At 65.0% G+C, this 115,343-nt stretch carries 95 protein-coding genes (2 of these 95 running past the window's edge); 63 read left to right on the top strand and 32 right to left on the bottom strand.

The genetic code is table 11. The features are described 5' to 3' along the window. Together Q0263_RS15495 and Q0263_RS15490 are read right to left on the bottom strand one after the other, a co-directional pair. Positions 1-925, bottom strand: the 5' portion of a protein-coding gene (locus tag Q0263_RS15495; RefSeq protein WP_298018073.1) for an ABC transporter ATP-binding protein. Its footprint begins 44 nt before the window's first position; 925 of the gene's 969 nt are visible here — the first part of the coding sequence; its start codon is at positions 923-925; the stop codon falls past the left edge of the window. An 11-nt stretch (positions 926-936) separates the two neighbouring features. Continuing rightward, positions 937-2,103: an NEW3 domain-containing protein gene (locus Q0263_RS15490; protein ID WP_298018070.1), complete on the bottom strand. Its 1,167-nt coding sequence runs from the start codon at positions 2,101-2,103 to the stop codon at positions 937-939. 280 nt (positions 2,104-2,383) lie between these two features. Between Q0263_RS15490 and Q0263_RS15485 the strand changes: the two genes are divergently transcribed. The 6 genes from Q0263_RS15485 (at position 2,384) to Q0263_RS15460 (ending at position 8,353) form a co-directional block, all read left to right on the top strand. Then, positions 2,384-3,181: an energy transducer TonB gene (locus tag Q0263_RS15485; RefSeq protein WP_298018067.1), complete on the top strand. Its 798-nt coding sequence runs from the start codon at positions 2,384-2,386 to the stop codon at positions 3,179-3,181. Positions 3,182-3,211: 30 nt separating this feature from the next. Beyond that, positions 3,212-4,075 carry a MotA/TolQ/ExbB proton channel family protein gene (locus Q0263_RS15480; RefSeq protein WP_298019159.1) on the top strand — a complete coding sequence of 288 codons (864 nt, stop codon included), beginning with the start codon at positions 3,212-3,214 and terminating at the stop codon, positions 4,073-4,075. A 2-nt stretch (positions 4,076-4,077) separates the two neighbouring features. Continuing rightward, complete coding sequence (locus Q0263_RS15475; protein ID WP_298018064.1) at positions 4,078-4,533, top strand: biopolymer transporter ExbD; 456 nt, start codon at positions 4,078-4,080, stop codon at positions 4,531-4,533. A 135-nt stretch (positions 4,534-4,668) separates the two neighbouring features. Then, the gene (locus Q0263_RS15470) at positions 4,669-5,340 is read left to right on the top strand and encodes a response regulator transcription factor (RefSeq protein WP_298018062.1); all 672 of its coding nucleotides are present in this window, start codon (positions 4,669-4,671) and stop codon (positions 5,338-5,340) included. A gap of 61 nt (positions 5,341-5,401) precedes the next feature. After that, positions 5,402-6,460: a HAMP domain-containing sensor histidine kinase gene (locus tag Q0263_RS15465; protein WP_298018059.1), complete on the top strand. Its 1,059-nt coding sequence runs from the start codon at positions 5,402-5,404 to the stop codon at positions 6,458-6,460. 3 nt (positions 6,461-6,463) lie between these two features. Next, entirely contained in the window at positions 6,464-8,353 is a 1,890-nt protein-coding gene (locus Q0263_RS15460; protein ID WP_298018056.1) for a potassium transporter Kup, read from the top strand. Between the two features lie 4 nt (positions 8,354-8,357). Here the strand turns inward: Q0263_RS15460 and Q0263_RS15455 are convergent, their stop codons facing one another. The 7 genes from Q0263_RS15455 to Q0263_RS15425 all read right to left on the bottom strand — a co-directional run bounded on the left by Q0263_RS15455 (position 8,358) and on the right by Q0263_RS15425 (position 14,860). After that, the gene (locus tag Q0263_RS15455; RefSeq protein ID WP_298018053.1) at positions 8,358-8,756 is read right to left on the bottom strand and encodes a hypothetical protein; all 399 of its coding nucleotides are present in this window, start codon (positions 8,754-8,756) and stop codon (positions 8,358-8,360) included. 100 nt (positions 8,757-8,856) lie between these two features. Beyond that, positions 8,857-9,228: a monovalent cation/H(+) antiporter subunit G gene (gene mnhG / locus Q0263_RS15450; RefSeq protein WP_298018050.1), complete on the bottom strand. Its 372-nt coding sequence runs from the start codon at positions 9,226-9,228 to the stop codon at positions 8,857-8,859. Next, positions 9,225-9,509 (bottom strand): K+/H+ antiporter subunit F, encoded by a 285-nt coding sequence (locus tag Q0263_RS15445; RefSeq protein ID WP_298018048.1) that lies wholly within the window; start codon positions 9,507-9,509, stop codon positions 9,225-9,227. Before Q0263_RS15445 ends, mnhG begins: the two co-directional genes overlap by 4 nt. After that, a complete protein-coding gene (locus tag Q0263_RS15440) occupies positions 9,506-9,997 on the bottom strand; it encodes a Na+/H+ antiporter subunit E (RefSeq protein WP_366140714.1) in 492 nt (163 codons plus the stop codon). The genes Q0263_RS15445 and Q0263_RS15440 overlap by 4 nt, the downstream gene beginning before the upstream one ends. Continuing rightward, positions 9,994-11,616 carry a monovalent cation/H+ antiporter subunit D gene (locus Q0263_RS15435; protein WP_298018046.1) on the bottom strand — a complete coding sequence of 541 codons (1,623 nt, stop codon included), beginning with the start codon at positions 11,614-11,616 and terminating at the stop codon, positions 9,994-9,996. Before Q0263_RS15435 ends, Q0263_RS15440 begins: the two co-directional genes overlap by 4 nt. After that, entirely contained in the window at positions 11,613-11,954 is a 342-nt protein-coding gene (locus Q0263_RS15430) for a Na+/H+ antiporter subunit C (RefSeq protein ID WP_298018041.1), read from the bottom strand. The genes Q0263_RS15435 and Q0263_RS15430 overlap by 4 nt, the downstream gene beginning before the upstream one ends. A gap of 2 nt (positions 11,955-11,956) precedes the next feature. After that, positions 11,957-14,860: a monovalent cation/H+ antiporter subunit A gene (locus tag Q0263_RS15425; RefSeq protein WP_298018038.1), complete on the bottom strand. Its 2,904-nt coding sequence runs from the start codon at positions 14,858-14,860 to the stop codon at positions 11,957-11,959. 178 nt (positions 14,861-15,038) lie between these two features. On the opposite strand from Q0263_RS15425, the gene hemN reads away from it, so the two are divergent. Continuing rightward, positions 15,039-16,487, top strand: coding sequence for an oxygen-independent coproporphyrinogen III oxidase (gene hemN, locus Q0263_RS15420; protein ID WP_298018035.1), 1,449 nt, complete (start codon positions 15,039-15,041; stop codon positions 16,485-16,487). Here the strand turns inward: hemN and Q0263_RS15415 are convergent. Next, positions 16,469-16,870 (bottom strand): YbaN family protein, encoded by a 402-nt coding sequence (locus Q0263_RS15415; RefSeq protein ID WP_298018033.1) that lies wholly within the window; start codon positions 16,868-16,870, stop codon positions 16,469-16,471. The genes hemN and Q0263_RS15415 overlap by 19 nt on opposite strands. 75 nt (positions 16,871-16,945) lie before the next feature. On the opposite strand from Q0263_RS15415, the gene Q0263_RS15410 reads away from it, so the two are divergent. From Q0263_RS15410 to dgt, 6 genes are all read left to right on the top strand, one after another. After that, positions 16,946-17,605, top strand: coding sequence for a Crp/Fnr family transcriptional regulator (locus Q0263_RS15410; RefSeq protein WP_298019154.1), 660 nt, complete (start codon positions 16,946-16,948; stop codon positions 17,603-17,605). Positions 17,606-18,070: 465 nt separating this feature from the next. Beyond that, entirely contained in the window at positions 18,071-19,648 is a 1,578-nt protein-coding gene (locus tag Q0263_RS15405) for an AAA family ATPase (protein WP_298018030.1), read from the top strand. Between the two features lie 216 nt (positions 19,649-19,864). Beyond that, the gene (locus Q0263_RS15400; RefSeq protein WP_298018027.1) at positions 19,865-20,836 is read left to right on the top strand and encodes a hypothetical protein; all 972 of its coding nucleotides are present in this window, start codon (positions 19,865-19,867) and stop codon (positions 20,834-20,836) included. Positions 20,837-21,001: 165 nt separating this feature from the next. Next, positions 21,002-22,162 carry an IS30 family transposase gene (locus Q0263_RS15395; protein WP_298018024.1) on the top strand — a complete coding sequence of 387 codons (1,161 nt, stop codon included), beginning with the start codon at positions 21,002-21,004 and terminating at the stop codon, positions 22,160-22,162. A gap of 499 nt (positions 22,163-22,661) precedes the next feature. Further along, positions 22,662-23,345, top strand: coding sequence for a hypothetical protein (locus tag Q0263_RS15390; protein WP_298018021.1), 684 nt, complete (start codon positions 22,662-22,664; stop codon positions 23,343-23,345). 1,009 nt (positions 23,346-24,354) lie between these two features. Continuing rightward, a complete protein-coding gene (dgt, locus tag Q0263_RS15385; protein WP_298018018.1) occupies positions 24,355-25,830 on the top strand; it encodes a dGTPase in 1,476 nt (491 codons plus the stop codon). Between the two features lie 1,075 nt (positions 25,831-26,905). On the opposite strand, the gene Q0263_RS15380 is transcribed toward dgt, so the two are convergent. Beyond that, positions 26,906-28,270: a hypothetical protein gene (locus Q0263_RS15380; RefSeq protein ID WP_298018014.1), complete on the bottom strand. Its 1,365-nt coding sequence runs from the start codon at positions 28,268-28,270 to the stop codon at positions 26,906-26,908. Between the two features lie 2 nt (positions 28,271-28,272). After that, complete coding sequence (locus Q0263_RS15375; RefSeq protein WP_298018011.1) at positions 28,273-28,494, bottom strand: DUF2249 domain-containing protein; 222 nt, start codon at positions 28,492-28,494, stop codon at positions 28,273-28,275. Positions 28,495-28,694: 200 nt separating this feature from the next. Here Q0263_RS15375 and Q0263_RS15370 point away from each other — a divergent pair, with 200 nt between their 5' ends. The 4 genes from Q0263_RS15370 (at position 28,695) to Q0263_RS15355 (ending at position 32,881) form a co-directional block, all read left to right on the top strand. After that, on the top strand, positions 28,695-29,750 hold the full coding sequence (locus Q0263_RS15370; protein WP_298018008.1) for a peptidase U32 family protein: 1,056 nt from the start codon (positions 28,695-28,697) through the stop codon (positions 29,748-29,750). Positions 29,751-29,828: 78 nt separating this feature from the next. Further along, positions 29,829-30,842 (top strand): U32 family peptidase, encoded by a 1,014-nt coding sequence (locus Q0263_RS15365; protein ID WP_298018005.1) that lies wholly within the window; start codon positions 29,829-29,831, stop codon positions 30,840-30,842. 42 nt (positions 30,843-30,884) lie between these two features. Continuing rightward, entirely contained in the window at positions 30,885-31,391 is a 507-nt protein-coding gene (locus Q0263_RS15360; protein ID WP_298018003.1) for an SCP2 sterol-binding domain-containing protein, read from the top strand. A gap of 170 nt (positions 31,392-31,561) precedes the next feature. After that, positions 31,562-32,881 carry a D-serine ammonia-lyase gene (locus Q0263_RS15355; RefSeq protein ID WP_298018001.1) on the top strand — a complete coding sequence of 440 codons (1,320 nt, stop codon included), beginning with the start codon at positions 31,562-31,564 and terminating at the stop codon, positions 32,879-32,881. Positions 32,882-32,890: 9 nt separating this feature from the next. On the opposite strand, the gene Q0263_RS15350 is transcribed toward Q0263_RS15355, so the two are convergent. From Q0263_RS15350 to Q0263_RS15320, 7 genes are all read right to left on the bottom strand, one after another. Further along, entirely contained in the window at positions 32,891-33,628 is a 738-nt protein-coding gene (locus tag Q0263_RS15350) for an anaerobic ribonucleoside-triphosphate reductase activating protein (RefSeq protein ID WP_298017998.1), read from the bottom strand. 12 nt (positions 33,629-33,640) lie between these two features. After that, positions 33,641-33,823: an anaerobic ribonucleoside-triphosphate reductase gene (nrdD, locus tag Q0263_RS15345; protein ID WP_298017995.1), complete on the bottom strand. Its 183-nt coding sequence runs from the start codon at positions 33,821-33,823 to the stop codon at positions 33,641-33,643. 191 nt (positions 33,824-34,014) lie between these two features. Then, the gene (locus Q0263_RS15340) at positions 34,015-35,778 is read right to left on the bottom strand and encodes a ribonucleoside triphosphate reductase (RefSeq protein WP_298017992.1); all 1,764 of its coding nucleotides are present in this window, start codon (positions 35,776-35,778) and stop codon (positions 34,015-34,017) included. 238 nt (positions 35,779-36,016) lie between these two features. Continuing rightward, on the bottom strand, positions 36,017-36,256 hold the full coding sequence (locus Q0263_RS15335; RefSeq protein ID WP_043681763.1) for a DUF2249 domain-containing protein: 240 nt from the start codon (positions 36,254-36,256) through the stop codon (positions 36,017-36,019). A gap of 208 nt (positions 36,257-36,464) precedes the next feature. Further along, entirely contained in the window at positions 36,465-36,659 is a 195-nt protein-coding gene (locus Q0263_RS15330) for an oxidoreductase-like domain-containing protein (protein WP_298017989.1), read from the bottom strand. 105 nt (positions 36,660-36,764) lie between these two features. Then, the gene (locus Q0263_RS15325; protein WP_298017986.1) at positions 36,765-37,595 is read right to left on the bottom strand and encodes a class II glutamine amidotransferase; all 831 of its coding nucleotides are present in this window, start codon (positions 37,593-37,595) and stop codon (positions 36,765-36,767) included. 193 nt (positions 37,596-37,788) lie between these two features. Further along, positions 37,789-38,940: a cytochrome P450 gene (locus Q0263_RS15320; RefSeq protein ID WP_298017983.1), complete on the bottom strand. Its 1,152-nt coding sequence runs from the start codon at positions 38,938-38,940 to the stop codon at positions 37,789-37,791. Between the two features lie 381 nt (positions 38,941-39,321). Here Q0263_RS15320 and Q0263_RS15315 point away from each other — a divergent pair, with 381 nt between their 5' ends. The 18 genes from Q0263_RS15315 (at position 39,322) to clpB (ending at position 66,082) form a co-directional block, all read left to right on the top strand. Further along, positions 39,322-46,896, top strand: a complete 7,575-nt coding sequence (locus Q0263_RS15315; RefSeq protein WP_298017980.1) for a type I polyketide synthase — start codon at positions 39,322-39,324, stop codon at positions 46,894-46,896. After that, entirely contained in the window at positions 46,896-48,221 is a 1,326-nt protein-coding gene (locus tag Q0263_RS15310; protein ID WP_298017977.1) for an aminotransferase class I/II-fold pyridoxal phosphate-dependent enzyme, read from the top strand. Before Q0263_RS15315 ends, Q0263_RS15310 begins: the two co-directional genes overlap by 1 nt. 29 nt (positions 48,222-48,250) lie before the next feature. Beyond that, entirely contained in the window at positions 48,251-49,459 is a 1,209-nt protein-coding gene (locus Q0263_RS15305) for a Wzz/FepE/Etk N-terminal domain-containing protein (RefSeq protein ID WP_298017974.1), read from the top strand. Continuing rightward, positions 49,452-50,576, top strand: a complete 1,125-nt coding sequence (locus Q0263_RS15300; RefSeq protein ID WP_298017972.1) for a polysaccharide biosynthesis/export family protein — start codon at positions 49,452-49,454, stop codon at positions 50,574-50,576. Before Q0263_RS15305 ends, Q0263_RS15300 begins: the two co-directional genes overlap by 8 nt. 4 nt (positions 50,577-50,580) lie before the next feature. Then, positions 50,581-51,375: an ABC transporter permease gene (locus Q0263_RS15295; RefSeq protein ID WP_298017969.1), complete on the top strand. Its 795-nt coding sequence runs from the start codon at positions 50,581-50,583 to the stop codon at positions 51,373-51,375. Beyond that, a complete protein-coding gene (locus tag Q0263_RS15290) occupies positions 51,375-52,037 on the top strand; it encodes an ABC transporter ATP-binding protein (RefSeq protein WP_298019149.1) in 663 nt (220 codons plus the stop codon). The genes Q0263_RS15295 and Q0263_RS15290 overlap by 1 nt, the downstream gene beginning before the upstream one ends. Before the next feature lie 88 nt (positions 52,038-52,125). After that, complete coding sequence (locus tag Q0263_RS15285; protein WP_298017966.1) at positions 52,126-53,241, top strand: stealth conserved region 3 domain-containing protein; 1,116 nt, start codon at positions 52,126-52,128, stop codon at positions 53,239-53,241. A 106-nt stretch (positions 53,242-53,347) separates the two neighbouring features. Next, complete coding sequence (locus tag Q0263_RS15280) at positions 53,348-54,145, top strand: acyltransferase (protein ID WP_298017963.1); 798 nt, start codon at positions 53,348-53,350, stop codon at positions 54,143-54,145. Positions 54,146-54,772: 627 nt separating this feature from the next. Then, positions 54,773-55,987: a CDP-glycerol glycerophosphotransferase family protein gene (locus Q0263_RS15275; protein ID WP_298017960.1), complete on the top strand. Its 1,215-nt coding sequence runs from the start codon at positions 54,773-54,775 to the stop codon at positions 55,985-55,987. Between the two features lie 74 nt (positions 55,988-56,061). Continuing rightward, entirely contained in the window at positions 56,062-58,164 is a 2,103-nt protein-coding gene (locus Q0263_RS15270) for a capsular polysaccharide biosynthesis protein (RefSeq protein ID WP_366140721.1), read from the top strand. Positions 58,165-58,188: 24 nt separating this feature from the next. Beyond that, positions 58,189-59,382 (top strand): capsular biosynthesis protein, encoded by a 1,194-nt coding sequence (locus Q0263_RS15265; protein ID WP_298017953.1) that lies wholly within the window; start codon positions 58,189-58,191, stop codon positions 59,380-59,382. Next, on the top strand, positions 59,382-60,137 hold the full coding sequence (locus Q0263_RS15260; RefSeq protein ID WP_298017950.1) for an SDR family NAD(P)-dependent oxidoreductase: 756 nt from the start codon (positions 59,382-59,384) through the stop codon (positions 60,135-60,137). Before Q0263_RS15265 ends, Q0263_RS15260 begins: the two co-directional genes overlap by 1 nt. A gap of 30 nt (positions 60,138-60,167) precedes the next feature. Continuing rightward, the gene (locus Q0263_RS15255; RefSeq protein ID WP_298017948.1) at positions 60,168-60,398 is read left to right on the top strand and encodes a hypothetical protein; all 231 of its coding nucleotides are present in this window, start codon (positions 60,168-60,170) and stop codon (positions 60,396-60,398) included. A 5-nt stretch (positions 60,399-60,403) separates the two neighbouring features. After that, positions 60,404-61,132, top strand: a complete 729-nt coding sequence (locus Q0263_RS15250; protein WP_298017945.1) for a zeta toxin family protein — start codon at positions 60,404-60,406, stop codon at positions 61,130-61,132. Between the two features lie 27 nt (positions 61,133-61,159). Then, on the top strand, positions 61,160-62,695 hold the full coding sequence (locus Q0263_RS15245; RefSeq protein ID WP_298019146.1) for an LTA synthase family protein: 1,536 nt from the start codon (positions 61,160-61,162) through the stop codon (positions 62,693-62,695). Between the two features lie 153 nt (positions 62,696-62,848). Then, positions 62,849-63,127, top strand: coding sequence for a type II toxin-antitoxin system RelE/ParE family toxin (locus tag Q0263_RS15240; RefSeq protein WP_298017943.1), 279 nt, complete (start codon positions 62,849-62,851; stop codon positions 63,125-63,127). Further along, a complete protein-coding gene (locus tag Q0263_RS15235; RefSeq protein WP_298017940.1) occupies positions 63,127-63,420 on the top strand; it encodes a HigA family addiction module antitoxin in 294 nt (97 codons plus the stop codon). The genes Q0263_RS15240 and Q0263_RS15235 overlap by 1 nt, the downstream gene beginning before the upstream one ends. Before the next feature lie 70 nt (positions 63,421-63,490). Further along, a complete protein-coding gene (gene clpB / locus Q0263_RS15230; protein WP_298017938.1) occupies positions 63,491-66,082 on the top strand; it encodes an ATP-dependent chaperone ClpB in 2,592 nt (863 codons plus the stop codon). Between the two features lie 156 nt (positions 66,083-66,238). Here clpB and Q0263_RS15225 read toward each other — a convergent pair whose 3' ends face one another. After that, a complete protein-coding gene (locus Q0263_RS15225) occupies positions 66,239-66,625 on the bottom strand; it encodes a helix-turn-helix domain-containing protein (RefSeq protein ID WP_298017936.1) in 387 nt (128 codons plus the stop codon). Positions 66,626-66,779: 154 nt separating this feature from the next. Between Q0263_RS15225 and Q0263_RS15220 the strand changes: the two genes are divergently transcribed. Further along, a complete protein-coding gene (locus Q0263_RS15220) occupies positions 66,780-67,628 on the top strand; it encodes an SDR family oxidoreductase (protein WP_298017933.1) in 849 nt (282 codons plus the stop codon). Between the two features lie 8 nt (positions 67,629-67,636). Here Q0263_RS15220 and Q0263_RS15215 read toward each other — a convergent pair whose 3' ends face one another. The 3 genes from Q0263_RS15215 to glnE all read right to left on the bottom strand — a co-directional run bounded on the left by Q0263_RS15215 (position 67,637) and on the right by glnE (position 75,822). After that, positions 67,637-67,885, bottom strand: coding sequence for a GlsB/YeaQ/YmgE family stress response membrane protein (locus tag Q0263_RS15215; protein ID WP_298017931.1), 249 nt, complete (start codon positions 67,883-67,885; stop codon positions 67,637-67,639). A gap of 490 nt (positions 67,886-68,375) precedes the next feature. Continuing rightward, positions 68,376-72,494, bottom strand: coding sequence for a HigA family addiction module antitoxin (locus tag Q0263_RS15210; protein WP_298017929.1), 4,119 nt, complete (start codon positions 72,492-72,494; stop codon positions 68,376-68,378). A 571-nt stretch (positions 72,495-73,065) separates the two neighbouring features. Next, complete coding sequence (gene glnE, locus Q0263_RS15205; protein WP_298017927.1) at positions 73,066-75,822, bottom strand: bifunctional [glutamate--ammonia ligase]-adenylyl-L-tyrosine phosphorylase/[glutamate--ammonia-ligase] adenylyltransferase; 2,757 nt, start codon at positions 75,820-75,822, stop codon at positions 73,066-73,068. A gap of 80 nt (positions 75,823-75,902) precedes the next feature. On the opposite strand from glnE, the gene Q0263_RS15200 reads away from it, so the two are divergent. Then, on the top strand, positions 75,903-79,535 hold the full coding sequence (locus tag Q0263_RS15200) for a YhdP family protein (RefSeq protein WP_298017923.1): 3,633 nt from the start codon (positions 75,903-75,905) through the stop codon (positions 79,533-79,535). A gap of 98 nt (positions 79,536-79,633) precedes the next feature. On the opposite strand, the gene gdhA is transcribed toward Q0263_RS15200, so the two are convergent. The 3 genes from gdhA to trxA all read right to left on the bottom strand — a co-directional run bounded on the left by gdhA (position 79,634) and on the right by trxA (position 82,656). Beyond that, positions 79,634-80,974 (bottom strand): NADP-specific glutamate dehydrogenase, encoded by a 1,341-nt coding sequence (gene gdhA / locus Q0263_RS15195; protein ID WP_298017920.1) that lies wholly within the window; start codon positions 80,972-80,974, stop codon positions 79,634-79,636. 13 nt (positions 80,975-80,987) lie between these two features. Beyond that, positions 80,988-82,244, bottom strand: a complete 1,257-nt coding sequence (gene rho / locus Q0263_RS15190; protein ID WP_298017917.1) for a transcription termination factor Rho — start codon at positions 82,242-82,244, stop codon at positions 80,988-80,990. Between the two features lie 85 nt (positions 82,245-82,329). Next, positions 82,330-82,656 (bottom strand): thioredoxin TrxA, encoded by a 327-nt coding sequence (trxA, locus tag Q0263_RS15185; RefSeq protein WP_298017915.1) that lies wholly within the window; start codon positions 82,654-82,656, stop codon positions 82,330-82,332. A gap of 154 nt (positions 82,657-82,810) precedes the next feature. On the opposite strand from trxA, the gene Q0263_RS15180 reads away from it, so the two are divergent. The 13 genes from Q0263_RS15180 (at position 82,811) to Q0263_RS15120 (ending at position 99,880) form a co-directional block, all read left to right on the top strand. Continuing rightward, the gene (locus Q0263_RS15180; RefSeq protein WP_298017913.1) at positions 82,811-84,772 is read left to right on the top strand and encodes a DNA topoisomerase IV subunit B; all 1,962 of its coding nucleotides are present in this window, start codon (positions 82,811-82,813) and stop codon (positions 84,770-84,772) included. Between the two features lie 3 nt (positions 84,773-84,775). Next, complete coding sequence (gene parC, locus Q0263_RS15175; protein ID WP_298017910.1) at positions 84,776-87,091, top strand: DNA topoisomerase IV subunit A; 2,316 nt, start codon at positions 84,776-84,778, stop codon at positions 87,089-87,091. Positions 87,092-87,210: 119 nt separating this feature from the next. Beyond that, complete coding sequence (locus Q0263_RS15170) at positions 87,211-88,254, top strand: CDP-6-deoxy-delta-3,4-glucoseen reductase (protein ID WP_298017908.1); 1,044 nt, start codon at positions 87,211-87,213, stop codon at positions 88,252-88,254. Further along, the gene (locus tag Q0263_RS15165) at positions 88,251-89,504 is read left to right on the top strand and encodes a D-amino acid dehydrogenase (protein ID WP_298017905.1); all 1,254 of its coding nucleotides are present in this window, start codon (positions 88,251-88,253) and stop codon (positions 89,502-89,504) included. The genes Q0263_RS15170 and Q0263_RS15165 overlap by 4 nt, the downstream gene beginning before the upstream one ends. 3 nt (positions 89,505-89,507) lie before the next feature. After that, the gene (locus tag Q0263_RS15160; protein WP_298017902.1) at positions 89,508-90,824 is read left to right on the top strand and encodes an extracellular solute-binding protein; all 1,317 of its coding nucleotides are present in this window, start codon (positions 89,508-89,510) and stop codon (positions 90,822-90,824) included. A 143-nt stretch (positions 90,825-90,967) separates the two neighbouring features. Beyond that, positions 90,968-91,981: a TcpQ domain-containing protein gene (locus tag Q0263_RS15155; protein ID WP_298017900.1), complete on the top strand. Its 1,014-nt coding sequence runs from the start codon at positions 90,968-90,970 to the stop codon at positions 91,979-91,981. Further along, positions 91,978-93,570 carry a hypothetical protein gene (locus tag Q0263_RS15150; protein WP_298017899.1) on the top strand — a complete coding sequence of 531 codons (1,593 nt, stop codon included), beginning with the start codon at positions 91,978-91,980 and terminating at the stop codon, positions 93,568-93,570. The genes Q0263_RS15155 and Q0263_RS15150 overlap by 4 nt, the downstream gene beginning before the upstream one ends. Before the next feature lie 3 nt (positions 93,571-93,573). Beyond that, complete coding sequence (locus Q0263_RS15145) at positions 93,574-94,827, top strand: hypothetical protein (protein WP_298017897.1); 1,254 nt, start codon at positions 93,574-93,576, stop codon at positions 94,825-94,827. Continuing rightward, a complete protein-coding gene (locus Q0263_RS15140) occupies positions 94,811-95,299 on the top strand; it encodes a hypothetical protein (RefSeq protein ID WP_298017894.1) in 489 nt (162 codons plus the stop codon). Before Q0263_RS15145 ends, Q0263_RS15140 begins: the two co-directional genes overlap by 17 nt. Beyond that, positions 95,296-96,978 (top strand): ATPase, T2SS/T4P/T4SS family, encoded by a 1,683-nt coding sequence (locus Q0263_RS15135; RefSeq protein ID WP_298017891.1) that lies wholly within the window; start codon positions 95,296-95,298, stop codon positions 96,976-96,978. Before Q0263_RS15140 ends, Q0263_RS15135 begins: the two co-directional genes overlap by 4 nt. Next, the gene (locus Q0263_RS15130) at positions 96,966-98,090 is read left to right on the top strand and encodes a hypothetical protein (protein ID WP_298017889.1); all 1,125 of its coding nucleotides are present in this window, start codon (positions 96,966-96,968) and stop codon (positions 98,088-98,090) included. Before Q0263_RS15135 ends, Q0263_RS15130 begins: the two co-directional genes overlap by 13 nt. Before the next feature lie 163 nt (positions 98,091-98,253). Continuing rightward, a complete protein-coding gene (locus Q0263_RS15125) occupies positions 98,254-98,820 on the top strand; it encodes a type 4 pilus major pilin (RefSeq protein ID WP_298017886.1) in 567 nt (188 codons plus the stop codon). Beyond that, a complete protein-coding gene (locus Q0263_RS15120) occupies positions 98,810-99,880 on the top strand; it encodes a hypothetical protein (RefSeq protein ID WP_298017884.1) in 1,071 nt (356 codons plus the stop codon). The genes Q0263_RS15125 and Q0263_RS15120 overlap by 11 nt, the downstream gene beginning before the upstream one ends. Before the next feature lie 38 nt (positions 99,881-99,918). Here the strand turns inward: Q0263_RS15120 and Q0263_RS15115 are convergent, their stop codons facing one another. The 3 genes from Q0263_RS15115 to uraH all read right to left on the bottom strand — a co-directional run bounded on the left by Q0263_RS15115 (position 99,919) and on the right by uraH (position 102,265). After that, complete coding sequence (locus Q0263_RS15115) at positions 99,919-100,422, bottom strand: cysteine hydrolase family protein (protein ID WP_298017882.1); 504 nt, start codon at positions 100,420-100,422, stop codon at positions 99,919-99,921. Between the two features lie 177 nt (positions 100,423-100,599). Then, entirely contained in the window at positions 100,600-101,856 is a 1,257-nt protein-coding gene (locus Q0263_RS15110) for a urate hydroxylase PuuD (RefSeq protein WP_298017879.1), read from the bottom strand. A gap of 55 nt (positions 101,857-101,911) precedes the next feature. Continuing rightward, positions 101,912-102,265 (bottom strand): hydroxyisourate hydrolase, encoded by a 354-nt coding sequence (gene uraH, locus Q0263_RS15105; protein WP_298017876.1) that lies wholly within the window; start codon positions 102,263-102,265, stop codon positions 101,912-101,914. 267 nt (positions 102,266-102,532) lie between these two features. Here uraH and Q0263_RS15100 point away from each other — a divergent pair, with 267 nt between their 5' ends. The 6 genes from Q0263_RS15100 (at position 102,533) to yghU (ending at position 107,982) form a co-directional block, all read left to right on the top strand. Beyond that, the gene (locus Q0263_RS15100; protein WP_298017874.1) at positions 102,533-103,291 is read left to right on the top strand and encodes a GntR family transcriptional regulator; all 759 of its coding nucleotides are present in this window, start codon (positions 102,533-102,535) and stop codon (positions 103,289-103,291) included. Between the two features lie 48 nt (positions 103,292-103,339). Next, on the top strand, positions 103,340-104,269 hold the full coding sequence (gene puuE, locus Q0263_RS15095) for an allantoinase PuuE (protein ID WP_298017872.1): 930 nt from the start codon (positions 103,340-103,342) through the stop codon (positions 104,267-104,269). Between the two features lie 135 nt (positions 104,270-104,404). Continuing rightward, positions 104,405-105,445, top strand: coding sequence for an allantoicase (gene alc / locus Q0263_RS15090; RefSeq protein WP_298017870.1), 1,041 nt, complete (start codon positions 104,405-104,407; stop codon positions 105,443-105,445). Between the two features lie 66 nt (positions 105,446-105,511). After that, entirely contained in the window at positions 105,512-106,765 is a 1,254-nt protein-coding gene (locus tag Q0263_RS15085) for a M20/M25/M40 family metallo-hydrolase (RefSeq protein WP_298017867.1), read from the top strand. Positions 106,766-106,821: 56 nt separating this feature from the next. Further along, positions 106,822-107,040 (top strand): SlyX family protein, encoded by a 219-nt coding sequence (locus Q0263_RS15080; protein WP_298017865.1) that lies wholly within the window; start codon positions 106,822-106,824, stop codon positions 107,038-107,040. Positions 107,041-107,133: 93 nt separating this feature from the next. After that, positions 107,134-107,982 carry a glutathione-dependent disulfide-bond oxidoreductase gene (yghU, locus tag Q0263_RS15075; protein ID WP_298017863.1) on the top strand — a complete coding sequence of 283 codons (849 nt, stop codon included), beginning with the start codon at positions 107,134-107,136 and terminating at the stop codon, positions 107,980-107,982. A gap of 18 nt (positions 107,983-108,000) precedes the next feature. On the opposite strand, the gene Q0263_RS15070 is transcribed toward yghU, so the two are convergent. Further along, positions 108,001-109,218 carry an MFS transporter gene (locus Q0263_RS15070; RefSeq protein WP_298017860.1) on the bottom strand — a complete coding sequence of 406 codons (1,218 nt, stop codon included), beginning with the start codon at positions 109,216-109,218 and terminating at the stop codon, positions 108,001-108,003. Between the two features lie 162 nt (positions 109,219-109,380). Here Q0263_RS15070 and Q0263_RS15065 point away from each other — a divergent pair, with 162 nt between their 5' ends. The 4 genes from Q0263_RS15065 (at position 109,381) to Q0263_RS15050 (ending at position 112,707) form a co-directional block, all read left to right on the top strand. Then, positions 109,381-110,280: a carbohydrate kinase family protein gene (locus Q0263_RS15065; protein WP_298017858.1), complete on the top strand. Its 900-nt coding sequence runs from the start codon at positions 109,381-109,383 to the stop codon at positions 110,278-110,280. A 151-nt stretch (positions 110,281-110,431) separates the two neighbouring features. Beyond that, positions 110,432-111,373, top strand: a complete 942-nt coding sequence (locus Q0263_RS15060; protein ID WP_298017855.1) for a sulfurtransferase — start codon at positions 110,432-110,434, stop codon at positions 111,371-111,373. Positions 111,374-111,391: 18 nt separating this feature from the next. After that, positions 111,392-112,471: a YeeE/YedE thiosulfate transporter family protein gene (locus tag Q0263_RS15055; RefSeq protein ID WP_298019143.1), complete on the top strand. Its 1,080-nt coding sequence runs from the start codon at positions 111,392-111,394 to the stop codon at positions 112,469-112,471. Positions 112,472-112,542: 71 nt separating this feature from the next. Continuing rightward, a complete protein-coding gene (locus Q0263_RS15050; protein ID WP_298017852.1) occupies positions 112,543-112,707 on the top strand; it encodes a hypothetical protein in 165 nt (54 codons plus the stop codon). A 60-nt stretch (positions 112,708-112,767) separates the two neighbouring features. Here Q0263_RS15050 and Q0263_RS15045 read toward each other — a convergent pair whose 3' ends face one another. Next, positions 112,768-113,631, bottom strand: a complete 864-nt coding sequence (locus tag Q0263_RS15045) for an MBL fold metallo-hydrolase (RefSeq protein ID WP_298017849.1) — start codon at positions 113,629-113,631, stop codon at positions 112,768-112,770. A 153-nt stretch (positions 113,632-113,784) separates the two neighbouring features. Here Q0263_RS15045 and Q0263_RS15040 point away from each other — a divergent pair, with 153 nt between their 5' ends. The 3 genes from Q0263_RS15040 to Q0263_RS15030 are packed head-to-tail and all read left to right on the top strand — an operon-like array spanning position 113,785 to position 114,962. Continuing rightward, positions 113,785-114,111, top strand: coding sequence for a metalloregulator ArsR/SmtB family transcription factor (locus Q0263_RS15040; protein WP_298017847.1), 327 nt, complete (start codon positions 113,785-113,787; stop codon positions 114,109-114,111). Next, complete coding sequence (locus tag Q0263_RS15035; protein WP_298017844.1) at positions 114,104-114,535, top strand: YeeE/YedE family protein; 432 nt, start codon at positions 114,104-114,106, stop codon at positions 114,533-114,535. Before Q0263_RS15040 ends, Q0263_RS15035 begins: the two co-directional genes overlap by 8 nt. 10 nt (positions 114,536-114,545) lie before the next feature. Next, positions 114,546-114,962 (top strand): DUF6691 family protein, encoded by a 417-nt coding sequence (locus tag Q0263_RS15030; protein WP_298017842.1) that lies wholly within the window; start codon positions 114,546-114,548, stop codon positions 114,960-114,962. On the opposite strand, the gene Q0263_RS15025 is transcribed toward Q0263_RS15030, so the two are convergent. Then, positions 114,935-115,343, bottom strand: the 3' portion of a protein-coding gene (locus Q0263_RS15025; RefSeq protein WP_298017840.1) for a cytochrome b. The gene runs 185 nt beyond the window's last position; only the last 409 of its 594 coding nucleotides appear in the window; its start codon lies beyond the right edge, outside the window; it ends in the stop codon at positions 114,935-114,937. The two genes, Q0263_RS15030 and Q0263_RS15025, sit on opposite strands and share 28 nt — an antisense overlap.

The following is a 115,343-nucleotide window of genomic DNA, read 5'->3' as shown; positions in this document are numbered from 1 at the left end:
ACAGGCTGGGGGTGTCCACCGCCAGGTCGCGCAGCCGGGCGCCCGCCAGCACGGCCGCCTGGGCCGCCTGGGCGCGGACGTCGCTTTCGGCCTGCAGGATGTAATGGCCGCCGGCTTCGACGCGCACCTGCCCGACGCCCGGCACGGCGCCCAGGGCGGCGCTCAGGTCGGGACCGTCGGCGTGGATGTGGACTTCGTGGCTGTGTCCGCCCAGCACCTGCCGCGCCAGGGACTGGACCGGCCCCATCAGGGCGATGCGCCCCGCGTTGAACAGGGCGACGCGGTCGCAGATGCGCTGCATCTGATCCAGCAGGTGCGAGGACAGCAGGACGGTGACGCCGTCGTCGCGCAGGGATTCGATCATCCGCAGGAAGGATTCCGTGGATTGCGGATCCAGGCCGGACGTGGGTTCGTCCAGGATGGCGATGGCGGCCTGTTTCAGCAGGATCTCGGCCAGGCCCAGGCGGCGGCGCATGCCGTGGGAAAACGCGCCCACGCGCTGGTCGATGCGGTCCTCCAGCCGGACGCGCTCCAGGGCGGCCGCGATGCGCGCGTCCCGCTCGGCCGCGGGGATGCCCAGCAGGCGGGCCGTGTAGCGCAGATTGTCGCGGGCGCTCAGGTGGTCGTAGAACCCGACCGAATCCGGCATGTAGCCGATCTGGCGCTTGACGGCCAGGGGGTTGCGCCAGGGGTCTTCCCCCAGCACGCGGACCTGGCCGCGCGTGGCCTCGGTCAGGCCCAGCAGCATCAGGATGGTGGTGGTCTTGCCGGCCCCGTTGGGGCCCAGCAGGCCGAAGACTTCGCCTTTCCGGACCTGGAAGTTCAGGGACTGGACCACGGCGCGGCCGCCGTAGTCCTTGCCCAGTCCCTGGGCGGCGATGGCGGGCGTGTCCTCGGCCGGGGTTTGGGGAGCGGTCCGATTCATGGCGGACCCGCTCAGCGGCGGCCGTACCGGGCCACGGCGCCGATCAGCACCAGCAGGGCCACGGCGATCAGGATGGCGCCGCTGACCCCCCACAGGCCGGAGGTCGTGACCGAGACGCGCAGGTCGCCGTCGGCGGACTGGCCCGCCGATTTCGCATGCAGCTTGACCATGTAGTCGCCAGCCAGCGATTGCGCCGACGGCGTGATCACGGCCTGGACCTCGACGGTCTTGCCCGGGTCCAGCTGGGCGACCTGTTCCGGCTTGAACTCGACTTTCCAGCCCGAGGGCGCCGTGCCGTCCAGCGTGATGTCCTGGGCGGCGGCCGTGCCGCTGTTGCGCAGTTCCAGCGGGACGTTGCTGGCGTCGCCGATCTGGGCGCTGGCGCTCATCAGCCCGTCGCGGCCGGCCAGGTTCAGCGCGGGTTGTCCGGTGATGTCGAGCTTCAGGCGGGTGCTGGCCTGGGCGCCGTCGGCGGCGACCTTGACTTCGATGTCATGTTCGCCGGAAGTCGCCGTCACGGGCGGGCGCACGTGCAGCTTGACGGTCTTGGATTCTCCCGCCTTGATGGGCACGGCGCTGATCTGCTGGCTGCCGTAGCCTTCGGTGAACGAGGTGTCGAAGTATTGGGGCGCGCTGGCCGCGAGGCTGGCCAGCACGTCCTGGCCGCTGTCGTTCTTGACGGTCAGCTGGTAGTCGAAGGAGGTGCGGGCCGACCCGGTCAGCTGGGGCAGGTCCGGCTGCACCGACAGCTGGGCGGGCAACTGCCTGGCCAGGGTGATGTCCAGCGGCAGGCTCAGGTGGCGCTGGCCGTTGTCGGCACGGACGGTGATGGCGCCGTGCGTCGCGGCATCGCCTTTCGGGATGTCCAGGCGCAGCTTCAGCATCAGGGTCTGGTCGCTGCCGGGCATGGCGGAGGCCACCGGCCGTCCGTCGCCCAGCAGCGTGGCCGTCCAGCCCTTGGGCACGCCCTCCAGCGACAGGGCCAGGCGTTCAGGGGGCGTGGCCTGGTTGTGCAGGTTCAGGGACACCGTGGATGTCTCGCCCGCCTTCAGCGTCAGGGCCGGGTAGTCGGTGGACAGGTAGATGCCGGGGGGCGGCGCGTCGGCCGCCAGGGCCGCGGTCTGGAGACTGAGGGCGCACAGGGCGCCGGCGCATAGGGCAAGGATTCTGGACATCATGAGCTGGCCTCGTGAGTGGGTCTTTGAAAGGACCGGAAACAGGCGCATCAAGTTTCAAGAAAAATGTGTGTTTATGTTTCATTCCCGGAAGGGCGCGAGACTTATCTCAGTAAAATCATTGGCTTGTCGTGATCATATTTTTTCGGGGGCTCGGTGGAGCGGCCGATCCCGCCGCGATCCGTGCAGAAGCTCTGTAATTAGCATTGAGAATCGTTTTCATTCCTGCTAAGATCCCGCTTTCACTGTTGTCATTTCCGGGTTCATGGGTTCGGGTCCTTCCTTGCGTTTTCCCTGGCTGAAGACGGCCGCCGCTGTGGCGGCGCTTGGCCTGCACGCGGCCGTGCTGGCCATGATCCTGTCGACGCCCGTGGCGCAGGTCGCCCTGGGCCAGCCCGATGCGCTGGACGTCCAGTTCGTGGAATTGGGGCCGGCGGTCGATCCGGCTCCCGCGGCGCCGCCCGCGGCGGAATTGCCGGACATCCCGGAACCGGAGCCCATCGTCGAACCCGATCCGGAACCCGTGATCGAACCGGCCCCCGAGCCCGAGCCCGTCGTCGAGGAACCGGAACCGGAGGCCATCACGGAAGCGCCGCCGCCCAAGCCGGTCGTCAAACCCAAACCCAAACCTGAGCCCAAGCCCAAGCCGAAGATCCAGCTGAAACCGAAACCCCAGCCCAAGCCGCAGCCGGCGCGCGAGACGCCGCCGGCGGCTGCCGCGCCCGCGACGCAGGCCCCGGCGGGCGGCGCAGCGCAGGCCACACAGGCGCGCGGCGAGGCCCGGCCGGTGGACCCGGACCGGCCGCGCTCCATCGGTCGCGTGGATTACCTGGGCCGGCGTCCCAGTCCGACGTATCCCCGCCTGTCGCAGCGGCGCGGCGAACAGGGGCGGGTGGTCCTGCGGGTGCTGATTTCTCCCCAGGGACAGGTCGCCCACGTCACGGTGCAACGTTCCTCGGGCTATGCGCGGCTGGACGATGCGGCCGTGCAGGCCATGCAACAGGCGCGGTTTCGCCCCTATACGGAAAATGGCATCGCCTACAAGGCGCTGGTGGACATTCCCTTTGATTTCGTTTTATAGGTCTTGGACCGACAGGAGTTCCAGAACATGATGATCGATCTGATCGGCAGCGCCGTGATGGCGCTGGCCCAGGCGGCGGGGCCGGAGGCGGCCCAGGCCGCCGCCGCCACGGCGCAGAGCGCCGCGCCCGCCGCGGCGGCCGTCGGCGCGGCCAGCCAGGGCGTGATGCATTTCATCGGGCAGAGCGATGCCGTGGGCAAGTCCCTGTTCGGCTTCCTGCTGCTGATGTCGCTGGCCAGCTGGTATCTGATCCTGGCCAAGGGATTCACGCATCTGCGCATCCGCCAGCGCTCGCGGAAATTCCTGGCGGAATTCTGGGCGGCCAGTTCGCTGGAGCAGGTGGAAAATGAAATCGCCACGCACGGGGCGGAAGAGCCCTTCGCCCATCTGGCCAGCCATGCCATCCATGCGCAGAAGCATCATGCCAAGTACGGGGCGTTGAAGCTGGAGGAAAGCGGCTCGACCGCGGCCTTCGTCACGCGCACCATCCGCAAGGTCATCGACGAGGAAACCGCCCGGCTGGAAAACGGCCTGACGGTGCTGGCCTCGGTCGGTTCGACCGCGCCCTTCGTGGGGCTGTTCGGCACGGTGTGGGGGGTGTATCACGCGCTGCTCAGCATCGGCATGGCCGACGGCGTGACGATCAACCGCATCGCCGGCCCGGTGGGCGAGGCCCTGATCATGACCGGCCTGGGCCTGGCGGTCGCCATTCCGGCGGTCCTGGCCTATAACGCCTTCGTGCGCCTGAACCGCGTCTACCTGGCGCAGCTGGATGCCTTCGCACACGACCTGTTCACCTTCCTGACGACGGGCCAGCAGGTGGCCGACGGGGCGCATGAGCGCCACGAGCGCCATGGCCGCCACATCAGCCTGGCCAGCAGCCGGGAGGCCTGACCATGGCATTCGGCAGCTTCGATTCCAAGGGGCCGGGCACGACCATGTCCGAGATCAACATGGTGCCGCTGATCGACGTGATGCTGGTGCTGCTGGTGATCTTCATCATCACCGCGCCCCTGCTCAGCCATTCGATCCGCATCAATGTGCCGCAGGTCACGGCGCAGCCGGTGGAGCAGCAGCCCAAGGTCGTCGATCTGGCCATCGACCCGAGCGGCGCGGTGTTCTGGAACGAGCAGCCCGTGGCCCTGGAGGACCTGGAATCCCGTTTCGCCGCGGAAGCCGGCGCCGATCCCCAGCCCGAGGTGCGCATCCGCGCCGACGTGGAGACCCGCTACGGCGAGCTGGCGCAGATCATGGGGGCCGCGCGGCGGGCCGGCATGAAGCGCCTGGGCTTCGTGACCCAGCCGGCGCCCGCCGCCCCGGCCGGCAAGGCCGCGCCGGCCTTGGGGGGCTGAAGTCCGGGCCCGGTCGATGACCGCCCGTTCCACGCCCCGGCCGCCTCGAAAGGCCGTGTTCATGCGCCTGTCAGCTATGTAACGGCCTTCCTTCGCAGGTGACGTGCAGTGACGTGTTCAGGCTAGAATCACCCCATGCGAGTACTAGTCATCGAAGACGACACGACCCTGGGGCATGCGCTCCAGGAATTCCTCAGCGGCCAGGGCTACGCCGTCGATTGGCTGCAGTCCGGCGACCGGGTCGAGGGCGCCGTGGCCGGCCAGGCCTACGATCTGCTGCTGCTGGACCTGAACCTGCCGGGCCTCAGCGGCCTGGAAGTCCTGCAGCGCCTGCGGGCGAGCGGGTCGCAGATCCCCGTGCTGATCCTGACGGCGCGCGACGGCCTGGACGACCGGGTGGCGGGGCTGGATGCCGGCGCCGACGACTACGTGACCAAACCCTTCGAACTGCCCGAACTGGCGGCCCGGGTCCGTGCGCTGGCCCGCCGGCATGCCGGCCAGGCGCAGACCATCCTGGAATGCGGGCCGCTGGCCTTCGACACGGTGGGGCGCCAGATCCGCGTCAGCGGCAAGCGCCTGGCCCTGTCCGTGCGCGAATTGTCGGTGCTGGAAATGCTGATGGCCCGCCCCGGGCGGGTGGTCACCAAGCAGCAGATCGTCAATTCCCTGTCGGCCTGGGATGCCGATTTCAGTGAAAATGCCGTCGAAGTCTATGTCTACCGCCTGCGCAAGCGCCTGGACGGAACCGGGGCCAGCATCCAGACGGTGCGCGGCTTCGGCTACCTGCTCGACGTCGAAAGTGCCTAATTCATCCGCAGGTTCCGATCCCCGTCAGGATCGACAGGCGCTGAGCCTGTTCGAGCGCCTGATGCCCCAGGACTCCCTCGCCCGCAAACTGGTGCGCCGGCTGCTGCCGGCTTTCTTCATTCTGGTGGCCATCGATCTGCTGGCCACCTGGTTCATGACCGGCGTCATCCGCCCCCAGCCCTGGCTGCTGCGCGATCTGTTCTGGGTGATGCTGCTGACCCAGGGGTTCCTGGTGGTGCTGTTCGTCTGGGTGCTGATTTCCGGCATCCGCTTCGAACTGACGTCCATCAACCAGCTGGCCGACCAGATCCGCCAGCGCTCCATCGAAGACCTGCAGCCCCTGGACCTGGCCGGGCTGCCCAGCGAAATCGCCCCCCTGGTGCTGCATTTCAACGATCTGCTGGTGCGCCTGGACGATTCCGTGCAGGCGCAGCGCCGCTTCATCGGCCATGCCGCTCATCAGCTGCGCACCCCGCTGGCGGGCCTGAAGCTGGAATCCGAACTGATGCTGGGGCAGGACCTGTCCGACGACATCCGCACGCGGGCGGATCGCATCAAGTCCGTGACGGACCACATGATCCGCATGGGCCAGCAGCTGCTGGTGCTGGCCCGCGCCGATCATGCCGCCCGTCCCCAGGACAGCTTCGTGCGCCTGGATCTCTGCGAATGGATGCGCCGCGCGGGTTCCGAATGGCTGGACCGCGCGCGCGCCCAATCGATCGAATTGCAGCTGACGGCCCCGGAGGCCCCCGTCTGGGTGGACGGCGACCCCGTCCTGCTGGGCGAATTGCTGGGCAACCTGATCGACAACGCCCTGCGCTACGGCCAGGGGGCGCGGCTGATCCAGTTGCGGGTCATCAGCAATCCGCCTTCGTTTTCGGTGGAGGACGACGGCTCGGGGATCGGCGCCGACGACTTGGAGCGCGTGTTCGAGGCCTTCTACCGGGCGGCGGATGCGGGGTCCGGCGGCTCGGGCCTGGGCCTGGCCATCGTGCGTGAAATCGCCCGCGCCCATGGGGCGTGGTGGAAGGTCATCAGCCGCCCCGCGTTCGCGGGCACCCGAATCACCCTGATTTTTCCCGGGCCCCGTCGGGGAGCCTGTCTGACGCGGGCAGAATAGATCATGAGCACTCAAAAATCATCGGACTCGAGCGGCAGCCCGCAGGCGGCGCTGCTGATCGGCGCCCTGGGGGTCGTATACGGAGACATCGGCACCAGCCCGCTGTACACCGTGAAAGTCGCCCTGTCGGGAACGGGAACGCCGGATGTCGAGCACATCCTGGGCATGCTGTCGCTCCTGTTCTGGATGCTGATCCTGGTGGTGTCGCTGAAATACGTGACCTGCATCCTGCGCGCCGACAACCGGGGCGAGGGCGGCACGCTGGCGCTGATGGAGCTGGCCATGCGCGGACGCCCCGAGCGGACGCGCTGGCGCCTGGCCATCCTGGGGCTGATCGGGGCGGCGCTGTTCTATGGCGACAGCATGATCACCCCGGCCATTTCGGTGCTGTCGGCCGTCGAAGGGATCGGGGTCGTGTCGCACGGCCTGGATTCCTGGGTGGTGCCGATCGCCGTGGTGGTGCTCATGGCGCTGTTCATGGTGCAGTCGCGCGGCACGGGCACGGTGGGCCGCCTGTTCGGCCCCGTGATGCTGGTCTGGTTCCTGGTGCTGGGCATCCTGGGGGGCTGGCGGATAGCCGAGCAGCCGCAGGTGCTGCAAGCCGTCAATCCGATCTGGGCGTTGCGTTTCATCGGGGATGCCCCCTGGGAGACCTTTCTGGCGCTGGGCGCCCTGGTGCTGGCCCTGACCGGCGCGGAAGCCCTGTATGCCGACATGGGCCACTTCGGCGGCCCCGTCATCCGCCGGGCCTGGTTCGCCCTGGTGCTGCCAGCCCTGGTGCTGTGCTATTTCGGCCAGGGTGCCTTGCTGCTGAGCGATCCGTCGGCCATCCGCAATCCCTTTTTCCTGCTGGCGCCGGAATGGGGGCTGATCCCGCTGGTCGGACTGGCGACCGTCGCCACCATCATCGCGTCGCAATCGGTGATCTCGGGGGCGTTTTCCGTGACCCGGCAGGCGGTGCAGCTGGGCTATTGGCCGCGCATGGTGATCCAGCACACCTCGGCCCGGGAAGAAGGGCAGATCTACCTGCCGCGCGTCAACTGGCTGCTGCTGCTGGCCGTCCTGGTGCTGACGCTGGCGTTCCGCTCGTCGGACAGCCTGGCGCACGCCTATGGCTTCGCCGTCACGGGCACGATGCTGATGACTTCGCTGCTGGCCTTCGCCGTGCTGCCGCGCGCCTCGCGCGGGCTGCGGCGCGCCGCCTGGCTGACGCTCATCACCCTGTTCCTGCTGATCGATATCCTGCTGTTCACGTCCAACACCCTGAAGCTGCATGAAGGCGGCTGGCTGCCGCTGATGGTGGGGATCGCGCTGCTGACGCTGATGGTGACCTGGAAGCAGGGGCGCCAGCGCATCCACGACACGCTGGCCGGGGACCATCAGCCCCTGGTCAGTTTCATGGAATCCCTGGAAGCCTATCCGCCCACCCGCGTGCCGGGCACCGCCGTCTTCATGAGCATGATCGTCGGCACGGTGCCGCCGGCGCTTCTACACAATTTGAAACATAATAAGGTGCTCCACGAACAGGCGCTGTTCCTGACCATCGAGGTGGCGGACGAACCGTATGTGCCGTTCAGCGAGCGGGTGCGGGTCGAACGCGTCAGCCGCAGCAGCTGGCAGGCGGTGGCCCGCTGGGGCTTCAAGCAGGAACCCAATGTGCCCCAGGTGGTGGAGCAGATCGCCCAGGAAGTCTCCGACCTGAACCTGGAGCCGATGCAGACTTCGTATTTCCTGTCGCGTCAGACCGTCATCGTGGTGCGGCGCCTGCCCTGGCATCAGAGCTGGCGCCGCCACCTGTTCGCCTTCATGGCCCGCAATGCCAGCCGCACCACCCGGTTCTACAAGATCCCGCCCAACCGGGTGGTGGAAATGGGCATGCAGATGGAACTGTGAGCGATCAGGAGCCCGTCGGGGCCGGAATGGTGATGGTGGTTTCGCGCAGGACGCCGCCGGACTGGACCGAGCCTTGCGTGCGCGTGTTGGCGTTGTCCATCAGCGTCATGCAGTCCTGGCGCTGATCGGCGGGCAGACTGTCGCAGCGCTGGGTGCGGTTGCGATCTTCGGTCTGCATGGACGGAGTGGTCAGCTTGTCCTGCCGGGCGGCTTGCGCGGCGGCGCCGGCTTCGTGCAGGCAGGCCTGCTTGTCGATGCCGGGCGTGGTGTTGCAGCGTTCCACGTCCTGCTGATATTGGGATTGGGGGCCGGCGGCCTGAGCGCCGGGGGCGAATAGCGCGATGCCGCCCAGGCCGACGGCCAGCAGGCCGGCTTGCAGAGATTTCTGTAATGCGTGACGCATGATCGAGCACTCCTTCTTGAATCCCGGGCGCTATCCCGGCCCGGTTCAGGGGACTCGTCCAGTGTAAGGGTTCCCCCTGAGCCGAATGTTACAAATATGCTCAGACGGCGGGCGGCTCCGCGTCGGCCCGGGCGGGGCCGGCGGGGGGCTGATCGGGCGGGGCGGCGGGCGCGATGCGGCGGCGAATGGCGCTTTGCATCAGCAGGATCGCCGTGACGGGCGCGCTCATGAACAGGAACAGGCAGATCAGCCATTCATGGAAGATCGGCCGGCCCTGCAGCAGGCTGGCCACCAGCGTGGCGGCCAGGGCGACGCAGAACGCGCCCAGCGTCATGCCCAGGGTCGGGGCATGCATGCGCTGGTAGAAGGTGCGCAGCCGCAGCAGGCCCAGCGAGCCGATCAGGGTGACGAGGCCGGCCAGGATCAGCAGCAGGGCCACCAGGATGGCCGCCCACAGAGGCAGTTCGTTCATGGCTCGATCACCTCGCCGCGCAGCAGGAACTTGGCCAGGGCCGCCGAGCCGACGAAGCCGAACAGGGCGATCAGCAGCGCCACGTCGAAGTACAGGCCCGCCTCGAAGCGCAGGCCCAGCACCAGCAGGATCAGCATGCCGTTGATGTAGAGCGTGTCCAGGGCCAGGATGCGGTCTTCGGCGCGCGGCCCCCGGATCAGGCGGATCGCGGCGCAGCCCAGGCCCAGGACGAAACACAGCAGGGCGAAGCCGCCCGCCCAGTTCAAGAGTACGGTGCTCATTCGAAGATCTCCATCAGCGGGCGTTCGTAGCGGTCCTGGATGACGCGCGTCAGGCCCGCCGGGTCGGACAGGTCCAGCACGTGCAGGGTCAGGACGTTGCGTTCGGTGTCGTGTCCCGCCCAGACGGTTCCCGGCGTGAAGGTGACGATGCAGGCCAGGGCGGCCAGGCCGTGGGGATCGCGGATCCGCAGGGGAATGTCCAGGAAACCGGACCGCGCGGAGGAGGCGTCCCCGCGCAGGATGCGCTGGCTGACCAGATAGTTGGAAAGCACGATGTCGCGGGCGACGCGGGCGATCAGCCGCAGGGCCGTCCAGGGGTGGCGCAGGCGCGCGCGCACCGGGCGCAGGATGGGTGCCAGCAGGCTGAGCGTGACGGCGATCGCCAGGCCCAGCGCGATCTGCCCGGCCGACAGGCTGTCGTTCAGGACCAGCCACAGGGCCAGCAGCAGGCAGGGCAGGGGCAGGAATCCCAGCAGGCGTCTCATCATCGTGGCGCCTCCGCGGGGGCGGGGCCCAGCACGGCCTGGACGTAGCGGGCCGGCTGGTCCAGATAGCGGGCCGTATCTTCCAGGTAGCTCATGGCGGGGCCGGCCTGGATGGTCAGCGCGGCGCAGGCCCCCAGCAGCACCAGGATGGGGATGATCTCGTTGAATTTCAGGGTCGGGACGCGCAGCTGTTCCGGAATCCAGAACAGGCGCACCCCGCAGCGGCCCAGGGCCATCAGGCAGGCCAGGCCGGATCCCAGCATGGCGGCCACCAGCAGCCAGACGTTGACGGTGGGGGCGCCGAACTCGGCGGTGCGCAGCGCGGCCGACAGCAGGGAGAATTTCGCCACGAAGCCCGACAGGGGCGGCAGGCCGATGATGAGCAGGGCGCAGGCGAAGAAGCTCAGCCCCAGGAAGGCCATGGTGGCGGGCAGCGGCGCGCCCACGACCTGTTCGGACAGGCTGGCGTCGTCGGGCTCGTCGGCCTCGAAGGCTTCCTGGGTGACGGCCAGGATGTCCGCCCCGAAGGACTGGCTGCGCTCGGTGAGTTCCAGCAGCAGGAACAGGGCGCCCAGGGCCATCACGGAACTGAGCAGATAGTACAGGGCCGGTCCGGTCAGGGTGATGCCCGGCATGCCCAGCGCCGCGAACAGGGTGCCCGAGGAGGTGATGATGGCATAGGCCGCAATGCGCCGCGGCTGGGTGCTGGCCAGCATGCCCAGAGTGCCGAAGGCCAGGGTGGCGATGCCGGCCGGGAACATCCAGGCGCCGCCGAAGGCGGCCGGGGCGCCGGCGGGCAGCAGCAGCGAGCCGATGCGCAGCAGGGCGTAGATGCCGACCTTGGTCATGATGGCGAACAGGGCGGCCACCGGGGCGCAGGCCTCGGAATAGGCGTTGGGCAGCCAGAAGTTCAGGGGCCAGGCGGCCGCCTTGATCAGGAAGGCGACCCCCAGAATCGCCGCGGCGCTGTCGAACAGCTGGCGGTCGGACCCGGTCAGGGCCAGCGCCCGCACCGACAGGTCGGCCAGGTTCAGGGTGCCGGTCAGCCCGTAGATCAGGGCGATGGCGACCAGCAGCAGGAACGACGCGATCAGGTTGACGCCGATGTAGTGCAGGCCGGCGCCCACGCGGCGCTTGCCCGAGCCGTGCAGCATCAGTCCGTAGGACGCAGTCAGCAGGATTTCGAAGAAGACGAACAGATTGAAGAGGTCGCCGGCCAGGAAGGCGCCATTCAGGCCCATCAGCTGCAGCTGGAACAGGGGATGGAAGTGGCTGCCGGCGCGGTCCCAGCGCGCCGTGGCATACACCCAGGCGCACAGCCCCAGGATGGCCGTCAGGCCCAGCATCAGCGCCGACAGGCGGTCGGCCACCAGGACGATGCCGAAGGGCGCCGGCCAGTTGCCCAGCCGGTAGACGCCGATGTCGTCGGGCCAGAGGGATCCGCCGATGCCCTGGGTGGCCCGGATCAGCATCAGGGCGGCCGCGATCTGCAGCGTCAGGGACACGGCCCCCAGGCTCACGCGCAGGGGCCGATGGCTGTCGCGCGTCAGCAGCATCAGGGCGCCCGCCATCAGGGGAATCAGGACCGGCAGCACCGGCAGGTTCTGCATCCAGAGCGTCATGAGCGGTGTTCCTCGCCGTCGACGTGGTCGGTGTCGCTCATGCCGCGCGAGGCCAGCAGCACGACCAGGAACAGGGCGGTGGTGGCGAAGCCGATGACGATGGCCGTCAGCACCAGGGCCTGGGGCAGGGGATCGGCATAGCGGGCCGGATCGGTCCAGTGGGGATCGATGACGGGCGGGGCGTCCAGGCGCAGGCGGCCCATGGCGAAGATGAACAGGTTGACGGCATAGGCCATCAGGGCCAGCCCCATGATGAACTGGAAGGTGCGCGGGCGCAGCAGCAGCCAGATGCCCGATCCCGCCAGCACGCCGATGGCCAGAGCCAGTATCCATTCCATGGTCAGGTCTCCAGCGGCGCGTCGGCCGGTTCGGTGATGTTGCGGTGGAAGCGCAGGGACTGGTGGGCCAGCGCGATCAGGAAGAGGATGGTGGCGCCCACCACCAGCATGTAGACCCCCAGGTCGAACACCAGCACGCTGGACAGGTGGACGGCGCCGACCAGGGGCAGGACCGGGTCCAGCGAGTAGGCCGACAGCAGGGGCTGGCCGGCCCACCAGACGGCCATCGCGGCGCCGCCCGCCACCAGCAGGCCCAGCGCGATCCAGACCTGCGGCCGGATCAGCGGCCGGGCCTCGACCCACAGGATGCCGCCGACCATGTACTGCAGGATGATGCCGGTGGCCATGACCAGGCCGCCCACGAAGCCGCCGCCGGGCAGATTGTGGCCGCGCAGCAGGAAGTACAGGGAAATCAGGGTGGACACCGGCAGCAGCAGGCGCACCAGCACGGCCGGGATGCGCATCAGGCCGTCGGGCAGCGGCGCCTTGATGTCCGGTTCGGGGGCCGGGACCTGCTGCAGGACGCGGCGCAGGCCGGGGGAGGCGGCCAGGGCCTCGGCGGGCGGCCGGAAGCGCCGCAGCAGGGCATATACGCACAGGGCCACGATCGCCAGCACCGTGATTTCGCCGAAGGTGTCGAAGGCGCGGAAGTCCACCAGGATGACGTTGACGACGTTGGCCCCGCCTCCCAGCGGCCAGGCCTGCTGGACGAAAAAGCCCGAAATGCTGGAATGGGCCGGGGGACGGACCATCATGACGTAGGCCAGGATCGCCAGCCCGGCGCCGCCCGCCACCGCCACGGCGAAGTCCCGCCGCCGGCGCCACTGGATGCTGCGCCAGGTCGCGCCGGAGAATTCCTCGATGCGCGGCGGCAGCCAGCGCAGGCCGAGCAGGATCAGCACGGTGGTGACGACTTCGACCGCCAGTTGCGTCAGGGCCAGGTCCGGCGCGGACAGCCAGGCGAAGGTCACGCAGGTGATCAGGCCGGTGGCGCCCGCCAGCATCAGCGACGCGGTGCGGTGGTATTTGGCCTGATAGGCGGCGGCGACGGCGCAGGCCCCGCCCATCAGCCACATCAGGCCGAAGGACCACTGCAGCGGGGTGTCGCTGGCGGCGGCCTGCGGCCACCAGCCGCCGCGCAGCAGGGGCAGCGCGGCCACGCCCAGGGTGCAGAGCACCAGCAGCAGGACCTGGAGCTGCAGCCGCTGGCTCTGCAGCCAGCCCAGCAGCCGGGACGAGCCGCCGTCGATGGCTTCGAGCAGGGTTTCGAAGCTCTGGCGGCCGTCCAGGCGGTAGATCAGCGGCACCTGGCCGGGCGCCCGTCGGTCCCGTTCGCGCAGGGCCAGATACAGGCCGATTCCAGCCACCATGGCGATGAGGCTCATGATCAGGGGCAGGTTGATGCCGTGCCAGACCTGCAGGTCGAACACCGGCACGCGGGATCCGAGCAGGCCGCGCATGACCATGTCCAGGATGGCGCCCAGCGTCAGGTTGGGCAGGATGCCGACGGACAGGCAGATCACGACCAGGATCGTGCAGGGGATGAGCATCATGCGGGCCGGGTCGTGCGGCGTGCGCGGCAGATCGGTGGCGGGGGGCCCGAAAAAGACCTGCAGGATCAGGCGCAGGGAATAGGTCACGCTGAAGGCCCCCGCGATGACGGCCGCCAGCGGCAGCCCCCAGCGGCTGGCCCAGTGCCCCGTGATGAAGATGGTTTCGGCGAAGAACATTTCCTTGGAAATGAAGCCGTTGAGCAGCGGCACCCCCGCCATGGCGGCCGCCGACACCATGGCCAGGGTGGCGGTCAGGGGCATCAGCGTGCGCAGGCCCGACAGGCGGGTCAGGTCGCGGGTGCCGCTTTCGTGATCGACGATCCCCGCCGCCATGAACAGCGACGCCTTGAAGGTGGCGTGGTTGACCATGTGGAAGACGGCGGCCACCAGCGCCAGCCGGCTGTTCATCCCCAGGAGCAGGGTGATCAGGCCCAGGTGGCTGATGGTGGAATAGGCCAGCACGCTCTTGATGTCGCGCTGGAAGGTCGCGGCGTAGGCCCCCAGCAGCAGCGAGCACAGGCCCGCGCCGCCGATGGTCCAGGTCCACCAGTCGGTGCCGGAAAAGATCGGCCAGAAGCGCGCCAGCAGGAAGACGCCCGCCTTGACCATGGTGGCCGAATGCAGATAGGCTGATACCGGAGTGGGGGCCGCCATGGCGTTGGGCAGCCAGAAATGGAAGGGAAACTGGGCGCTTTTGGTGAGGGCGCCCAGGGCCAGCAGCACCAGCAGGATGGGATACCAGCGGTGGCTGCGGATTTCGCCGGCGGCGGCCAGCACGGCGTCCAGGTCGTAGCTGCCGACGATGTGGCCGATGATCAGCATGCTGGCCAGCAGGCAGAAGCCGCCGCCGCCCGTCACCAGCAGCGCCATGCGGGCGCCGCGCCGGGCTTCGGGGCGGTGCTGCCAGTAGCCGATCAGCATGAAGGACGACAGGCTGGTCAGTTCCCAGAACACCAGCAGCTGGATCAGGTTGCCCGCCAGCACGACCCCCAGCATGGCGCCCATGAAGCTGAGCAGGAACGTGAAAAAGCGCGGCACGGGATCCTGGTCCGACAGGTAGTAATGCGCGTACAGGGCGATCAGCGCCCCCATGGCCGACACGATCACGGCGAAGAGCCAGGCGTAGCCGTCCATGCGCAGGGTCAGGTCGACCCCCTGAGTGGGGATCCAGGGGATGCTGAGCTTGATCACGCCCAGGGCGGCGACCTCGGGCGTGGCCGCCAGGGTCAGCGCCAGGCAGGCCAGGGCGCTGCCGCCCGCGATCCAGGCGCCGGCCCTGCGCGCGTTCGAGGGCAGCAGTGCGGCGCACAGGCTACCGGCAAACGGGATCGCGAGGATCAGAGTCAGGAGCATGGGGATATTATCGATTCTTGAATTTCAGCTGACCAATTATGATACGCGAACTCGGTGGCTTGACTTGAGTCAAGCCGGATGCATGCATTTCGCATGACAATGCCTTTGGATACAGGACAATGAGGCCTGTTGTGATTCAGGGTCAGGAGACCCTGGCGCGGCTTCAGGAGCGTACCGCATGAACTCACCCGACACCGCCCGCCATTCCGGGGCGGCGCAAGACACCCGCGATGAGCAGACCATCGCTTTCCCGGATCTGGAAATTTCCGAGGCGCTGATCCGCCGTTTCGATCAGTCCGGCCCCCGATACACGTCCTATCCGACGGCAGACCGCTTCCAGCGCGATTATCCGGCCTCGTCCTACCAAGAGCACCTGGCGCGCCGGGCGGCCGCCGAACGGCCGGCTCCCTTGTCGGTATACGTGCACCTGCCGTTCTGCGAATCGCTATGCTATTTTTGCGGCTGCAACAAGATCATCACGCAAGACCACAGCCGCTCGGCGGAATACCTGGACATCCTGTTCGGGGAAATGGACATGGTCAGCCAGCACCTGGGCGCGTCGCGACAGACGATCCAGCTGCACCTGGGGGGCGGCACCCCCACCTTCCTGAGCGCGGCGGAATTGACCTCGCTGATGGAACACATCCGCCGCCATTTCGACTTCACGCCCGACGCGGAACTGGGGGTCGAGATCGACCCGCGCACGGTGACGCCCGATTCCCTGGCCATGCTGGCGGGGCTGGGTTTCAACCGCACCAGTTTCGGCGTGCAGGATTTCGATCCCCGGGTGCAGGAAGCCGTCAACCGCGTCCAGCCCTACGACATGGTGCGCACCGCCCTGCAGGCCAGCCGCGACAATGGCTTCCAGTCCATCAATGCCGATCTGATCTACGGCCTGCCCTTGCAAACCCTGGACAGCTTCAGCCGCACCCTGGATCAGCTGATCGAACTGTCCCCCGATCGCGTCGCGCTGTACAACTACGCGCACCTGCCCGACCGCTTCAAGTCCCAGCGCCTGATCCGCGAAGAAGACCTGCCGTCGGCCGATACCCGGCTGCAGATCTTCCTGATGTCGGTGCGCCGGCTGCTGGCGGCGGGCTATGTCTATATCGGCCTGGATCACTTCGCCAAGCCCGACGATGAATTGAACCGCGCGCGGCTGGATCACAGCCTGCATCGCAATTTCCAGGGCTACACCACGCGCGCCGAATGCGATCTGGTGGGCTTCGGCATTTCCGCCATCGGCAAGATCGGCAATGCCTACGTGCAGAACCAGCATTCCCTGAACGCCTACCGCAATGCCCTGGAACGCGGCGAACTGCCGATCTCCAAAGGCTTTGACCTCAGTCCCGACGACGTCATCCGCCGGGAAGTGATCATGACGCTGATGTGCAGCACGCCGCTGGATTTCGCCGCCTTCCAGGATCGCCACGGTCAGTCCTTCCAGTCCTGTTTTTCCGATGAACTGGCGCGCTTGCGGCCTTATGCGGACGCGGGTCTGCTGGAGATCGACGACCAGGGCATTCGGGTGCTGCCCCGGGGGCGGGTCTTCGTGCGCGCCTTTTCCATGGTGTTCGACCAGTATGTGCGCCGACCCCGGGTGGCGACCTATTCGAAATTGATCTGATCGTCGGATTCCGGCGGGCCGCCGCGCGGACGCGTCGGCAGGCGCCACAGGTAGATCGTGACGCCGATGCCGGGAATCAGCAGCAGCCAGCGGGCCCAGGGCACGGGCATGATCCAGGCCGACAGGGCCAGGGACGGCCACATCAGGGCCATCGCCAGGCATTTGCTGCGCAAGGGGATGCCGCGCCCCGATTGAAAGTCGCGAATATACGGACCCAGGACACGATGGGACATCAGCCAGACATGCAGGCGCCGCGAACCGCGCGCATAGCAGAAGACCGCCAGCAGCAGGAAGGGCGTGGTGGGCAGCAGGGGCAGGAAAATCCCCAGCACGCCCAGCGCCAGGGCAATCGAGCCCAGCACGGTATACAAGGCGCGGATCATGATCGGGATTCTAGCAATCCGGGAGCGCATCGTGGCCCTGGACGCGCGGGCGACGATGCGCCGCGCCACGGGCGCATCCGCGATCTGCTGGCTCAGGTGCCGCTGTTCAACGAGCTGCCGGCGTCCGAACTGGAGCCCATCGTCCAGGGGACCAGCGAAATCTCCGCGCGGCGCGGCGAGATCATCTTTCATCGGGGCGACCCCTGCGTGGGTTTTCACGTGGTGGTCTACGGGCAGATCAAGCTGGTGTTCGTCTCGGCGTCCGGGGTCGAGCGGGTGGTGCGCCTGATCGGGCCGGGCGACGGCTTCGGCGAGGCCCTGATGTTCATGGGCCAGAACTACATCGTCACGGCCGAGGCCCTGCGCGACACGCTGCTGCTGCACGTCGGCCGCGACGTGCTGTTCGAGCAGATCGACCGCCATCCGGGGGTGGCCCGCAAGATGCTCGCGGGCCTGAGCCGGCGGCTGTACAGCCTGATGGGCGACGTGGAAGCCTACACCCTGCACACCGGCGCCCAGCGCCTGATCGCCTTCCTGCTGCGCGAGTGGCCCGGCGAGGCGGGGCAGCCGTTTCGCATCGAGATCAGCAAGTCCGTCATCGCTTCGCGCCTGAACCTGACGCCGGAGCACTTTTCCCGCATCCTGCGCGAACTCAGCGAGCGCGGCCTGATCCGGGTGCGGGGGCGGGAATTCACGGTGTTGGATGTTGAGGGGTTGAGGGTGTATCGCGGATGAGCCCTGGTTCGCCCGTCTTCCTGGCGTGGTTGTTGAACGCCGCTGGGTTTGGAATTTCCGCTGCTCAGTTTGGAACTCCGAAAAACACCTAAAGCGAGTGCTGATGATGCTAGCTACGGGCCCAAAATGGGCTTGGGTAGGCTTCAAAAAAACCTTGTTTGGGTGGTTTTCTGGGCTTGGATGCTCTTTTCAGGAGCAAACTCACTATGCTGGCTGCTTTCGGCCAGTTTGAGACGTTCGTGGGCGTCGCATCGAATGACCTTCACTGACGAAGGAGTCGTTGGAAATACACCGATGGATTGTTGCCATGCTTTAAGTTAGATCGCATATGATTGCTAGCGAAATAAGACGCCGGGATCCGTTACGGTGAGAGCCAATCATCTGCAGTGCAAGGAGTTTTGATTCATGGAGTCAGGTCAGCCGAGTAAGCAACTCGCGGTTATTCAAATTCCCTCGGGGCAGGGAATGGCTACTACCGTCGAAGTCGAGGCGGGTCGTCCAGTCTTCATTCTGGGTCGTAACGGAACTGGAAAATCTGCGTTAGTGAACCGCCTGTCCGGGCAGTTCGGCCCTGCGGTTGTTTACATGCCGGGTTCCCGCCCAAGTTATTTTGACAGCGAAAGTCTATCTCTGACACCCGCGTCGCGCCGAAATCTCGAGCAGAATCTTCGCAGTTGGGATGCCTCACCTGATACGCGGTGGCGGTCGATTTCCGGGACTTCAAGAAACGAAAAGGCCATTCACGATCTACAGGCTGCGGAGACGCAGTACAAGATTGACGCAGCGAACGAGATAAAGATTGATGGCGCAAAGTCGGCGGCGGTCGCTCGACTTCAGTCCAGCAACTCGCCACTCGACCGCGTAAACGCCCTTTTGGCTCAAGCGAATTTGCCCATCAGCATGTTGATCGACGGAGGCGAGCTTCGAGCCAAGCAGTCAGGCGCCATCTATAGTTTTGCTCGGATGTCTGATGGCGAGCGAGCAGCACTTGTGTTCGCCGCTGAGGTAGTCGCTGCTCCCGATCGTGCTATTTTTCTTATCGACGAGCCTGAGCTCCACCTGCACCCATCCATTGTCGTTCCTCTGCTTAAAGCCCTCATTTCCGAACGGCCGGAATGTGGCTTTGTCGTGTGTACACACGAGCTCGATCTCCCCGGCAGCTCGCCCTCGGCAAGCGTAATCCTTGTTCGCGGTAGTACGTGGCAAGGAGGGGATATCGCCGCATGGGAAATCGATGTCTTGAACGATCCTGGTCAGATTCCTGAATGGTTGCGCGTCGATCTGATAGGCTCGCGTCGAAAGATCTTGTTTATAGAGGGAACTTCGACAAGCCTCGATCAACCTTTGTATGCTCTTCTATTTCCGTCGGTGTCAGTTCGGTCACGCGAAAGCTGCCGCGAGGTCATGCGTGCAGTAGAAGGGTTGCGTGCTGTGGAGTCACTGCATCGAGCGCAAGCTTTCGGACTCGTTGACCACGACGGAATGGGAGCGGACCGGATGGCAGAATTAGAATCCAATGGCATCTACCCATTGCCAATTTTCGCCGTTGAAAGCCTTTACTATTCTGCGGATGTTTTAGGAGCGCTGGCCGTCCAGCAAGCGCGGATTTTCGGCTTGCCTGCGGACCAGATATTGGCTGAAGCGAAAGCGGCGGCTTTAGCGGCGCTTAATATGAAAGGAACGGTCGAACACCTTGCCAGCCGGATCGCAGAACGTCAAATGCGGGACAAGTTGCTGCTTTCGTTGCCCGAACGGCAGTCGATGATAGAGGGAAGCGCCGCTGAAGTCGCAATCACCATTGCATCGCCGTATCCAGCGGAATTAGATCGTATCAACCAGATGATTGCTGCTGAAGACGTCAATGCCGTCGTGTCTCGATACCCTATCAGGGAATCAAAGGTACTTCACAATCTGGCGAAAGCATTGCATTTTAATGGGCGTTCGGATTATGAAAGGGCCGCGCTCACCCTGATCGGCGCAGACTCAAACCTTCGGGCAATGCTAAAGGCCCGACTTGGAAATCTCGCTGCACAGTTGGCTTAGCGCGCGGGGTTGTCGGACTGCTTGCGATTGCAGAGGGTCCGACAAACGGCCTCTCAAGGAGTTTCCGCGAATGGCGCCTGTGGGTCGAGTTCAGTCATCAGGCTACGGCTACAATCGGCCAGGAGCGGACATCAGTGTAAGTGACCCTCGGACCAGAGGCTCCCTTTCCCGAGAGATTCATAATAGTCAAACTCTAGCGAAGCCAAAACGACACAGATGACTGCCGAAAACGTTAAGCCAAACGCGCTCTTGGGCGCGGAAGATGCCTGCGCACTACCGCCCGATCATCCGGTCCCTGCCGAATACCTTCACCGCTACTCGGTCGAGCGTGATCCGTTCGCCGAGCAGGACATTGCCGACTATGTCCACAGCCAGGCGCGTGATGAGGTTGTCAGTCACGTAGAGCGAGTGAAGCGCGAAGTTGTTCTGGGCGATCCGTATGAGATATGGGACGTGACTACTGATCAAGGCAGGTGGTGGGTCATCACAAACCCTACTAACCTCTATTCGCAACAACACTTTCCAAGCTTGGACTACACACTTTCGTTCCATGTTGGACTGATGGCAAGAGTTCGTAGCCGCTCAAGCTCGCCCGACGGGCATGACCCAACGCCCTTCGATGAAGTCTTGAGAAGATTCGAGCAAGCTGAAGAGCGTTTCGGGCATGCGATTGAGGTTGAGGATTTGCAGGCTATCGGTATGCTTCTACGTGAGGGCCTGATTTCGCTCACGACTGCTGTGCATCGCAGAGTTGTCCTGCCTGAAGGCGTGGACACTCCACAAGTCGCTAACTTCATAAGCTGGACGGATGTGCTATTGAATGGCCTATGCGGAGGTGGAAGTAACGAGCGCCTACGCCAGTATCTCAAGAGCCACGCAAAGGAAACGTGGCAACTTGTGAACTGGCTAACACACTCTCGGAACGCGGACAGAGTGGCAACAGAGATTGCGATAGGCGGTTGCGGAGCCACATTGAGTACATTCATCCAACTTCTCGCACGACAGAGAACAGGAGGAGCGGAAGAATGCCCCTCCTGTCGCTCACGGAACATCCGGACCTTCTTCGATATCGACATTCCGCCAGATGGCGATTACTTTCTCAGCTGCGGTGCATGCGACTGGAACAACCATCCCGGCGTCCCGATGGACGTTGGTAGTGGAGAGGCGGTTCAGGACGATCAATCGTAAGATTGTTTTTTGTAGTCTTCGTCGGAATTACTTTGGGTGAGATGCTAACGGTCCGATGTCCGTTATGGGGCGAGAACGACCGCCCGCTAAAGGCGGCTAACGACTGCGGATTCAACCGGTGGATGCAACATACTAGAAGCTACGTGAGCAGAAGGAGTGTCGCAGATGAAGCAGAGGCCTCGGATCTACTACACAGAAAGCCAGAAAGCCCTGATGTGGGAGCGCTGGCGTAAGGGCGAATCGCTTCAACAGATCGCTCAGTTGTTTGATCGGAACCACTCCTCGATTCAGGGGATACTTGCAGAGACCGGCGGCATACAGCCAGTGCCAAGATGTCGATCCCGCCTGGCGCTGACGTTCGCCGAACGCGAAGAGATCTCACGAGGCCTGATTGCGGGTCACTCGATCCGCTCAATTGCCATGAGGCTCAAGCGGTCGCCCTCCACGATCAGCCGGGAAGTCAATCGTAACGGAGGGCCACCGGATTATCGTGCCAGCCTGGCAGAACAGGCCGCATGGGGTCGGGCCCTTCGTCCTAAAACGTGTAAATTGGCCGACAATCGAGCCTTAGCGCACCTTGTGGCTGAGAAGCTCCAACTACAGTGGTCACCGGAGCAGATCGCTGGATGGCTGAAGTGCGCCTATCCTGGTAATAGGGAACAGCAGGTGTCGCACGAAACCATCTATCGCACGCTTTTTATCCAGGCACGCGGCGCACTGAAGAAGGAGCTGCTGGCGCATTTGCGACGTACGCGGGCCATGCGTCGCTCCCGTCGCCATACGCAAAAGGCAGACAGCCATGGCCGGATTGTCGATGCGGTTTCGATTAGCGAACGTCCCGCTTCAGCGGAAGACCGTGCGGTCCCGGGACACTGGGAAGGAGACTTGCTATTTGGCAGCAGTAACAGTCAGATTGCGACTCTGGTGGAACGTCAGACGCGCTATGTCATGCTGGTGAAGGTGGCAGGCAAGGATACCGAAACGGTGGTCAATGGGTTGATCAAACATGCTCGACAGCTGCCACGGGAACTCTATAAGTCGCTCACTTGGGATCGAGGCAAGGAGATGGCCGACCATAAGCGATTCACTCTGGCTACAGATATCAAGGTGTTTTTCTGCGATCCTCAGAATCCCTGGCAACGTGGAACGAACGAGAACACCAACGGCCTTATACGGCAATATTTGCCAAAAGGAATTGACTTGTCTGACTACTCGCAAGCTAAGCTCAACGCCATCGCAAGGCGATTGAATGAGCGCCCCAGGAAAACCTTAAACTACGAAACACCGGCACAACGATTTGATCAGACCGTTGCATCCACCGGTTGAATCCGCAACCCATTGCTGTCCGTTTGGTTTTCATAGCCTATATCTGCTGCGCAGCGTAGGATAAATGAAAACGTGTGCTTTTCAAAAATCTTCAATCTCGATTTCTCAGATAGCTACAAGATCGATTTTTTTTGAGTTCAGCAAGGTATGGAAGACTCTTAAAACCGCAAGTAAGTCGCGATTTCGTACAGCCTTCAGCTTTAACGGATATTCACGTTCCTGAGCTGATCGCCTAGCAAGAAACCTTTGATATCCTTTGTCTCAGATTGCTGGCAGCCCCTTTGAGGAGCTAATCGTGAAGTTACTATGTCATGAGCCGTACCAATATTCTAATAAAACTGGCTTGACTAAGCGACCATACGCCCAGGGCGGTTCCCCATTCTTGGGAGACCCTTACCAGGAGGATTCGGAAAAGCCGGTGAAAATCTAGCTAATTAGATTAATTGTTCGTAAAAGCAGGGCGACTATAATCAGGAAGCAGCGAACTTCGGGAAAAATCATGACAGGCCAAGAAGTATACGAAGTGCTTATGGCACGGGGCAGTGACAAGCTTTACCATGCGAACAGCGTCAAGACCAGCCTCAGCTTGCTGCGACTGGGCGGTCTGGCGTCACGAGGGGAAGTGATGGACCGCAAGCTCCCGCAAACATCTCAAATTTCAGACCAAGAGGATCGCGAATATGAAATTTGGTATGACATTTTCGTTGACACGCACGACATACATAGTGTTCTCCGGCGTCGAAATTTCTACGGGCCTGTGCTTTTCGTGATGGATGCAAAACTGCTGTTGCGCCTCCCCTTGAATTCGACTGTGCTAGTCACGCGCTGCAACCCGACGAAATGGAAAGGACTTCCCAATGACCAGCGCTACTTCTTAACAATGCCCGAGCTTGCAGCCGGTCTGAAAGTTGGCTATTTCGACCATATGATCACGATCCGCAGCCCCAACGGAATCATTCCTTTTTCGGACACGCTAGAACGCATCATCCTCGATGAGCCCAGGCTTAGCGCACCTGATGTCAGCGAGGATTATGTGGCAGCACAAGGTGCTATTTCGGAGGCAGTTGCGAAGGCGGGAATCCGAGTGCAAATAGAACGTAGGATCTGCGATGTATGCAACTGCAAAACCGAATATCAGGACCCTGATAAACCCAAGCGTATCGGTTACTTCTTCACACCTTGAATGCATGCGAAATAGCCAGGAAACCCAACGCACGGCGGTTCGGCCTCTACTTCGATCTCTCCTTCAAAAGGCAGTGCGGAGAGGTGATGCTCGCCTTGCCGAAACTGTCGCATATCGTCTCGCAGAACGGGGCGATTCAGTGTGGCTGAATACTCGCGCTGGCGTCATAGCATTCGAAGAATGCTGGCCGTACGCGACCAAACTGCTCAGCCACCCACCTCGGGTGAGCCTGCGCGAGATGGCAAGCCTTGCCAAAAACAAGGAAGCGGCTGGGCTAGGTTCATTAGCCCATGCACTTGCGGAAGGCGATCTGTCCGTACTTGACGCTGCCCCGGACCCCGTAGCTGTTAAGATTGTGGCGGCCTCCCTCACAAGAACCGAAGCGTTCTTCTCGTGGGCCGCACGAAGCTGCCATGAAACAGAACGCGTATACTTACTGCGCGTCGCTCGCACCTACTTTCAGCGGGCGAGTTGGCCTTGGGACAAAGCTTTCGCTAATGCGGCTGCCTATTTCGCATGTGTTGGTCATTCACTTGCCGTTGAGCAATCTCCACCCGCAACCGTCACGATGTCGCATTTCCCGCTGTGGGTTGCCGTCGACAAGCATACGCCAACTGGTAAAGCCGCACTACGTCGGGTGGCTTCGCAGTTATGGGTTCCACCCAGTCAATTGGAGTGGGCTAGCTTTTACCTCGAAAGCGCGTCCTGTAACGAGAGAAGCGCAGGGATATGGTGGGAGGCCGAAATGAGATGGAGGCTTCGAACAGTTCGTCTGGAGGCGAACGAAGCACAGATTTTGTGGAATGCAGCTCGCGATCACGTCCGAAACGAAGTCGCTGCAAGCGTCGAACTACTAGAAGCAGCTTTGCAAACCGCCGTAGTTGGGACTCTCTGAAGAGAATCGCCGTCTAGAGGCGCTTGAAGATCACGTCGCGAGGCTACTTTAATCGACGGTATTCTCACAACATTGCCTTTAATTAATCTCCAAAAGAAGTCGACTGCGTTGCTTATGATTGACTACAACAAACTCCTGAACCCTACTCGCCTCCGTACTTCCTCCGTGAGCGCTACGCGTACTATCCTTACGGAATCGGAGAGCGATCGAGGCCGTGTACTATTCAGTCCTGCTTTCCGGCGCCTTCAGCAAAAGGCGCAGGTGTTTTCCATGGAGTCGAACGCGGCTGTACGCAGCAGACTGACTCACTCGTTAGAAGTCTCTCAAATCGGTCGATATCTCGCAGACGAAATCACTCACCATTTGAGTACGCGTCTCGACAAGTTGCAGCAGGGAGCGCTGGTCAACTTCGTCGAGACTGCCTGTCTGATACATGACATCGGCAATCCTCCATTTGGCCACTTCGGGGAAGCAGCCATTCAGGAGTGGTTCAAGACCCATGGCAGAAAATGCCTACTGGAGAGCGTGGGACTAAAGGCGGAGAATGCCTCCTCGTATCAAGAGCCGCTCACGCTTGCGTTGAGTGATTTCGAAGAGTTTGATGGCAACCCTCAAGGGCTTCGTATCGTGTCGAGGTTGCAATGGAATACTGACTCGTTCGGCTTGAACCTCACCAAAACGACTCTTGCGACATTTTTGAAGTATGTACGCAGTCCGCAGGAGGAGTGTACCGAACGGCCGTTTACAAAGAAGCCAGGGTACTTTTTGAGCGAGCAGGATGTTGTGCGAGATGTGTGGGAAGAGTTCGGTTTCTCTGAAAAACCACAGCGCTTTGCGTTGACATATATCATGGAGGCAGCCGACGACATAGCATACTGCGTGAGCGACCTCGAGGACTCGTTCGAAAAGGAAATTATTCAGACAGCAACCGCATTTCCAGAAATTAAAGCTAGGTACCTTGCCAGGGGAATCAATTCCGCAGCACCCTGTCATGCGGAGATTGTTAATGTCCTGGAAAAGATGGTGCTCGCGTCTGTGGCAAATGACTTCTCAAGCTTCACGTACACAGACTTTCGCACTCGTTTAAACAATACCATTGTCCGTTATGCTGCCCAACGATACGTCGATAAGGAAGCGGAAATTCATACAGGGGAGCTCAAGTCGCTGCTGCCCGAAGACGAGCCACCAGGCGCCATCTTGAAGGTGTTGAAGGATTTCTGTCGAGAGAAGGTGTACCGGCATGAAACGGTGCAGCGTATCGAACTTGCGGGCTATTACGCCATCACTGGTTTGCTGGAGCAGACGCGGCCTCTCTTGAGTTGCTCGCGGAAGAGGTTCGAAGCAGCCTTGGCGTTTGAAAATAAAGACGAGAAGGGGGCTCAAATATTGCTTGAACCAAAGCTGCTCAAGCTCTTCCCCCAGCGATACATCAAGGTCTATGCACATCAGGTTACTCAGTACAAGGGACTGCAGCACGAAGATTTCCTTGAGTGGAACGCCCGTGCGCACTTGGTCGTCGACTTCATCTCGGGAATGACGGACGACTTTGCAATGACGACTTACCGAACCTTGGCTGGAATGCGTCTTTGACGTACAAATTGTGATTCCTGATACCCACCCATACTGGCACCTTCGGGCTATTGTCAAGCGATCCGTAGAAGTGGAGGCAGTGCCTTTAAGCTATTATGCCTACACACCTCGAACGGTCGAAGACAGACGTAGCTGCTTTATCATGCCAGCTGAGCAGTTCTTGGATGAGACAGAGGTGTACCGAGCGATGGAAAGCGCTGGTAAAGAACGAGAGCTCGCGGTGCACTCCGACCTGCTTATGCGCGATGGACGACGCCTGCATCTAGTCATGGTAGACATGTCGACTTCTGCTCGCGCCCATTTGGAAAAGCTACGTGGTTTTCTCGGGGACAACTGTTTCCAACGAATATCTTGGTACGCAAGCGGTCGCTCATTTCACGGCTATGGCGAGTCGTTGCTGGAGCGAGATGAGTGGGTCCAGTTTATGGGGCTTCTGCTGTTGGCGAACCAGCCGCGCCTCGAGCCCACGGTCGACCCCCGATGGATAGGTCACCGCCTCTTAGCTGGGTATGCTTCGTTGAGGTGGACCTGCAATACCTCACATTACTTGACGCTGCCTCGAAACATAGAGGGGCTAGGTCGCCACGGCGTCGGCACACTCAAGGGCGGCCTCCCTCGGTAAGCACCTACCCTAAGCTTGCCAGAAGTAAATTTGCATGAACCGACGCTAAGATTAGGAGAATCGCTGACATCCTTAGTGGTCGGCCTGAAAGCCTTCTATACGTTCCAGCGCTCGTCTAGAGCCGCACCGGTAGGTGGCAGCGGTGTCTTTAGCCGATGTTCGCGAATGACGCTTTTTTAATTGGCATCAGACATTTTGGACGTCGAGCGTCGACGGGCAGGAATCCGCCTGGAGCAGTGACCGAGAAAAGGGTCCAAACTGACCGCTTTTGGCCGCTAACAGCCGCTCATGTAGATCAATCCGAAAAGTTAAAAATTAAACGATGGAAAGTACGGAATGTTCAAAATTGGATGGCCAAGTGGTTCAAATTTCAGTAGCGGATTTATTGTAACGTATTGATTTTCAATGGATGATGGTTCAGTTATCGGTGGCATTCGGCAGCGACCGCCGTCGCTAGCGAGGATCGGCCGAGCTCCGCGCGGCCGCCGCATGATGCGGCAGCGCCGCCATGGCCCGCAGCGTCCTGCGATACAGCCTCAGCGCCCCGCCCAGGTTCCAGGCCAGCAGCGCGGCGCAGGCCAGCAGCAGGGGGCCGGCCGCCTGGCCAGCGGGCGTCCAGCCGGCCGCCGCCAGCGTCCAGGACGACACCATCAGCACATACAGCGCCCAGTGCAGCCGGGCCGGCCGCTCGGGGATGTAGGCGGCCATCTTCGGCAGGACCTTCAGGTACACGCGGGCCTGGCCCGGATCCCGGGACGGGATCACCATGGCATCCTGCGCGTGTTTCCACAGCAGAAAGGGCACGATCTTGTACAGCATGCCGTGGACGATCGCTCCCAGGCCGCCGACGATCAGCAGCACGCCCAGCACCATGGCGGCCTGCGCGGCCTGGCCGTGGCGCAGCCAGACCCAGGCGGGCGCGCAGGCCAGCAGGCTGATCAGGCCGGCGAACCAGAAGAGCGTCGTGGGCTCGGCCGTGGGCCGCTTGCGGGTGGCCAGGCGGTGCAGGGACGCGGCGATCCAGGTGACGTAGGCGCCGGCCAGGAGCAGCTCCACGGTTTCCAGCATCAGGCGTGGCAGGCCGGCGGTCGCGTCCAGCGCCGTCCAGGCCAGCAGCAGGCCGGGGATCAGGAGCGGCAGCCAGCGGGTCAGCGGCTTGGGATAGAGCTCGGTCAGCTGGAAGATCGGCAGCAGTTGAAAGGACATGCCCATCAGCAGCAGCCCGCCCCAGCCGAGCAGGCCCCACAGCACGTGGCCGCCCACCCATTCGGGCAGTGCCAAGCCCAGGCTCAGCGCGGCCGCCATGACCAGGCCCATGGCCACGGCCAGCGCCAGGGCCAGCAGAGCGCCCCGGACAGGCACCAGGATCTCGCGGGCGCCCTTGTAGACCTGGGTTCGGTGCGCCCACAGCGCGCGGCCCAGGGCCGCCAGGTAGAGTCCGAAGGTCAGGCCCAGCAGGATCACGGCGGACGTCCAGGCCCAGGGAGCCCACCACAGGAATCCCGCGGCCAAGGACAGCGTGCCCAGGGTCAGCAGGGCATGGACGGTCCGGGCGACGGCGCGCGCGGGCGTGACGGGCACGTTGCAGGCCACGGCCAGGATCTGGATGAGCGCGCCCAGCATGGCGCTGCCCAGGATGCCCAGGGTCCACAGATGAGTCAGCGCCAGGGCCTGCGCCGTCCAGCGCGACGAGAACGCCTGCGGGCCCGCCCAGGTCGCCAGCAGTCCCGCCAGCAGGCCGAACGCCGGCACGTTCAGGAAGAAGGGCAGCGGCACCCCCAGGGCGGGGGTCTTGTCGAAATCCAGGGCGCGCTGCATGGTCAGGCGATCCAGATCGCGACCTGGAAATGGGTGTCCTCGAAGGTGCATTCGTGCCGGAATCCGTCCCGGTCCAGCATCGCATACAGGGGATAGGGTTCGCGGTCGATCAGCATGTTCAGCCGCTGGCCGGGGGCCAGGTCGGCCAGGGCCTCCAGGCAGTGTTCCAGCGGTTCGGGCGGGGGCAGTCCGCGCACGTCCAGGGTGATGTCGGGCAGAGCCATGCGGGATCCTTTCAAGTCCTCTCAAGTCAAGCCGCTACATTACACGACGGGCGGCCGGCCGCAAGGGAAAACCGCGCGCTCAATACCGATTCCCTTGATGCGAATTAAGGACTTTGTTTCCTGGACGGCGCATAGTGCACGCTGTTGCCGATGGCCTGGCGGCATGCCCCGCCTGCATGGCCGAACCGTCAGGATGCTTCATGTCTGCTCTGCCTTCCTCCACCCGCCCCGGCGTGGTGCCTCGTCACGACCTGTCCAACTTTGAGCTCGTCTGTCCCGCAGGCAGCCTGCCCGCCCTGAAATCCGCCGTGGACGAGGGCGCCGATTGCGTCTATCTGGGTTTCCGGGATACGACCAATGCCCGCAATTTCGCCGGCCTGAATTTCGACGCGGCGGCCATCGCCCAGGGCATCCGCTACGCGCATGACCGGCAGCGCAAAGTCCTGCTGGCGCTCAATACCTACCCGCAGCCCGATGCCTGGCGCCTGTGGCGCGAAGCAGTGGACCGCGCCGCTGACGCGGGCGTGGACGCGATCATCATGGCCGATCCCGGCCTGATGGCCTATACCCGCGACCGCTACCCGGACCTGCGGCTGCACCTGTCCGTGCAAGGCTCGGCCACCAACTACGAAGCCATCCGTTTCTATCACGAACAGTTCGGCGTGGCCCGCGCGGTGCTGCCGCGCGTGCTGTCGGTGGCCCAGGTGCAGCAGGTGTGCGAAAACACACCGGTGGAAATCGAGGTTTTCGGTTTCGGCAGCCTGTGCGTCATGGTGGAAGGCCGTTGCGCCCTGTCGTCCTATGCGACCGGCGAATCGCCCAACACGCACGGGGTCTGTTCCCCGGCCAAGCACGTGCGCTGGCAGCAGACCGACAAGGGCCTGGAATCCCGCCTGAACAACGTGCTGATCGACCGTTACGACGAAGGCGAGAACGCCGGCTACCCCACGCTGTGCAAGGGCCGCTTCGATGTCGCGGGCGAAAACTACTACGCCCTGGAAGAACCCACCAGCTTGAACACCCTGGAACTGCTGCCCCGGCTGATGGCCATGGGGGTGCGGGCCATCAAGATCGAGGGCCGCCAGCGCAGCCCCGCCTATGTGGCGCAGGTCACGCGGGTCTGGCGCCAGGCCATCGATCAGGCGCGCGCCAACCCGGCCCGCTATTCCGTGCATCCGTCGTGGATGGCCGAACTGAACAAGGTCGCCGAAGGCCAGCAGCACACGCTGGGCGCCTATCACCGGCCCTGGAAATAAATTCCGCGCGGGGCGTGCGCCCGGCCTTCATGAAGGACGCCCCGGACCGCCCCGCCCATTGCGTACGAGGAAACCATCATGAAAATCGCCCTGGGGCCCCTGCAATACTACTGGCCCCGCGTCACCACCCTGGAATTCTATGCAGCCGTCTCCGAGTGGCCGGTCGATATCGTCTATCTGGGGGAAACGGTCTGTTCGCGGCGCCACGAGTTGCGCCTGTCCGACTGGATCGAGGTCGCCGACATGCTGGCCCAGGCCGGCAAGACGCCGATCCTGTCGACCCAGGTCCTGCTGGAATCGGGCAATGACCTGAATACCCTGCGCAAGATCACCGAGAACGAAACCTACGGCATCGAAGCCAACGACATGGGAGCCGTGCGCCTGATCCATGAGCGGCTTTTCGCCGCCGGGCCGCCCCAAGGCGAAAAGGGCCCCCTCGGGGGGCAGCAAGCCGCAGGCGCAGCGTGGGGGCGTTTCGTTGCGGGCCCGTTCCTGAACATCTACAGCAAGCCCACCCTGGACGTGATCGCCGCCCAGGGCGCGACCCGCTGGGTCATGCCGCTGGAAATGGGGCGTGCGGGGCTGACGCAGCTGCAACAGGACCGGCCTGCCGGCATGCAAACGGAAGTATTCGCCTACGGCCGCATGCCGCTGGCCTTTTCCGCCCGCTGCTTCACCGCCCGCAACCGCAATTTCCCCAAGGACAACTGCCAGTACGTCTGCATGGACCACCCGGACGGCTTGCTGCTGGAAACCAAGGAATCCCAGGCCTTCCTGACCATCAACGGCATCCAGACCCAGTCGGCGCTGGTCCATACCCTGATCCACGAACTCGATGAGCTGCGGGACCTGGGCGTGGACGTGTTGCGCCTGAGTCCGCAGTCGCAGCACATGGATCAGGTCGTGGCGGCCTTCCGGGCCGTGCTGGACGGGCGGGAATCCGCCGCCGATGCGCATGCCCGGCTGACGCCGCTGATGCCCGCCGGGCCCTGCAATGGCTATTGGCACGACCGCCCCGGGCTGGACATGGTGCTGCCGGGCGACCCGCCCGCGCCGCAGGCCCCCCGAGTCAGGGCGCAGGTTTCCGCATGATGACCGATACTCCGAATTCTTGATCGCCACCCGAGCTTCCGCATGCACAATTCCACCACTCCCGCCTATCGTGTGCCCCAGTCCGTCGCCCAGGCGCTGGAACGCCTGCCCCGGTTCCCGGGCTCGGCGCTGTTCGTCACCGGCCTGAACCTGGTGCTGGCGCGGCATCTGCACCCCGACACCCTGCACATGCTGGAAGGCCGGTCCCTGCGCATCCACGTCGCCGACGCGCATGTCCGCTTCGACTACACCTGGCGCAACCACGCCTTCCGGGCGGCCCGGCACGGCGACGCCGAACCGGACCTGACCATCCGCGCCGACGCGGTGGATTTCTACCGCCTGCTGCAGCGCAAGGAAGATCCCGACACCCTGTTCTTCAGCCGCCGCCTGGTGATCGAAGGCGATACGGAACTGGGCCTGATGGTGAAGAACACGCTGGACTCCATCGACCTGGCGGTGTTTCATCCCAAGGCCGTGCTGCGAGACGTGGCCCGGGCGGCGCGCCTGCGCCTGGGCGGGCGGCTCGCGCCGCAGGGGCCGGCCGCCTGATCCGGCCGGCGGCCTGACGACCGCCATCCCGGGGCCCGTGCGGCGGCCCGCCGCCGTGGCCCGGGCGTGATGAAGGGGCCTCGCCGCTGGCGGGAGCGCATGCCGTGTATCCTGAGCAGGCTTTCGAGCAATGGGCGGGGCGCCGATGCCTCGCCGCACAGGAGCCTTTCATGAACGCAGATATTGCGGCCCGGCATCCGGGCCTGCCCGAGGGGCTGACGCAGCGCCGGCCCCTGCTATGGCTGAATCCAGGCTACGACCCGCAGGCCGACGGCCGCGACGGCCGCCTGGACCCCGCCGTGGCCGAAGCCCGATTCGACCGCTGCGCGGGGCTGCTGGAACAGGTCTTCCCGGAGCTCGAATCCGCCGGGGGCCGCCTGTCTTCGCCGTTGACGCCGATCCCGCGCCTGCGGGACGCGCTGGCGCCGACGTCTCCGGGACTCTGGATGCTCAAGCGGGACGATGCCCTGCCGGTGGCGGGATCCGTCAAGGCGCGGGGCGGCTTCCATGAAATCCTCAGCCTGGCCGAGCGGATCGGCCTGGAGGCCGGCGTGTTGCGGGACGATGCCGACCGGCGCGCCTTGGCCGAGCCCCCGGCCCGGGCCGTGCTGGGCCGGCATGCCGTGGCGGTGGGCAGCACCGGCAACCTGGGCCTGAGCATCGGCCTGATCGGCGCCGGCCTGGGCCTGCGGGCCGTGGTGCACATGTCGGCGGATGCCAAGGAATGGAAAAAGCAGCGCCTGCGGGCGCGGGGCATCGCCGTGGTCGAGCACGCGGGGGATTATGCCGCCGCCGTGGCCGCCGGCCGGGCCATCGCGCAGGCCGATCCCTGGATGCATTTCGTCGACGACGAGCAATCCGAATCGCTGTTCCTGGGCTATGCGGCCGCCGCGCGCGAGCTGCAGGCGCAACTGGGGGCGGCGGGCCGGCCGGTGGATGCGGAGCATCCCCTGTTCGTCTACCTGCCGTGCGGGGTCGGCGGGGCGCCGGGCGGCATCCTGTATGGCCTGAAACGCCTGTTCGGGGCGCACGTCCACGGCTTCTTCGTCGAGCCGACCGGTTCGCCCTGCATGCTGGTGCAGCTGGCGTGCGGCGCGGATCGTCCCGTCTCCGTCTACGACGTGGGTCTGGACAACCGCACCGAAGCCGACGGGCTGGCCGTGGGCCAGGCCTCGCCGCTGGTCGCGCCCCTGATGGCGTCCCTGCTGTCCGGGGTCTTCACCGTGGGCGAGGACACATTCTACGCCGATGCCTGGCGCCTGGAAGACAGGGAAGGCATCTATGTGGAGCCCTCGGCGGCGACCGGCCTGCGCGGGCCGCTGCAGGTGCTGGATACGCCGCAGGGCCAGGCCTACCTGGAACGCCACGGGCTGGCCGCCGTCATGGGCGGGGCCACCCACGTCATCTGGAGCACCGGCGGTTCCCTGGTGCCCGAGGACATCCGCCAGGGATTTCGCCAGCGCGGGCGCCGGGCCGCCGAGGCCGCCTGAGGGCGGCGCTCAGGGCAGCCGGATCTGGAACGCAGGAAACATCGCCGCCAGCGCCGACCGGACGTCTTTGCCCGGCCAGTCCCGCAGCGACTGGCCGCGCGCGTTCAGGTCGGCGTCCGCGCAGCCCTGGGGCCGGAAGATCTGGACGGCGTAGCGCCGCACGCCCAGATCAGCCAGCATCCGGCCCAAGTCCAGCAGTTCGTCGGCGCCGATCAGATCGGGGTGCGCCGTGGTCCGGCATTCGAAATCCACGCCGCTGTCCAGGACGGCTCGCAGGCTGGCCCGGGCCGGCGCGCCGCTGCCGGCGACCTGCGTGATCCGGTCGTAGTGTTCGAAGCCGGCCTTGATGTCCAGGCCGACCCAGTCCACCAGCGGCAGCACCTGGGCCAGGCGGCGCGGGTGCGTGCCCCCGGTGTGCAGGCCGACCTTGTAGCCCAGTTCGCGCGCCTGCCGGATGGCGGCGCCCAGGCCGGGGTCCATGGTGGGCTCGCCGCCGCTGAAGACCACGCCGTCGATCAGGCCGACCCGGCGCTTCAGAAACGCCAGGATGTCGGCCCAGTCGATGGGACTGTCCGCCGTGCGGGGCTGCAAATGCGGGTTGTGGCAGTAGCCGCAGCGCCAGGGGCAGCCCTGCACGAAGACCACGGCGGCCAGCAGGCCGGGGAAGTCCGTGGCCGTGAAGGGCACCAGGCCGCCCGCCTTGAGCGTCCGGGCGCCGCTGCCGGGGGCGATGCGGGCGGCGTGCATGGCGGACCCCGATCAGGCGGTCCGCGCCGCCGGCGCCTGGCCGGCGTGCCGTTCGACGAAGAAGCGGCGCTCGTGGAATTCGCCCTTCTTGCCGATGTTGAAGGACGAGACGGGGCGGTGGTAGCCCATGACGCGGGTCCAGATTTCGCAAGGCTGGCGTTCGGCGTCGTTCAGAGTGATGGATGTGTTGGACATGATGTGCTCCTGAGAGGCTGAGAAAACCGGACCGTGGTCCGGACGGGAAAAAGGGTTGTCGGGCTGGCTGGCGGAGCCGGGGACAGGCATTGGCTTATGGGCGGCGTCCCCCGTTGCAGCGCTTGGTCGGCGAGCCCGGAGACACGCGGCCTTGCCAGCAGGGATCGGGCGATGTGGGCCACCCGCGTCGTTCATGCCGGTACCGCGTGCGCTGCCGCCTTCGCCTGGCTGTGCTGGCGGGCAAGCAGATCGTCGTCGCAGTGCGGGCAGAAGTCGTGCCGACCGGGCAGGTAGCCATGCTTCGGGCAGATGGAAAAAGTCGGCGTGATCGTGATGTAGGGCAGGGAGAAACGACTGAGCGTGCGGCGCACCAGTGTGCGGCAGGCGTCGGCCGAGGACAGCGGTTCGGTCATGTACAGGTGCAGCACGGTGCCGCCCGTGTACTTGCGCTGCAGTTCGTCCTGGCGTTCCAGCGCCTCGAAGGGGTCGTCGGTGAAGCCCACCGGCAGCTGCGAGGAATTCGTGTAGTAGGGCATGTCGTCCGTGCCGGCCTGCAGGATGTCGGGCCAGCGGGCGCGATCCTCTTTCGCGAAGCGATAGGTGGTGCCTTCGGCGGGCGTGGCTTCCAGGTTGTACAGGTGGCCGGTGGATTCCTGGAATTCGATCATGCGGGCGCGGACGTGATTCAGCAGGCGCACGGCGAAGTCGTGGCCCCAGGGGCTGGTCAGGTCGTGCTCGCCGGCCGTGAAGTTGCGGATCATCTCGTTGACGCCGTTGACCCCCAGCGTGGAGAAGTGGTTGCGCAGCGTGCCCAGGTAGCGGCGGGTGTAGGGGAACAGGCCGCCGTCCATCAGGTCCTGGATGACGCGGCGCTTGATCTCCAGGCTTTGCCGGCCCAGGTCCAGCAACTCGTCCAGCCGCGCGAGCAGGGCGGCCTCGTCGCCCCGGTGCAGATAGCCCAGGCGGGCGCAGTTGATCGTCACCACGCCCAGCGAACCGGTCTGTTCCGCCGAGCCGAACAGGCCGTTGCCGCGCTTCAGCAGTTCGCGCAGGTCCAGCTGCAGGCGGCAGCACATGGACCGGATCATGTTGGGCTTGAGTTCCGAATTGATGAAGTTCTGGAAGTAGGGCAGGCCGTACTTCGCCGTCATCTCGAACAGCCGTTCGGCGTTGGGGCTGTGCCAGTCGAAATCCGGCGTGATGTTGTAGGTCGGGATGGGGAAGGTGAAGGCGCGGCCCTTGGCGTCGCCGGCCATCATGACCTCGATGTAGGTCTGGTTGACCATGTCCATTTCGGCCTGCAGCTCGCCGTACGAGAACGGCATTTCCTCGCCGCCGATCACCGGCACCTGGTCGCGCAGGTCCTCCGGGCAGACCCAGTCGAAGGTCAGGTTGGTGAACGGCGTCTGCGTGCCCCAGCGCGAAGGCACGTTCAGGTTGTAGATCAGCTCCTGCATGCACTGGCGCACCTGCTCGTAGCTCATGGCGTCCTTGCGGATGAAGGGCGCCATGTAGGTGTCGAAGGAACTGAAGGCCTGCGCGCCCGCCCATTCGTTCTGCAGCGTGCCCAGGAAATTGACGATCTGGCCCACTGCGCTGGACATGTGGCGCGGCGGGGCGGATTCGACCTTGCCCGGCACGCCGTTCAGGCCTTCGTTCAGCAGCGTGCGCAGCGACCAGCCGGCGCAGTAGCCCGACAGCATGTCCAGGTCGTGGATGTGCAGGTCGCCCTGGCGGTGGGCCTGGCCGATGGCTTCCGGGTAGACGTGGCTGAGCCAGTAGTTGGCGATCATCTTGCCGGAAGTGTTCAGGATCAGGCCGCCCAGGGAATAGCCCTGGTTGGCGTTGGCGTTGACGCGCCAGTCCTGCTGCCGCAGGTATTCGTCGATGGAGCGGATCACGTCGATCTGCGGGACGGGGCGCTGGCCGGCCTGGACGGTGGAATGTGGGTTCATGCTTGGATCTCTATATATTGTGTTTGTGTGAATACTAAACACAACATATGGTGCCATCAAGCATGAGACCTGACTTTCTTCGCTAGGCTTGACCTGAGTTAATCGGCGGGGATGCGGACGGCGTTCCGGGTTCGGTCCGGCGGGGATCGATCGAGGGAGGCGACCGGCGCAAACGGCTTCCGGCGGGCATGAAAAAGCCACCCGGGCGGGTGGCTGGCGGATGTGCGCGGCGGCGCGTTCAGGGCACGATGTGGAAATCGATGACGATTTCTCCCGGGTTGCGGGCCAGGTATTCGAACTGGATGTTTTCGCCGAAATGGTTCTTCAGCTGTTGCAGCAGCGGCAGCGGGTCGTGATCGTTGCAGAAGCGCATGGTTTCACCCGGCTGCAGGGCCGACAGGGCGCCGAAGATGGCGGCGTGCCGGAAGCGCTTGGCGATGCCCCGCGCGTCGAGCGGATAGGTGTTTTCGGCAAACATGGGGATAGCGTCGGAAGCCACGGTGCGTCATTCCTGAAAAGATGAATCGGAAAGTCAGATTATAAAAATGCCGCTCCCCGAAACCGGCAGGAACCCTATGCGCAGCAAGGACTCCCCGCGTGTCGTGACGTCGCGAGGCAAGGCATCGCGGTGAGCGGTCCGCAATCGCGATCACGGGCGGGGGCGTGGCCGGGGACGGCGTGCTGGTTCAGGGGGTGGCGGTGTCTTTCACCTGATCCGGGTGGCGCTCTTCCCAGGCCTTCAGGGCCTGTTGCCAGCTGCGCTTTTCCTCGGCATAAGTGTCGAACACGCAGGGGCAGCAGCCGTTGCCGCAGCATTCGTTCAGATCGGGCTCGATGGGCTCGACCGGGCGCGGATCGTTGTCTGCAGTGGGATCAGTCATGACATCATCATAGGGCATCCGGCCAATGCCCGGCGGAATGCCCCGCACGTCAACGCGGTGTCCGCGCGGGCCGGACCCGGTCGGCGCCGGGGCGGATCCGCAAGGTCACGCGCACGCCAGATTCGCCCGGTTGCTGCGCTGGATGTCCTCGGGGATGTCGATCCGCAGGCTGGATTGCGGACGGCCGTCCACGAACATCATCAGTTCGCCCGCCTGGAAGGCGGTCCAGGTCTCGTTGTCGGTCAGCGGCTTGGTGGTGATGACGGCCACGCAGTCGCCGCGCGCGGTGATGTTGGCGAAATCCACGGCCACGTCGGTGTCCACCAGGTGCGCGACCTGGAACGGCCAGGCCCGCACGATGTAGGTCAGCGAGGTGGAGCAGTGCGCCATCATGCAGCGCCCGTTGGACAGCAGGAAATTGAAGACCCCGTAGCGGGTCAGTTCCGTGGTCATGTCCGCCACGGCGGCGAACAGTTCCCGGTCATCGGGTTCGCGCGTGCCGAACCGCGCCCGCAGGCCTTCCATCATGAAGCAGAAGGCGCGTTCGCTGTCGGTCTGGCCGATGGGCAGATAGTCGCCGCGCAGGGGCGGCGCGAAGGACTTCAGGTCGCCGTTGTGGGCGAACAGCCAGTGGCGCCCCCAGAGTTCGCGCACGAACGGGTGGCAATTTTCCAGTTCCAGGGCGCCCTGGGTGGCCTTGCGGATGTGGGCGATGACGTTGCGCGACTTGATCGGGTAGCGCTTGATCAGTTCGGCCACGGGCGACTGGCAGCAGGGCGCGTTGTCCAGGAAGCAGCGCGAACCCCGGTTCTCGTAAAAGGCGATGCCGAAGCCGTCGGCGTGGTGGTCGGTGCCGCCGCCTCGCGCCGCGAAGCCGGTGAAGGAAAACGTGATGTCCGTCGGCGTGGCGCAATTCATGCCCAATAGCTGACACATGGCTGGCAAGCCCCCGTAAAACCAGGGTGTTTTCCACCCCGAATGGTTCATGCCTGAATTGTAGTCTTGCCGGGGCGGATATAACCGCTGCTTGGTATGGGAATCCGTGATGAGCTTATGCCGTGTCCCTTCTTCGCCACGAAATGCGGACGCCGGGCTCCGCATCTCGCGTGGAGCCCGACGCGGGCGGCGCTCAGTGGCGCAGCATCAGGATCGCCTGCCGGTGGCCGCTGGCAGGGTAGATGGCCGGCATGGGCGGGTGTTCGTCGCTGGGTTCCAGCGCCCGGGTGCCGGCCAGCAGGGCCTGGATCATGGCTTCCAGTTCCAGGCGGGCCAGCGGCGCGCCCGGGCAGGCGTGGATGCCCGCCCCGTACAGCAGGTTCAGCGCCGGGTCGCGGTCCAGCCGGAACTCGTCCGGATCGCCGAACACGGCTTCGTCGCGGTTGGCGGACGCCCAGATCAGCGTCAGGCGCTCGCCGGGCTGGATCTCGGCGCCGCCGACTCGCGCCGGACAGGTCGGGGTGCGCCGGTTGGCGATCAGGGGGGCGTGGATGCGCAGGATTTCGTCGTTGGCGGCGCGCACCAGCGAGGGGTCGTGGCGCAGTTGATCCTGCAGCGCCGGATGCGTGGCCAGGTAGTAAGCGATGATGCCGACGCTGGAGGCCATGGTGCCCAGTTCGCCGACGGTCCAGTTGCGCAGGATGCTGACGATCTCGTCCTCGGTCGGGGCGCGGCCGTGGATGGACGCGCGCATCAGGCGGGTCGTCGCGTCGTCGGGCGCCCGGTCGCCCGCCTGGCGGCGTTCCTGGAGCAGATCGCGGATGGTCTGGTCGAATTCGGTGGCCACGGCCGCGATGGCATGCGTGTCGCCCGACAGCGTGGCGACGTTCTTCTTGTGGATCCACTGCCGCAGCGGTTCATGCAGGCTGTCGGGCCAGCCCAGGAAGGCGCACTGCATGCGCAGCGCGAACGGGTGCGCCAGGCCGAACATGATTTCGACGGAGGCGTTGCGCGGCAATGCCGCGACCAGCTCGGCGCAGATGCGGCGGCAGTCCGGTTCGAAGGCCGCCATGCGGTCCGGCCCGAAATAGGGCTCGATCAGGGCGCGCCAGGCCGTGTGTTCGGGCGGGTCCATGCTGTTGGGCACCGAGACATGGCGCGAGGCCTGGCTGCTGAACGTCTCGTGATCCATCAGGATGCGCATGACGTCGGCATGGCGGAACACGGAATGATGCAGATAGTCGCTGTGGGCCACCGGGCAGCGCCGGCGCATCCGGTCGTAGGCGGCGATGGGGTCGGCGAGCACTTCCGGGGCGCGGGGGTCCCAGTCCTGGTGTGGGGTCATGGCTGTTCTTTGGAGGGTCGAGAGGACGGCCTTGGATCAGGTCAGTCCGACTGTAGCACCGGGTAAACCCTGGGTGTGGTCGCGGGCCGCCGGACGGCCGGTTTATCTGGCCGGTGTTTGATTTTTCTCAAGATGCCGGGCCTTTCGGCGGGGACTGCGGTGAGGACAGCACGGTGCCGATCTTCATTGCCCCCACTCTTATAAGCACTATCGTGATTGAAAATATTACCTTTGTAATACAATGCGAGCCAGCGCTTGCCGAACGTGTGACGGCACGGCGGTAGCGTGCCAAAAAGTAACAAACATAACAAAAGTTGTTGGGGAAGTTGTTTGTCAGTCGGGAAAAATCAACAGAAGGGTGATCGTGCGGCTGCGGAAGCCATGCAAGGCGCCATTGCCCTGGTCGGAATGGCGTTCCGGTTCCCGGGCGATTGTCGCGACGAGGCCGGTTTCTGGTCTGCGTTGATGAACCATCGCGATCTGGTCACTGAAATTCCGCCGGAGCGCTGGGCGACATCCGAACTGCAGCATTCCAAACGGGCTGAGCCTGGCCGCAGCATCACGTTCTCGGCCGGGGTGCTGTCGCGCATCGACGAGTTCGATGCCGGCTTCTTCGGCATTTCGCCGCGCGAGGCCGCCTGGCTCGATCCGCAGCAGCGTCTGTTGCTGGAATTGTCCTGGGAAGCCATGGAAAACGCGGGTGTCCCGCCATCGTCCCTGGCCGGGTCGGACTGCGCCGTCTATGTCGGCATTGCAGCCCTGGATTACGGCACACGGGGCCTGGACGATCTGGCAAGCCTCTCTTCCCACTCGATGACCGGCAATACGCTCAGCGTGGCCGCCAACCGTCTGTCCTATGTGTATGACCTGCATGGTCCCTCACTGGCGGTGGATACCGCCTGTTCTTCGTCGCTGGTGGCTTTGCATCATGCCTGCCGCACCATCCAGACGGGCGAAGCATCCTGCGCACTGGTGGGCGGGGTCAATCTGTTGCTGCATCCCTATCCCTTCGTCGGTTTCACCAAGGCGTCGATGCTGTCCGCCACGGGGCGCTGCCGGCCCTTCGATGCGGCGGGCGATGGCTACGTGCGTTCCGAGGGCGGGGCGGTCCTGCTGCTGAAGCCCTACGAGCAGGCCCTGGCCGATGGCGACGACATCCAGGCCGTCATCCTGGCCAGCGGGGTGAACGCGGATGGCGCCCGCAAGACCGGCATCACCATTCCCAGCGCCCAGGGGCAGGCCGATCTGATGCGGGAAGTCCTGTCGCGCAGCGGCCTGGCGGCGGGCGATGTCGATTTCATCGAGGCTCATGGCACCGGCACGGCGGTCGGCGACCCCATCGAGGCCGCCGCCATCGGCCAGGTTTACGGCCAGGGGCATGCCACGCCGCTGCCCATCGGCTCGGTGAAGGCCAATGTGGGCCATCTGGAGGCCGCCTCGGGCATGGCGGGCCTGGTGAAGACCGTGCTGGCCTTGAAGCATCGGGCCCTGCCGGGGGCCATCCATCTGAATACCCCCAATCCGCATATCGATTTTCAGGCATTGAACCTGGAAATTTCCACTCGGGATCGCATGTTGCCGGCGGGCGGGCGGCCGCTGGTTGCCGGGGTGAATTCCTTCGGTTTCGGCGGCGCCAATGCGCATGTCCTGCTGCAGGGGCCGGCGACCGTCGCACCGCAGGCCGCGCCGGCGGATGCCGCCACGCGCTGCCTGCCGCCGCTGCTGTTGTCGGCGCGCAGCGCCCCCGCCCTGGCGGCAATGGCGGGCGGCTACGCGCAGCAACTGGTCGTCCAGGGGCCCGAGGCCTACGACGCCATCGCCTATGGCGCGGCGTTTCGTCGAGACCGCCTGGACAAGGCCCTGATCCTGCAGCCCGCGTCCTTTGCCGATGCGGTGGATCGCTTGCAGGCCTTTGCGGATGACGAGGACTCCACGGCCGTTCTGACGGAGGACACGCTCCCCGAACCCGGCGGCATCGCATTTGTGTATTCGGGCAATGGATCCCAATGGCAGGGCATGGGCCGTCGTCTGCTGGACGAGTCTCCCCGGTTTGCCGCCATCCTGGGCGAACTGGACGCGCTGTTGCAGCCGCTTGCCGGCTTTTCCGTCGTGCATGAACTGCGTGTGTCCACCGAAGAATCCAGGCTGGATGACACCACGGCGGCCCAGCCCTTGCTGTTTGCCGTGCAGGTGGCCGTGACGCTGCTGCTGCGCGAACAAGGCATTGTTCCGCAGGCGGTCACCGGACACAGCGTGGGGGAAATCGCGGCGGCCTGGGCTTGCGGGGCTCTTGGCCTGGAACAGGCGGCCCGGGTGATCTGCGCCCGCAGCCAGGCCCAGGGGCTGACGCGAGGGCGGGGGCGCATGGCCGCCGTCGCGCTGTCGGCCGATGCGCTGGCATCCCTGCTTGCGGAACTCGATCTGGCGGACCGCGTGACCATTGCGGGGTATAACAGCCCGGGTAATCTCACTCTGTCCGGCGACCTGGAAGGCCTGCTGCAAATGCAGGCGCATCTGCAGCCGCAGGGCGTGTTCTTCCGTCTGCTGGACCTGGATTACGCTTTCCATGGCCCTTGCATGGACCCCATCCGCGATCAGGTGCTGCACACGCTGCGGGATCTGGATCCCGGCGCGGCCCGGTCCGCGGTCTTCGTGTCCACCGTCACGGGGGACGCCCTCGAGGGCGTCTGCCTGGATGCGGAATACTGGTGGCGCAATATCCGTGAGCCGGTCCGGTTCCAGGCCGCCTCGCTCTGCCTGGCCCGGCTCGGCTGCCGGGTCTTTCTGGAAGTCGGGCCGCATGCGATCCTGCAGCGCTACCTGACGGAAACGCTGGGCGACGCGGATATTCGGGGCCGGGTGCTGGGCGCCTTGAGTCGCCACGACGATGGCGCGCAGCGGATCCAGCACACCATCGGCCGTTGTCTGTTGCTGTCCGAGCCATCTGTCCTGCAAAGCCGGTTTCCGGCGGCCGGCCGGCGCGTGCGTTTGCCGAATTACCCCTGGCAGCGCGAACGGTACTGGCACCCCCAGACCGGCGAAAGCCTGCTGGCCATCCAGCGGCGGCGTGAGCACCCTTTGCTGGGCTGGCGCCTGCCCGATGCCGACGCCGCCTGGGAAAACACCTTGGATGTCCAGGTCCTGCCCTGGCTGGCCGATCACCGGGTCGGCGGCGCCATCGTCTTTCCCGGGGCGGCCTATGCGGAAATGGCGTTGGCCGCCGGCCGTGCCTGGCGCGGCAAGGCGCCCGTGCTGGAATCGCTGGAGATCCTGGCGCCGATGGTGTTCGATGGCGACCATGCCCGCAGCCTGCGCCTGACCATCCATCCGCGCGACGGCCGTTTCACGATCCAGAGCCGTCAACGCCTGAGTCATGACGAATGGACCTTGCATGCGGCAGGACGGCTGCTGGAATGTTCGGGGCAACTGCCCGATGCGTTTCCACAAGCGCCCGGCGCTGACTTTCGCACGGTCGGGCATGACACGCACTATGCGCTGGCGACCGGGCTTGGCCTGGAATATGGTCCGGTCTTCCAGGGGGTGCAGTCCATCCGCATCCACGACGATCAGCTGGACGCGACGCTGGTCCCGCCGGAGCCGGCCGCATCCGCCGAGTATCTGCTGCATCCTGGCGTGCTGGATCTCTGTTTCCAGGCTTTGATCGCATTCTTCCAGGACGCCATCCAGGCAGGCGATGGCATGGCCATGCTGCCGGTGCGGGTCGGTCGGCTGACGCTGTGCCGGCCCGGACAGGCACAGCGCCTGCGGGTGCGTGTGCTGCGACGCGGGCGCCGATCCGTTCTGGCCGATTGCGAACTGCTCGATGAAAGCGGCGCGCTGCTGGCCCTGGCCGAAGCCTGCCGCTTTCGCGCTGCAGCTCTGAACCCGAACGCCGGCAAGGCCGTTTCGCGCTGGCGGATCGCGTCGCGTCTGAAAGTCCATCCGCAGGACGAGCGGCGGACGGCGATGCCCGCGCCGGCGGATCTCGTCCCGCTGCTGTCCGATCACCTGGCTCCGCTGTGGGATGCTCGCCGACGATGGTTCCGCGAAACCCTGCCGCTGACCGAGATCCTGGTCCTGTCCTTTGCGATGGAGGCCTGCCGGCGACTGGCGCTGCGGGCTGCCGCGCCGGACTGGGCGGCGCTGTTCGACGCGCCTTCGGCCAGTCCTCTGGCGCGCTGGCTTGGCGCGCGCCTGCGCGACGAAGGCCTGCTGGTTCGCCAGGATGATGTGTGGACACTGAGCCGGGATGCCGAATGGCCCCAGGCGGCCGAGCTGTGGCAAAGCCTGCTGCGGGACAATCCAGCCTATTTGCCGCAACTGGCCCTGATGGGCCATTGGGGCCGCCAGCTGCCCGCCCTGCTGCAGGGGCGCCTGGACCCGCTGGCGCTGCGGGATCGCCTGCGCCGTTCCGCCGTGGCGGAAAACCGCTATCAGGACGACCCCACCTATCTGGGCGAGCGCCTGGCGCTGGAAGCCTTGCTGCGGTCCCTGGCGGGCGCGCTGCCCGCCACGCGCAGGCTGCGGGTGCTGGAATGGACGGCCGCACTCAGTGAATTGCCCAAGACGCTGCTGGGCGCTTTGCCCGAAGATCAGGTCGATTATGCGCTGGTGGTCGCCGATGCCGATCTGGCCGATCGCCAGGCGGCCGAGTATCAGGATCAGCCCGCCGTTCGTGTCCTGGCATCGGATGAGGACGCACAGTCCGTCTGGCATGGCCTGGACGCCGCGCGGTTCGATGTGATCATCTACCGCCATAGTTTGCATCTGCTGGCCGACCCTGTTGCCGTCGTGGCCGGTGCGCGTCAGCGGCTGGCGGCGGGCGGCCTGCTGGTGGTCGCCGAGCGCCACGCCGACTGGAGCGCGCATCTGCTGGAAGGCCTGGACCCCGCCTGGTGGCTGAGCGTGCCGGCCGGCGAGGAAGCGGGCGCGGCCGGCGTGGCGCCGCCCGAGGCGCCGCTGTGGCAGCCTGCCGTGTGGCAGCAGTTGCTGCGCGAAGCCGGGCTGGCCGACAGCTTCGTCTGGTGCGAACCGGCTGCCGAGGGGTTGGCCGAAGGCGCGTATCTGGTGATTGCGCGATCCGCCCAGGCTGACGTTGATACCGGCGAAGCCGTCGCGGCTGTCCATGACGCGCTGGTCGACGCCGCTGCGGAAGCGGGCGATCCGGCCGGGGTTTCCGGTGGCTGGCTGCTGCTGGTCGATGAGGCCAGCCGCGCCTTCGGAATGGATCTGTCCAGCCGATTGGGCGCCCAGGGCATGTCCGTGACCGTCTGCGACGTGGTGCCCGATGCGGGTTCATGGGCGCAGTGCGTCTCCATGATCGGCTGGGTGGATGTTGCGGACCAGGCGGCTGGCTCCGCCACGGCCCTGATGGCGTGCGCCCAGACGCTGATGGGCCGGGAAGTCCCGCCGCGTCTCTGGATCGTCACGCGGGGCGGGGCGCTGGGCGATGCTCCGATCGAGGGGGCCGTGCCTTCCCCGGCTCAGGCAGCCCTGTGGGGGTTCGGGCGTGTTCTGATGAACGAGGCGCCCGTCCTGGATTGCACCCTGGTCGATCTGGGTGACGGCGATGTTGATCGCCTGCTGCGCGAGCTGCGTCACCCCGATGGCGCCAACGAGATCCTCTGGCAGGCGGATCGCCGCCAGGTTCTTGTGATGAAGGAAGAGCGCCGCGCTGCGGCGGCCTGCCAGCGCGCGGATCGGTTTCGCCTGGATTTTCATGTGCCGGGCAAGCTGCGCAATCTGGTGTGGCTGCGCGATGCGGAGCGTCCCCTGGATGATCAGGCAGTCGAAGTCCAGACTTGCGCCACGGGCCTGAATTTCCGCGATGTCATGTATCTGATGGGTCTGCTGCCCGACGAAGCGGTCGAGAACGGCTTTGCCGGCGCCAGCCTGGGCCTGGAGTTTTCCGGCGTGGTCAGCCGTGTCGGCGCCGGTGTGCGCGATCTGGCGCCTGGCGATGCCGTCATGGGCTTTGGCCCGTCCTGCTTTGCCAGCCATGTAGTCACGCGCGCCGATGCCGTGGCTCGCGTGCCCGACGGCTGGTCCTTCGAAGCGGCGGCCACCGTGCCCACGGTATTCCTGACCGTGTACTACGCCCTGAAACAGCTGGCGGACCTGCAGCCCGGCGAACGCGTGCTGATCCATGGCGCGGCGGGCGGCGTGGGCATCGCCGCCATCCAGTTGGCCCGTCATCTGGGGGCGGAAGTTTTCGCGACCGCCGGCACAGACGAAAAGCGTGATTTCGTCCACCTGCTGGGCGCCGACCACGTCCTTGACTCGCGCAGCCTGGCTTTCGCCGATCAGATCCGCGCCGCCACCCGGGGGCAGGGCGTGGACGTGGTATTGAATTCACTGGCGGGCGAGGCCATGCGCCGCAGCCTGGACGTCTTGAAGCCCTTTGGCCGGTTCCTGGAACTGGGCAAGCGCGACTTCTTTGAAAACACGCCCCTGGGCCTGCGGCCGCTGCGCAACAACATCAGCTATTTCGGCATCGACGCCGATCAGTTGCTGACTGGCAGACCGGCGCTGGCGGCCCGCCTGTTTGCCGAAGTCATGAGCCTGTTCGCCGATGGCACCCTGGCGCCGCTGCCGTATCGCAGCTTTACCGCCGACCGGGTGGTGGACGCGTTCCGCGTCATGCAACAGGCCCGTCACATCGGCAAGATCGTCGTATCCATGGCCGACGCCCGGCCCGCGATCGATCCCCCCAGGCTGGGCAGCCAGCCGCCTGTGTTCGCGAGCGATGCAAGCTGGTTGATCACGGGAGGACTGTCCGGTTTCGGTCTGGAAACCGCCCGCTGGCTGGCCGCCCGGGGCGTGCGTCATCTGGTGCTGGCGGGACGGCGCGGCATGGATACACCCGGCGCCGCCGAAGCGATCCAGAGTCTGGCTGCCCTAGGCGCGCAGGCCCATGTTCGTGCTTGCGACATCCGCGATGCCGAGGCTGTCCGGAACATGATCGCCGATATCCGCCGGACCCTGCCGCCGCTGCAGGGCGTGGTGCATGCGGCCGCCGTGTTCGACGACCGCCTGGTCAGCCGGATGGACTCAGACAGCATGTGCGGCGTGCTGGATGCGAAGCTGTCCGGCGCCTGGCATCTGCACCAGGCCACGCTGGCCGATCCGATCCGGCATTTTGTGCTGTATGGATCGGTCACGACCGCCATCGGCAACCCGGGCCAGGGCAATTACGTGGCGGCCAACGCGGGCCTGAAAAGTCTGGCGGCGCTGCGGCGCGGCCAGAGCCTGCCCGCCACCTGCATCGCCTGGGGCCCCATCGGGGATGCGGGTTACCTGACCCGTCACGAAGCCGTGCGCGACAGCCTGGAAAATCGCCTGGGCCGACCGCCTCTGACGGCGGCCAAGGCGCTGGATGAACTGGGCCGTGTCCTGAGACAGGGCAACGCCCATGCCATCGTGGCCGATTTCGACTGGAATGTGCTGTCGCGCCTGCTGCCGTCGGCTGACAGTCCGCGGTTTACCGTCTTGAACCGCAACCGCCAGGAGGTCGCGGTGGATAACCAGGACATCCGCAGTCTGATTCAGGGCAAGGATCCAGAAACCGTCGCCCGCATCGTGCAGGAACTGGTGGCGGGAGAAGTCGCTCAGACTCTGTCCATTGCCGCCGACCGTATTGACGCGCACAAGTCCCTGCACGACCTGGGCATGGATTCGCTGATGGCGGTGGAACTGGCGCTGGGCCTGGAACAGCGCTTCGGCATCCAGTTGCCGGTGATGATGCTGAACGATGCGCCCACGGTGGCGGGCGTGGCTGCGCGGATCATCGAACGCCTGACAGGCGACGGCGATGACGATGACGGTTCCACGCCCGGAGCTGCCGGCCTCGTGGCCAGTGTCGTCGGCCGGCACGAATCCGACCTCGACGCCGACGAACTGCGCAGCCTGGAGGCGGAGACCCGGCGGCTGGCGCAAACCGGAACGTCCCTGATCTGATGAGCAAGACTGAATCCAGCGCCCCCGGCAAGTTTCAACTGATCGACCGCATTCTGGGCAAGAAAGCCGGTGGCGGCGAAGCGGCGCAGGCCAACCCGGCCCGCCGCGCGGCTATCCGGCGCGAAATTCCCGAAGCCTGGACCCGCTTCGATCGCCACCCGGCCTACGAAAAAATGCTGGTGTCCAAGGCGGCATCCCAGCGCCTGGGCCTGGACAATCCGTTTTTCCGGGTGCATGAAGGCCAGGCGGGCGCCACCACCCGCATCGGCGGGCGCGACTACATCAACTTCGCCAGCTACAACTACCTGGGCCTGGCCGGCCACCCGCAGGTCGATCAGGCAGCCAAGGAAGCGATCGACCGTTATGGCACCACGGTATCCGCCAGCCGCCTGGTGGCGGGCGAGCGCCCCGTCCAGCGCGATCTGGAACGCGGGCTGGCTCAGGTCTATGGCACGGAAGACTGCGTGGTCTTCGTCAGCGGCCATGCCACCAACGTCAGCGCCATCGGTCACCTGTTCGGCCCCAAGGACCTGATCGTGCATGACAGCCTGATCCACAACAGCGTGCTGATGGGCATCCAGTTGTCGGGTGCTGCCCGTCGTTCCTTCCCTCACAACGACGTCGCCACCCTGGATCGCCTGCTGGCCGAGATCCGTGGCCGGTTCGAGCGCGTGCTGATCGTGGTGGAAGGCATCTACAGCATGGACGGCGACATGCCCGACCTGCCGGCGCTGATCGAGCTCAAGCGCCGCCACCAGGCATTCCTGATGGTGGACGAGGCCCATGCGCTGGGTGTGCTGGGCGAAAAAGGCCATGGCCTGCACGAGCATTTCGGTGTCGACGGCCGGGATGTGGACATCTGGATGGGCACGCTATCCAAGACTCTGTCGGGGTGCGGCGGCTACATCGCCGGCGAACGCGCCCTGGTCGAACAATTGAAATACGCCGCTCCCGGCTTCGTCTACAGCGTGGGCATCGCGCCGCCGATGGCGGCGGCATCGCTGGCGGCGCTGGACCTGATGCGGGCCGAGCCGCAGCGCGTCGCCCAGCTGAAACAGCGGGGCCGGTTCTTTTTGCAGCAGGCCCGCGCGGCCGGCCTGGATACCGGCCTGTCGCAGGGCTATTCGGTGATTCCGGTCATTGTGGGCAGTTCCCTGAAGGCGGTGCGCTTGTCGAACAGCCTGTTCGAACACGGCGTGAACGTGCAGCCCATCATCCACCCCGCCGTCGAGGAAAAGGCCGCCCGCCTGCGGTTCTTCTTGAGCAGCGAGCATACCGAGGCCCAGATCGTCGAGGCGATCGGACTCATCCAGCGATTGATTTAAACAAACCAAGATTCGAACTCTGATTTTTGATGCCTGACACCAAACCTCCCGCACTGAATACGCCGGCGCCAGAGCCCGTCGTCGCACGAACCGAAGACACGGCGTCCGATCTTGATCTGGACGATATCCAGGCCGAAGCCGCTCAGCGCCGCCGCCAGCGCCGCCTGCTGTGGGGCATCGTCATCATTCCCATGATCCTGGCCATCGTGTATTACGCGCTGCTGGCCGACAGCCGCTATGTCAGTCAGGCCCAGGTGGCCGTGCGCCAGACCAATGGCGAATCCAGCCAGGCGCTGCCGGGCCTGGCCATGATGCTGACCGGCACCAACCCGACCTCGCGCGAGGAAACGCTGTATCTGCGGGAATATATCCGGTCCCAGGACATGCTGGATGCGTTGAATGCGCAGTTGGACTGGACCGCGCACTTTGCTGATCGCTGGCGCGATCCCTTGTATTGGCTGCCTGCCGATGCCACGACCGAGGACCAGCTGACGTTCTACCAGCGGCTGGTGAATGCCCAGTTCGATGAGGAAACGGGACTGCTGATGGTCACCGTCGAGGCCCTGGATCCGGCCTTCGCCCAGGACAGCCTGGCTTTCATCCTGAAGGCCAGCGAAGTGTTCGTCAATGAACTGTCCCACCGTATGGCGCGTGAACAGGTGCGCTTCGCCGAGGACGAATTGGCCCGAGCCCATCGTGATTACGAGACCGAACGCAATCAGATACTGGATTTTCAGCGTCAAAACCAGTTCCTGGATGCAGGGGAGGCCGCGAAGAAGCGCGCCGCCATCATCGGCGAACTGGAATCCCGGCTGGTCACTGCCCACGCCGAATTGAAAGCCCTGAATGCCCGCTTGGCGGGCGACGCGCCGGCCGTGCGCACCAAACAGACCGAGATCCGCGCCCTGGAACAGCAACTGGCCGTGGAAAACAAGCGGCTGCTGTCCGATCAGGGGCAGAACAACCTGAACGTCGTGGCGGCCCAGTTTCGCAAGCTGGAGGTGGATGGCAAGATCGCCGAAGAAACCTACAAGCTGAGCGTCGTGGCCCTGCAAAGTGCCCGCATCGAAGCCAGCAAGAAAATCCGCAGCCTGGTCACGGTCGTGTCGCCCAATCTGCCGGATGAGGCCCTGTACCCCCGTCGTCTGTACAACCTGTTCACCCTGCTGATCGTGCTGTTGCTGGTCTATGGCATCACGCGATTCATCATCGCCAGCATCGAGGATCACCGTGATTAAACCTTTGCGACTTCTGGCATATCTGGCGATCTGTGGCGGCCTGTCGGGTTGCGCGAGTTCCTTTCTATCAGCGGCGGGGCCATCGATCCGCCAGATCCAGCACCAGGCTGAACCGGATCAGTCCGACGCCACGCCTCCGTACCAGTTGGTCGATTTGAACGCCCGGACCATCGCGCCCTACATGCGTCCGCCCGAACCTGAGCCCGTAGCCGCTGTGACGGAAAAACACATGCCCCAATTGCGTCTGGCGCCGGGTGACGTCATTCGCCTGATGGTGGCGGACACGGCGGCCGATGGCGGGATCTTCGCCCCGTTGAGTACCGGCGGCACGGTTTTCCAGCAATTGCGCGTCGAGGCTGACGGCCGACTGTCGCTGCCCTATGTGGGTCATATCAGTGTGGCCGGCCTGACGCCCTACGAAACTGAACGGCTGATCCGGCGCAGATTGAAAGGCGTGTCCGTGGATCCTCAGGTGCATGTCGCATTGACCGGAGATCGGTCCGGCGCCGTGTTGGTGGCCGGTGCAGTGAAAAACCCTGGTCGCGTATCCACCCTGGATGGCCCGTTGACCCTGCTGGATGCCATCAATCAGGCCGGCGGCGCAGTGCTGGAACCCTATCTGGTGCGTGTCACCTTGCGCACCGGCGACCATGCCGAGGTCTACAACTATCAGGATGTGCTGGAAGGCCGGAACCGCGTCATTCCGCCTGATTCCGAGGTCATTCTGGACCGCAATCGCCAGCGTTTCGTCGCCATGGGCGCCGTGGTGAAACCCGGCCTGCATGATTTCCCATCTCCGAATCCCAGTCTGTTGGAAGCCTTGGGCGTGGTCGGCGGCCTGCGCGACAGCACGTCCGACGCCACCGGGGTGTTTGTCTTTCGCCTGACCGATGCGCCGGCTGCGTCGAACACTGCGGTGCCTGCCCAGTCACAGGCACAAGTCTTCCGCCTGAATATGGCCGATCCCTCCGCTCTGTTCCTGGCGCGGCAGTTCCTGGTGCAGCCCGAAGACGCGATCTACGTCACGAACGCCGGCGTCTATGAATGGCAGAAGATCATTTCGCCGATTGTGCAGGTGCTGGTGCTCGGTCGTGCTGCGGATGCATTGGGGCGATAGAGCCATGGCTGTGATTTCTCGCCGCAGTTCCCTGGACATTACCCGCGCCGTGGTGTTCGCCATGGTTCTGCGGGAAATGCAGACACGGTTCAGTTCACGCCGTCTGGGCGGGGTGTGGACGTTACTGGAGCCGATTCTGCATTTGGTGCTGATGATGGTGATCTATACCTATATTCGCAGCAAAAACATGCCGGGCATGGACCTGCCTGTGTTTTTACTGTTCGGCGTGTTGCCGTTCCTGCTATTCAAGAATATATCCTTGAACATGATGGATGCTCTGGAGGCTAATCGCGCCTTGTTCGCCTATCGGCAAATTCAAGTGGTGGACGCATGGATAGCGCGGTTTATGGTGCACTTTTGCATATCGGCCAGCGTGTTGTTGCTGGTGGGCTTTGTCATGGCATTCTGGGGGAACTATGACCTGACCATCGATGCACCACTGGAATGGGGGTTGACTTGGCTTGTTGGATTGTCCTTGGCATTTGGCTTGGGAATGATCTATTGCACTTTGGCTGAGGTCATGCCCGAATCCAAAAGCATCATCAGGCTGGCGTACTTCCCGTTATATCTGTTGTCCGGGGCGATCTTCCCGGTGTGGCATCTGCCGGCATCGGTACTGGATTGGATGGCCCTGAACCCTTTGCTGCATGTGATTGAGCTGTTGCGTGTGAATGTCAGCGCCGCGTATCCACGCATCCCTCAGATAAGTCTGCTGTATCCCGCCGTATGGGCCGCTGCCTGCATCTTTATTGGCCTGGGGCTGTACCGCGTCCGGCGATTGCACATGATGGCCGCTTGATGATCGAAGTTCGTAATCTCTATAAGTCATATCGCGATCGCAGTCAGCAAAAGCGGTATCGCGTGTTCGAAAACCTGTCATTCACAATACCGGAAGGTCGCAATGTCGCCATTCTGGGACGGAACGGTTCTGGGAAAAGTACCTTATTGCGTTTGCTGGGTGGTATTGATGTGCCTGATCGTGGGCGGATAATCACAGACAAGCGGATTTCTTGGCCTGTCGGTTTAAGCGGCGGATTTCAAGGATCTTTGACAGGGCGGGAAAATGTGAAATTCGTTGCCCGCGTGCAAGGCCTCGATGGGCCTGCTTTGCGCCGAATTGTCGATTATGTCGAGTCGTTCGCGGAGATAGGGGGCTATTTTGATGAGCCTGTAAAGACATATTCTTCGGGTATGCGGGGAAGAGTGGCCTTTGGGCTAAGTCTTGCCTTTGACTTCGATTATTACTTGATCGACGAAGCGATGTCAGTGGGAGATGCGCATTTCAAGAAAAAGGCGAAGACTGTGCTCCGCGAAAAAGTTGGGAAGGCAAACGTCCTATTGGTATCGCATAGTATGGGTGATGTAGCCGCGCTGTGCGACCTAGTGCTGGTGGTGCGAGCGGGAAAGATCAGACGCTACGAGGAAGTTAAGGCAGGGATACAGGCCTACCAACAAGAGTAGGGGACGGTTCGGTTCCGCCTGTCCTCCGATCTGATTTGCTCTTGAATTGGCTTGATGCGCTGATCGAATTTGGCTGCCTGTGAGCTATATGACAAAAAACGCTACTTACAGAAAATTTAAGAAGTTGCTCATCGATCCAGAGCTTTTCTTTCGCGATCTTCTTATGAAGAGAAGGCCTCCGATTTATAACGAAATTGGATGCAATGTGTATGAGGAAGGTGCGCTGATTTCGTCCAATAGTATTTTTGAGAGCCTGCTGCCCAACGAAATCCCTGTGGATGTTGTTTTCACTTGGGTAGATGATGGCGATCCGATATGGAGACAGAAAAGACAGGATAATCTTCTACGCTGTGGTGGTGCCCCGGAGAGCTTAAATGCTCGTAGTTCTGCGCGTTTTAGAAATCATAACGAATTAACGTATTCCGTACATAGTGTTCTCACCTATATGCCCTGGGTGAGGTCAATTTATATAGTCACAGATGGACAGAGACCACGATGGGATCGCCTCGACAGAAAAATAAAATTTGTAGCACATGAGGAGTTCATATCTTCAGAGTATCTTCCGACGTTTAATTCTCATGTGATAGAGGCGCATCTTCACAAGATTGCGGGACTTTCAGAGTGCTTCATCTATTTTAATGATGATGTTTTCGCTGCAAGGGGGCTTGTGAAAGGCCACTTCTTTTCCTCAAATGGTCTCGCAGTTGTGTTTCCTTCTGGAAAAAGAATCTCATCATTGCTAGAAAGAGGGATCAGAACGGCGACGATCGCCGCGTCTATAAATAGCTCAGAACTCCTAAGGAATCGCTACAGTAAATCTATAGATATTCCTCTTGTCCATACCTATGTTCCACTGCGTAAATCTGCTTTTCAGCTGGCGTGGAATCACTTTGAAGAAGAAATACACCGTTTTCTTCCAAATAGGTTCCGAGGTGAAGGAGACCTGAATGTTGCAACGTTCTTAGTCCCGTGGCTCATGTATTTGGAAGGAGTGGCATGTTTGGGGCAGGATGTTTGTCATTATTTTAATATTTCCTCTCCTGCTGCCCCTCAGTATTACAGAAATCTAATTCTTGCGCAGCAAAATGGTTCGTCTCCTCATTCTTTCTGTGCAAATGATGTAAGTGATATAGATGATATTCCTGGTTATGGGGTGTTATTTAATGAGTTCATCGAGGAATATTTTGGAATTTTCCCAAGATAGTGGATCTGTGCTGTCGAGGGTGTGCCGGTTGCTATCCTTTGTGTTTGGTGTGGAATATATTCTGGGTCCTATTTGCTAATTGTCATCTATTTTAATGAGAATAGTAATGAATTTTTGGACGTACTTTCCAGATCAATATACCAGAGATTCTGTAGAGTTTTGCGTTGCTGATTTCCCTGTATCTGCGGAAAAATTTCATGAATATATGCCAAGGGATATCGGTTTGGTTGGCGATGATTCAAATAGGATATATCTGGAGGGCAGTCAACTTCCTGAAGGGTTGAAGATAGTATTTACAGACAAAGCTGTTAATTGCTGTATGGTCGTAAGGTCGGGGGCAAATATTAAAAATAGCAGGATATCGTTTAAGGCAGATGGCCAATTTTCTTATGTTGGAACGGATGCCGTACTAAACGGAGTGACTGCCATATTGCTGGGAATCAGGGATTTCGTGTTGGTGGGGAACGGTGTTTCGGTTACGGCATCTTCTAGTTGGAGCACCGGTTTCAATTCAGGTGTTACGGGTAATGGACTAATCGTGGGAGACCATTGCTTAATTGGCCCAGAGTTGGTCATCCGTCCTGCAGACGGTCACCTTGTTATAGATTTAGAAAGCCGGGATCAGTTGAATAAATCTGTCCGACCTGTTGTTATCGAGCCGTACGTCTGGATTGCCCAAAGATCAGCGATATTGAAGAGCGTGAGAGTGGGGGCTTGCTCAATCATTGCCTATGGAGCGGTCGTTACTAAATCGTGTGATCAATTTAGTCTTTTGGCTGGGGTTCCAGCAAAGGCCATTGATCTGGGGAGGAAAATGTGGTTGAGGAATAACGCAAAAAAATCCGTTCAAATACAGAAGTTTTATGAGAGAAGATTTCTGAAAGACTGCTCTGGTGGAGAGTAGAGAAACAGCACTTTGCTTTCAATAATCATTTGGATGATGCTTAATTTAAATTTAATTGGCGTTAATTTCTTTGATTTTTATGCTTATGGTATTTGCGGTCAATATTATCGTGCATATATCCCGTAATTTAGCGCTTGGGTTGCTTTAATTCCATGGGTCTATAGAGTTTGGCTTTTATTAAAATTCCGCGAAATGAAAAATAAGTTGTATAGTAAAAGATTAAAGATTCACAATTCTATTCTTAGAATAAAAACATATAGTAAATATTTCTGGATCTCATGCCTGTGTTTGGGGGTGGTGAGGCGTAGCTCGTTCGATAATAAATCCTTCCAAGTTCTGGCTTCTAATAGGAAAATTAAAGTAAAAATTTCCTTTATGCTGACCTTCAGGTTATATCATTTTGGATTTCTAGTCGCGATATACGGTTTCAGGTTGGATCCGACGGCATTCAAGGAAATACACAATGGTCTATTTCTTCGTAGCCTATCCGATGGTCTTGATTTTAAGAGGGCTATTAAATATAAAACTCTTGGATTTGGGCGGCGCAGATATTTAAATAGCCGAATAGTTTTTTTGGAAGGATGTCGCTCTGCATATATTAGGATGGCTGGTAATGGAAATAGTTATTTGACGATTCGAGAAACTGCAATTTCTGATCGAAATATCTATCAAGCTAAGATTCTTATTGCGTGGCTATGGTCGTCTATTTTTCGATTTTTGCCTCGGCGATTTAAGCCAATTCTTCTATATGAAAAGAAGTCTAGTAAGTATGAGGAAAGTGCCTCTATGCTGTTTGAGCGGCTGGTCGATTATGGCTACAAAGAAGTGAGGTTCATACTATCTAAGCCGGCGGTCGATTCATTGGCTATTGATAGTAAGTATAGGGATCAGATAATTATTAAGGGAAGTCTCAAGCATTATATTGCTTTCTTTCTATGCAGGACCTTTATTTCTACGGAGTCACCCGCTCATGCTATCGACCTAAGGATTGCGAATCCTTATGCTCTTGAGAAGCTGGCTCGTCGCCATTTTGATTTTGTATTCCTTCAGCACGGAGTGTCATATATGATCTCTTTGGGGGCGAAGGAGAGGCGAAATTTTCGCCCAGGTAAGATATTTCCTGATAACACAAAAGTCGTTGTTTCTTCTCAATTGGAGGCTGATGAGTTTCGTGTTAATGCTGGATTTCTTGAGAGGAATATCTACGTAACTGGCCTGCCTAAGTTTGATCGTAGGGTTCGGTTCAGCCAGCATGACAAAATTATGATCATGCCGACCTGGAGGCCGTGGGACTATAACCTTATAGCCTTGGATGTTAGAAATTCTAGCTACTACAGGATGTGTGTCGATATTGTGGGGTCTGTGCCAGATGAATTAAAAGAGAAGATAATTTTGATGCCCCATCCTTTAATTATGGACTCTTTGCGCGACACGGATTTATCTGGCTATTTGACAGACTTGTCTTATGAGCATGCTTTGCGTAGCGCGTCAATCCTGATAACGGATTACTCTTCAATTGCATACGATGCTTTTAATAGAGGTTGTGTTGTGGCTTTTTGGTGGAAAGAAAAGGACGAATGCATGGCAAAGTATGGCGGAGATCTCATGCTGACCGAGGAGAACGCTTTTGGGCCAGTTTCTTTCTGTGGAGAACAATTAAGAGGTGTGATTTCCGAGCAATATGGTCGCGATGTTGGTGATGATTATTTAAGGAAATTTAGGGAGATAGTGAATGACTTCGAATCCAACAGTACTGATCTGCTAATTGAAAGAATTATAAAAGACGGCCTTTTGAGGAGAACGCGGGCTTTCATCGGGGTTGGTCGTAATTCCGTCATATAGGCGGTGGGATCGTTATACGGTTCTCCGAGGTTTTAAAGTGGGTCTGCGGGGAAGGCCGAGAACTGTTGGATACGGTGTGGGGTTTAGGAGGAGTGTTGGCACGTACTGCAATTGGTGTTTTTTCGAACGGGATCCTGCGCAATCGAGCGGCGGAGTGTTTACTGCAAAGCTCTTTCGCGCGGGTAACCGGTAGCCGTGCCCGCCCCGACGTTGCTTGGATAGCAGGGTGGGGCTGTAAGCAGAACACTCGACGCGCCTTTCGGTATGCCAGCGAGCGCGGCCTGCCTTTTCTTCGTCTGGAAGACGGTTTTTTACGTTCCTATCGCGTCGGTCCCGCCTGCCCTCAGCTGTCCCTGATCGTCGACGAACAGGGCATTTATTATGACGGCACCCAGGCATCGGCGCTGGAATCCCTGCTGCAATCCGATCGGGATGTGCTGCGGGGGCTTCAGGCGGAAGTCGCCCGAGCACGCTCGCTGATACGGGAGCATGGCTTGAGCAAGTACAACCATGCCCCGGATCTGCCGGCCGGATTGCTGCGTTCGGATGATGCGGCGCGCGTGCTGGTCGTGGACCAGACTGCGGGGGATGTCAGCGTCTCGCTGGGTGGGGCGTCGGCCTGGACCTTCCGGTCGATGCTGGATGTGGCGCGTCGCGAGAACCCCGACGCCACCATTTACGTGAAGACCCACCCGGAAGTGTCCGCGGGCGCGAAGCGCGGCTATCTGTCCGATGCGCCCGAGGATGAGCGCACCGTGCTGCTGCGCCAGGCGGTGAATCCGATCGACCTGATCCGGCGGATGGATCGCGTCTATGTGGTGTCGTCCACCATGGGGTTCGAGGCCTTGCTGCTCGGAAAGCCGGTGACCGTCTTCGGCCTGCCCTGGTATGCCGGGTGGGGGGTGACGGATGATCGCCAGATCTGCCGCCGCCGATCGCGCCGCAGGTCCGTCGACGAACTGTTCGCGGCGGCCTATTTTCACTACACCCGCTATCTGGACCCCTCGACGCACCAGCCGGGCACGATATTCGATGTGATTGACTGGCTGGTCCTGCAGAAGCGTGTGCATGGCCGCTATCGCGGCCGGATGATCTGTGTGGGTTTGCGCCGCTGGAAGGCCGCCGACCTGAAGCCGCTGTTGTCCGTGGGGCTGGGGCCTGCGCTGTTTGTGCCGGATGCCCGGCGAGCGGCGCGCCTGAGCCCGGGGCCGGAGGATTGCCTGGCATTCTGGGGGCGCCAGCCGCCCGCGGGCGTGGCTGAACTGGCGGCCGCCCGGGGCGCGCGCCTGATGCGCCTGGAAGATGGCTTCGTTCGTTCGGTGGGCCTGGGATCGGACATGATTCCACCGCAGTCGCTGGTGCTGGATGAAACCGGCCTGTATTTTGATCCGACTCAGCCTTCGGATCTGGAGACGCTGCTGAACCAGCGCGTCTGGTCGGCCGACGATCTGCGGCGGGCGGAGTCCGTGCGCCGGTTCATCGTGGAGCAAGGCATCACCAAATACAACCTGGAGCCTCGGTCGCCGGTGGATTGGCGACCGGATGGCCGTCTGGTCGTGCTGGTGCCCGGCCAGGTCGAGGACGATGCCTCGATCCGGTTCGGCTGCCTGGATATCCGCACCAATCTGGGCTTGCTGCAGGCGGCGCGCGAAGCGCATCCCGATGCTTATATCGTCTACAAGCCGCATCCCGACGTCGTTTCCGGCAATCGCCGGGGCGCGGTGCTGCTGGATCAGGCGCGTCGTTACGCGGATCATGTGGAAATCCGCTGTTCCGTGGTCAGTTGCATCGAGGCTTGCGACGTGGTGCACACCATGACCTCGCTGACGGGCTTTGACGCGCTTCTGCGAGGCAAGCAGGTCGTGACGTACGGACAGCCGTTTTACGCCGGCTGGGGCCTGACCACGGATCGCGCGGCGGGAGGCGCGGCGTTTGCCCGCCGCCGTCGGCGATTGGACCTGGCTGAACTGATAGCCGGCGCCTTGCTGGAATATCCGATCTATTGGGACCCCTTGCTGAAGGGCTACACCACCTGCGAGGCCGTCTTGAATCGCCTGGTCGAAGAACGCGACCGGTGTGAGCGCGACGGCACGCTGAATGGCTTGAATCGAGGCCTGTGGCAGCGCAATCGGCGCAAGCTGCTGGCTTTGTGGCGGGCATGGCGCACCGCGGTTTGATCAACTTTTCTGGAATCCGACGGCATGCGCCGCACGTTTTTATTCTTGCAGGGGCCCTGCTCGCCCTTTTTCCGTGAGCTGGCGTGCGCGTTGCGCCAGGCCGGCCATGCGGTCCGCCGCGTGAATTTCACGGCGGGCGATGCGCTGTATTGGCGGCTGGGCGGTTCGGTATCGTTTCGCGGGCGGGGGGCGCAGTTGCCGGCGTTCTATCGGCGATGGATCGGCCAATGGCGGGTGACCGACGTAGTGCTGTTCGGCGACTGCCGGCCGGTGCATCGGCCGGCGATTGCGCTGGCCCGTTTGCTGGGCCTGCGGGTGCATGTTTTCGAGGAAGGCTATTTCCGCCCGCATCGCATCACGCTGGAGCGGGGCGGGGTGAATGCGCATTCACCCTTGATGCCGGTGCTGCGGCGGGACGCGGCGCCGGATTTCGAGCCTCCCGGCGAACCGACCGCCTTCAAGTCGCCCTTCTGGCGTCGGGCCGCGCACGATGTGGCCTACCACGTGGCGGGCGCGGCGAATCCGGTTCTGTTTCCGTTCTATCGCAATCACGCCCGCTACGTTGCGCCGTTGGAGTACCTGGGCTATGCGTGGCGTCTGCCGGCGCTGCGCTGGCATCGATCACGGGATGACCGGGTGTTGAAAGCCCTGTTGCTGCAGCGCAGACGGTTTTTCGTGCTGCCCCTGCAGCTGGATGGCGACAGCCAGATTCGCCGGCATTCGCCTTTCGGCAATATGCGGGAATTGATGCAGGGCGTGCTGGATTCTTTTGCGCGGCATGCGCCGACCGATGCGGCGCTGGTGGTGAAGAATCATCCGCTGGATCCGGGATTGGCGCGCCATGGGCGGGTGTTGCGGCGCATGGCGCGTCGGTCCGGCCTGGAAGACCGCGTGTTTTACATGGAAACCGGGCAGTTGCCCCGATTGCTGCGCCGGGCCGCCGGGGTGGTGACGGTCAACAGCACGGTGGGCTCGCTGGCGCTGGAAGCCGGTCTGCCACTGATGGTGCTGGGGCGCGCGCTGTATGCCCAGCCAGGCCTGGTGCATGATGGGGATCTGGACAGTTTCTGGACTGCGGGCTTGCCGCCGGATGCGCAGCGTTTTCGTCGCCTGCGTCAGCGAGTGCTGGCGCAGGCGACGGTGAATGGCGGTTTCTACTGCCCGATGGGGATCGCACTGGCGGTGCAGAACAGTCTGCCGCGCTTGCTGGAAGACTGATGCGCAGGATTCTCATCACTGGCGCCACGAGCGCCATCGGTTCGGCCCTGGCGCGCGAGTATGCCGCGCCGGACGTGACTCTGATCCTGCATGGCCGGCGCGAGGACGTCCTGGCGCGTGTGGCGCGAACCTGTACGGCTCGGGGAGCCGTGGTGCAGCGTCACTGCCTGGATGTTAGGGACGGGCCGGCGCTGCAAGTCTGGCTCGAAGGGCTGGGGGCCCTGGACCTGGTCGTCATCAACGCCGGCATGAACACGCATGTGGGGTCGAAGGGTGAACCGGAGCCCTGGGACGAGGTGGACGCCTTGCTGGATGTGAATTTGAAGGCGTCCATGCGGATTGCTCAGACGATCCTGCCCGCCATGCGGGCGCGGCGCCGGGGACAGATCGCGTTCATGAGTTCCCTGGCTGGGTATTTCGGCCTGCCGATCACGCCGGCCTATAGCGCCAGCAAGGCCGGGATCAAAGCTTACGGCGAGGCCCTGCGCGGCTGGCTGGCCCCCGAGGGCATCCACGTCAGCGTGATCATGCCGGGCTACGTCAAATCCCCCATGTGCGACAGCATGCCCGGCCCCAAACCCTGGGTGTGGACGCCGGAGCGAGCCGCACGCGAGATCCGGCGTGGTCTGACACGGGATCGGGCGCGCATCAGCTTTCCGTTCCCCCTGAATTGGGGAACCTGGTGGCTGGCCGTGTTGCCGGCAGCACTATCGCATCGCATCGTGCGCTGGATGGGCTATCATCCCAGTAGGTAAGAGCTGATGTGCGCTTTTCTGGAGACGGGCATGACGGCAGTGGTGAAGAAGGTCGCGCTGACTGAAATGGATATTCCTGAATTGGCCCAAGACGCTTTTCGGGCGGCACGCAGTCGAGCGTTGCATTCCGGCAGTAGCGTGCTGATTGCCGTGAATGGTCACTTGGTTCGAGAGAACCCGGACGGGTCTCATGTCGTGCTGAAGGCATTGAGACCGGGAAGGAAGGTTGTCGCCGGTAGCCGCATTATCCTGGGTGATTAGGCTGCATGGCACGGGTGCGGATGTTCGCCGGCCCAAATGGGTCAGGAAAGAGCACTCTGAAGGACGTGGTTTCCGAAGAGCTGTTGGGGGTTTATGTCAACCCTGACGATCTGGAAAAGAGTTGGCGTCAGTCGGGAAGTCTCAGGTTCTCTGATTTCAAGGTGTGTGTCCATCCTGATGAGGTCCTGGATTTTTTCAATCGTTCCGAATTTCTGAATAAGGCAGGCATGGCGCCTCTGGTGTCAGGCCTGACCGTTGACGATGGACGGCTCCATCAGCATCCCGAGTGCGTCAATTCGTATCTGGCATCGGTCGCTTCCGACTTCATTCGTCGCCAGTTGCTTGCACAACGTATCAGCTTCTCGTTCGAGACGGTCATGTCATCGCCGGACAAGGTGGACTTCTTGCGAGAAGCCAGGCAAGCAGGATTTAGAACATATCTGTACTACATTGCCACGGAAGACCCGGAGATCAATGTGTCACGCGTGAAATATCGTGTGTCGGCGGGTGGACACGATGTCCCAAGAGACAAGATATTGTCTCGCTATGAGAATTCCTTGCGGTTGCTGGCACGGGCGATCAAGGCGTCCGATCGAGCGTATGTTTTTGATAATTCCAATGAGACGCGTATCTGGCTGGCGGAAGTGACAGGCGGGAAAGAGTTGAGTTTCAAAACGGACCGGATGCCCTACTGGTTCGGCAAACATGTTTTGGACGAGCTTGGGGCGAATTAATCGGTGCCTGTGCTGGATTTGACGTCTGTGCTGGCGGCGGCATCGCTGGGCGCGGCTCTGTCCGTCGCCATTGAACGCCTGATGGCGCCGCGCCCGCCGCTGCGTCGACCTGCGGCGGCCTGGGCCGTGCATGCGGGGCTATGGTGCCTGGCGCACGCGGCTCTGACGCTGGCGTTGGGGCGGCCGTGGTTTGCGGCAGCCGTGGTGTGCGCGTTCTGGCTGGTGCTGGTGCTGGTCAATAATGCCAAATACAAGTCCCTGCGCGAGCCCTTTGTCTTTCACGATTATGAATACTTTACCGACGCGATCCGCCATCCGCGTCTGTACATCCCGTTCCTGGGCTGGGCGAAGTTTTCGGGGGCGACGGTTGGGGTGCTGCTGGCGGTGGCGGTCGGCCTGTGGGCGGAGGAAGCCCTGGAAGACCGCTGGAACTGGAGCGGGCATCTGGGTGGCTTGTGCGCGGTTGCGCTATCGGGAGGGCTGTTGCTGTGGGGTGGGGCGAGTCGCCTGCCTGCGGCGACCTTTCGGCCGGCGCAGGACCTGGCAGCGCTGGGGTTTCTGGCTTGCCTGTGGCGATATGCGCGCGCCGCTGGTCAGCGGCCCTGTCTGGCGTCGCCCTTCGATTTTGCCGCGCAGGGTCGTCCGGTGGCGGCTTCTGCTCACGCGGCCGTCTCGCATACCGGCACGCTGGGCGCGGATCTGCCGCATCTCGTCGCCATCCAGAGCGAATCGTTTTTCGACCCGCGCGTGCTCTATGCGGGCATCCGCCGCGATGTGCTGGCGCAATTCGACCGATTGCGCGGTGATGCGGCGCTGTGCGGGGATCTGACCGTGCCGGCCTGGGGCGCCAATACCATCCGCACGGAATTTGCCTTTTTGTCCGGCATCGCCGCCGAGCGGCTGGGCGTGCACCGTTTCAATCCCTATCGGGCGCTGGCTGCGGAGTGGCGGCTGGCTTCGCTGGCGTCCTGGCTGAAGGCCCTGGGTTACCGCACGGTCTGCGTGCATCCTTATCCAGCCGCTTTCTATCAGCGTGACCGGGTCTATCCACAACTGGGTTTCGACGCTTTTTTCGACATACACGCCTTTGCCGGCCGTCGCCCCGAAGGCCCGTACGTGGGGGATGGCGCTGTGGCGGACAAGGTGTCTGGCCTGCTGAGCCAGTCCGGCCGCCCGCTGTTCGTGATGGCGATCACCATGGAAAACCATGGCCCCTTGCACCTGGAAACGGTGAGGCCGGATGAGCTGGATGCTTTGTATACCCAGCCGCCGCCGCCGGACTGCAAAGATCTGACAGTCTATCTGCGCCATTTGCGCCATGCCGACCAGATGGCCGCCAGCCTGCGCGACACCCTGGAATCCCTGGACCGGCCCGCCAGCCTGTGCTGGTATGGCGATCACGTGCCCATCATGCCGGAAGTCTATCGTCGTTACGGCCTGCCGTCGGGCCGCGTGCCTTATGTCTGCTGGAACAACTGGGCGTCCGCCCCCGGCCGGTCGGTGGATCTGGCCGCCGAGGATCTGTCGAGGCACTGGCTGCAGAGGATCGGATTGATGCAGTGACAATTGTGCCCGTCAGGATTCTTCCGATCTGGCCGGTGCGGGGTGTTCAAGCCACAATGGCCGCTCTGATTTACCCGAGGTCAGCGCTATGTTTAATCGTCAGAGGCCTGATAGGCATCTGGAATTGTTGCTTGATGCGCAACATGCTACATTATGATCAAGTCTTTCCGGCACAGAGGGCTGAGGCGCTTCTTCGAGACAGGGTCCCTGTCGGGTGTCCAGGCACGCCATGGCAAGCGGCTTCGGCTGCAATTGGCTGCGCTCGATACGGCCATGGTGCTGTCCGATCTGGATATTCCGGGGTTCGGCCTGCATCCCTTGAAAGGTCTCATGAAAGGCCGGTGGGCGATGTCCGTCAATGGAAACTGGCGCATCACTTTCGAATTCAGGGACGGCAACGTCTACATACTGGACTATGAGGACTACCATTGATGGAGATGCATAATCCTCCTCATCCGGGCGAGTTCATCTCGGCCGTCTATCTGGAACCCAATGGGGTCAGCGGCCGTGAGTTGGCGGCAGGCCTTGGCGTTGCCGCCTCCACGCTCAGCCGGGTGCTGAATGGCTCCAGCCGCGTGACGCCCGAAATGGCGCTGCGCCTTTCGAAGGCGGTCGGGCGCAGTCCGGAAAGCTGGCTGGCCATGCAAGATGCTCACGATTTATGGCTTGCACGGCAGCGGGTAGATCTGCAGGGTGTCAGCCGTTTGGCTTTTGCCGCGTCTTGAAAATCCCCCCGACAACCGCATATATCGCATATCGGGGCGCAGCGCCCCCTCCCTACAAAGGGCTCCACCCATGCGATTCGACAAACTGACGACGAAGTTCCAGCAGGCGCTGGCCGACGCTCAAAGCCTGGCCGTGCGTCACGATCATCCCTATATTGAAAACGTCCACCTGCTGTCGGCCCTGCTGGCCGATGCGGACAGCGGCGCGACCAGCCTCCTGGCGCGGGCCGGCGTGGCCGTGCCCCGGCTGCAGGCCGAACTGGACCGCCAGATGAAGGCCTTGCCCACCGTGCAGGGCGCCGAGGGCAATGTGCAGGCCGGCCGCGACCTTCAGGCCGCCCTGGCCCGCACCGACAAGGAAGCCGGCCAGCGCGGCGACACCTACATCGCCAGCGAACTCTACCTGCTGGCCCTGGCCGATGACAAAGGCGACATCGGCCGCGCCCTGCGCGAGGCGGGCCTGCAGCGCAAGGCCCTGGAAGCCGCCATCGAAGCCGTGCGCGGCGGCGCGTCCGTATCGGGCGCGGAAGACGAGGACAACCGCCAGGCGCTGAAGAAATACACCCTGGACCTGACGGCCCGCGCGCGGGAAGGCAAGCTCGACCCCGTCATCGGGCGCGACGATGAGATCCGCCGCACCATCCAGATCCTGCAGCGCCGCACGAAGAACAACCCGGTGCTGATCGGCGAACCCGGCGTGGGCAAGACCGCCATCGTCGAAGGCCTGGCGCAGCGCATCGTCAATGGCGAGGTCCCGGAGACCTTGAAGGGCAAGCGCGTCCTGACGCTGGACCTGGCTGGGCTGCTGGCGGGCGCCAAGTACCGCGGCGAATTCGAGGAGCGCCTCAAGGCCGTGCTGAAGGAACTGTCCCAGGATTCGGGGCAGACCATCGTCTTCATCGACGAGCTGCACACCATGGTGGGCGCGGGCAAGGCCGAGGGCGCCATGGACGCGGGCAATATGCTCAAGCCCGCCCTGTCGCGCGGCGAACTGCACTGCGTGGGCGCCACGACGCTGGACGAATACCGCCAGTACATCGAAAAGGACGCCGCGCTGGAGCGGCGTTTCCAGAAGGTGCTGGTGGACGAGCCCAATGTGGAATCCACCATCGCCATCCTGCGCGGCCTGCAGGAACGCTATGAACTGCACCATGGCGTGCAGATCACCGACCCGGCCATCGTGGCGGCGGCGGAATTGTCGCATCGCTACATCACCGACCGCTTCCTGCCGGACAAGGCCATCGACCTGATCGATGAAGCCGCCGCCCGCATCCGCATGGAAATCGATTCCAAGCCGGAAGTCATGGATCGGCTCGACCGGCGCATCATCCAGCTGAAGATCGAGCGCGAGGCCGTGCGCAAGGACACCGACGAAGCGTCCGAGCGCCGCCTGAAGGCGATCGAGGAAGAACTCGAGACCCTGCAGCGCGAATACAACGACTACGAGGAAGTCTGGAAGGCGGAAAAGGCCGCCGTCCAGGGCTCGCAAGCGGTGAAAGAGGAAATCGACCAGGTCCGCGCGGAAATGGCCGAACTGCAGCGCAAGGGCCAGTACGACAAGCTGGCGGAACTGCAGTACGGCCGCCTGCCGGAACTGGAGTCCCGGCTGAAGGCCGCCGAATCCGCCCCGAAGGACGTGGAGGCCGGCAAGCCGCGCCTGCTGCGCACCCAGGTCGGCGCCGAGGAAATCGCCGAGGTCGTCTCACGGGCGACCGGCATTCCCGTGTCGCGCATGATGCAGGGCGAGCGCGCGAAACTGCTGGGCATGGAAGCCGTGCTGCACGAACGGGTCGTGGGCCAGGACGAGGCCGTGCGCCTGGTGTCCGAGGCCATCCGCCGCTCGCGCGCGGGGCTGTCCGATCCGAACCGGCCGTATGGTTCCTTCCTGTTCCTGGGGCCGACCGGCGTGGGCAAGACCGAACTGACCAAGGCCCTGGCGCGTTTCCTGTTCGATTCGGACAACCACCTGGTGCGCATCGACATGAGCGAGTTCATGGAAAAGCATTCCGTGGCCCGCCTGATCGGCGCGCCTCCGGGTTATGTGGGCTACGAGGAGGGCGGCTATCTGACCGAGGCCGTGCGCCGCAAGCCCTACAGCGTGATCCTGCTGGATGAAGTCGAAAAGGCGCACCCGGACGTGTTCAACGTGCTGCTGCAGGTCCTGGACGACGGCCGGCTGACCGACGGCCAGGGGCGCACCGTCGATTTCCGCAACACCGTGATCATCATGACCTCGAACATCGGTTCGCAGCATATCCAGAACATGGCGGACCAGCCCTACGACGTGGTCAAGGAAGTCATCCGGGACGAGCTGAAGACCGCTTTCCGGCCGGAATTCCTGAACCGGATCGACGAGATCGTGGTCTTCCATGGCCTGGATGCCACGCATATCGAGCCGATCGCCCGCATCCAGCTCAAGCGCCTGGCCGAGCGCATGGCCCAGCAGGACATGCGCCTGGAAGTCACCGACGCCGCCGTCAAGGAACTGGCCCGGGTGGGTTACGACCCGGTGTTCGGAGCCCGGCCGCTGAAGCGCGCCATCCAGCAGTACCTGGAAAACCCGGTCGCCCGCCTGATCCTGGACGGTACCTTCGGCCCGCGCGACGTGGTGCCGGTGGACTGGGACGGCGAGAAGTTCGTCTTCGAACGCACGCTGCAGTAAGCATTCGGGCGGCCGCGCTCGCATGCGCCGGGCCGTCTCCTGTTCGTGAATCCCATGTCGGGGTTCAATGGGCGGGAGACGGCCCGGTTTGCATTCGTGGCTGTGTCCTCATCCGCCGGACGCGTCCCGGCGGGAGCGCCAGTCGTGTCGTTCCTGTCAGGGTTGCGCCTGATGGATGCGCGGCAGGTTGAGTTCGATCCAGTCGGCCAGGACGCGCACTTTTTCGGCCGCCTCGCGGCCCAGCGGGGTCAGGCTGTATTCGACGTGGGGCGGCACGACTTCCAGGGCGGTGCGCAGCACCAGCCCGTCGCCTTCCAGCCACTGCAAGGTCTGCGCCAGCATGCGTTCGCTGACGCCGCCAATGGCGCGCCGCAATTCGCTGAAGCGGTGCATCCGGGTTTCCAGGACGATCAGCACCAGCACGCCCCAGCGGCTGGTGACGTGCTTGAGCACTTCGCGCGAAGGGCAATCAGCCGCCAGCAGGTTGCCTGGGCGCAACTGCTGGGACAGCGATAGAGGTGGATCGGACGGCAGATCATTCATGGCAGGGCCTGGGGTAGAGGAAGCGCCGCGTGGGCGGCTTTCATCGAATAGTGGATCAGATCAGTATTCTCATACTAACATTTCTGTGCGTACTTACTAAAAGTTTGTTTATGATTTACAGTGGCGTCACTGTCACATTCACGGATGAATTCACATGACTATCGCCATCACCGGCGCTACCGGACAACTGGGCCGCCTCGTTATCGAACACCTGAAGACCCGCGTGTCGCCTTCCCAATTGCGCGCGCTGGCGCGCACGCCGGTCAAGGCGGCCGACCTGGGCATCCAGGCGTATGCGGCCGACTACGACCAGCCGCAGACCTTGGCGGCGGCATTGGCGGGCGTGGATACCTTGCTGCTGATTTCTTCCAGCGAAGTCGGCCGCCGCGCCGCACAGCATCGCCATGCGATTGATGCCGCCCGGGCAGCGGGCGTGCGGCGCATCGTCTACACCAGCCTGCTGCGCGCCGATACATCGGCGCTGAGCCTGGCGGGTGAACACCGGGAAACCGAACAGATGCTGAAGGATTCCGGCCTGGCCTGGACGATTCTGCGCAACGGCTGGTACACCGAAAACTACATGGGTTCCGTCGCAGGTGCGCTGGCGGGCGGCGTGCTGGTCGGCAGCGCCGGCCAGGGCCGGATCGCCTCAGCCGCGCGCACCGACTACGCCGAAGCGGCCGCCGTGGCCCTGACGACCGCAGGTCACGAAGGGAAAACCTATGAATTGGCCGGCGACGCCGCCTATACGCTGGACGATCTGGCGGCGGAAATCTCGCGCCAGTCAGGCCGGACGATTCCCTACCGGAACCTGCCCGTGGCCGACTACGCCGCCATCCTGGCAGGCCACGGCCTGCCGCAAGGCCTGGCGGAAGCGATCGCCGGCTGGGACGCCGACGCGTCCCAGGGTGCGCTGTACGACGATGGCCGCCAGCTCTCGAAACTGATCGGCCGGCCCACGACCCCGATGTCCGAGTCCGTGGCCGCCGCGCTGAAAGCCTGAAGCGCCGCTCAGGACCGCTTGACGATCAGGCCGTAGACGAACAGCACGATCAGGGCGCCGACGATGGAACCGATCCAGCCGGCGCCTTGCCCCACCTGATACAGCCCCAGAGCGGCCCCCAGGTATCCGGCCACGACCGCCCCCACGATCCCCAGGACCGTGGTCATGATGAATCCCAGCTTCTGATCGCCCGGCATGATGGCCCGGGCGATCAGGCCGACGATGAAACCCACGACGATCATGCTGATAATGCCCATGGAGCGCTCCTGCAAGTTGTTTTTGACTCGCCTAGATTAGCGTCCGGCCGCTTCCACGTCTACCTCGACCGCCATGATCGGACGCGGATACAGGCGACGGCGTTCGCGCAGCGCCCGGCGTGGTATCCGATCCGCTAGGCCACCTTTGGGGTGTTCTCTTGGGAGAAAGATGGGTGATTATTCAGAATCTAAAGCGGGTAGTTGTGAGTGGCGGCTAACGACCCAAAGCCGCCGGATCAGTCTCTCGTGCTCCGTTGGCAGGTGTTTAAGTGGAGCAGCCGTCCGAGCACAAAGGTCGTGGACAGGGCCTCTCCGCAGCTGTCGCTCTAACCCGTGTAATGGAAGGGTGTGGATTACGGTCGCGTTGAGCTACCGTGCAGGTCTGCCTTGATCTCAGCGAGTGCATCGTACTGGTTTTGATCATGAACTCTTGCGGGTTTCGGTTAGGCGATCCCTTCTTCGTGGCGCTCAACCCGCACCCTGCAGTCAGCTAGCGTAATCTCTGGTTGATTCTCGCTTCAGTATCCTCCCGAGCAGCTTCCCGCTCGTAGGTATCTGTCAGCTTCATAAGCAGTTCGGAAGCCACGTACGGCGATGACATCCGGAGCTGCTGGGCCCACTTTCTGTATTTGTCGGCCAGTTGGCGTTCCTGATCCCCGCCGGGACCTCGAGTATGAACCCCTCGTGAGTTGTACACGCCGGTATGTGCTCCGCGCATCATATCCTCGGACTGAAGATCTTCCATCACGGTTCTCACCGCCTCACAAGGCCAGGCGCCGTCCTTGCCGATCTGCGCCGAGGCAAGCAGTTCTCCAATTACGACATCAGCGATTTCGATGCGCGACAGCTCCGCGCAGGACTTGCGCACGGTTTCGGTCCACTTTGCCAGGCGCTCAGCATCAATGGTCCCTTGTTCGTCGCTTCCAGGGATTCTTTTCATTGCTTGTATGAGCTTGTAGCCTCGTTCAGCCATTGATCTGGCTTTTTCTGCTTCAACTCTGAATTCAGGAGGGTCCTCCGCTCGGTCACTGCGTTCGTACGTCCATACGATGGCTTGGACCAGTACTTCAGGGTGGTCCTCGATGTAGCGCTCGAGGTTCGGAATTGCGGACTTGGCACGCTGGTCCCATCCGCGGTCAAGCACTTCTAGATACGCGAATTCAAGGCTGGCCTTCTGTTCGAGTGACAGTTCGGAAGTCTTGTTGATGCATTCGAAGGCCCTTTCGACGTGGTAGTGTTCAAGCAGGTATTCGCCCGCCTTGTCGTCGCCGTCCTGTGCCATGACCGTGAGAAGTTGGAAGAGCGTGCGGACCGGTAGCTTTTCGGGGTGATACTTCGCGAGTGCAAACGCTGCGCGTGGTCGCCTGGCCTTCATGAGCATGTCGACCGCCTTGGCGATCTCCACAGGGGAGTCCCCCATCCAGCCGGGAACGACCTCCTTCCAGTACCGCGTCTCAACCTCCTCTCCATATGAGGAGACCAGCGACCAAGTGCCTTCGCCGAAGGGCGCGAGCGCCAGGAAGCGGGCCGCGTTGTCGGGACCAATCGCTGTAATGGCAGAGCTTAAGAATGCTTCGCGCTTTTGGTCGTTGGGCATCACGCCTAAAGCGCCTTGGATCAGCCATTCCGATGCTCGGGCCGCAGACTCGCTCTCGCTCCTTTTCTGGAAGGCTTGGGTCAGGAGGGCGAGCAGCTCTTCGTCGTCCAGCACTCGCTCGGCCACAAGGGCGCCGATGATTCCCGATGCTCCGCTACGGGTTGCCGTATCGAGCAAGCCGGCGACGCCATACTGCCCGTGGATTTCTTTCAGCGCATCGGCCCGCTGCTTCCGGATCCGCGCCTCGCGCTCTTCATAGTTAATTTTCTCTAGGTCTTCGAGCTCGTCGGCAGACTCTTCGATCCAAGTGCCCTTGAAAAGCCACGCGTGCTTGTCGAGGAGATTGCTCGGTTCAAGCGCGGCATGGATGTGCTTTGCAGCAGCCGCTACACGGGATTGCTTGCCGCTTTTCCTCGCGCGCAGAGTTGCGCGACGGGACAACGTCGAGACTCGAATCTTCTCGCGTAACGCAATCTTGTCGCTGTCGCTTGCGGTCTTCGCCCATGCCTCGACCAGCGCCCATACGCGATCCTGATCAGCATCCGCCAGGTCGTGGAGGCGGTCAATTAGGTCAGACAGCATCGACACCGAGTAGCGTGGCTGCGATAAGGCTAGCTCTATCATTTTGCCTGCGAACTCTAATATCGGCCCCCACGTCGGAAACGGCTCACCGTGGCCGTATCCGTCCGGGCGCCAAGTCGGCTTGTGGCTGTAGTCCCCGACTTGATGGTGATTGCCGAATTGCGCGACGCAAAGCGTCCAGGCGACATCCGGGAACCTGCTGAACAGGACTTTTACCAGCGCCAGACGCTCGTCATTATTGGCTGCGGTCTGGGGCATCCACGATCGGAATATCGCTGCCAGCGAATGCGCCGGTTTGTTGACCCAGTTGTCGTTGATCTCTACCTGCGCGAGACGTGCGAGAATCATCACCGTACGAGGAAGCGTCTCCGGATTCCATGCGAGCCCTTCCAACGCCCAGAGCAGTCCAGTGCGGCTGGGACTGCCGAATATGCCGGACCCAGCGGGACGAAGGAGGCCGAAAACTGCGGGACTGCTCGTCTTCAGGTCGCGCTCGATGATCGAGAGAAATTCGGTCGGCGCCGCTTCAGCGTAGAGGGGCAGGTCGCGGTCGTTGGCTTCGAGGGTGCGCGTGGTGAGGGGATCGCTAAGTAGGTCGCGCACTACCAGGGCCGCCTCGACCTCCGTATCTATCCCCAAGCGTGCCTTGAAAAGGCCCACGCCGTGAACGGCTAGGAGTACGAGCGTTTCCGAAATGCCCTGACGGAACGCTGGAGAAAATTCCCGAGTCTTGCCGTGAATGGACGCGGCCCATCGCTGGTCTTCGGCGAGATCAAGAGAGGGATCATCCTCACCCAGCACCATCCGAGCGACGTCGAAATACCGCTTCAGGTCATCGCAGGTCACGTAGCGAGCAATGGCGTAGAGTAGGTCGATCTTCGAGACGACCCCGCGATATGTCCCGATGGACCAGAGCGGTGAGTCATTCAGTTGGATCAGGCGTTGGAAGTCCTTTTCCAGTGCTTCGTACGCGCGGTCGCCTGCCAGCAGGGACAGTCCTGCCATGTCGGTTTCGTTGAGCGCGTGCCACGCGCCTACCAGCATGAAGGCGATTAGGTTCTCCGGGGCGTGTTGCTGTGTCGCCCAAAGTGGCATTCGTACGGCCTCGACGGTCGCGAGCCGGCGGCGCAGGACGGTCAGTGAGCGTCCCGACTCGTTTGCTAGGCTCTTGATCTCGTCCCGGTTCTTGCCGATGCCTTTAAGCGCGGAATCGAATGTTTCGAAACTGACGGGTTCTAAAACGATATCCGGCTCTGCGTTAACGGAGTTCCTTGGATACACCACGATGGAGTGCAATTGTTCAGCGTACGGCGCGAGTTCAAGTTCGACTTCGCGCGAGTGCACTACTGGAATGAACGGCCTCGTCCCGCCTGCAAGTTTCGGTAGGACACCAGCTTTATCGAAAACCAGGATCTGGTACCGATAAGGTTCCAGCTCGGCACTTCCTTCGGAGCCAAAGCACTGGGCAACAAAGGCCAGCGCTTCGTCGGTGGAGTCCGCTGCGACCACGATTGGACCTTTGGGCCCCTTCGCGAGGCGGGAAGCGAGCTTGCGCTTCGCGTCCTCGATGGCCGAACTGAACAGCGAGCCGGGCAGCGGTGGAGTCGCCACGTTCGCCCAGTCTGTCCAGCACTTGTCGAGCGAGCGGACGCTCTGCGTCGGGGATCCTGTCTCGTTGGCAAACCATGCTTGGCCGGGCAGAGACTGCTCCACCCACTGCTCAAGGTCGCTGGAGTCATAGGCCCGGACGTCTTTCCAGGAACCTTCTTTCTTCTTTTCAGTAACCCAAGCGTTTTTGCCAGCCCATCTGCGAGGAGTGACGAAAACGAATTCCATCGATGCCCTGTCATTTGCATCAGTTGCAGCTACGCTTTTCTTGTAATCTTTGTCCGCCTTCGTCTTAGGATCCTCGTTGGTGCCAAACTCCCAACCCGAGTGGCCAGCCGGCACCCAAGCAGTTCCCTCGGTCGCCACAATTCGACCGTCCCAGCCGGCACGCTGGGAGTCGTCGTTACCCGGGAAGTCGACTTCCGTGAGTCCGCTCCCTGTCGAATGGACCAAGGTCCTCAGGAATACCGCGAACCTGCTGCGAGCGACGATGTTGTGCGAAGCCCAACTTTCTATGTCGTTGGCTTTAATTGCCAGGAACGGGGGGACATACGCTTTCGCGTTCGTCGGGACACTCTTCTGTTTAGCCTTGAAGGCGTCGTACTGAGCCTGCATTTCGAGCAGATCTTTCCTGGGGAATCCGAATGCCTTCTCGATGCGAGTCGCCATATCGGCAGTGAGGGACGCTTTCCCGTTAAGCAGGTTGGAAAGTGCCGGACGTCCGACGCCAATAAGCTCGGCGGCTTTAGTCACGGACATCTTCGCCGGGAAAACCTCTGCCTTGATGCGTTCGCCAGGATGACGGACTTCGCTGGTATCCATATGCTTCCAATCGCTATCTGTTGACTGTGGATCAATGGCAGTGATTATACTGTATTGTGTAGCGCTACACAATACAGTATTTCATCGCATTTCGCGTTAGTGTCGACCAGCATCGGGCGAACAACTTGGCTGAATAGTCAGTTAGCAAGTATGAACCATCAATGGTTGCGCTAATCGGGAGGGCGGCCTGGCCTGCCGCCGGAGCTTGCGAGTGTCCGCTTAGGCCGCGAGAATTCATAGCCCGTGCGGCAGGTTTCGCGGTGGACCGGTCTTCTGGATGTCTGCTCAAGCGGGAAACCGAGCGCCGGCAGTTGGCCGAAAGTAGTCATTCGATTAAAACAGCGCCTGCCCGCACCGCAAGGTATGCTTAGACAAGCATCCGCCTTCATGCTTAGCTGGACGTGGACTTCAATCCCCGCACCAGTCCGTCCCAACCCTCGTCAATCGGTGCAGCCAGGTGCTGGGGCGCGCTGTTGGAGCTTACTCGTCCACATCCGGCGAAGCCGCCAAATCGCGACCGGCGCGCCCCAGCACCTGGCTGCACCGATGAGGTGCAACTACCCAGCCGCCCTTACGACGCCTCCAGCACCAGCCCCCACAACTGCCGCACCGCATCCCTTTCCCGCACCAACTCTGTAGCCGGCACCCGAGCCTTCTCCGCCCCCTGCAGCCGTAGCGCGTGCTGCCTCCGCCGGAACACCCGGTACGCATCGGCCACTTCCGCCGCCAGCAGTCCCGGAATCAGCCCCGCTTGCGCAGCCAGCCCCAGCAAGGCGATGTTCCCCAGGTTCCCCAGCAGCTCCGGATGCGCCCCCGATTGGCTGAGCACCAGGAACTGCGTGATGAACTCGATGTCCACCATCCCGCCCCGGTCGTGCTTCAGATCGAAATCCCCGCTGCGGTTCGGGTGTCCCTGGGAAATTTTTTCGCGCATCGACAGCACGTCGCCGCGCAGCACGTCGGGGTCGCGGGGCAGCAGCAGGATGCGCTGGCGGATGTCCTCGAAGCGGGCGCCGATGGCCGCGTCCCCCGCGACGAAGCGGGCGCGCGTCAGCGCCTGGTGTTCCCAGGGCCAGGCCTGGTTCAGCTGATAGTGCTCGAAGGCGTCGATGGGCAGCGCCAGCAGGCCGGCGTCGCCGTCGGGGCGCAGGCGCAGGTCGATCTCGTACAGGCGGCCCGACGAGGTCAGCGTGGACAGCCAGGACGCCACGCGGCGCCCCAGCTTGGCATAGCGCTCGCCCGCGTCCTGGTCCGGGTCGTCGTACAGGAAGACCAGGTCCAGGTCGGAGGCGTAGCCGATTTCCTTGCCGCCCAGCTTGCCGTAGGCAATGATGGCGAAGCGCGGGACGCCCGGGTCCGCGCGGCGTTCGCGCGGCAGCACCTGGGGCCAGACCCGGTGGATGGCCTCGGCCAGCATCAGGTCGGCCAGGGCCGACAGGTGGTCAGCCAGGCTCTCGACGCTGATGACGTTTTCCAGGTCCTGGGCCAGCAGCTGGAAGGTGATCTGGTGCTGCGCGTCGCGCATCAGATTCATCTGCTGTTCGATGTCGGGCTGGCCGTCCGGCAGGACGCAGGCGTCCAGGTCGCTGCGCAATTGTTCGGCGATCGCCGGGAAATCGGGGGCCTGCATCAGGCTGCGCCATTCGATCAGGCTGTCGAGCAGCAGGGGATAGCGGCTCAGGTACTGCGATGCCCAGGGGCTGGCGCTGATGATGCGGGCCACGCGGGCCAGGGTTTCCGGATATTCGGCCAGCAGCGCCAGATAGGCGCTGCGCTGGGCGATGTGTTCGACCAGATTCAGCAGGCGCAGCAGGGTGGCGGGCGGGTCGTCCGTCCGCGTGGCGGCCTGCATCAGGCTGGGCAGCAGGGTCTGCAGGCGTTGCTGGCTGGTGCGCGGCAGGCTCTGGATCCGGTGGCTGTCCATCAGGGCGTCGATGCGGGCCTGCATGTCCCGGGCCTGTTCGTCGGAGACGGCCGCCGGGGCCGTGTCGGGTTCGGGCGGCGCGTCTTCGGCCGTCGTGTCGCAGCCCATGCCCGCGATGCGGAAGGCGTCGTGAAAGCATTGCGATACGTAGGCCCGGTGCCGTTCCAGCGTCGCCTGGAAATCGGCGGCGTCGGAGTGACCCATGGCTTGGGCCAGCGCGGCCAGCCCGCCCGGATCGTGGGGCAGCAGGTGGGTCTGTTCGTCTTCCCGGTACTGCAGCAGGTGCTCGACGCGGCGCAGGTACTGGTAGGCGGTTTCCAGGCCGCGCGCCTGCGTGTCGTCCAGGATCCCCGCGCGGTGCTGCTTGTGCAGGGCGGCCAGCAGATTGCGCTGTTGCAGCGACGGCTGGCGTCCCCCCCGGATCAGCTGGTTCAGCTGGATCACGAACTCGATTTCCCGGATGCCGCCTTCGCCCAGCTTGATGTTGTGCCGGGTGTCGACGCCGTGCCGCGCGTTGGCGCGGCGCTGCCAGTCCATGCGGATGCGCTCGCGCAGGCCGCGCAGCGCCGCGAGCGCGTCGAAATCGAAATACTTGCGATAGACGAAGGGCCGGCGCAGGGATTCCAGCGTCTGAGCCTGGGCCGTGAAGCTTGCTTCGTCGAACAGCGGGCAGGGGATCAGGCGGGCCTTCAGCCAGGCGTAGCGTTCCCATTCGCGCCCCTGGGCGACCAGATAGTTTTCCAGGGCGGCCAGGCTCCAGGCCAGCGGCCCGCTGTCGCCGTCGGGACGCAGCCGCAGGTCGGTGCGAAAGACGTAGCCGTCGGCATCCAGTTCCGACAGGATCGGCATCATCAGGCGGCAGACCTTGCCGTAGAACTCGTGGTGGCTGATGCGCCGTCGGCCGTCGGTCTCGCCTTCCTCGTCGTACAGCATGATCAGGTCGATGTCGGACGAGACGTTCAGTTCCTTGCCCCCCAGCTTGCCCATGCCCAGGATCAGCATGTCCTGGGGGGCGCCGGTGTCGGGGTGGCGCGGCGTGCCGTGGATGTCCGTCAGCGCGCGCATGGCGCAGGCGTAGGCCTGGCCGATGGCCAGGTCGGCCAGGGCGGACATGGCGGCTACGACTTCGTGCAGCGGCGCCAGCCCCGCGATGTCGCGCGCCATCAGGGTGAGAAAGACGCGCTGGCGCAGGCGCCGCAAGGCCCGTTGCAGCGCGGGCCGGTCGGGGGCCTGATCCGGGTCGCCGCCCAGCGCCTGGGCGTACCAGGCCTGGATCGTCTTGCGGCCGACCGGTTCGGCGCCGTCGGCCAGCAGCCGGGCGCGGTCGTCGGGGCGGGCCATCAGGTGGCGCCGCAGGGCGCCGGACCATTGCAGGGCGGGCTCTAATATAATGGTTCGGGACATCGGATCCATCGGCGGTTCGGTGAAACTGGGCCCGGTGCAGCCGGGCTGGCAGGGGGCTTTAACATACTGCAAAACCCGGCATGCGCCAATTCATATTGAAGCTTTCCTCTGTCTGGTCACGGCGCGTTCTCGCGGTGTTGCTCTGCCTGTACTTCGGGCTGGGGATCGCGCTGCTGGCGGGGCGCTACCTGATCCTGCCCCGCCTGGACGATTGGCGGCCGCAGATTGCCGCCCAGTTGTCGCAGACGCTCGGGGCGCAGGTGTCGCTGGGTGCCATCCAGGTGTCCTGGCGGGGCTGGAACCCGCAGTTCGATCTCCGCCAGGTGCGGGTGATCGATGCGCAGGGGCGCGCGCTGCTGACGGCGCCCAGCGTCCGGGCCGGCCTGAACTGGGCGGCATTGCTGCCGGGCCGCCAGGGGGTGTTGCGCCTGCGGGTGCGGGGCATGGATCTGGGCCTGACCCGCCTGCCCGACGGGCAGTTCAGCCTGCTGGGCCAGACGGTGACGCTGGATCGGCAGGCGGATTCGGTCTCGATGCCCGCCTGGCTGCAATGGGTGCTGAACCAGCCTCTGATCGCCTTCCAGGATGCCACGCTGCGCTGGCATGACCAGCGGCGTGGGGCTCCCGAACTGATCCTGCGCGACGTCCAGGCGGTCTTGCGCCGCCAGGGGATCGACGAGTGGGGGCTGTCCTTGTCGGCGCGGGCGCCGATGGCGGGCGATGCCCGCCTGGATGGCCGCCTGGTGGCGAACGTCCAGCCGCTGGAGGGACGGCAGAAGATGCTGGACTGGCGGGGCTGGCTGCAGCTTGATGGGGCCGGGGCCCAGGATTGGCGGCCCTGGATCGAGCTGCCGGCCGCTCTGGAACAGGGGCGGCTGGATGCGCAGTTCTGGGCCCGGCCGGGGCCGCGGGTCCCGGAACTGACCGCCTTGCTGGGACTGCAGTCCGTTCTGTGGACGGCCTCGGCCTCCGACAGCGTGCAGGTGCCGCGGGCCGAACTCTGGATGCAGGGCGGAGTGGATCAATGGCAGGCCCTGGCTCAGGGCGACGCCGCCCCGCAAGGCCTGGCATTCGATCTGCGCACCCGGGACGTCCGTCTGGCTCAGCCTCAATGGTTCGACGCGCCGCTGGCGTTCGGCACGGTGGCGGCGCGCGGCCGCGTGGCGCATGCGGCGCAATGGTCGGTGCAGCTGCAGCGGCTGGACTGGCGCAATGCCGACATCGACCTGCAGGGTGAAGGCCGCTGGGATGGCGGCGGCCCGGCGGGGAATGCCGATTTCCAGGGCACGATCTCCCGCGCCCGCCTGGACGCCATCCATCGCTACCTGCCCCGTGAAGTCAATGCCGATGCCCGGGAATGGCTGGCCAAGGGCCTGCAGGCGGGCACGCTCTTCAATGGCCATTGGCTCCTGCGCGGGGATCTGGCCGAATTTCCCTTCGGCGTTCAGCCGCAGGCGGGCGACTTCCAGGTGCGGGGGGATTTCCGGGATGCCCGGATCGAATTCGTGCCGGATGCGTCCAAGGCGCAGTCCTGGCCCCTGCTGCAGGACCTGGACGGGACGGCCGATCTGCATCGCATGGATCTGCGCCTGACGGCGTCGGCGGCCCGCATGGAGCCGGTCCAGGGGCAGGTGATCCGCCTGAACGGCTTGCGGGCCAGGATCCCCGATCTGGAACATGACGCCACCTTGCAGGTGTCGGGCCACAGCGCGGCCGATGGCGACGCCTATATGGCCTTGATCCGCCAGTCGCCCCTGGCCCATCTGCTGGACGGGGTCTTCGACGAGGCGACGGCGGGCGGGGATTGGCGGGTGCCGCTGTCCCTGACCATTCCGCTCCTGAATGCCGAGGACAGCCAGGTGCAGGGCCGCATCGACCTGCAGCAAGGCCGGCTGCGCTTCCTGCCGCAGGCGCCGGCCTTCGAGGCCATGGACGGCAGCCTGTTCTTCAGCGAACAGGGCGTGCGGCTGGCCCAGCCGCTGTCCGCCCAGGTGCTGGGGGGCGCGGTGCAGGTGCAGGGCGCGCTGGGCGGCAAGCAGGCGGCCGGCCTGTCCTTCCAGGGCCGCCTGACGGCCAAGGCGCTGGCGGCCTTCGTCGGCGTCCCGGGCATGGACCGCCTGTCGGGCGCCTTGAATTACCAGGCGCGGCTGGCGCGCCAGGGCCACGCCTATGAGTTCACCCTGAATTCGGATACGCGCGGCCTGGCCCTGGACTTTCCGGCGCCGCTGGCCAAGCCGGCCGAACAACCGAGAACCCTGAATGTGCGCTGGACGGACGCGGATGCGCAGGCCGACGTGCTGGACGCGCGCCTGGGCGATCTGGTCACGGTGAAATTGCGGCATGTGCGGCGCGCGCGCCAGGGCCCGTATTTCGAACAGGCGCTGGTCGGGCTGGGCCAGGCGGCGGACGACGGGGGGCCCGGCCTGCGGCTGGCGCTGCGCTACCCCCTGCTCGACCTGGATCGCTGGAACCGGATCGTGGATGAATTTTCCATCCCCCGGCGCGGCCATGAGACCGAGTCCCGGTCGGCGGCCCGGCGGCCCTTGTGGCCGGACCTGTCCCTGCTCAGCGTGCAGGCGGACCAGCTGAGGATGCAGGCCACGCGCCTGGACCAGGCCGTGCTGCGCGTGACGCGCACCCCCGACGAGCGCTGGTCCCTGAACCTGCGCTCACGGCAGACGACCGGCACCTTGAAGTGGCGGGAACTGGACGGCCGGGTGCAGGGCCCGATGTCCGGGCGTTTCTCCCGTCTCAGCCTGGGCGACGATGCCCGGGACACGCAGTCCCTGTTGCCCGACGCCGAGCCGGACGAGGACGCCCGGTTCGACGACGATCTGGAAATTCCCGGCCTGATCCTGCAGGCCGATGATCTGCGCCTGTATGGCCGGTCCATGGGCGCCCTGTCGCTGGAAGGCGTGCGCGACAGCACGCGCCACGTCTGGCAGTTGAACCATCTGCGCATGGGCGACGAGGATGCTCGGCTGCAGGGCAGCGGCACCTGGCGCCTGCGCGGTCCGGACCGGGGGCTCAGCCTGAAGGCGACCGTCGCGGCCAAGGATATGGGGGCCTGGCTGTCCCGGGCGGGCTGGCCGGGCGTGCTGTCGGGCGGCCAGGGCACGCTGAAGGGGGACTTCACCTGGCGCAATCTGCCCTGGCGCCACGACAAGGCCGATCTGCGGGGCAGCCTGCAGATCCAGCTGGACAAGGGGCGTTTCCTGAAGATCGGTTCGCATACGGCCAAGCTGCTGGAATTCCTGTCGCTGCAGTCGATCACGCGCCTCAACCGCCTGGAACAGGGCCTGGTGGGCCTGCCCAAGGACGGCTTTCCGTTCGACCAGCTGCGCGGGTCCCTGACCCTGGATCAGGGGGTCGTGCAGGCCCGCGACTACAAGGTCATCGGCTCCGTGGGCACGATCCTGCTGGAAGGCAGCACCAACATCCTGGACGAGACCCTGGACCTGCAGGCGGTCATGGTGCCCAACCTGGACGTCAGCGGCGCCGCCCTGGCGGCCGGCATCGCCGTCAATCCCCTGATCGGGCTGGGCGCCTTCGTCACCCAGTGGCTGCTGAAGACGCCGCTGGCCAGGGCCATGACGGTGCGCTATCAGGTCACGGGGACCTGGGACGAGCCCAAGGTCAAGGAGATTCCCGTGAGCGGGGCGGCCCAGGCGGGACGCGAGTCGCCGCAGACGGGGCCCGGCGCCGGGCGCTAGGATGCCGGGACGGGGCGGCGCGTTCGCGGCCCGCGCATGAAAAAAGCTCCCGAAGGAGCTTTTTTCACGGATGCGGCAACATCTGCGGGTGGCGCATGTCAGTACACCCCTTGGGCCAGCATGGCGTCGGCGACCTTGACGAAGCCGGCGATGTTGGCGCCGTTCAGGTAGTTGACCTTGCCGTCGTGGCTGCCGTAGCGCACGCAGTTCTGGTGGATGTCGCGCATGATGGCATGCAGCTTGGCATCGACCTCGTCGCGCGTCCAGTGCAGCCGCTGGGCGTTCTGGCTCATTTCCAGGCCCGAGACCGCCACGCCGCCGGCATTGCTGGCCTTGCCCGGCGCGTACAGGACGCCGGCCGAGATGAAGGCCTCGATGGCTTCGATGCTGGAAGGCATGTTGGCGCCTTCGGCCACGCAGCGCACGCCGTTGGCGATCAGGGTGCGGGCGTCTTCGATCTCCAGTTCGTTCTGGGTGGCGCAGGGCAGGGCCACGTCCACCGGCACGTGCCAGGGCCGCTTGCCGGCTTCGAAGGTCAGGCCGAATTCCTTGGCGTATTCCTCGATGCAGCCGCGCGTCTCGTTCTTCAGCTTGCTCAGGGCGGCCAGTTTTTCGGGGGTGAAGCCGGCCGGGTCGACGATGCAGCCGCGCGAATCGGAGACCGTGACCACGCGGGCGCCCAGCTGCATGCATTTCTCGATGGCGTACTGGGCGACGTTGCCCGAGCCCGAGACCGAGACCGTGTAGCCTTCCAGGGACTGGCCGGCGTGCTTGAGCATTTCTTCCGCGAAATAGACCGTGCCGTAGCCGGTGGCTTCGGGGCGGATCAGGCTGCCGCCGAAGGTCGGGTTCTTGCCGGTGAAGACGCAGCCGCTCTGGTTGGACAGCTTTTTCATCATGCCGGCCATGAAGCCGACTTCGCGGGCGCCCACGCCGATGTCGCCGGCGGGCACGTCGGTGTCCGGACCCAGGTGGCGATAGAGTTCGATCATCAGGGCCTGGCAGAAGCGCATGACTTCGGCGTCGGACTTGCCCTTGGGGTCGAAGTCGGAACCGCCTTTGCCGCTGCCCATGGGCAGGGTGGTCAGGGCGTTCTTGAAGGTCTGCTCGAAGGCCAGGAATTTCAGGATCGACAGGTTCACCGAGGGGTGGAAGCGCATGCCGCCTTTATAGGGGCCGATGGCTGAGCTGTGCTGGATCCGGAAGCCGCGGTTGACGCGGGTGCGGCCGGTGTCGTCCATCCAGCAGATCCGGAACTGCAGGGCGCGCTCGGGTTCGACGATGCGTTCGAGCAGCGCCTGGCTGGCGTAGCGCGGGTTTTGCTGGATGAAGGGCCACAGGCTGTGCATGACTTCTTTGACGGCCTGCATGAATTCAGGTTGATGAGGGTCGCGTGCCTGCAGCTGGGATAGAAATTGATCGACGGAAGGAAGACTCATGTAAGGTGCTCGCTTATTTCTTCATCATGTCAAAAAATTCGGCGTTGTTTTTGGTGGCCCGGATTTTGTCCAGGATGAATTCCATGGCATCGATCTCATCCATGTCATGGATGAATTTGCGCAAGACCCAGACCTTTTGTAAAAGTTCGGGCTTGATCAGGAGCTCTTCGCGACGCGTGCCGGATTTGTTCAGATTGATGGCCGGATAGATGCGCTTTTCGGCCAATCGCCGTTCCAGGTGCACTTCGGAATTCCCGGTGCCCTTGAATTCTTCGTAAATGACTTCGTCCATGCGGCTGCCGGTCTCGATCAGGGCCGTGCCGATGATGGTGAGCGAGCCGCCTTCTTCCAGGTTGCGGGCGGCGCCGAAAAAGCGCTTCGGGCGCTGCAGGGCGTTGGCGTCCACGCCGCCGGTCAGGACCTTGCCGGAAGCCGGCACCACCGTGTTGTAGGCGCGCGCCAGGCGGGTGATGGAGTCCAGCAGGATCACCACGTCCTTTTTCAGTTCGACCAGGCGCTTGGCCTTTTCGATCACCATCTCGGCGACCTGCACGTGGCGGGTGGCGGGCTCGTCGAAGGTCGAGGCCACGACTTCGCCGCGCACGGTGCGCTGCATTTCCGTGACTTCTTCAGGGCGCTCGTCGACCAGCAGCACGATCATGACGGCGTCGGGATAGTTGGTGGTGATGGCATGCGCGATGTGCTGCATGATCACGGTCTTGCCGGACTTCGGGCTGGCGACGACCAGCGCGCGCTGGCCCTTGCCGATCGGCGCGAAGATGTCCAGGATGCGCCCGGTGATGTTTTCCTTGCTCTTGATGTCGCGTTCCAGCACCATCGGCTCGTCGGGGTGCAGCGGCGTCAGGTTCTCGAACATGATCCGGTGCTTGATGGCTTCCGGCGCGACGTCGTTGACCTTGTCGACCTTGACCAGCGCGAAGTAGCGTTCGCCGTCCTTCGGGACGCGGACCTCGCCTTCGATCGAATCGCCCGTATGCAGGTTGAAGCGGCGGATCTGCGACGGCGAGATGTAGATGTCGTCGGTGCTGGCCAGGTAGGACGTGTCGGGCGAACGCAGAAAGCCGAACCCGTCGGGCAGGACTTCCAGGACCCCGTCGCCGAAGATCTGTTCGCCCTGCTTGGCGCGCCGTTTCATGATGGCAAACATCAGTTCCTGCTTGCGCAGCCGGTTGGCGTTGTCGATGTCGAGTTCGGCAGCCATTTCCAGCAGCTGCGACACGTGCAGCGCTTTGAGTTCGTTCAGGTGCATGGGAAAGGGAGAGAAGAAGGAATCGGTGGATCATGCGCGGGCCCGGGCGGGCCCTGCGCACGTCACTGTGGATGACGGAAAGGAATCAGAGAGATTCGTCGAGGAAAGCCTGAAGCTGGGCGCGGGACAGGGCGCCGACCTTCGTGGTGGCGATCTTGCCGTCCTTGAACAGCATCAGGGTGGGAATGCCGCGAATGCCGTATTTGGCGGCGCTGTCGGGGTTTTCGTCCACGTTCAGTTTGGCGATGGTGACGCGGCCCTGATATTTGGCGGCGGCTTCGTCGAGCAGCGGGGCCACCATTTTGCAGGGGCCGCACCATTCGGCCCAGTAATCGACCAGGACAGGCAATTCGGATTGGAGCACGTCGGCCTGGAAGGACGCATCGCTTACGTGCTTGATGGAGTCGCTCATAGTGCGGTTAGTGTGCGCAAATGCTAGGAAAGGGAAGGCAGGGGGCCGGATGAAATGCCGTCGCGCAGCGGGGCGCGTTGGGCCCGATGTCGCTAAGCATACCATTATCTTCGTAAAATGGTGGCCTTTTTGATTGCCAATAACGGACACCACAGTGAGCACAGCACGCTACGACGAGTCTTCGATTCGCGTCCTGAAAGGGCTGGAACCGGTACGCCAGCGCCCGGGGATGTACACGCGCACCGATAATCCGCTGCACATCATCCAGGAAGTCATCGACAACGCGGCCGACGAGGCCCTGGCCGGATTCGGGCGCCGCATCGCGGTCACGCTGCACGCCGACGGCAGCCTGTCGGTGGAAGACGACGGGCGCGGCATTCCCGTGGGAGAACATCCCGAGGAACACGCGCCCGTGGTGGAACTGGTCTTCACCCGCCTGCATGCGGGCGGCAAGTTCAACAAGGCCGATGGCGGCGCCTACGCCTTTTCCGGCGGCCTGCACGGCGTGGGGGTGTCGGTCACCAATGCCCTGTCCACCCGGCTGGAAGTCACGGTCTGGCGCGACGGCGGCGAATACCGCATCGTGTTCGCCGACGGCAACGTCGTCGAACCCCTGACGCAGGTGGGCACGGTGGGCAAGCGCCGTTCCGGCACCCGCGTGCGGGCCTGGCCCGACGCCCGGTATTTCGACCATGCCCAGGTCCCGCTGGGCGACCTGGAACATGCGCTGCGCAGCAAGGCGGTCCTGCTGCCGGGCACGCGCGTCACCCTGATGACCGAAAAGACCGGCCAGCAGCGCGAATGGCACTACGAGGACGGCCTGAAGGGGTATCTGACCGAAGCCCTGGGCGGCACCCCCGCGCTGGTGCCCCTGTTCGCCGGCCAGCAATACGCGGCCGACGACGATGAGCAATACGCCCTGGGCGAGGGCGCCCAGTGGGTGGTGGCCTGGACCGATGAGGGCGCGGTGGTGCGCGAATCCTACGTCAACCTGATCGCCACCACGGCGGGCGGCACGCACGAATCGGGCCTGCGCGAGGGCCTGTTCAATGCGGTGAAGTCCTTCGCCGAACTGCACAATCTGCTGCCCAAGGGCATCCGCCTGCTGCCGGAGGACGTGTTCGCGCGCGCCAGCTTCATCCTTTCGGCCAAGGTCCTGGATCCGCAGTTCCAGGGCCAGATCAAGGAACGCCTGAACAGCCGCGACGCCGTGCGGCTGGTCGGCGGGTTCCTGCGCAACGCCCTGGAATTGTGGCTGCATGCCAATGTGGAATACGGCAAGCGCCTGGCCGAACTGGCGATCGGCCAGGCCCAGGCCCGCAGCCGCGCCGCCCGCAAGGTCGAAAAGCGCAAGGGCTCGGGCGTGGCCGTGCTGCCCGGCAAGCTGACCGATTGCGAATCCTCGGACGCCAGTCGCACGGAAGTCTTCCTGGTCGAGGGCGACTCGGCCGGCGGCTCGGCCAAGATGGGGCGCGACAAGGAATTCCAGGCCATCCTGCCCCTGCGCGGCAAGATCCTGAACGCCTGGGAAGTGGAGCGCGACCGCCTGTTCGCCAACAATGAAATCCACGACATTTCGGTGGCCATCGGGGTGGACCCGCACGCCGCCGGCCAGGACGTGGACCTGTCGGGCCTGCGCTACGGCCGCATCTGCATCCTGTCGGACGCCGACGTCGACGGCGCCCACATCCAGGTCCTGCTGCTGACGCTGTTCCTGCGCCATTTCCCGCGCCTGATCGAAGAGGGCCACGTCTACATCGCCCGGCCGCCGCTGTTCCGGGTGGACGTGCCGGCGGCGGGCAAGCGTCCGGCCCGCAAGCTCTATTGCCTGGATCAGGTCGAACTGGACGCCGTGCAGGAAAAGCTGCGCGGCGAAGGCCTGCGCGAGGGCGCCTGGCGCATCAGCCGCTTCAAGGGCCTGGGCGAGATGAACGCCGAGCAGCTGTGGGACACGACGCTGAACCCGGACACCCGCCGGCTGGCGCAGGTGCGCCATGGCGACGAGGGGCTGAAGGCGTCGGAGCGCATGTTCGACATGCTGATGGCGCGCGGCGAGTCCAACCAGCGGCGCACCTGGCTGGAAGAAAAAGGCAATCTGGCCGAAGTGGACGTTTGAGGAATGACGATGGATGCCAATACCCCCGATCTGCTGATGGCAGGGGATGACGAAAGCCTGGTGCTGGGGCGTTATGCCGAACAGGCCTATCTGGACTACGCCGTGTCGGTGGTGCGCGGCCGCGCCCTGCCGGAAGTGTCGGACGGGCAGAAGCCCGTGCAGCGGCGCATTCTGTATGCCATGGACGCCATGGGCCTGGGGCCGCAGTCGCGCCCGGTGAAATCCGCCCGCGTCGTGGGCGACGTGCTGGGCAAGTACCACCCGCACGGCGACCAGGCCGCCTATGACGCCATGGTGCGCATGGCGCAGGACTTCGTGCTGCGCTACCCGCTGATCGACGGCCAGGGCAACTTCGGTTCGCGCGACGGCGACAACGCCGCCGCCATGCGCTACACCGAAGCCCGGCTGACGCCGTTTTCCCGGCTGCTGCTCGACGAGCTGGACGAGGGCACGGTGGATTTCACCCCCAATTACGACGGCAGCCAGCAGGAGCCGGTCTGCCTGCCTGCCCGCCTGCCCATCATGCTGCTGAACGGGGCTTCGGGCATCGCGGTGGGCATGGCGACGGAAATCCCGTCCCACAACCTGCGCGAGGTCGCCCGGGCCTGCGTGGCGCTGCTGCGCAAGCCGACGCTCTCCGACGCCGAGGTGCATGCGCTGATTCCGGGGCCGGATTTTCCGGGCGGCGGGCAGATCATTTCGTCCCCGGAGGACATCGCGCAGATCTACGCCAGCGGCCGCGGCACGCTGAAGGCCCGCGCCCGCTGGCACTTCGAGGACCTGGCGCGCGGGCAGTGGCAGCTGGTCGTCACCGAACTGCCGCCGGGCGCTTCGTCCCAGAAGATCCTGGAAACCATCGAGGAACTGACCAATCCCAAGCCGCGCGCGGGCAAGAAATCGCTGTCGGCCGACCAGCAGCAGGCCAAGGCGCTGGTGCTGGGGCTGCTGGACGCCGTGCGCGACGAGTCGGGCAAGCAGGCGCCCGTGCGCCTGGTGTTCGAGCCGAAATCCCGCAGCATCGACCGCGACGAATTCGTCAATCTGCTGCTGGTGCGCACCGGCCTGGAAGGCAATGTGCCGCTGAACCTGGTGTGCATCGACACGGACGGCCGGCCCGGCCAGCGCAGCCTGCGCCAGGTGCTGGAATCCTGGCTGGCCTTCCGCGCGCAGACGGTGACCCGGCGCACGCGCCACCGCCTGGACAAGGTGCTGGATCGCATCCACATCCTGGAAGGGCGCAGCGTCGTCTACCTGAACGTGGACGAGGTCATCCGCACGATCCGCGAGGCGGACGACCCCCGGGCGGCGCTGATGGAGCGCTTCTCGCTGTCCGAGCGCCAGGCCGACGACATCCTGGAAATGCGGCTGCGGCAGCTGGCCCGCCTGGAAGGCATCCGCATCGAGCAGGAACTGGCCAAGAAGCGCGAGGAGCAGCAGGAACTGCAGCACCTGCTGGACAATCCCGACGCTTTCAAGCGCCTGATGATCCGCGAGATCGAAGCGGACGCCAAGCAGTATGGCGACGATCGCCGCACCCTGATCGAAGCCGCCGACCGCGCCGTGCTGGAAACCCAGGTGCCCGACGAGCCCGTCACGGTCATCATGTCGCAGAAAGGCTGGCTGCGGGCGCGCCAGGGGCATGGACACGACGTGGGGCAATTCGGCTTCAAGACGGGCGACAGCCTGTACGACGCCGTGGAATGCCGCAGCACCCAGGAACTGACGGCCTTGTCCAACACCGGGCGCAGCTACAGCGTGGCGGTGTCCAGCCTGCCGTCGGCGCGCGGCGACGGGCAGCCGGTCACGTCCATGCTGACCCTGGAGCCCGGCAGCCGCATCGTCCACATGTGGGTGGCGCAGCCCGATCAGCGCCTGCTGCTGGGCACGGCCTCGGGCTATGGCTTCGTGGCGGCGGGCGGCGACCTGTCCACCCGCCAGCACGCGGGCAAGCAGTTCGTCACGGTGGACAAGGGCGACGCGCTGCTCAAGCCCCTGTTGCTGAAACCGGACGATCAGGCCCTGGCCCTGTTCAGCCACAAGGGCAAGTTCCTGGTCGTGGCGCTGGATGAGCTGAAGACCCTGTCGGGCGGCGGACGCGGCACCATCCTGATGGGGCTGGACGACGACGACCGCCTAGCGCAATGGGCCGCCGTGGGGCCGGCCGGGGTCGTGCTGCGCGGCGTCTACCGCGCCCGGGACACCGAGCTGACCCTGTCGCTGGACGACCTGGCCGCGTATACGGGGCGCCGCGCCCGCAAGGGCAAGCTGCTGGACGTGAAAATCAAGCAGCCCAGCCTGTGGCCGGGGGCGGGGAATTAGAGAGCCTGATGGCGGCGGACCCGGAGGCGCCCTTCACGGGGCTGTCTTGGGTCGGAGCCGCCATTGGCCTGCGCGCGCGGGGCTAAAATGACGGTTTGCCCACGTTTCTGGAATCCGTCATGAGTTTCAAGGTCTCGGTACAGCCTGCTGGTCGGGATTTCACGGTCGAGCCCGGACAGACCATCCTGGATGCCGCCCTGGCGGCCGGCATGATCCTGCCCTACAGCTGCCGCAACGGCACGTGCTCCACCTGCCGCGGGCGGGTGGTGTCGGGCAGCTACGACGCCGGACCCGCCCCGGACCGGATCCTGGACCCGGCCGACCGGGCGCAGGGCTATACGCTGCTGTGCCAGGCGCGTCCTTCCTCCGATGTGGTGATCGAGGCCGACGAGGTCCGCATGAGCGGCGACATCGTCGTGCGCAAGATGCCGGTGCGCGTCCAGGCCTTGAACTCGCTGGCGGCCGACGTGGTCGAACTGACCCTGCAGCTGCCTTCGGCCGAACCCTTCCGCTTCCAGCCCGGCCAGTACCTGGAGTTCCTGTTCAAGGACGGCCGGCGGCGCAGCTACTCCATGGCCTGCGCCCAGGCGCAGGACCACCGGGTCCAGCTGCATGTGCGCCACATGCCGGGGGGGCTGTTCACCGACCGGATCTTCGGCGCCGGCGACGAGCCCTTGAAGGTCCGCGACATCCTGCGCATCGAAGGTCCGCTGGGGTCGTTCTTCCTGCGCGACGACGACCGGCCCATCCTCTTCCTGGCCAGCGGCACGGGCTTCGCCCCGATCAAGGCCATGATCGAGGGCATGCTGATGCGCGGCGACCGGCGCCCGGCCGTGCTGTACTGGGGCGGCCGGCGGCCCGCCGATCTGTACCAGGCCGACCTGGCGCGGGCCTGGCAGGATCAGCGGCCGGAATTCCGCTTCGTGCCGGTGGTGTCGGATGCGCTGCCCGAAGACGCCTGGACCGGCCGCAGCGGCTGGGTCCACCAGGCCGTCATGGCCGATTTCCCGGATCTGTCCGGCCATCAGGTCTATGCCTGCGGCGCTCCGGCCATGGTCGAGGCCGCCCGCCACGATTTCGTGCGCCAGTGCGGCTTGCCGTCCCAACTGTTCTACGCCGACGCGTTCACGTCCGAGGCGGACCGGGCCGAGGTCCAGGCATGAAGATCGCGGTGTTCGGCGCGGGCATCATCGGGGTGTCCAGCGCCTGGTGGCTGGCGCGCGCGGGCCATGAAGTCGAAGTCATCGACCGCCGCGCGGGGGCGGCCCTGGAAACCAGCCGCGCCAACGGCGGGCAGATTTCCGTCTGCTATGCGGAACCCTGGGCCAGCGTCCATACCCTGAAGAAAGTCCTGCGCTGGATCGGCCGGGCTGACGCGCCGCTGCGCGTCAGCCTGCGCCTGGACCCCCGCCAGTGGCTGTGGTGCGCCCGCTATCTGTACGAATGCCGCGCCCCGCGGTTCGCCGCCAATCTGCGGGCCATGGTGGCCCTGGCCCAGTACAGCCGCGCCACGCTGCGCGAACTGCGGGCCGAACTGGGCATCGACTACGATCACCTGGAACGCGGCATCCTGGCGTTCTACCGCGACCCGCGGGAATTCGAGCATGCGCGGGCCAGCGCCGCCCTGATGCGCGAACTGGGGGTGGACCGCCGGATCGTGGACGCCGCCGAGGTCCTGCGCATCGAACCCGCGCTGGCGGCGGCGCGCGATCCCATCGTGGGCGGGGACTTCACGGCGGACGACGAATCCGGCGACGTCCATCTGTTCACGCGGGCGCTGGCCGAACGCGCGAGGGACGCCGGCGTCGCCTTCCGCTTCAATACGCGGGTCAGCCGCCTGGTACCGGTCGACGGCCGCATTTCCGTGGCCGAACTGATCGAACCCGACGGCTTCTTCCGGTCCCTGCATGCCGACGCCTACGTCGTGGCCCTGGGCAGCTTCAGTCCGATGCTGCTGGCGCCGCTGGGGATATCCTGCCCCGTCTGGCCGGCCAAGGGCTATTCCGCCACGTTCCGCCTGCGCGACCCGGCCGCCGCGCCCGTGGTCAGCCTGGTCGACCAGGAGGCCAAGATCGTCACGTCGCGACTGGGCGATCACCTGCGCGTGGCGGGGACGGCGGAAATCGGCGGCTATTCGCGCGCCCTGGATACGGGCCGTTGCAATCAGCTCGCGCAGCACGCGCGATCCCTGTTCCCAAGCGCCCTCGATTTTGATAATGTTCAGTTCTGGTCCGGCCTGCGTCCGACGACACCCTCCAACGTGCCGTTGATCGGGCGTTCGCGCATCCGCAATCTGTATCTGAATACGGGGCACGGCAGCCTGGGCTGGACCATGGGAGCAGGCTCCGGCAGGGTTCTGGCCGATCTGGTATCAGGGCGCACGCCCGACATTCGATTTCCTTTTTTGGACTGATTCATGATGAATTTCCCCTTTGGTTCCGGCGCCCGTCGTCCGGGGTATCGTGCTGCCTGCGTGCTGGCGGCGGCCGTCGTGGCGACGCCCGTCTGGGCGGCCACCGACGTGCCGGTGTGGATCAGCCTGGACGGGCATAACGCCGACGTGTTCCAGTCGCTGGTCAAGGCCTACAACCGCAGCCAGTCCGACGTGCAGGTCAAGGTCCGCACCTTCGACACGCCCGAAGCCCTGAACCAGGCGCTGGACGCCGCCGCCAAGTCCAAGTCCCTGCCGGCCCTGGCGCAGATCGGCGACAGCCACACGCTGGAAGACATTTCCCAGCGTTCCTACGTGCAGCCCCTGTACACCCTGGAAAAGACCGGCCCGCTGAAGAACGTGCGCTGGTTCGTGTCCTCCGACAACGCCTTCGTCCACGACGCCAAGGGCCGCCTGATGGCCTTCCCGGCGATGCTGGAAGTGCCGGTCATGTACTACAACCAGGACGCCTTCAAGAAAGCGGGCCTGGTGCCGGCCGCGCCGCAGCGCACCTGGATGGACCTGCAGGGCCAGTTGGTCAGCCTGGCCAACAAGGGCTCGCGCAAGTGCCCGCTGACGTCCGATCTGCCGGTGTCGATCAACCTGGAAAACCTGGCGGCGGTCAACAACCAGCTGTACGCCAGCGCCGACAACGGCCTGAAGGCCAAGGGCCTGCCCAGCTTTTCCTTCGACGTCACCTACGTGCGCCACCTGTCGCTGATGATCAGCTGGGTGCGCTCCGAAATCATGGTGCGCCCGGACGCCGGCATGCGTTCCGTCAGCCGCTTCGCCCAGGGCGAATGCGCGGTGATGATGTCCAGCTCCGGCCACATCGGCGAATTCAACGGCCAGCGCAAGCTGCACTACGCCGTGTCCGGCCTGCCGTACTATCCGGAAGTCACCAAGGTTCCCGGCAACCCCTTCGTCAGCGGCGCGGGGCTGTGGGTCATGAAGTCGCCCAAGCCCGTGACCGACGCCACGGTGGCCTTCCTGGGCTGGATGACCCAGCCCGAACAGGCGGCCGACTGGTACCAGAAGACCGGTTATCTGCCCCTGACCCAGGCGGCCTTCGACACCACGCCTCCCGGCTACTACAAGGACCTGGGCCAGTGGCGCAATCTGGTGGCCGTGTATGCGGGGCGTTCCGCCGTCACCGGGCAGGGTTTCCGCATCCACAACTACCCGGCGATCCGCACCCGCTTCCAGCAGATCCTGAACTCCGCCCTGGACGGCAAGGAGCCGGCCGTGACGGCCCTGAACACGGCCTCGGCGGAAGGCAACCGGCTGGCGCGCCAGCGTTAGGATCGCTGCCGGGACGTTTTTATCCGTTCGTACTTCCCAGTCTGGCGGCGCTTCGTCCGCCAGGCCACCATAGGCGCCTGATTCCCTGAATCCGGCGCTTTTTTTGGGCCTGCCGCATCCAGGGGGATTCTTGGAGAAGCGGCATGGTCAGGATTCTGGGAATGGTGGGGCTGGTGCTGGGCCTGGCGGGCTGCGTCGCGACCGATGCCGGGGGCGGGTGGCGCGCATGGGCGGGCCTGGCGCCGTCGTCGGGGCGCTATCACTTCGACTGGCGGCTGTCCGGGGATGCCGACCTGGCGCCCTTGCAGGTCTTCGACGACGGGCGCGAGACCTGGTTGCAGTATCCGGCGGGCCAGCCCGTTCCCGCGCTGTTCGCGCGGTCCGCGGCGGGGGATCGCCTGCTGCGGGCGCGGCGCGAGGGCGACTACCTGGTGCTGCGCGGGGTGCCGAACCATCTGCTGATGCGAGGCGGCCTGCTGCAGGCCGAGGCCCGGCGGGGGGCGGATGGCGCATCTGGCGATGCGGCGGATGATGCTGGCGCCGGGGTTTCGGGCGCCGAAGCCGCGCCGGTGGATTTTCCACGCCTGGATCCGGCGGCTTTGGCGGGCCCGGCCGCCGGATCCGCGTTTGCCGGAACGGGGCGGCGGCCGCCTGCGGGGGCGCCGGCCCGGCCGGGCGCTCCCGCTTCGGCCCCGGCCCTCGCCACCAGCGCGGCGGGCATTCCGGCCCGGGCCGGGCTCCCGGTTCACGTTGCCCCTTCGGCGCACACCGCGCCGGTTTCCGGGGCCAAGCTCCCGGGGTCAGCCGAAACCCCGGAGGCCGCCGCGCGCCGGCGGCCAGCCAAACCCGCTGTCCCGGTGCCGTCTTCCTTCGAGGTCACCCCGGCTGACGGCAATGTGCGCCGGGCGCTGGCCCGCTGGGCGGGCCTGGCCGGCTGGACGTTTGAGGCCGAACACTGGGCGGTGGACGTGGACATCCCGCTGGCCGGCTCGGCCGTGTTCGACGACGTGTTCCGTCCGGCGGTCCGCAGCCTGCTGGCCGCCACGGAACTGGGCGATCGGCCGGTGCAGCCCTGTTTCTACGCCAACCGGGTCTTGAGAGTGGTGCCGCTGGCGCAGCGCTGCGATCGCACCCAGGCGCCGGGGGGCGAATCATGAGCCCGCGCCTGATGGCCGGGCTGCTGGCGGCGTCCGTGGCGCTGTCGGGCTGCGCCTTGCAGGAACGCCTGCGCCAGGCGGCGCAGCATTACAGTCAGACGGACCAGGCGGTCGTGCGGGGGCACGAACGCTTCGCACGGTCCCTGGGCGACGCCGAGCAGCGCCGGGCGGCCCAGGAGATCGACAAACCCTGGGTGGCCGGGCGGGCGCAGCCGCTGGCCCGAGAATTGTCCCTGCCGCCCGCCTTGCGGGCCCAGGTGCGCACCACGCTGTTGTTCGCCGATGGCACCGATGACCTGCGGCGGATCGCCCGACGGATATCCGCTGTCACGGGCATCCCGGTGAATGTCCGCCCGGACGCCTTGCTGCCGTCCTGGCATTTTCTGCCCCGGCTGGCCGGCGCCGCCGGGCCGCTGGCGCCGCGCGAAGATGCAGAACAGCCCTTCGATCTGGCGGCCGCCCCGGCGCCTCTACCGCAGATTCTGGACCGTCTGTGCGCCCATCTGGGCGTGCGCTGGCGCCATGTCCAGGGCCGCATCGAATTCTTTCGCACCGATACACGGGTCTTCAACGTGCGCGCCCTCACGCTGGATGCCCGGGCGCAGGCCTCGCTGGGCCTGGGGTCGCGCCAGGCCGACGGCGGCTTCATCAGCACGTCCAGCACCCGCTTGCAGAGCGGCGACCAGGATGTGATGAAGACCGTGCGGGCCCGCATCGAACCCTTCCTGTCGCGCGCCGGCCTGCTGGTGGCCGAGCCCGGCGCGGGCGCATCCGTCGTGGTCACCGACATCCCGGACGTGCTGGATCGCATCGCCGCCTATCTGGATCAGGAAAACCGGGCCTTGACCCGGCGCGTCCGCCTGGTCTTCGAAGAGCTGACGGTCGCCCTGAACGAGCAGGCGCAGGCCAGCCTGGACTGGAACCTGGTGTTCTCCGGCGCCGGCCTGGCCGCCGGCCTGGCGGTGCCCGCCCTGGCGACTGGACCGGTCGGCCGGCTGGGCATCGGCGTGACCCGGGGCGCCATGACGGGCAGCGAGGCGGTGATCCAGGCGCTGGGGGAATCCGTGCGCCTGGTGCGTCGCAGCAGCGTGCCCATGCTCACCCTCAACCGCAGGCCGGTCACGCATGCGGTGCGCACCACGTTTTCCTATATCGACAGGGTGGAAACCACGCCCCTGTCCGGGGCCAATGGCCTGGCCGTGCCGGCGGTCTCCGTGAACCAGAAGGAAGAAACCGTCGGGTCCCTGCTGACCCTGGTGCCCGATGCCCAGGAGGACGGCCAGATCCTGCTGTCGCTGGCCTACGACAATACGGTGGCGCAGCCGCTGAAGACCGTGACCTTCGGCGGCCGGGACAATCCCCTGCAGCTGCAGCAACTGACGGTCGAAGGCAATGGGACCGTGCAGCAGCTGGCGCTGCAGCCCGGCCAGCCCCTGGTGGTGTCGGGCTTCGACCGGCAGCAGTCCGAGGCCGGCGAACGGCGCCTGAATCCCGGGCTGCCGGCCATCCTGGGGGGCGGGGACCGGCTCCAGTCGCAGCGCCTGGCCACCGTGCTCATCATCACGGCCCAGGTCGAAGAAGGGCTGTGAATCATGACGGCCGCGCGTCTCGTCTGGGTCGATCAGGTGCCGCTGGTCTTCGGGATGGACTGGATTCCCGTGCTGGGGGATCCCGACCTGGCCCGCGCCCAGGCCCGCCGCGAGGGGGCCTCGCACCAGACGCTCTCCGGGAACCCGCCCGCCGCCCTGGGCCTGGCCCGGGGCCTGGCGGCGCGCCAGGCCTGCTGGTCGGCGGCTGATCTATGGGCGCGGCGGCATCCCCAGGGCACGGTGGCCTGCGTCATCGCGCTGGATGCGCAGACCTGGCACGTGCTGGCCAGCCACGAAGGAGCCGTGCTGGTCCGAGCGGACCGCGGCTATCCCGATCCCGGCCTGGCGGAGCAGTCCCTGGAGACCCTGCGTCTGGCGTATCCCCGCCTGCAGATCCTGCCCGGCGGGACGGAGGACGCGGCGCTGCTGGGCGAACTGGCCCGGCAATCCGCGTCCGTGGCGCCCCTGACCCGTATCGGCCGCCGGTTCGGGCCGCCAGTGGCGCTGGCGCTGGTCTTGCTGGCCGGCGTCGGCGGGTGGGGGTGGAGCGCCAGGGGAACGATGCCGACGGATGCCGGCGCGGACGAACGGCGGGCCTGGGATCGGGCTCTGACGCAGGCGCTGGCCCGGCATCCTCTGCACGGCGGACCGGGGACGCAGGCCTTGCTGCAAGCCCTGGCCGGACAGCCGGCGCGCCTGGGCGGCTGGGTGCTGCAGCAGACGCGCTGCCAGCCGGGGGCGGATGCCGGCTGGCAGTGCCGCAGCGAATATCGCCGCATGGATCCGCAGGCCGACAATCGCGGCCTGATCCAGGCGGCGCCGGCGGCCTGGCGGCTGGAATTCCCGGCCCTGGACCGGGCCCAGGCCGTCTGGACGCTGTCCTGGGCGGGCGAGCCTCTCGATCCGGCCCGCCTGCCGGCTTCCCGCCTGATCGCCCGCGATTGGGCCAGCGCCTTGCAGGCGGTGCTGCCGGCTTTCACCACCCTGCGCCTGGAGGCGCCCCAGGCGGTGGCGGTGCCCGCGCCTCAGGATGCGCAGGGGCGGGTCTTGCCCGAGCCGCCGGACCTGCCTCGCCTGGCTCGACGGGCGCTGAAAGTGGAAGGTCCGCTGCGTTCCGCCGAACTGCTGGTCCCGCTGGCGCAATCCGTCTCCTGGCACAAGGCCGTGCTGTCGCATGCGCCGGGTGCGCGCCCCGGTTTGAAAACCAGCCGCCTGATCTTGCACCTGGAAGGATCCCTGTATGAAAACCGTCACTGAGCGCCGGAAGTTCCGGGTATTCCGCTGCTGGCCTTGCGCATGCCTGATCTGGGTCGGTTGGATGTCCGCGCTGGCGGCGCAGCCCGCGCCACCCGCGTCCGTGCCGGCGTCGCCGCCCGCCGAGTCCTGGGAAACGCAGTCGGTGCGCGAACTGATGCAGCAGGACCTGCGAGAAGCCCTGCGGGAATCCTCGCCCGCGCCTGCCGGCCGCGCGCCGGATCGCCCGGCGCGCCCCTTGCTGGCGCCTCGCCTGGTCGCGCTCTATGGCGTCGGGCAGGCGCTGATGGCGGAAATCCAGGTGGGTCAGCGCGCCTACCTCTATGTGCGGGGCCAGGCGTTTCCGGCGGGGCATGCCGGGGATCCGGGGGTCTATCAGCTGCGGGGCATGAATGGCGCCTGCGTCCAGCTGGAACGCGGCGAGGATCGCCATTCCCTGTGCCTGCGCATGCTGCTGGGCGGAGACCCGCCATGAAGGCCTGGACGTCCGTGCTGCGGGTGGCCGAGCCCGCCATGCCCTTCGATGCGTCGGCGGCCGCGGCCATCGATCATGCGGAACAGCTGTCGGCGCTGCGGCCGCCGCTGCGCCGGGTCGTGGCGCGGCAGTTCGGCGTGCAGGCGCTGGCCGACCGGATCTGTCCGGTGGAGCGGGCCGACGGCAGCATCACGGTGCTGGCCCGGGCCGAATACGTGGGGGCCGACCAGGCCGATGCCCTGGTGGGGCGGATCCAGGCGGCGGGCCGGCGCCTGTCGGATCCCGCGCGGTATGTCCTGCCGGCGGCCTTGCTGCTGGCCTTGTCGCGCGACTCCGGCGCCGTCATCGCTGCCGTTTCGGCGGCGGACCGCACGCCGACGGCGCTGGCGGGCGTGTTCCAGGATCTGGTGGAATGGGGCGTGCGACAGGGCGCGACCGACCTGCACCTGAACGCGCATCGGGATGCGCCGGAATCCGAGGTCCGCTACACGGTGGCGGGCCGCTACATCGCGCCGGAGCGCTTCCGGCGCATGCCCACGGACCTGCTGCTGGATGTGCTGGCGGTCGCCTGGATGGACATCCAGGGCGGCAATGGCGCGGTCTTCGATCCCACGCTGGAACAGCAGGGCAGCCTGTCGATGCGGGTGGACGGCCGGGCCTACGTGCTGCGCTGGGCGTCTCTGGCGGCGGATCGCGGGCCCAGCGTGTGCCTGCGATTCCTGTCCCGCGACGCGCAGGTCCGGACTGCCTGTCTGGATGCGCTGGGCTACCGCCCCGATCAGGTGGCGGGTTTCGACCGCGTGATGCGGTCCGAAGGCGGGGCGATCGTCCTGGCCGGCACGGTGGGCTCGGGCAAGTCCACCACGCTGGCGGCGCTGATCCGGGGGCTGCCGGACCACCGCAAGGTCATTACCCTGGAAGAGCCGGTGGAATACCGGATCGCCCGGGCGGTGCAGAACACCATCGGCCGCGATCTGGATCGGCAGGCGCACGGGCGTTACGCCGCAAAATTGCGGACCCTGAAACGCTCCGCCATGAGCGACGTGCTGCTGGGGGAAATCCGCGATGCGGAAAGCGGTCTGGCCTTCATGGACCTGAGCGGTTCCGGCGTCAATGTCTACACGACGGTGCACGCGCCGTCGGCGCGGGCCATCGTCGACCGGCTGTCCTCGGCTTTCATCGGCGTGCCGCGCGATTTTCTGCGCACGCCCGGCGTGCTGAAGCTGCTGGTCTTTCAGGCGCTGCTGCCTCAGCTGTGCGCGGCGTGCGCGCGGCCCGCCGAGCCCGACGAACTGGCGCGGCAGCATCCGGGGGCGCCCCAGGATTGGCGGCGCTGGCTGGGCTGGATCGAACAGCTCTGGGGCATCCCCTCCGATCGCTTGCGCATCCGCGACCCGCGGGGCTGTTCCCGCTGCAGCTTGGCCCAGCTGCCGGAACTGGCCGGCTATGACGGGCGGACGGTCGCCGCGGAGCTGGTCGAACCCGGCCTGCATCCCGATGCGCTGGCGGCCGATGCCGGCTATCTGCCGGATCCCGTCCATAGCGCCATGGCTCATGCCATGCTCAAGGTCGGCGCCGGTCAGGTCGACCCGCGCGATGTCGAGGGACGTTTCGTGGCGTTCGAAACGCTGATGCTGCGCCGACGGCGCCAGGCGGGGGGACCGGCATGTTCAGCCTGAATCCTCTGTCCCGGCGGCTGTCGGGCTGGCGCGGCCGCCTGGATGCCTGGCGGTTCTCCGCGCAGCGGGCCGATTATTTCGAGTACCTGCATGCGGTGCTGGCGGGCGCGCAGGGACGGCTCACCCTTCGGGAACTGTTCGACCGGGATGCGCGGCGCTACGGACCTTCGACGGTCCGGGGGCGCCTGTCGCGTCGCTGGTCGGCCGCCTGCGAGGCCAGCGGCGGAGACCTGGATGCCACGTGGCGCGGCTGCCTGCCGGCCGATGAGCGCGCCCTGGTGCGTGTGGCGCAGGCGTTCGGCAATACGCGGCTGCTGGCCTGTTTCCAGGCTCTGTCCCGGCATCTGGGCCTGCTGATCCGGATGCGCCGGATCCTGTGGGCGACCCTGGGCTCGGCGGCGGCCGCCCTGGTGGTGGTCAGCCTCCTGCTGCTGGCCGTCCCCGCCTGGACGGCGCCCGCCTTGCAGCAGGCCTTCCAGGGCCTGCCGCCCGCTTTCCACGGCGACTGGACGCGCGCCCTGTTCGCCTTCGCGCAGGTCTTGCGCGCCTGGGGGTTCTGCGTGCCGCTCGGGGTGGTGATCATCCTGGCGGCTGGCTTCCTGACCTTGCCGCGCGCCTGCGGCTCCTGGCGTCGGCGACTGGACCGGATCGGGCCGTGGCGCCTGTATCGCCAGGTCCAGGCGCTGCGCCTGCTGGCCCTGGTGTCGATCCTGCTGCAGCCGGGGACCGGAAGCTCGTCCCGCCTGAGGCCGGTGATGCTGTTGTTCCTGGAATGCGCCAATCCCTGGATGCAGTCGTATCTGCGGCGGTCCGTCCGGCGCATCGACCAGGGACTGGCGGGCGCCGCCGCCTGGGACACGGGTTTGCTGGACCGCGAACTGTATTGGTATCTGGACGACATGGTGGCCGCGCGAGGCCTGTCGGCCGGCCTGCAGGCGACCCACGAGCGCATGTGCGCGGTCTGGCTGGATCGCATCGAGCGGCAGGCCCGGGTCCTGCGCTGGCTGGCGCTGCTGTCGGGCGTGGCCGTGGTCATGGGCATCGGGGCGTGGCATTACGCCGTCATCGATGAATTGCGCCGGGCATGGATGATGTTTCAGGCCAGCCAATAGGGGCGGGCCTTGTCGACGCCGCATGCGGCAAGGGGGCACTATGCAGCACCAAGATCGTCAGTGGACAGAAGCGGCCGGATCTCCGGGTCGCCGCCGCGCGCGGCGGCGCGCAGCCGACCGGACGCGGCAAGCAGCGGGTGGCCGGCCCGCGGAGCGGGAATGGATGGATGGCGGCCGGCCCGCTGCCCGCCGGCGGGCCCAACAGGGCTTCTCGCTGATCGAGGTGTCGATCGTCACGGCCATCGTGCTGCTGATCGCGGTGATCGGGATTCCCGCCATCGGCGGCTACGTGCTGGAAAACAAGGTTCCCAAGGTCGGCCAGGAACTGGCGCGCTTCGTCATGCACACGCGCATCAACGCCGGGACTTCCGGAGAGCCGCCCTATGCCGAGATCAGCACCGCGAATCTGACGTCGATGGTGGCGGATTCGACCGTGCTGACGCGCGCGGCGGACGGGACCATCCTGCATGGCCTGGGGGGCGGCGGCACCATCGAAGTCGAACCCGACGAGGCCGGCGCCGGCTTCCTGCTGCGTCTGCTGCGGGTCAATCACGTGGCGTGCCCGTCGATCGCTTCGGTGCTGCAGCGGGTGGCCGAGCGCATCACGGTCAGCGCCGACGGCGGGGCGGCGCGCACCGTGAAGGACGACGCGACCCCTTACAGCGCCCTGTCCGCCGAATCGGCGTGCGCCAAGGGCGATGCCAATCAGTTCGTCTTCCATGTGCGCTGAGCGGCTCGGACAGCGCGGCTCCCTGCTGCTGGAGTTCATGCTGGCGGCGGCGCTGAGCCTGGCCGTGGCGGTCTGGGCGGGGCAGGAATGGGCGCAGCGGGCGCGGGTTCTGCAGGCCCAGGCCCTGGCGGCCTGGATGGAACCGGCCCATGCGGCGGCCCGGGCCTATCTGCAGCGGCATGCCGATGCTTTGCGGCAGGCGGATTCCCCGCAGGCGCTGGCCGCCCACGGGATTGCCGATTGGGCGGCCCCCGAATGGACCGAGCTGCAGGCTGCCGGCCTGCTGCCGCCGGGTTGGCAGGGCGCGGGGCCCTTGCGCCAGACCCTGGCGTTGCGGGTGTCGCGTATCGGGTCCTGTCCGCAGTCCCCTTGCCGGGTGCAGGCCCTGGTCGGCACCCGCGCGGGCCTGGCGCGGCCGGACGGCCGGGTCGACGAGGCGCTGGTGGCCGAGTGGCTGCTGGCGGCGCAGGGGCGCGGCCTGGTGCTTTGGCCCGACGATCCGCTGCATTTCCGGGGAGCGGGGCAGCGCCTCGGCGTGCCGCCGGACGCTTCCTGGGCGAGCGGCGCCGTGGCGCTGGCGGCCGATCTGGCGGCGGATGCCGGCGGCGCCGGCGGGGGCGGGGAATCCGACGATCATGCGGATTTCCTGCGTGTCCGGGACGAGCGCGATCCCGATTTCCAGGGGGATGCGTCAATCGGCGGCACGATCCGCGGCGGGGCCTGGCTGCAGGCGCGGGAAGGACTGCTGCTGGACCAGGGCAGGACCGGCAACACCGCCTGCGCCCTGGAGGGCGCGGTGGGCCGGGACGGCCGCTATGCCGGCCTGCTGATCTGCCGCCAGGGATTCTGGCAGGAACTGGCGCGCCCGGCGGGCGGCGGCTACATGATCAGCAGTCGCCGGGGCTGTTTCAGCGCCACCGGGCAGGCGACTTCCAATCCGCTGACGGGGATCTGCAGCTGCCTGCCCGGGTATCTCGGGATCCAGGTGGCGGAAAGCGGTTCCCTCATCGCCCCGGAAGGTCTGGTGCAGGGGTTCATCTGCCAGCCCAACAGCCGTTGAGCGGAAAATGCGCCGCGCCGTTTCCGAAGGCGCGACGCTTACCCCCAGATCTCGCCGGACTTGCGCACCGTCAGCTTCGAACGCAGGGCGTTCAGGGCGATGCGGTGCACGACTTCCGTCGGCGCCGCGCACAGGTCCTCCAGGACGGTGACCTCGAAGGGCTGCGCATCCGCCGACATGGCGGTGAAGACCACGCAGTTCTGGGTCATCATGCCGCACACCAGCAGCGTGTCGATGCCTTCCAGTTGCGCGGCCAGGCCGGTCTCCTGGAAGGCGTCCGCGAACTGCTTGACGACCACCGGCGCGTCCCCGGCGGCGGCCAGGATGGCGGGCCGGATCTCGGAACCCGGGCTGTTCGCCGCGAACAATCCTGTGGCCAGGGGCGAGACGTGCCGTATCAGCACGATGCGGTCCCCGGCCTGGCGGGCTTTGGCGATGGCTTGGACGATGGCGGCTTCCGTTGCCTCTGGGGCGTGCAGCGGGAGCGCTCCGCCCGGAAAGTAATCGTTCTGGATGTCGATGACGACGAGCGCGCGGGGCATGGAAGATCTCCTGAATGGTGTTCAGGGGATTTTATGGGAAGACGCCGGTCGAACTGAAAAGCCACCCGCAGCGGATCTCCTGACGGGCAGGCGCTGCGGGCGGCTGGCCGGCGCGAAGCGGGCATGGCCCCGCGCCGATGAGTGATGCGGCGGCGCATCGGATGCGCCGCCGCGGCCTTACTTCCCGTTCCAGGAAGCGATGACGGCGCGTTCCTCGTCGGTCATCTTGGTCAGGTTGGCCAGCGGCATGTACTTGTTGCCCACCACCTGCTTGATCTGGGCGGCGTGCTGCAGGGTTTCGGCCGTGGTGTCCAGCATGATGCCGGCCGGGGCGGCGGCGAAGCCGGGCTGGGTGGGCTTGGCCGAGTGGCATTCCACGCAGCGGGCGGCGATGATGCCGTGCACCTGTTCCAGGGTGACTGCGCCCGTCGCGGCGGCAGGGGCGGCCGCGCCGCCGGCCTGGCTGACCGACGGGGCGGGAACCGGGGCGGCCGGCGCGGCGACGGGCGCCGGGGCGGCGATCCAGCCGATGATGGCCAGCAGGACGATGCCCGCGGCCGGGTAGCGCAGGTCGTTCTTGCCGGTGTGGCGCAGCACGAAGTACTGGCGGATCACGGCGCCGGCGAAGATGAACAGCGTCATGATGACCCAGGCGTATTCGTTCGAGTAGGTGAACGAATAGTGGTTGCTGAGCATCAGGAAGATCACCGGCAGCGTGAAGTAGGTGTTGTGCACCGAACGCTGCTTGCCCCAGGCGCCGTCCAGCGGATTGGGCTTTTCGCCGGCCTTCAGGGCCTTGACCATGCGGCGCTGGCCGGGAATGATCCAGAAGAATACGTTGGCCGACATGCAGGTGGCCATCAGGGCGCCCGTGATCAGGAAGGCCGCGCGGCCCGGGAAGATCTGCGTGGTCAGCCAGGCGACGATCACCATCATCACGCCCACGGCGGCGCTCAGCCAGCCGTCGTGGTTCACGGTCGGGCTGATGATGCGGCACAGGCGCGAATACACGTTGTAGCCGACGACCAGGAACAGCACGGCCAGGATGCCGGCTTCGACGCCGTTCATGTTGCGGGCCCATTCCCAGGGGCTGGCGGGGTTCACCAGGTAGATGTCGGCTTTCAGCAGGTACAGCAGCATGAACAGGCCGAAACCGGACAGCCAGGTGGTGTAGGCCTTCCAGAACGACCAGTGCAGGTCGTCGGGCAGCTCGGGCGGGTTGGTCAGGTACTTCTGGTTGTGATAGAAGCCGCCGCCGTGGACGGCCCAGAGTTCACCGTAGACGCCCAGCTTCTTGCTGTGCTCGCCCTTGGGGGCGTGCAGGCTGAGGTCCAGCATGACGAAATAGATCGATTCGCCGATCCAGGCGATGGCGGCGATCACGTGCAGCCAGCGCAGCAGCAGATTGCCGTATTCCAGGAAAAAACCTTCCATGACGAGGTCTCCTCTACTTTTTAGTTGATCAGGATGATGGGGGAAGGGATGTGGTTCAGCTGCCGCGATACGTGGACCAGGTCCACGGCGTGACGACCAGCGGCACGTGGTAGTTCTGTTCCGGGTTGGCGATGCCGAACCGCAGGACCACGACGTCCACGAAACGCGGTTCGGGCAGATCCACGCCCTTGGCCGCGAAGTAATCCCCCGCATGGAAGACGAGCTCGTAGGTGCCTTTGACCAGGGCGTCGCCGCTGAGCAAAGGCGCGTCACAGCGGCCGTCGTGATTGGTGGCCGTTTGTGCGAGCAGGGTACGGGTTTCGCCGTTCAGGCGATAGAGTTCCAGGGCGACGCCCTGAGCCGGCACACCGTGTACGGTGTCCAGGACATGGGTGGAAAGTTTTCCCATGAGATTGATCCCCGGTCAGTATCCTGCCAGTGGGCCCCCGGTCTGGCCGTCCCGATACGAGGTATCGGTTCGCGAGGCGGCCGCGTGGAAACGGAGAGCCTCGGGGCAGGATGGTTTGCGTCAGAGCCGGCAGGAGTGCGGAGAGCGTCCGGCCGGGCATCCGACATGTTGTCGACAATTTGTGTTGACGATTCTCGCGTGATCCCCAATAATTGTCAACAATTTTTGTTGATGATGCTTCGACCCCCTCCAGGGTCGCATGTGCCGATGCTCCAATTGAAATCTCCGCGTGGCGTTTCGCCGGACTTGAAGGCCCCCCGGGCCTCTTCCCTGCGCAACCCCAAGGCCGCCGGCAGTCCGTCCGAAGTCGACCGCGTCTATGGCGAAATCTTCGATGCCGCCATGGACCGCCGCCTGCTGCCCGGCGCCAAGCTGACCGAGGCCACGCTGTGCTCGGTCTTCGATTGCTCGCGCAGCACCGTGCGGGCGGCCCTGGCGCAGTTGGCCTACGACAAGGTCGTGCTGATCGAGCCCAACCGGGGGGCGCGGGTCTGGCAGGCCACCCCCAAGGAAGTGCGCGACGTCTTCGCCATGCGCCGCGCCCTGGAAGGCATCACCATCGACCAGCTGGTCGCCCTGGACGACATCGATCGGCGCCTGGCGCCGCTGGACGACATGGTGGCCCGGGAACAGCAGGCCTACGAACAGGGCGACCGGATCAGCTGGATCCGCCTGTCGAACGCCTTTCACGTCGAGCTGGCCCGCCTGCTCGACAACCAGGTGCTGACGGACATGCTGTCGGGGCTGTGCGCCCGCACGACGCTGATCATCGCCCTGGGCGGCAGCCCCGAAGGCAGCGCCTGTTCCTATGTCGAGCATCGGGACATTCTGGATCACATCCGGCGGCGCGACGCGCAGGGCGCGCGGGCCGCCATGGACCACCATTTGCAGGACTGCGAACAGCGGATGGAGGTGCCCTCGGAAGGCGGCGCCGATCCCTGGTCGGCTTTCAGTGTGCGGCCCTGACGCCTTGCGGGCGCCGGCGGCCGGACTTCATTCATCAGGAGACCCTTCATGACAGACCCCAAGTATCCGCGCGACCTCATCGGCTATGGCCGCACGCCGCCGCAGGCCAACTGGCCCGGCCAGGCCCGCGTGGCCGTGCAGTTCGTGATGAACTACGAAGAAGGCGGTGAGAACTGCGTGCTGAACGGGGATGCCGGTTCCGAACAGTTCCTGTCGGAAATCATCGGCGCCGCGGCCTATCCCGCCCGCCACCTGTCGATGGAATCGATCTACGAGTACGGTTCCCGGGCCGGTGTCTGGCGCATCCTGCGGGAATTCGAACGCCGCGGCCTGCCGCTGACGGTGTTCGGCGTGGGCATGGCGCTGGAACGCAATCCCGACGTGGCGCGCGCCTTCGTCGAGCTGGGCCATGAGGTCGCCTGCCACGGCTATCGCTGGATCCACTATCAGGACGTGCCGGAATCGGTCGAGCGCGAGCACTTCCAGCGCTGCGTGGAAGTCGTCACCCAGCTGCTGGGCCGCCACCCCGAAGGCTGGTACACCGGCCGCGACAGCCCCAACACCCTGCGCATCGTCGCCGAGGAAGGCAAGTTCCTGTACGACGCCGACTATTACGGCGACGACCTGCCGTTCTGGACCGAAGTGGACCTGGGCAATGGCAAGACCCACCCCCAGCTGATCGTGCCCTATACCCTGGACACGAACGACATGCGCTTCGCCTCGCCGCAGGGCTTCAACACGGCCGATCATTTCTTCCATTACCTGCGCGATGCCTTCGACGTGCTGTACGCCGAAGGCGAGACCACGCCCAAGATGATGTCCGTGGGCCTGCATTGCCGCCTGACGGGCCGTCCCGGCCGCTTCGCCGGCCTGCAGCGCTTCCTGGACCACATCCAGAAGCACGACCGGGTCTGGGTCGCCACCCGCGCCGACATCGCCCGCCACTGGGTCAAGGAACATCCCTTCAAGGCGGCCTGAGCCGCAACCGCGCCGGCGGACGCGTTCCGCCGGCATGGACCGTTTTTCCCGCCGGGCGCGATGCGCGGCGTGTTGGCTTTACCGTCCGGGCGCCGGCCCGGGCGGGTTCATCCCGAATTTCTGGAGCGTATAACCATGGCTTCTTCCAATCTGCCCGTCGGTACCGTGATCGACGCCCCCGCCGTCGATCTGCCGGCATTCGCCACCCGTCACACGAACCTGGCCAGCGAGAAGCTGGGCGCGAAGGTCCTGTCCTGCACGGACGAGTTCTTCGCCGGCGCTTCGCGCATGCTGCAGGATTCCGAGCCGGTGTTCATCGTCGGCAAGTTCGACGACCACGGCAAGTGGATGGACGGCTGGGAAACCCGCCGCCGGCGCAACGGCGGCAACGACACCGCCATCGTCAAGCTGGGCCTGCCCGGCACGATCCGGGGCCTGGACATCAACACCAGCCACTTCACCGGCAACTTCCCGCCGGCGGCGTCCGTGCAGGTGGCCTATTGCGAAGGCGAGCCCGGCGACAAGACCGAATGGGTGGAAATCGTCCCCGCCAAGTCCCTGCAGGGCAATTCCCATCATTTCGTGGAAATCTCGGACGATCGCGTGTGGACGCACCTGCGCCTGAACATCTTCCCGGACGGCGGCGTGGCCCGCCTGCGCGTGTACGGCCAGCCGGCCTGCGACTGGGACCAGAAAGACCCCAACGCTCTGTACGAAGTGTCGGCCCTGGCCAGCGGCGGGCGCATCGTGGCCTACAACGATTCGCACTTCGGCTCGCCCATGCCCCTGCTGACCGCGGGCCGCGGCGTCAACATGGGCGACGGCTGGGAAACCCGCCGCCGCCGCGAACCGGGCAATGACTGGGTCATCATCGAACTGGGCCATCCGGTCGTGGTCGAGAAGATCGAGATCGACACCGCCCACTTCAAGGGCAACTATCCCGACCGCGTGTCGGTGCAAGGCGCCCTGGTCGGGGAATCCACCGACCAGTCGCTGGTCACCCAGGCGATGTTCTGGCCGACCGTGCTGGGCGAGCAGAAGACCGAGATGGACAAGCAGCACTTCTACGAAGGCGCCGTCCTGCAGCCCGTGGGCCCGGTGTCGCACGTGCGGGTGAACATGTTCCCCGACGGCGGCATCAGCCGCGTGCGTATCTGGGGCCGCCTGGCCCGCTGATCCGGCGCCGTCCGGCAGTTGATCGATGCAGGCGCCCGCGGGCGCCTGTTGTTCAGGAGACCATGAATGACTGCAACCGCATCCGCGGATCCCGCATTGACCGCCCGCCTGCATGCCTGGGTGGACGCGCATTTCGATGAGCAGGTGGCGTTGCTGCAGCGCCTGGTGGGCATTCCCACGGACACGCCGCCGGGCGACAACGCCCCGCATGCCGAGGCCGTGGCCGCCGTGCTGGAAGGCTGGGGCTGGCAGGTGGAGCGCCATGCGGTGCCCGAGGACGAAATGCGGGCCTACGGCATGCGCAGCATCACCAACCTGATCGCGCGACGCGCCTATGCGCCGGGCGGCCCGGTGATCGCCCTGAACGTCCATGGCGACGTGGTGCCGCCGGGCGAGGGCTGGACGCATGATCCCTATGGCGGCGAAGTGGCGGACGGCCGCCTGTACGGCCGCGCGTCGGCCGTGTCCAAGAGCGATTTCACCACCTACCTGCATGCCGTGCGGGCGCTGGAATCCGGCGGCGCGCCCCTGAAGGGCGGCGTGGAACTGCACTTCACCTACGACGAGGAATTCGGCGGCCTCAAGGGCCCGGGCTGGCTCCTGGAGCGAGGCCTGAGCAAGCCGGATTATGCGGTCTGCGCCAGCTTCAGCCATGCCGTGGTGACGGCCCACAACGGCTGCCTGCAGTTCGAGGTCACGGTCAAGGGCAAGGCCACGCATGGATCGGCGCCCAGGACCGGGCACGACGCCCTGCAGGCGGCCAGCCGCATCCTGGCGGAAATCTATCGGCAGGCGGCGGCGCTGGACGAGATTCATTCCGGCATCGACGGCATCACGAATCCGACCATGATCGTGGGCCGGATCGAAGGCGGCACCAATACCAACGTGGTGCCCGGGCAGGTGGTGCTGAAGATGGACCGCCGCCTGATTCCAGAGGAATATCCCGAGCAGGTCGAGGCCCGGGTGCGGCAGTTCATCCAGGCGGCGGTCGAAGGCCTGCCCGGCATCACGGTGGACATCCGCCGCCTGCTGCTGGCCCGCGCGCTGCGGCCCCTGCCCGGCCATGAGAAACTGGTCGCCAGCCTGCAGAAGCATGCGCGCGACGTGTTCGGCGAAGACATCCCCGCCGTGGGCACGCCGCTGTACGCGGACGCCCGCCTGTATGCCGAACACGGCATTCCCACCGTCATGTACGGGGCGGGGCCGCGTACGGTGCTGGAATCCCGGGCCAAGCAGGCCGACGAACACGTGATGCTCAGCGATCTGAAGGGCGCCACGCGCGTGATGGCCGGCCTGCTGGCGGACTTCCTGGCCGCCTGAGCGATGTCCGCCCCGGCGGCCTGTGCTGTAATAAGGGCTTGCCGGGAGTCGCACGCATGTCTGAATACGCCGCGCTGGAAGCGCGCATCGTCGAACTGGAACTGAAGGCCACCTATGCTGATGACCTGCTGGATCGCCTGAACCAGCTCGTGTTCCGCCAACAGCAGCAGATCGAGGCCATGGCCCGTCAGCTGTCGGCGCTGCGCCAGCAGCAGGGGCCCGAAGGGCCGGCCGGCGCGCGCAGTCCGCAGGACGAGCGACCGCCCCATTATTGATGACCGTCTCCGCTCGCGACCAGGCCCCGGCCTGCGTCCGCGCGCGGGGTTTCGCGCCGGCGCGGCCGGCCCGCCAAGAGGAGCCCATCCATCATGAATCAACCGTCCGACTACGTTCCGCCCAAGGTCTGGGTCTGGGAAAAACCCAGCGGCGGGCGCTTCGCCAGCATCAACCGCCCGGTGTCGGGGTCGACGCACGAGCGCGAGCTGCCGGTGGGGCGGCATCCCTTCCAGCTGTATTCCCAGGGCACGCCCAACGGCATCAAGGTCACGATCATGCTGGAAGAGCTGCTGGCGGCCGGCCATGCCGGCGCGGAATACGACGCCTGGCTGATCCGGATCGGCGAAGGCGACCAGTTCGGCAGCGGCTTCGTCTCGGTGAACCCGAATTCCAAGATTCCCGCCCTGGTGGACCGCAGCGGGGCGGACCCCATCCGGGTGTTCGAATCGGGCGCCATCCTGCTGCATCTGGCGGAAAAGTTCGGCGCCTTCCTGCCGGCCGATCCCGCGGGCCGGGCGGAATGCCTGTCCTGGCTGTTCTGGCAGGTGGGCAGCGCACCCTACGTGGGCGGCGGCCTGGGGCATTTCTATGCCTATGCGCCGTTCAAGATCGAATACGCCATCGACCGCTTCGCCATGGAAGCCAAGCGCCAGCTGGACGTGCTGGACCAGCGGCTGGCCCGGCATGAATTCATCGCCGGGGATCAGTACACCATCGCCGACATGGCCGTCTGGCCCTGGTATGGCGGGCTGGTCCTGGGGCAGCTCTACGGGGTCGCCGAGTTCCTGTCGGCGCAGGATTACCGCCACGTGCTGCGCTGGGCGAATCAGGTGGGCGGCCGCGCCGCCGTGCAGCGGGGCCGGCTGGTCAACCGCACGGCCGAAGGCTGCCTGCGCGAACGCCATGCCGCGTCGGATTTCGAGGGCCTGATTCCGGGCTGATGCCTTGGGTGCGCCCGCTCAGCGGGATGCCGGCGCGGCGGCCTGACGGCCCGCCCGATGCCGGTCGATGGCCATGGACGCCATCAGGATGACGAAGCCGCCCAGCGCCAGTCCTGTGCCCACCCAGCCCGGCGAAGTCCAGCCGTAGCCGCCGGCGATGGCCATGCCGCCCAGCAGCGGCCCCAGGGCATTGGCGAAATTGAAGGCGGAATGATTCAGCGCGGCGGCCAGCCCCTGCGCATGCCGCGCGACGTCCATCAGCCGCGTCTGCAGCACCGTGCCCAGCGCCCCGCCGAAACCGATCAGGAACACGTTCAGGGAAATCGACCAGGCGCGGCCCGCGGCCAGGGGAAACAGCGCCGTCATCGCGGCGCTCCACAGCAGCAGTCCGGCGGCGGTCGGCAGCAGGGCCTTGTCGGCCAGCCAGGGAACCAGGATGTTGCCCACGGTCAGCCCGACTCCGAATATTCCCAGCACCAGCGGCACCACGGCCGGCGAGACCTGGGTGACTTCCAGCAGGATGTCGGCCAGGTAGGTGTAGACGGCGAACATGCCGCCAAAGCCGATGGCCCCCACGGCCAGCGTCAGCCAGACCTGCAGGTGTTTCAGGGCGCCCAGTTCGCGCAGGGGGCTGGCGCCGGGCTCGGGCGGGCTGTAGGGCGCCAGCCGGGCCACCAGGATCATGGTCAGCAGGCCCGAGAGGGCCACCAGGCCGAAGCCCCAGCGCCAGGTCAGGGCGTGGCCCAGCCAGTTGGCGAACGGCACGCCGACGATGGTGGCGACCGTCAGGCCCAGGAACATGCGGCCGACGGCCTGGTTGCGCCGGCCGTGCGGCACCAGGGATACCGCCACCAGGGATCCGATGCCGAAATAGGCGCCGTGGGGCAGGCCGCTGAGAAACCGCAGCACCAGCAGCGATTCGTAGTTCGGCGCGAAGGCGCACAGGGCGTTGAACAGGGCGAACAGGCCCATCAGCCCGATCAGCAGCGTGCGCCGCGCCATGCGGGCGGCCAGCACCGTCAATAGCGGCGCGCCCACCACCACGCCCAGGGCATAGGCGCTGATGACGTGCCCGGCCGTGGGGGCGTCGATGCCCAGGTCCTGCGCGAAGTAGGGCAGCAGGCTCATGGTGGCGAATTCGGTCGTGCCGATCGCGAAGGCGCCGATGGCCAGCGCGAGAATCACCAGTCCCGCCGAGGCGGGCGCCCGCGGGCGGCGTGGGGAAGCTTGAGGCATGAAATGGGAATGAGAGGGGCGGTTCTTCAGAAAAACAGTGTACTTCATCAGGGAAAACCCTGATCAAGATCGATCCGGCCGCGCGGCGCGCCGGAAGCGCTGTCTTATTCCGCCCGCCTGGATTAGTCTTTCGGTTTCCCACCGTTGAGAGAATCCTCCGCCATGCAATTCACCACCATCGGCGCCGCCATCGTCGACATCGTCGTTTCCACGGTCCAGCCGATGCGAGGGGCCAAGCAGGACGTGGATCACATCGGCCTGTACGCGGGGGGCGGGGCGGTCAATGCCGCGCTGAACGTGGCGGCGCGCGGCGCCCGGGTGACCGTCCATGCCTGCGTGGGGCGCGACCTGGAAGGCGGCCTGATCCGGGATCTCCTGCAGCGCCACGGGATTCGCGCCGCCATCCCCGACCACCATCTGCCCACGGGCAAGGCCGTGGTCATGGTGGACGATTCGGGCGCCGCGCGGGCCTATGCGCAGCGCGGCGCCAGCGCCTGGGTGGGCGAACAGGGCTTTGCCGGCCTGCAAGGGGCGGACGTCGTGTATGTGACCGGCCTGTCGCTGGAATCCCAGGCCTGGCTGCAGAATGCCCTGGGGGCCATGGCCTCGCGGCCATTCCGCCTGGTCGTGACTCCGGGGGCGCGCCAGCTGTCCGACCCGGACGCCCTGCATGGCGTGTGGGACCAGGCCGACCTGCTGTGCGTCAACGCCCGCGAGGCCGCGAAACTGGTTGGAGACGATACCCTGCAGACCGATGCGCCGCCGCCCGACGTGGCGCAGGCGCTGGCCCGCCGGCTGGCGCGCCGGCCCGGTCAGGCCATTCTGGTGACGCTGGGGGCGGGCGGCGCCCTGTTCTTCGACGGCGAGCGGGCGCATTTCCATGAAGCCCGGCGGGTGGCGGCGAAGTCCACCATCGGCGCGGGCGATGCCTTCGCCTCGACCTTCGTGCATGCCTGGGCGGATGGGGCGGCGCCTCAGGCCGCGCTGGCCGCCGCGACGGACAGCGCCGCGCGGATCATCCAGGTGATTCCGGCCAATCAGGCGGGGCCGCTGCGGGCCTGAGCCCGGACACGGGCGGGGCGGACATTTCACCTCTGGACCGGCGCTGATTCGATCCTGTTTTATATAACTTCAGGTTTTATAGGTATCCCCGACCGTCAGATCGGATCTGGGACAATAAGCACCTGATTCCTTCACTTCCACGGTTTCCGTCATGAAGATACTGTCTGCCTTTTTCAGCGGGGCGGCTCTGGCCCTGGCTGCGACGTCCGGCGCCTGGGCGGCCCAGCCGCTGCTGACGCCGGCTGAACTCAATGCCCTGCATCAGCAGCCCTCGGTGCGCGTCATCGACATCCGTCCGGCGGATGTCTATGCGGCGGGTCATATTCCCGGCGCCGTGTCGGCGCCTTACGCCCAGTGGCGCGGTCCGGCGAACAATCCCGGCCAGGTGCCGCCCGTCGATCGCCTGGAACAGCAGGTGCGGGCCTTGGGAGTCGACCGGAACGTGCACGCCGTGGTGGTGTCGTCCGGCGCGGATGGCACGGATTTCGGCGCTTCCGCCCGGGTCTACTGGACGCTGAAGTACCTGGGCCTGAAAGAACTGTCGATCCTGAACGGCGGCGAAAAGGCCTGGGCGGCCGCCGGGCTGCCGCAGGACAAGGCGGCACCGGCCGTCAAGGCCAGCGCCTTCCAGGCGCACCCCGATGATTCGATTCTGGCGACCACGGACCAGGTGGCCGCCCAGGTCGGCAATCCCCGGACCAAGCTGGTGGATGCCCGGCCGCTGGACTTCTATCTGGGCAAGGTCAAGGCGCCCACGGCCCAGGTGCCGGGCACCATCCAGGGCGCAGTCAACGTGGAAAACAGCCGCTGGTTCCAGCCGGGCACGTCGATCTTCGTGTCTCCTGATCAGGCTCGCAAGATCGCCGCCGAACTCCTGCCCGGAGAGCAGGCCGCCGAGACGATTTCCTTCTGCAACACCGGCCATTGGGCGGCGACCGACTGGTTCGCCCTGTCGGAGATCGTGGGCGTGAAGAACGTCCGGCTGTATCCCGAATCCATGGCGGAATGGTCGCAGGATGCTTCCCGCCCCATGGACAATGTCCCCGGGCGCGGCAGCCAGATCCTGAACAAGGTCAAGGGCCTGTTCGGTTAAGCGGGCCGTCGATCCATGATGAAGCGTCTTCCCCTGGCGGTGGCGATCACCGCCTTTCTGGTATTTCTGGCCTGGTCGGTTGCTTTGCGCCAGGCCTTGCTGTTTCTGGTGGGCATCGGCCTGGGGGCGGTGCTGGCGGGCGCGCGTTTCGGCTTCACCACGGGCTGGCGCAAGCTGATCGAGCAGCGCGACCCCTCGGGCGTGCTGGCGCAATTGGTGCTGCTGGCGATCGCGGCCGCCGTGTCCATCCCCTTGCTGGCCGCCTACCCGACGGATCTGGGCGCGGCGCTGGGGCCGCCCAGCGTCAGCCTGATCGTGGGCGCCTTCGTGTTCGGCGCCTGCATGCAGGTGGCCGACGGCTGCGGTTCCGGCACCCTGTACAAGGCCGGCCTGGGCATTCCCATGAACATGGCGATCCTGCCGCTGTTCGCCATCGGCAGTTTCCTGGGCTCGGCCACGCTGAGCCAATGGCTGTCGCTGGGCGCCTTGCCGCCTTATGGCCTGGTGACGCATTTCGGCGCGCCGACGGCCTTGTTGCTGACGCTGGCGGGGCTGGCGCTGGTCGGCTGGGGCGTGACTCGCTGGACCGGGCGATCGACCCCCTGGTGGGATCGCAAACTGCTGGTGGGCGCCGTGCTGCTGGCCGCGCTGGCCGTGCTGAACCTGGTGATCGCGGGCCAGCCCTGGGGCATTGTCTACGGCTTCGGCCTGTGGGCCGCCAAGCTCGCCACGGCCGCCCACCTGTTCGATCCGGCCGCCAATGCCTTCTGGAGCGAACCCGTGAATACGGCGACGCTGACCCAGTCCATTTTCCTGGACGTGACCTCGATCACCAATATCGGCATCCTGGCCGGGGCCCTGTGGATCGCCGCGGGCAAGCCGCGCTCCGCGGCGCGGCCCATGACGGCCAGCCAGTGGATGATCGGGCTGGGGGCGGGCCTGCTGCTGGGCTATAGTTCCCGGCTGGCGTTCGGCTGCAATATCGGCGCCATGGTCAGCGGTATTTCCACCGGCAGCCTGCATGGCTGGATCTGGGTGCCCATGGCGTTTCTGGGGTCGCTGATCGGCGTGCGGGTGCGCCGCCGGTTCGCGTTCTGAGCCGGAGGGCGAAACATGACACACGCGACTTCGATACCGGTCCGCCATCCCGCAAGACAGAAGGGGGCGGCATGAATACCCGTTGGCTGGCCGTGATCTTCTGGGTGCTGATCGTGGCGTTCTTCGCCTGGGACTGGGCGCACAGCGCCCCGGTCAACGTGCGCGCCGAGCCTCCGCTGATCGCGGTGGGCTCGGGAGTGGCCCCCAGCGGCGGGCATTGCGCCTCGACGTTCTGAGCCGACCGGTCGGGGCCCGGGGCTGCGCGCGGCCCGCGGACTCGCGCGTCCCGGCACGGTCTACGGCAATGCGTTGACCGGAATCTTCAGGTACGACACCCCGTTTTCTTCGACGGGCGGCAGCCGGCCGGCGCGGATGTTCACCTGCAGCGCCGGCAGGATCAGCGCGGGCGCCGACAGCGTGGCGTCGCGCGCCTGGCGCAGCGCCACGAAGGCGTCTTCCGAAATCCCGTCGCGCACGTGGATGTTGTGCGCTTTCTGTGCAGCCACGCTGCTTTCCCAGGCGGCCGGCCGGGTGTCGGGCGGATAGTCGTGGCAGGCGAACAGCCGGGTGGCGTCCGGCAGGGCCAGGATCCGCCGGATGGACCGGTACAGGGTCCGCGCGTCGCCGCCGGGAAAGTCGGTGCGCGCCGTGCCCAGGTCGGGCATGAACAGCGTGTCGCCGGTGAAGACGGCGTCTTCCACCCGGTAGGCCATGTCCGCCGGCGTGTGGCCGGGCACGAACATCGCGGTGGCCGTGAGCGCGCCGATCCGGAAGGTGTCGCCGTCGGCGAACAGATGGTCGAACTGGCTGCCGTCCGCCGGAAAGTCGGGCTCCAGGTTGTACAGCGTTTTGAACACCCCCTGCACCTGGCGGATGGAAGCGCCGATCGCGACGCGGCCGCCCGTCTGCTGCCGTAGATAGGCGGCCGCCGACAGGTGGTCGGCGTGCGCATGGGTTTCCAGAATCCATTGCACCGTCAGTCCCTGGCTGCGCACGCAGGCCAGGATGGCGTCGGCGGCGGCGGTGCGGGTGCGGCCGGATGCCGGATCGTAGTCCAGCACGGGATCGATGATCGCCGCGTCGCGGCTGGCCGGGTCGGCCAGCACGTAGCTGATGGTGCCGGTGACGGGCTCGAAGAACGGCTGGATCTGTATCGGCATGATGGTTTCCCCCTTGCTTCGCATGCGGGCGGGCGCCCGGCCGGATGAGCATTTCATCACGGCAAGCCTGCCGCCTGCCAAACAATATATTGATTAATATTATATTTGTTGATATATTATAGTCAAGTTCATTTTTCGGATGCTTTGAACACCATGTCTGCCGATGTCCTGGATCCCGCTCGTTTGCGGGACGCCGCCGCCCTGGCGGTGGCGGATCTGAAGATTCTCGCCAACCCAGAACGTCTGTTGCTCTTGTGCCAGCTGTCCCAGGGAGAGCGCAGCGTGGGCGAACTGGAAGCCCTGCTGGACATCCGCCAGCCGACCCTGTCCCAGCAGCTGGGGGTTCTGCGGTCCGAGGGCATCGTGGCCACCCGGCGCAGCGGCAAGCAGGTGTTCTATCGCGTCGCCAAGCCGCACTTGTTGCAAGTGCTGGCCACGCTCTACACGATCTATTGCCCGAAGGAGACTGAACATGATTGACTGGAATGCCTTCACGCCCGGGTCCGCCCTGGTCGGGGGACTGTTGATCGGCGGGGCGGCCGCCTCGCTCATTCTGCTCAACGGCCGCATTGCGGGGATCAGCGGAGTGCTGGGCGGCCTGCTGCGGGCGGGGCGGGGGGATCGCGGCTGGCGGCTGGCCTTCCTCGCCGGCCTGGTGGCGGCGCCCGTGCTGGCGCGCTGGTCGGGGCATGCCGTTCCGATCCGGATCGATGCGGGGGTCGGAACCCTGGTCGTCGCAGGGCTGCTGGTGGGGCTGGGCACCCGGTACGCCGGCGGCTGCACGTCCGGGCATGGCGTCTGCGGTCTGTCGCGTCTGTCGCCGCGGTCCCTGGCGGCCACGCTCTGCTTCATCGGCGCCGGCATGCTGACTGTATTCGCAGCGCGGCACGTCCTGGGGATGTAAGGATCGCATCATGACGACATTCACGGCATTTCTATCGGGGCTGGTCTTCGGCATCGGCCTGCTGGTGTCCGGCATGGCCGAGCCGGCGAAGGTTCTGGGTTTCCTGGACGTCGCCGGCGCCTGGGATCCATCCCTGGCATTGGTCATGGGCGGCGCAGTCATGGCGGGCCTGGGGGCGTTCCGGCTGGCCCGTCGGCGCAGCACGAGCTATCTGGGCCTGCCGCTGGCCCTGCCCGCCGCGCGCCGGGTGGACGGGCGTCTCGTCGGCGGCAGCCTGGTGTTCGGGATCGGCTGGGGCCTGGTGGGCTTGTGCCCCGGCCCCGCCCTGGTCGGCCTGGGGGCCGGGCAGTGGCAGGCCGTCGTGTTCGTGGCCGCCATGCTGGCGGGCATGGGCATCTTTCAGTGGCTGGAAAAGCCCCGGTCCTGATGGCCCGCCGGCCGGGCGGGAACCGGCCGCCGCCCGGGCAGCATGCGGACCAGGGTGTCGTCGCGCAGGACGTAGTGGTGCGCCAGGGCTGCGGCGGCATGCAGGCCGATCAGGAAATAGCCGATGTTGCCGATGACCTCGTGGATGTCCTGCAGTGTGCGGCCCAGGGCCTTGTCCGGGCCGATCAGGGCTGGCCATTCCCAACCGAAGAACGGCACGGGCTTGCCTTGCGCGCTCAAGGTCAGCCAGCCCAGTAGCGGCATCAGGATCAGGAAGGCGTACAGGACGATATGCATGACGCTTGCCAGCCGATGTTGCCAGGCCGGCACTGGCGGCGTGATGGGCGGAACTCGCGACATGCCGCGGATCGCCAGGCGGATG

The sequence above is a fragment of the uncultured Castellaniella sp. genome, from assembly GCF_937988725.1.
GTDB lineage: Bacteria > Pseudomonadota > Gammaproteobacteria > Burkholderiales > Burkholderiaceae_B > Castellaniella.
The sequence above is the reverse complement of the archived record's forward strand: the minus strand, read 5'-3'. Positions and strand labels throughout refer to the sequence as shown.

Coding starts and splice junctions, on each gene's coding strand:
- Q0263_RS15490 (WP_298018070.1), bottom strand. CDS start 2,103: ATGATGTCCAGAATCCTTGCCCTATGCGCCGGCGCCCTGTGCGCCCTC.
- Q0263_RS15480 (WP_298019159.1), top strand. CDS start 3,212: ATGATCGATCTGATCGGCAGCGCCGTGATGGCGCTGGCCCAGGCGGCG.
- Q0263_RS15475 (WP_298018064.1), top strand. CDS start 4,078: ATGGCATTCGGCAGCTTCGATTCCAAGGGGCCGGGCACGACCATGTCC.
- Q0263_RS15470 (WP_298018062.1), top strand. CDS start 4,669: ATGCGAGTACTAGTCATCGAAGACGACACGACCCTGGGGCATGCGCTC.
- Q0263_RS15465 (WP_298018059.1), top strand. CDS start 5,402: ATGCCCCAGGACTCCCTCGCCCGCAAACTGGTGCGCCGGCTGCTGCCG.
- Q0263_RS15460 (WP_298018056.1), top strand. CDS start 6,464: ATGAGCACTCAAAAATCATCGGACTCGAGCGGCAGCCCGCAGGCGGCG.
- Q0263_RS15455 (WP_298018053.1), bottom strand. CDS start 8,756: ATGCGTCACGCATTACAGAAATCTCTGCAAGCCGGCCTGCTGGCCGTC.
- mnhG (WP_298018050.1), bottom strand. CDS start 9,228: ATGAACGAACTGCCTCTGTGGGCGGCCATCCTGGTGGCCCTGCTGCTG.
- Q0263_RS15445 (WP_298018048.1), bottom strand. CDS start 9,509: ATGAGCACCGTACTCTTGAACTGGGCGGGCGGCTTCGCCCTGCTGTGT.
- Q0263_RS15440 (WP_366140714.1), bottom strand. CDS start 9,997: ATGATGAGACGCCTGCTGGGATTCCTGCCCCTGCCCTGCCTGCTGCTG.
- Q0263_RS15435 (WP_298018046.1), bottom strand. CDS start 11,616: ATGACGCTCTGGATGCAGAACCTGCCGGTGCTGCCGGTCCTGATTCCC.
- Q0263_RS15430 (WP_298018041.1), bottom strand. CDS start 11,954: ATGGAATGGATACTGGCTCTGGCCATCGGCGTGCTGGCGGGATCGGGC.
- Q0263_RS15425 (WP_298018038.1), bottom strand. CDS start 14,860: ATGCTCCTGACTCTGATCCTCGCGATCCCGTTTGCCGGTAGCCTGTGC.
- hemN (WP_298018035.1), top strand. CDS start 15,039: ATGAACTCACCCGACACCGCCCGCCATTCCGGGGCGGCGCAAGACACC.
- Q0263_RS15415 (WP_298018033.1), bottom strand. CDS start 16,870: ATGATCCGCGCCTTGTATACCGTGCTGGGCTCGATTGCCCTGGCGCTG.
- Q0263_RS15405 (WP_298018030.1), top strand. CDS start 18,071: ATGGCTACTACCGTCGAAGTCGAGGCGGGTCGTCCAGTCTTCATTCTG.
- Q0263_RS15400 (WP_298018027.1), top strand. CDS start 19,865: ATGACTGCCGAAAACGTTAAGCCAAACGCGCTCTTGGGCGCGGAAGAT.
- Q0263_RS15395 (WP_298018024.1), top strand. CDS start 21,002: ATGAAGCAGAGGCCTCGGATCTACTACACAGAAAGCCAGAAAGCCCTG.
- Q0263_RS15390 (WP_298018021.1), top strand. CDS start 22,662: ATGACAGGCCAAGAAGTATACGAAGTGCTTATGGCACGGGGCAGTGAC.
- dgt (WP_298018018.1), top strand. CDS start 24,355: ATGATTGACTACAACAAACTCCTGAACCCTACTCGCCTCCGTACTTCC.
- Q0263_RS15380 (WP_298018014.1), bottom strand. CDS start 28,270: ATGCAGCGCGCCCTGGATTTCGACAAGACCCCCGCCCTGGGGGTGCCG.
- Q0263_RS15375 (WP_298018011.1), bottom strand. CDS start 28,494: ATGGCTCTGCCCGACATCACCCTGGACGTGCGCGGACTGCCCCCGCCC.
- Q0263_RS15370 (WP_298018008.1), top strand. CDS start 28,695: ATGTCTGCTCTGCCTTCCTCCACCCGCCCCGGCGTGGTGCCTCGTCAC.
- Q0263_RS15365 (WP_298018005.1), top strand. CDS start 29,829: ATGAAAATCGCCCTGGGGCCCCTGCAATACTACTGGCCCCGCGTCACC.
- Q0263_RS15360 (WP_298018003.1), top strand. CDS start 30,885: ATGCACAATTCCACCACTCCCGCCTATCGTGTGCCCCAGTCCGTCGCC.
- Q0263_RS15355 (WP_298018001.1), top strand. CDS start 31,562: ATGAACGCAGATATTGCGGCCCGGCATCCGGGCCTGCCCGAGGGGCTG.
- Q0263_RS15350 (WP_298017998.1), bottom strand. CDS start 33,628: ATGCACGCCGCCCGCATCGCCCCCGGCAGCGGCGCCCGGACGCTCAAG.
- nrdD (WP_298017995.1), bottom strand. CDS start 33,823: ATGTCCAACACATCCATCACTCTGAACGACGCCGAACGCCAGCCTTGC.
- Q0263_RS15340 (WP_298017992.1), bottom strand. CDS start 35,778: ATGAACCCACATTCCACCGTCCAGGCCGGCCAGCGCCCCGTCCCGCAG.
- Q0263_RS15335 (WP_043681763.1), bottom strand. CDS start 36,256: ATGTTTGCCGAAAACACCTATCCGCTCGACGCGCGGGGCATCGCCAAG.
- Q0263_RS15330 (WP_298017989.1), bottom strand. CDS start 36,659: ATGACTGATCCCACTGCAGACAACGATCCGCGCCCGGTCGAGCCCATC.
- Q0263_RS15325 (WP_298017986.1), bottom strand. CDS start 37,595: ATGTGTCAGCTATTGGGCATGAATTGCGCCACGCCGACGGACATCACG.
- Q0263_RS15320 (WP_298017983.1), bottom strand. CDS start 38,940: ATGACCCCACACCAGGACTGGGACCCCCGCGCCCCGGAAGTGCTCGCC.
- Q0263_RS15315 (WP_298017980.1), top strand. CDS start 39,322: ATGCAAGGCGCCATTGCCCTGGTCGGAATGGCGTTCCGGTTCCCGGGC.
- Q0263_RS15310 (WP_298017977.1), top strand. CDS start 46,896: ATGAGCAAGACTGAATCCAGCGCCCCCGGCAAGTTTCAACTGATCGAC.
- Q0263_RS15305 (WP_298017974.1), top strand. CDS start 48,251: ATGCCTGACACCAAACCTCCCGCACTGAATACGCCGGCGCCAGAGCCC.
- Q0263_RS15295 (WP_298017969.1), top strand. CDS start 50,581: ATGGCTGTGATTTCTCGCCGCAGTTCCCTGGACATTACCCGCGCCGTG.
- Q0263_RS15290 (WP_298019149.1), top strand. CDS start 51,375: ATGATCGAAGTTCGTAATCTCTATAAGTCATATCGCGATCGCAGTCAG.
- Q0263_RS15285 (WP_298017966.1), top strand. CDS start 52,126: ATGACAAAAAACGCTACTTACAGAAAATTTAAGAAGTTGCTCATCGAT.
- Q0263_RS15280 (WP_298017963.1), top strand. CDS start 53,348: ATGAATTTTTGGACGTACTTTCCAGATCAATATACCAGAGATTCTGTA.
- Q0263_RS15265 (WP_298017953.1), top strand. CDS start 58,189: ATGCGCCGCACGTTTTTATTCTTGCAGGGGCCCTGCTCGCCCTTTTTC.
- Q0263_RS15260 (WP_298017950.1), top strand. CDS start 59,382: ATGCGCAGGATTCTCATCACTGGCGCCACGAGCGCCATCGGTTCGGCC.
- Q0263_RS15255 (WP_298017948.1), top strand. CDS start 60,168: ATGACGGCAGTGGTGAAGAAGGTCGCGCTGACTGAAATGGATATTCCT.
- Q0263_RS15250 (WP_298017945.1), top strand. CDS start 60,404: ATGGCACGGGTGCGGATGTTCGCCGGCCCAAATGGGTCAGGAAAGAGC.
- Q0263_RS15240 (WP_298017943.1), top strand. CDS start 62,849: ATGATCAAGTCTTTCCGGCACAGAGGGCTGAGGCGCTTCTTCGAGACA.
- Q0263_RS15235 (WP_298017940.1), top strand. CDS start 63,127: ATGGAGATGCATAATCCTCCTCATCCGGGCGAGTTCATCTCGGCCGTC.
- clpB (WP_298017938.1), top strand. CDS start 63,491: ATGCGATTCGACAAACTGACGACGAAGTTCCAGCAGGCGCTGGCCGAC.
- Q0263_RS15225 (WP_298017936.1), bottom strand. CDS start 66,625: ATGAATGATCTGCCGTCCGATCCACCTCTATCGCTGTCCCAGCAGTTG.
- Q0263_RS15220 (WP_298017933.1), top strand. CDS start 66,780: ATGACTATCGCCATCACCGGCGCTACCGGACAACTGGGCCGCCTCGTT.
- Q0263_RS15215 (WP_298017931.1), bottom strand. CDS start 67,885: ATGGGCATTATCAGCATGATCGTCGTGGGTTTCATCGTCGGCCTGATC.
- Q0263_RS15210 (WP_298017929.1), bottom strand. CDS start 72,494: ATGGATACCAGCGAAGTCCGTCATCCTGGCGAACGCATCAAGGCAGAG.
- glnE (WP_298017927.1), bottom strand. CDS start 75,822: ATGTCCCGAACCATTATATTAGAGCCCGCCCTGCAATGGTCCGGCGCC.
- Q0263_RS15200 (WP_298017923.1), top strand. CDS start 75,903: ATGCGCCAATTCATATTGAAGCTTTCCTCTGTCTGGTCACGGCGCGTT.
- gdhA (WP_298017920.1), bottom strand. CDS start 80,974: ATGAGTCTTCCTTCCGTCGATCAATTTCTATCCCAGCTGCAGGCACGC.
- rho (WP_298017917.1), bottom strand. CDS start 82,244: ATGCACCTGAACGAACTCAAAGCGCTGCACGTGTCGCAGCTGCTGGAA.
- trxA (WP_298017915.1), bottom strand. CDS start 82,656: ATGAGCGACTCCATCAAGCACGTAAGCGATGCGTCCTTCCAGGCCGAC.
- parC (WP_298017910.1), top strand. CDS start 84,776: ATGACGATGGATGCCAATACCCCCGATCTGCTGATGGCAGGGGATGAC.
- Q0263_RS15170 (WP_298017908.1), top strand. CDS start 87,211: ATGAGTTTCAAGGTCTCGGTACAGCCTGCTGGTCGGGATTTCACGGTC.
- Q0263_RS15165 (WP_298017905.1), top strand. CDS start 88,251: ATGAAGATCGCGGTGTTCGGCGCGGGCATCATCGGGGTGTCCAGCGCC.
- Q0263_RS15160 (WP_298017902.1), top strand. CDS start 89,508: ATGATGAATTTCCCCTTTGGTTCCGGCGCCCGTCGTCCGGGGTATCGT.
- Q0263_RS15155 (WP_298017900.1), top strand. CDS start 90,968: ATGGTCAGGATTCTGGGAATGGTGGGGCTGGTGCTGGGCCTGGCGGGC.
- Q0263_RS15150 (WP_298017899.1), top strand. CDS start 91,978: ATGAGCCCGCGCCTGATGGCCGGGCTGCTGGCGGCGTCCGTGGCGCTG.
- Q0263_RS15145 (WP_298017897.1), top strand. CDS start 93,574: ATGACGGCCGCGCGTCTCGTCTGGGTCGATCAGGTGCCGCTGGTCTTC.
- Q0263_RS15140 (WP_298017894.1), top strand. CDS start 94,811: ATGAAAACCGTCACTGAGCGCCGGAAGTTCCGGGTATTCCGCTGCTGG.
- Q0263_RS15135 (WP_298017891.1), top strand. CDS start 95,296: ATGAAGGCCTGGACGTCCGTGCTGCGGGTGGCCGAGCCCGCCATGCCC.
- Q0263_RS15130 (WP_298017889.1), top strand. CDS start 96,966: ATGTTCAGCCTGAATCCTCTGTCCCGGCGGCTGTCGGGCTGGCGCGGC.
- Q0263_RS15125 (WP_298017886.1), top strand. CDS start 98,254: ATGGATGGCGGCCGGCCCGCTGCCCGCCGGCGGGCCCAACAGGGCTTC.
- Q0263_RS15120 (WP_298017884.1), top strand. CDS start 98,810: ATGTGCGCTGAGCGGCTCGGACAGCGCGGCTCCCTGCTGCTGGAGTTC.
- Q0263_RS15115 (WP_298017882.1), bottom strand. CDS start 100,422: ATGCCCCGCGCGCTCGTCGTCATCGACATCCAGAACGATTACTTTCCG.
- Q0263_RS15110 (WP_298017879.1), bottom strand. CDS start 101,856: ATGGAAGGTTTTTTCCTGGAATACGGCAATCTGCTGCTGCGCTGGCTG.
- uraH (WP_298017876.1), bottom strand. CDS start 102,265: ATGGGAAAACTTTCCACCCATGTCCTGGACACCGTACACGGTGTGCCG.
- Q0263_RS15100 (WP_298017874.1), top strand. CDS start 102,533: ATGCTCCAATTGAAATCTCCGCGTGGCGTTTCGCCGGACTTGAAGGCC.
- puuE (WP_298017872.1), top strand. CDS start 103,340: ATGACAGACCCCAAGTATCCGCGCGACCTCATCGGCTATGGCCGCACG.
- alc (WP_298017870.1), top strand. CDS start 104,405: ATGGCTTCTTCCAATCTGCCCGTCGGTACCGTGATCGACGCCCCCGCC.
- Q0263_RS15085 (WP_298017867.1), top strand. CDS start 105,512: ATGACTGCAACCGCATCCGCGGATCCCGCATTGACCGCCCGCCTGCAT.
- Q0263_RS15080 (WP_298017865.1), top strand. CDS start 106,822: ATGTCTGAATACGCCGCGCTGGAAGCGCGCATCGTCGAACTGGAACTG.
- yghU (WP_298017863.1), top strand. CDS start 107,134: ATGAATCAACCGTCCGACTACGTTCCGCCCAAGGTCTGGGTCTGGGAA.
- Q0263_RS15070 (WP_298017860.1), bottom strand. CDS start 109,218: ATGCCTCAAGCTTCCCCACGCCGCCCGCGGGCGCCCGCCTCGGCGGGA.
- Q0263_RS15065 (WP_298017858.1), top strand. CDS start 109,381: ATGCAATTCACCACCATCGGCGCCGCCATCGTCGACATCGTCGTTTCC.
- Q0263_RS15060 (WP_298017855.1), top strand. CDS start 110,432: ATGAAGATACTGTCTGCCTTTTTCAGCGGGGCGGCTCTGGCCCTGGCT.
- Q0263_RS15055 (WP_298019143.1), top strand. CDS start 111,392: ATGAAGCGTCTTCCCCTGGCGGTGGCGATCACCGCCTTTCTGGTATTT.
- Q0263_RS15050 (WP_298017852.1), top strand. CDS start 112,543: ATGAATACCCGTTGGCTGGCCGTGATCTTCTGGGTGCTGATCGTGGCG.
- Q0263_RS15045 (WP_298017849.1), bottom strand. CDS start 113,631: ATGCCGATACAGATCCAGCCGTTCTTCGAGCCCGTCACCGGCACCATC.
- Q0263_RS15040 (WP_298017847.1), top strand. CDS start 113,785: ATGTCTGCCGATGTCCTGGATCCCGCTCGTTTGCGGGACGCCGCCGCC.
- Q0263_RS15035 (WP_298017844.1), top strand. CDS start 114,104: ATGATTGACTGGAATGCCTTCACGCCCGGGTCCGCCCTGGTCGGGGGA.
- Q0263_RS15030 (WP_298017842.1), top strand. CDS start 114,546: ATGACGACATTCACGGCATTTCTATCGGGGCTGGTCTTCGGCATCGGC.